The sequence below is a fragment of the Pseudomonas sp. PA1(2017) genome (genome assembly GCF_001945375.1).
In the GTDB taxonomy this organism is placed as follows: domain Bacteria; phylum Pseudomonadota; class Gammaproteobacteria; order Pseudomonadales; family Pseudomonadaceae; genus Aquipseudomonas.
In genome coordinates this window covers 57490-169308 of the sequence record NZ_MSXU01000015.1, presented here as the reverse complement: position 1 = coordinate 169308, position 111819 = coordinate 57490, and the positions used below count along the sequence as shown (strand labels likewise).

104 protein-coding genes (1 of these 104 only partly in view) are annotated in these 111819 nt (G+C 64.4%); 62 read left to right on the top strand and 42 right to left on the bottom strand.

Features of this window, described 5'->3' with window-relative positions:
- Nucleotides 1-126 carry the 3' portion of a TldD/PmbA family protein gene (locus tag BVH01_RS21440; protein WP_075932271.1) on the top strand. 1317 nt of this gene lie to the left of the window's left edge, so the window shows 126 of its 1443 coding nt (coding positions 1318-1443); its start codon lies off the left edge, out of view; its stop codon occupies nt 124-126.
- A complete protein-coding gene (locus BVH01_RS21435; protein WP_075932270.1) occupies nt 126-1445 on the top strand; it encodes a TldD/PmbA family protein in 1320 nt (439 codons plus the stop codon). Before BVH01_RS21440 ends, BVH01_RS21435 begins: the two co-directional genes overlap by 1 nt.
- Before the next feature lie 65 nt (nt 1446-1510).
- Here the strand turns inward: BVH01_RS21435 and BVH01_RS21430 are convergent, their stop codons facing one another.
- Both BVH01_RS21430 and BVH01_RS21425 read right to left on the bottom strand, forming a co-directional pair.
- Nucleotides 1511-1807 (bottom strand): type II toxin-antitoxin system RelE/ParE family toxin, encoded by a 297-nt coding sequence (locus BVH01_RS21430; RefSeq protein WP_075932269.1) that lies wholly within the window; start codon nt 1805-1807, stop codon nt 1511-1513.
- Nucleotides 1795-2052, bottom strand: coding sequence for a type II toxin-antitoxin system Phd/YefM family antitoxin (locus BVH01_RS21425; protein ID WP_075932268.1), 258 nt, complete (start codon nt 2050-2052; stop codon nt 1795-1797). The genes BVH01_RS21430 and BVH01_RS21425 overlap by 13 nt, the downstream gene beginning before the upstream one ends.
- Nucleotides 2053-2213: 161 nt before the next feature.
- Between BVH01_RS21425 and BVH01_RS21420 the strand changes: the two genes are divergently transcribed.
- The 6 genes from BVH01_RS21420 to BVH01_RS21395 are packed head-to-tail and all read left to right on the top strand — an operon-like array spanning nt 2214 to nt 7752.
- Nucleotides 2214-3233, top strand: a complete 1020-nt coding sequence (locus BVH01_RS21420; RefSeq protein WP_075932267.1) for a substrate-binding domain-containing protein — start codon at nt 2214-2216, stop codon at nt 3231-3233.
- A complete protein-coding gene (locus BVH01_RS21415; RefSeq protein ID WP_075932266.1) occupies nt 3217-4221 on the top strand; it encodes an ABC transporter substrate-binding protein in 1005 nt (334 codons plus the stop codon). The genes BVH01_RS21420 and BVH01_RS21415 overlap by 17 nt, the downstream gene beginning before the upstream one ends.
- A gap of 13 nt (nt 4222-4234) precedes the next feature.
- Nucleotides 4235-5089, top strand: a complete 855-nt coding sequence (locus BVH01_RS21410; protein WP_256562829.1) for an iron ABC transporter permease — start codon at nt 4235-4237, stop codon at nt 5087-5089.
- Nucleotides 5086-5880, top strand: coding sequence for an ABC transporter permease (locus tag BVH01_RS21405; RefSeq protein WP_075932265.1), 795 nt, complete (start codon nt 5086-5088; stop codon nt 5878-5880). Before BVH01_RS21410 ends, BVH01_RS21405 begins: the two co-directional genes overlap by 4 nt.
- Nucleotides 5877-6908 carry an ABC transporter ATP-binding protein gene (locus tag BVH01_RS21400; RefSeq protein ID WP_075932264.1) on the top strand — a complete coding sequence of 344 codons (1032 nt, stop codon included), beginning with the start codon at nt 5877-5879 and terminating at the stop codon, nt 6906-6908. The genes BVH01_RS21405 and BVH01_RS21400 overlap by 4 nt, the downstream gene beginning before the upstream one ends.
- Nucleotides 6901-7752, top strand: a complete 852-nt coding sequence (locus BVH01_RS21395; RefSeq protein ID WP_075932263.1) for a phosphodiesterase — start codon at nt 6901-6903, stop codon at nt 7750-7752. Before BVH01_RS21400 ends, BVH01_RS21395 begins: the two co-directional genes overlap by 8 nt.
- A 93-nt stretch (nt 7753-7845) precedes the next feature.
- Here the strand turns inward: BVH01_RS21395 and BVH01_RS21390 are convergent, their stop codons facing one another.
- Entirely contained in the window at nt 7846-8967 is a 1122-nt protein-coding gene (locus BVH01_RS21390; protein ID WP_075932262.1) for a class I SAM-dependent methyltransferase, read from the bottom strand.
- Nucleotides 8968-9278: 311 nt separating this feature from the next.
- On the opposite strand from BVH01_RS21390, the gene BVH01_RS21385 reads away from it, so the two are divergent.
- Nucleotides 9279-10268: a TRAP transporter substrate-binding protein gene (locus tag BVH01_RS21385; RefSeq protein ID WP_075932261.1), complete on the top strand. Its 990-nt coding sequence runs from the start codon at nt 9279-9281 to the stop codon at nt 10266-10268.
- Here the strand turns inward: BVH01_RS21385 and BVH01_RS21380 are convergent.
- Nucleotides 10255-11199 carry a LysR family transcriptional regulator gene (locus BVH01_RS21380; RefSeq protein ID WP_075932611.1) on the bottom strand — a complete coding sequence of 315 codons (945 nt, stop codon included), beginning with the start codon at nt 11197-11199 and terminating at the stop codon, nt 10255-10257. The two genes, BVH01_RS21385 and BVH01_RS21380, sit on opposite strands and share 14 nt — an antisense overlap.
- 113 nt (nt 11200-11312) lie before the next feature.
- Between BVH01_RS21380 and araD1 the strand changes: the two genes are divergently transcribed.
- The 4 genes from araD1 to BVH01_RS21360 all read left to right on the top strand — a co-directional run bounded on the left by araD1 (nt 11313) and on the right by BVH01_RS21360 (nt 16897).
- The gene (araD1, locus tag BVH01_RS21375; RefSeq protein ID WP_075932260.1) at nt 11313-12308 is read left to right on the top strand and encodes an AraD1 family protein; all 996 of its coding nucleotides are present in this window, start codon (nt 11313-11315) and stop codon (nt 12306-12308) included.
- 68 nt (nt 12309-12376) lie between these two features.
- A complete protein-coding gene (locus BVH01_RS21370; RefSeq protein ID WP_075932259.1) occupies nt 12377-13954 on the top strand; it encodes an aldehyde dehydrogenase (NADP(+)) in 1578 nt (525 codons plus the stop codon).
- A gap of 292 nt (nt 13955-14246) precedes the next feature.
- The gene (locus tag BVH01_RS21365; protein ID WP_075932258.1) at nt 14247-15020 is read left to right on the top strand and encodes a ferredoxin--NADP reductase; all 774 of its coding nucleotides are present in this window, start codon (nt 14247-14249) and stop codon (nt 15018-15020) included.
- A gap of 314 nt (nt 15021-15334) precedes the next feature.
- Nucleotides 15335-16897: a TerC family protein gene (locus BVH01_RS21360; protein WP_075932257.1), complete on the top strand. Its 1563-nt coding sequence runs from the start codon at nt 15335-15337 to the stop codon at nt 16895-16897.
- A 65-nt stretch (nt 16898-16962) separates the two neighbouring features.
- Here the strand turns inward: BVH01_RS21360 and mscL are convergent, their stop codons facing one another.
- Nucleotides 16963-17376 carry a large-conductance mechanosensitive channel protein MscL gene (mscL, locus tag BVH01_RS21355; protein ID WP_075932256.1) on the bottom strand — a complete coding sequence of 138 codons (414 nt, stop codon included), beginning with the start codon at nt 17374-17376 and terminating at the stop codon, nt 16963-16965.
- A 287-nt stretch (nt 17377-17663) separates the two neighbouring features.
- On the opposite strand from mscL, the gene BVH01_RS21350 reads away from it, so the two are divergent.
- Nucleotides 17664-17918: a DUF465 domain-containing protein gene (locus BVH01_RS21350; RefSeq protein WP_075932255.1), complete on the top strand. Its 255-nt coding sequence runs from the start codon at nt 17664-17666 to the stop codon at nt 17916-17918.
- Nucleotides 17919-17996: 78 nt separating this feature from the next.
- Nucleotides 17997-18233, top strand: a complete 237-nt coding sequence (locus tag BVH01_RS21345; protein ID WP_075932254.1) for a YdcH family protein — start codon at nt 17997-17999, stop codon at nt 18231-18233.
- 135 nt (nt 18234-18368) lie between these two features.
- On the opposite strand, the gene BVH01_RS21340 is transcribed toward BVH01_RS21345, so the two are convergent.
- Nucleotides 18369-18854, bottom strand: coding sequence for a GNAT family N-acetyltransferase (locus BVH01_RS21340; RefSeq protein ID WP_075932253.1), 486 nt, complete (start codon nt 18852-18854; stop codon nt 18369-18371).
- A gap of 136 nt (nt 18855-18990) precedes the next feature.
- On the opposite strand from BVH01_RS21340, the gene radA reads away from it, so the two are divergent.
- Nucleotides 18991-20358 (top strand): DNA repair protein RadA, encoded by a 1368-nt coding sequence (radA, locus tag BVH01_RS21335; protein WP_075932252.1) that lies wholly within the window; start codon nt 18991-18993, stop codon nt 20356-20358.
- 107 nt (nt 20359-20465) lie between these two features.
- Nucleotides 20466-20639: a hypothetical protein gene (locus BVH01_RS24735; RefSeq protein ID WP_168172898.1), complete on the top strand. Its 174-nt coding sequence runs from the start codon at nt 20466-20468 to the stop codon at nt 20637-20639.
- 19 nt (nt 20640-20658) lie between these two features.
- On the opposite strand, the gene BVH01_RS21330 is transcribed toward BVH01_RS24735, so the two are convergent.
- The 5 genes from BVH01_RS21330 to BVH01_RS21310 all read right to left on the bottom strand — a co-directional run bounded on the left by BVH01_RS21330 (nt 20659) and on the right by BVH01_RS21310 (nt 26575).
- The gene (locus BVH01_RS21330; protein WP_139317888.1) at nt 20659-22839 is read right to left on the bottom strand and encodes a hypothetical protein; all 2181 of its coding nucleotides are present in this window, start codon (nt 22837-22839) and stop codon (nt 20659-20661) included.
- Nucleotides 22826-24013 carry a DUF3142 domain-containing protein gene (locus tag BVH01_RS21325; protein ID WP_075932251.1) on the bottom strand — a complete coding sequence of 396 codons (1188 nt, stop codon included), beginning with the start codon at nt 24011-24013 and terminating at the stop codon, nt 22826-22828. Before BVH01_RS21325 ends, BVH01_RS21330 begins: the two co-directional genes overlap by 14 nt.
- Before the next feature lie 117 nt (nt 24014-24130).
- Nucleotides 24131-24502: a PilZ domain-containing protein gene (locus BVH01_RS21320; RefSeq protein WP_075932250.1), complete on the bottom strand. Its 372-nt coding sequence runs from the start codon at nt 24500-24502 to the stop codon at nt 24131-24133.
- Nucleotides 24503-24578: 76 nt separating this feature from the next.
- Nucleotides 24579-25205 (bottom strand): response regulator transcription factor, encoded by a 627-nt coding sequence (locus tag BVH01_RS21315; protein WP_075932249.1) that lies wholly within the window; start codon nt 25203-25205, stop codon nt 24579-24581.
- Nucleotides 25202-26575: a cache domain-containing protein gene (locus tag BVH01_RS21310; RefSeq protein WP_075932248.1), complete on the bottom strand. Its 1374-nt coding sequence runs from the start codon at nt 26573-26575 to the stop codon at nt 25202-25204. Before BVH01_RS21310 ends, BVH01_RS21315 begins: the two co-directional genes overlap by 4 nt.
- Nucleotides 26576-26821: 246 nt before the next feature.
- Between BVH01_RS21310 and BVH01_RS21305 the strand changes: the two genes are divergently transcribed.
- The 3 genes from BVH01_RS21305 to yjiA all read left to right on the top strand — a co-directional run bounded on the left by BVH01_RS21305 (nt 26822) and on the right by yjiA (nt 30146).
- The gene (locus BVH01_RS21305) at nt 26822-28903 is read left to right on the top strand and encodes a carbon starvation CstA family protein (protein WP_075932247.1); all 2082 of its coding nucleotides are present in this window, start codon (nt 26822-26824) and stop codon (nt 28901-28903) included.
- On the top strand, nt 28893-29096 hold the full coding sequence (locus BVH01_RS21300) for a YbdD/YjiX family protein (RefSeq protein ID WP_013793040.1): 204 nt from the start codon (nt 28893-28895) through the stop codon (nt 29094-29096). The genes BVH01_RS21305 and BVH01_RS21300 overlap by 11 nt, the downstream gene beginning before the upstream one ends.
- A gap of 84 nt (nt 29097-29180) precedes the next feature.
- The gene (gene yjiA / locus BVH01_RS21295; protein ID WP_075932246.1) at nt 29181-30146 is read left to right on the top strand and encodes a GTPase; all 966 of its coding nucleotides are present in this window, start codon (nt 29181-29183) and stop codon (nt 30144-30146) included.
- A gap of 225 nt (nt 30147-30371) precedes the next feature.
- On the opposite strand, the gene rpoD is transcribed toward yjiA, so the two are convergent.
- The 3 genes from rpoD to rpsU form a co-directional block, all read right to left on the bottom strand.
- Nucleotides 30372-32219, bottom strand: coding sequence for an RNA polymerase sigma factor RpoD (gene rpoD, locus BVH01_RS21290; RefSeq protein ID WP_075932245.1), 1848 nt, complete (start codon nt 32217-32219; stop codon nt 30372-30374).
- A 67-nt stretch (nt 32220-32286) separates the two neighbouring features.
- Nucleotides 32287-34266 (bottom strand): DNA primase, encoded by a 1980-nt coding sequence (gene dnaG / locus BVH01_RS21285; protein ID WP_075932244.1) that lies wholly within the window; start codon nt 34264-34266, stop codon nt 32287-32289.
- Between the two features lie 131 nt (nt 34267-34397).
- Nucleotides 34398-34613, bottom strand: coding sequence for a 30S ribosomal protein S21 (gene rpsU / locus BVH01_RS21280; RefSeq protein WP_003290642.1), 216 nt, complete (start codon nt 34611-34613; stop codon nt 34398-34400).
- Nucleotides 34614-34816: 203 nt separating this feature from the next.
- Here rpsU and tsaD point away from each other — a divergent pair, with 203 nt between their 5' ends.
- On the top strand, nt 34817-35842 hold the full coding sequence (gene tsaD / locus BVH01_RS21275; RefSeq protein WP_075932243.1) for a tRNA (adenosine(37)-N6)-threonylcarbamoyltransferase complex transferase subunit TsaD: 1026 nt from the start codon (nt 34817-34819) through the stop codon (nt 35840-35842).
- Between the two features lie 205 nt (nt 35843-36047).
- On the opposite strand, the gene plsY is transcribed toward tsaD, so the two are convergent.
- A complete protein-coding gene (plsY, locus tag BVH01_RS21270) occupies nt 36048-36617 on the bottom strand; it encodes a glycerol-3-phosphate 1-O-acyltransferase PlsY (RefSeq protein ID WP_075932609.1) in 570 nt (189 codons plus the stop codon).
- 74 nt (nt 36618-36691) lie between these two features.
- Here plsY and folB point away from each other — a divergent pair, with 74 nt between their 5' ends.
- Together folB and folK are read left to right on the top strand one after the other, a co-directional pair.
- Nucleotides 36692-37048 (top strand): dihydroneopterin aldolase, encoded by a 357-nt coding sequence (gene folB, locus BVH01_RS21265; protein WP_075932242.1) that lies wholly within the window; start codon nt 36692-36694, stop codon nt 37046-37048.
- The gene (folK, locus tag BVH01_RS21260; protein ID WP_075932241.1) at nt 37039-37566 is read left to right on the top strand and encodes a 2-amino-4-hydroxy-6-hydroxymethyldihydropteridine diphosphokinase; all 528 of its coding nucleotides are present in this window, start codon (nt 37039-37041) and stop codon (nt 37564-37566) included. Before folB ends, folK begins: the two co-directional genes overlap by 10 nt.
- Here folK and BVH01_RS21255 read toward each other — a convergent pair.
- From BVH01_RS21255 to BVH01_RS21205, 11 genes are all read right to left on the bottom strand, one after another.
- Nucleotides 37563-38798 (bottom strand): multifunctional CCA addition/repair protein, encoded by a 1236-nt coding sequence (locus tag BVH01_RS21255; RefSeq protein ID WP_075932240.1) that lies wholly within the window; start codon nt 38796-38798, stop codon nt 37563-37565. The genes folK and BVH01_RS21255 overlap by 4 nt on opposite strands.
- 57 nt (nt 38799-38855) lie before the next feature.
- Nucleotides 38856-40418, bottom strand: a complete 1563-nt coding sequence (locus tag BVH01_RS21250; RefSeq protein WP_075932239.1) for a SpoVR family protein — start codon at nt 40416-40418, stop codon at nt 38856-38858.
- The gene (locus tag BVH01_RS21245; protein WP_075932238.1) at nt 40415-41686 is read right to left on the bottom strand and encodes a YeaH/YhbH family protein; all 1272 of its coding nucleotides are present in this window, start codon (nt 41684-41686) and stop codon (nt 40415-40417) included. The genes BVH01_RS21250 and BVH01_RS21245 overlap by 4 nt, the downstream gene beginning before the upstream one ends.
- A 66-nt stretch (nt 41687-41752) precedes the next feature.
- On the bottom strand, nt 41753-43675 hold the full coding sequence (locus BVH01_RS21240) for a PrkA family serine protein kinase (RefSeq protein ID WP_075932237.1): 1923 nt from the start codon (nt 43673-43675) through the stop codon (nt 41753-41755).
- Between the two features lie 471 nt (nt 43676-44146).
- On the bottom strand, nt 44147-44476 hold the full coding sequence (gene glpE, locus BVH01_RS21235; RefSeq protein WP_075932236.1) for a thiosulfate sulfurtransferase GlpE: 330 nt from the start codon (nt 44474-44476) through the stop codon (nt 44147-44149).
- Nucleotides 44473-45297, bottom strand: a complete 825-nt coding sequence (locus tag BVH01_RS21230; protein WP_075932235.1) for a symmetrical bis(5'-nucleosyl)-tetraphosphatase — start codon at nt 45295-45297, stop codon at nt 44473-44475. The genes glpE and BVH01_RS21230 overlap by 4 nt, the downstream gene beginning before the upstream one ends.
- A 267-nt stretch (nt 45298-45564) precedes the next feature.
- Entirely contained in the window at nt 45565-45945 is a 381-nt protein-coding gene (gene apaG, locus BVH01_RS21225; RefSeq protein WP_075932234.1) for a Co2+/Mg2+ efflux protein ApaG, read from the bottom strand.
- Between the two features lie 14 nt (nt 45946-45959).
- Nucleotides 45960-46772, bottom strand: a complete 813-nt coding sequence (gene rsmA, locus BVH01_RS21220) for a 16S rRNA (adenine(1518)-N(6)/adenine(1519)-N(6))-dimethyltransferase RsmA (protein ID WP_075932233.1) — start codon at nt 46770-46772, stop codon at nt 45960-45962.
- 126 nt (nt 46773-46898) lie between these two features.
- The gene (pdxA, locus tag BVH01_RS21215; RefSeq protein ID WP_371915617.1) at nt 46899-47897 is read right to left on the bottom strand and encodes a 4-hydroxythreonine-4-phosphate dehydrogenase PdxA; all 999 of its coding nucleotides are present in this window, start codon (nt 47895-47897) and stop codon (nt 46899-46901) included.
- Between the two features lie 93 nt (nt 47898-47990).
- The gene (locus BVH01_RS21210) at nt 47991-49286 is read right to left on the bottom strand and encodes a peptidylprolyl isomerase (RefSeq protein ID WP_371915276.1); all 1296 of its coding nucleotides are present in this window, start codon (nt 49284-49286) and stop codon (nt 47991-47993) included.
- On the bottom strand, nt 49267-52035 hold the full coding sequence (locus tag BVH01_RS21205; protein ID WP_075932230.1) for an LPS-assembly protein LptD: 2769 nt from the start codon (nt 52033-52035) through the stop codon (nt 49267-49269). The genes BVH01_RS21210 and BVH01_RS21205 overlap by 20 nt, the downstream gene beginning before the upstream one ends.
- A 124-nt stretch (nt 52036-52159) precedes the next feature.
- Between BVH01_RS21205 and BVH01_RS21200 the strand changes: the two genes are divergently transcribed.
- Genes BVH01_RS21200 through BVH01_RS21190 form a run of 3 tightly spaced genes read left to right on the top strand, consistent with a single transcriptional unit; the run spans nt 52160 to nt 54613 of the window.
- Nucleotides 52160-53185, top strand: a complete 1026-nt coding sequence (locus BVH01_RS21200; RefSeq protein ID WP_075932229.1) for an aminoglycoside phosphotransferase family protein — start codon at nt 52160-52162, stop codon at nt 53183-53185.
- The gene (gene murU / locus BVH01_RS21195) at nt 53182-53853 is read left to right on the top strand and encodes an N-acetylmuramate alpha-1-phosphate uridylyltransferase MurU (RefSeq protein ID WP_075932228.1); all 672 of its coding nucleotides are present in this window, start codon (nt 53182-53184) and stop codon (nt 53851-53853) included. Before BVH01_RS21200 ends, murU begins: the two co-directional genes overlap by 4 nt.
- Before the next feature lies 1 nt (nt 53854).
- Nucleotides 53855-54613: a DnaJ domain-containing protein gene (locus BVH01_RS21190; RefSeq protein WP_075932227.1), complete on the top strand. Its 759-nt coding sequence runs from the start codon at nt 53855-53857 to the stop codon at nt 54611-54613.
- A 5-nt stretch (nt 54614-54618) separates the two neighbouring features.
- On the opposite strand, the gene BVH01_RS21185 is transcribed toward BVH01_RS21190, so the two are convergent.
- Complete coding sequence (locus BVH01_RS21185; protein ID WP_075932226.1) at nt 54619-55593, bottom strand: alpha/beta hydrolase family protein; 975 nt, start codon at nt 55591-55593, stop codon at nt 54619-54621.
- Nucleotides 55594-55726: 133 nt separating this feature from the next.
- Between BVH01_RS21185 and BVH01_RS21180 the strand changes: the two genes are divergently transcribed.
- The 13 genes from BVH01_RS21180 to trpE all read left to right on the top strand — a co-directional run bounded on the left by BVH01_RS21180 (nt 55727) and on the right by trpE (nt 72962).
- Nucleotides 55727-58129, top strand: coding sequence for a PAS domain S-box protein (locus BVH01_RS21180; RefSeq protein ID WP_075932225.1), 2403 nt, complete (start codon nt 55727-55729; stop codon nt 58127-58129).
- 12 nt (nt 58130-58141) lie between these two features.
- Entirely contained in the window at nt 58142-58771 is a 630-nt protein-coding gene (locus tag BVH01_RS21175; protein WP_075932224.1) for a response regulator transcription factor, read from the top strand.
- A 217-nt stretch (nt 58772-58988) separates the two neighbouring features.
- The gene (locus tag BVH01_RS21170) at nt 58989-60098 is read left to right on the top strand and encodes an ABC transporter ATP-binding protein (protein ID WP_075932223.1); all 1110 of its coding nucleotides are present in this window, start codon (nt 58989-58991) and stop codon (nt 60096-60098) included.
- Nucleotides 60099-60142: 44 nt separating this feature from the next.
- Nucleotides 60143-61177 carry an ABC transporter substrate-binding protein gene (locus BVH01_RS21165; protein ID WP_075932222.1) on the top strand — a complete coding sequence of 345 codons (1035 nt, stop codon included), beginning with the start codon at nt 60143-60145 and terminating at the stop codon, nt 61175-61177.
- A 115-nt stretch (nt 61178-61292) separates the two neighbouring features.
- Nucleotides 61293-62540: an ABC transporter permease gene (locus tag BVH01_RS21160; RefSeq protein ID WP_075932221.1), complete on the top strand. Its 1248-nt coding sequence runs from the start codon at nt 61293-61295 to the stop codon at nt 62538-62540.
- A gap of 159 nt (nt 62541-62699) precedes the next feature.
- Nucleotides 62700-63527 carry an ABC transporter permease gene (locus tag BVH01_RS21155; RefSeq protein WP_075932220.1) on the top strand — a complete coding sequence of 276 codons (828 nt, stop codon included), beginning with the start codon at nt 62700-62702 and terminating at the stop codon, nt 63525-63527.
- Nucleotides 63528-63679: 152 nt separating this feature from the next.
- Entirely contained in the window at nt 63680-65047 is a 1368-nt protein-coding gene (locus BVH01_RS21150) for a sigma-54-dependent Fis family transcriptional regulator (RefSeq protein WP_075932219.1), read from the top strand.
- A 177-nt stretch (nt 65048-65224) separates the two neighbouring features.
- On the top strand, nt 65225-66373 hold the full coding sequence (locus BVH01_RS21145; RefSeq protein WP_075932608.1) for an iron-containing alcohol dehydrogenase: 1149 nt from the start codon (nt 65225-65227) through the stop codon (nt 66371-66373).
- Nucleotides 66374-66458: 85 nt separating this feature from the next.
- Nucleotides 66459-67832, top strand: coding sequence for a hypothetical protein (locus BVH01_RS21140; protein ID WP_075932218.1), 1374 nt, complete (start codon nt 66459-66461; stop codon nt 67830-67832).
- Nucleotides 67833-67891: 59 nt separating this feature from the next.
- Nucleotides 67892-69343 carry an NADP-dependent succinate-semialdehyde dehydrogenase gene (gene gabD, locus BVH01_RS21135; protein ID WP_075932217.1) on the top strand — a complete coding sequence of 484 codons (1452 nt, stop codon included), beginning with the start codon at nt 67892-67894 and terminating at the stop codon, nt 69341-69343.
- Between the two features lie 298 nt (nt 69344-69641).
- Nucleotides 69642-70316 carry a ribulose-phosphate 3-epimerase gene (rpe, locus tag BVH01_RS21130; protein ID WP_075932216.1) on the top strand — a complete coding sequence of 225 codons (675 nt, stop codon included), beginning with the start codon at nt 69642-69644 and terminating at the stop codon, nt 70314-70316.
- The gene (locus BVH01_RS21125) at nt 70313-70993 is read left to right on the top strand and encodes a phosphoglycolate phosphatase (RefSeq protein ID WP_075932215.1); all 681 of its coding nucleotides are present in this window, start codon (nt 70313-70315) and stop codon (nt 70991-70993) included. Before rpe ends, BVH01_RS21125 begins: the two co-directional genes overlap by 4 nt.
- A 490-nt stretch (nt 70994-71483) precedes the next feature.
- The gene (gene trpE, locus BVH01_RS21120; protein ID WP_075932214.1) at nt 71484-72962 is read left to right on the top strand and encodes an anthranilate synthase component I; all 1479 of its coding nucleotides are present in this window, start codon (nt 71484-71486) and stop codon (nt 72960-72962) included.
- 325 nt (nt 72963-73287) lie between these two features.
- Here trpE and BVH01_RS21115 read toward each other — a convergent pair whose 3' ends face one another.
- From BVH01_RS21115 to BVH01_RS21095, 5 genes are read right to left on the bottom strand one after another with little or no spacing between them, the layout of a single operon-like run.
- Nucleotides 73288-75021, bottom strand: coding sequence for a biotin carboxylase N-terminal domain-containing protein (locus BVH01_RS21115; protein ID WP_075932213.1), 1734 nt, complete (start codon nt 75019-75021; stop codon nt 73288-73290).
- Nucleotides 75018-76631 (bottom strand): 5-oxoprolinase/urea amidolyase family protein, encoded by a 1614-nt coding sequence (locus tag BVH01_RS21110; protein ID WP_075932212.1) that lies wholly within the window; start codon nt 76629-76631, stop codon nt 75018-75020. The genes BVH01_RS21115 and BVH01_RS21110 overlap by 4 nt, the downstream gene beginning before the upstream one ends.
- Nucleotides 76632-76640: 9 nt before the next feature.
- Nucleotides 76641-77447: a putative hydro-lyase gene (locus BVH01_RS21105; RefSeq protein WP_075932211.1), complete on the bottom strand. Its 807-nt coding sequence runs from the start codon at nt 77445-77447 to the stop codon at nt 76641-76643.
- A complete protein-coding gene (locus BVH01_RS21100; RefSeq protein ID WP_075932210.1) occupies nt 77444-78214 on the bottom strand; it encodes a LamB/YcsF family protein in 771 nt (256 codons plus the stop codon). The genes BVH01_RS21105 and BVH01_RS21100 overlap by 4 nt, the downstream gene beginning before the upstream one ends.
- Nucleotides 78215-78230: 16 nt before the next feature.
- Nucleotides 78231-79460 carry an NRAMP family divalent metal transporter gene (locus tag BVH01_RS21095; RefSeq protein ID WP_075932209.1) on the bottom strand — a complete coding sequence of 410 codons (1230 nt, stop codon included), beginning with the start codon at nt 79458-79460 and terminating at the stop codon, nt 78231-78233.
- Between the two features lie 282 nt (nt 79461-79742).
- Here BVH01_RS21095 and BVH01_RS21090 point away from each other — a divergent pair, with 282 nt between their 5' ends.
- Nucleotides 79743-80405 carry a GntR family transcriptional regulator gene (locus BVH01_RS21090; RefSeq protein WP_075932208.1) on the top strand — a complete coding sequence of 221 codons (663 nt, stop codon included), beginning with the start codon at nt 79743-79745 and terminating at the stop codon, nt 80403-80405.
- Here BVH01_RS21090 and BVH01_RS21085 read toward each other — a convergent pair.
- Both BVH01_RS21085 and BVH01_RS21080 read right to left on the bottom strand, forming a co-directional pair.
- On the bottom strand, nt 80384-80725 hold the full coding sequence (locus BVH01_RS21085) for a pyocin activator PrtN family protein (protein WP_075932207.1): 342 nt from the start codon (nt 80723-80725) through the stop codon (nt 80384-80386). The genes BVH01_RS21090 and BVH01_RS21085 overlap by 22 nt on opposite strands.
- Before the next feature lie 54 nt (nt 80726-80779).
- The gene (locus BVH01_RS21080) at nt 80780-81436 is read right to left on the bottom strand and encodes a S24 family peptidase (protein ID WP_075932206.1); all 657 of its coding nucleotides are present in this window, start codon (nt 81434-81436) and stop codon (nt 80780-80782) included.
- Nucleotides 81437-81602: 166 nt separating this feature from the next.
- Here BVH01_RS21080 and BVH01_RS21075 point away from each other — a divergent pair, with 166 nt between their 5' ends.
- The 8 genes from BVH01_RS21075 (at nt 81603) to trpC (ending at nt 88193) form a co-directional block, all read left to right on the top strand.
- Complete coding sequence (locus BVH01_RS21075; protein WP_075932205.1) at nt 81603-81962, top strand: hypothetical protein; 360 nt, start codon at nt 81603-81605, stop codon at nt 81960-81962.
- A 410-nt stretch (nt 81963-82372) separates the two neighbouring features.
- Entirely contained in the window at nt 82373-82735 is a 363-nt protein-coding gene (locus BVH01_RS21070; RefSeq protein ID WP_075932204.1) for a putative holin, read from the top strand.
- Between the two features lie 122 nt (nt 82736-82857).
- Entirely contained in the window at nt 82858-83994 is a 1137-nt protein-coding gene (locus tag BVH01_RS21065) for a glycoside hydrolase family 5 protein (RefSeq protein ID WP_075932203.1), read from the top strand.
- A gap of 50 nt (nt 83995-84044) precedes the next feature.
- Nucleotides 84045-84584, top strand: a complete 540-nt coding sequence (locus tag BVH01_RS21060; protein WP_075932202.1) for a glycoside hydrolase family protein — start codon at nt 84045-84047, stop codon at nt 84582-84584.
- Nucleotides 84581-85132 (top strand): hypothetical protein, encoded by a 552-nt coding sequence (locus BVH01_RS24725; protein WP_075932201.1) that lies wholly within the window; start codon nt 84581-84583, stop codon nt 85130-85132. The genes BVH01_RS21060 and BVH01_RS24725 overlap by 4 nt, the downstream gene beginning before the upstream one ends.
- Nucleotides 85133-85720: 588 nt before the next feature.
- The gene (locus BVH01_RS21050) at nt 85721-86317 is read left to right on the top strand and encodes an aminodeoxychorismate/anthranilate synthase component II (RefSeq protein WP_075932200.1); all 597 of its coding nucleotides are present in this window, start codon (nt 85721-85723) and stop codon (nt 86315-86317) included.
- Nucleotides 86314-87360: an anthranilate phosphoribosyltransferase gene (gene trpD / locus BVH01_RS21045; protein ID WP_075932199.1), complete on the top strand. Its 1047-nt coding sequence runs from the start codon at nt 86314-86316 to the stop codon at nt 87358-87360. The genes BVH01_RS21050 and trpD overlap by 4 nt, the downstream gene beginning before the upstream one ends.
- Nucleotides 87357-88193, top strand: a complete 837-nt coding sequence (gene trpC / locus BVH01_RS21040; RefSeq protein ID WP_075932198.1) for an indole-3-glycerol phosphate synthase TrpC — start codon at nt 87357-87359, stop codon at nt 88191-88193. Before trpD ends, trpC begins: the two co-directional genes overlap by 4 nt.
- A gap of 45 nt (nt 88194-88238) precedes the next feature.
- Here the strand turns inward: trpC and nadC are convergent, their stop codons facing one another.
- Nucleotides 88239-89087, bottom strand: coding sequence for a carboxylating nicotinate-nucleotide diphosphorylase (nadC, locus tag BVH01_RS21035; protein WP_075932197.1), 849 nt, complete (start codon nt 89085-89087; stop codon nt 88239-88241).
- Nucleotides 89088-89377: 290 nt separating this feature from the next.
- On the opposite strand from nadC, the gene BVH01_RS21030 reads away from it, so the two are divergent.
- The 3 genes from BVH01_RS21030 (at nt 89378) to ampE (ending at nt 93224) form a co-directional block, all read left to right on the top strand.
- Nucleotides 89378-91675 carry a DUF1631 domain-containing protein gene (locus tag BVH01_RS21030; RefSeq protein ID WP_075932196.1) on the top strand — a complete coding sequence of 766 codons (2298 nt, stop codon included), beginning with the start codon at nt 89378-89380 and terminating at the stop codon, nt 91673-91675.
- 152 nt (nt 91676-91827) lie between these two features.
- A complete protein-coding gene (ampD, locus tag BVH01_RS21025) occupies nt 91828-92391 on the top strand; it encodes a 1,6-anhydro-N-acetylmuramyl-L-alanine amidase AmpD (RefSeq protein ID WP_075932195.1) in 564 nt (187 codons plus the stop codon).
- Complete coding sequence (gene ampE, locus BVH01_RS21020) at nt 92388-93224, top strand: regulatory signaling modulator protein AmpE (RefSeq protein WP_075932194.1); 837 nt, start codon at nt 92388-92390, stop codon at nt 93222-93224. The genes ampD and ampE overlap by 4 nt, the downstream gene beginning before the upstream one ends.
- Here ampE and BVH01_RS21015 read toward each other — a convergent pair.
- Nucleotides 93221-94003 (bottom strand): TatD family hydrolase, encoded by a 783-nt coding sequence (locus BVH01_RS21015; protein ID WP_075932193.1) that lies wholly within the window; start codon nt 94001-94003, stop codon nt 93221-93223. The genes ampE and BVH01_RS21015 overlap by 4 nt on opposite strands.
- 141 nt (nt 94004-94144) lie before the next feature.
- Here BVH01_RS21015 and BVH01_RS21010 point away from each other — a divergent pair, with 141 nt between their 5' ends.
- Nucleotides 94145-96196: an AsmA family protein gene (locus BVH01_RS21010; RefSeq protein ID WP_075932192.1), complete on the top strand. Its 2052-nt coding sequence runs from the start codon at nt 94145-94147 to the stop codon at nt 96194-96196.
- 243 nt (nt 96197-96439) lie between these two features.
- Here BVH01_RS21010 and cra read toward each other — a convergent pair whose 3' ends face one another.
- Nucleotides 96440-97429 carry a catabolite repressor/activator gene (cra, locus tag BVH01_RS21005; protein ID WP_075932191.1) on the bottom strand — a complete coding sequence of 330 codons (990 nt, stop codon included), beginning with the start codon at nt 97427-97429 and terminating at the stop codon, nt 96440-96442.
- Nucleotides 97430-97580: 151 nt separating this feature from the next.
- Between cra and ptsP the strand changes: the two genes are divergently transcribed.
- From ptsP to BVH01_RS20990, 3 genes are read left to right on the top strand one after another with little or no spacing between them, the layout of a single operon-like run.
- On the top strand, nt 97581-100454 hold the full coding sequence (gene ptsP / locus BVH01_RS21000) for a phosphoenolpyruvate--protein phosphotransferase (RefSeq protein WP_075932190.1): 2874 nt from the start codon (nt 97581-97583) through the stop codon (nt 100452-100454).
- Nucleotides 100454-101389 (top strand): 1-phosphofructokinase, encoded by a 936-nt coding sequence (gene pfkB, locus BVH01_RS20995; protein ID WP_075932189.1) that lies wholly within the window; start codon nt 100454-100456, stop codon nt 101387-101389. The genes ptsP and pfkB overlap by 1 nt, the downstream gene beginning before the upstream one ends.
- A 15-nt stretch (nt 101390-101404) precedes the next feature.
- Nucleotides 101405-103141, top strand: a complete 1737-nt coding sequence (locus BVH01_RS20990) for a PTS fructose-like transporter subunit IIB (protein ID WP_075932188.1) — start codon at nt 101405-101407, stop codon at nt 103139-103141.
- A 35-nt stretch (nt 103142-103176) separates the two neighbouring features.
- On the opposite strand, the gene crp is transcribed toward BVH01_RS20990, so the two are convergent.
- Nucleotides 103177-103821: a cAMP-activated global transcriptional regulator CRP gene (crp, locus tag BVH01_RS20985; protein WP_075932187.1), complete on the bottom strand. Its 645-nt coding sequence runs from the start codon at nt 103819-103821 to the stop codon at nt 103177-103179.
- 88 nt (nt 103822-103909) lie between these two features.
- On the opposite strand from crp, the gene BVH01_RS24555 reads away from it, so the two are divergent.
- Together BVH01_RS24555 and BVH01_RS20980 are read left to right on the top strand one after the other, a co-directional pair.
- Nucleotides 103910-104089 carry a hypothetical protein gene (locus tag BVH01_RS24555; protein WP_139315688.1) on the top strand — a complete coding sequence of 60 codons (180 nt, stop codon included), beginning with the start codon at nt 103910-103912 and terminating at the stop codon, nt 104087-104089.
- 36 nt (nt 104090-104125) lie between these two features.
- Complete coding sequence (locus BVH01_RS20980; RefSeq protein ID WP_013789732.1) at nt 104126-104551, top strand: OsmC family protein; 426 nt, start codon at nt 104126-104128, stop codon at nt 104549-104551.
- A 39-nt stretch (nt 104552-104590) separates the two neighbouring features.
- Here BVH01_RS20980 and coq7 read toward each other — a convergent pair whose 3' ends face one another.
- Nucleotides 104591-105238 carry a 2-polyprenyl-3-methyl-6-methoxy-1,4-benzoquinone monooxygenase gene (gene coq7, locus BVH01_RS20975; RefSeq protein ID WP_075932186.1) on the bottom strand — a complete coding sequence of 216 codons (648 nt, stop codon included), beginning with the start codon at nt 105236-105238 and terminating at the stop codon, nt 104591-104593.
- Nucleotides 105239-105411: 173 nt separating this feature from the next.
- Here coq7 and BVH01_RS20970 point away from each other — a divergent pair, with 173 nt between their 5' ends.
- Nucleotides 105412-106893, top strand: coding sequence for an AAA family ATPase (locus tag BVH01_RS20970; RefSeq protein ID WP_075932185.1), 1482 nt, complete (start codon nt 105412-105414; stop codon nt 106891-106893).
- A gap of 1 nt (nt 106894) precedes the next feature.
- Here BVH01_RS20970 and BVH01_RS20965 read toward each other — a convergent pair whose 3' ends face one another.
- The 3 genes from BVH01_RS20965 to hemJ all read right to left on the bottom strand — a co-directional run bounded on the left by BVH01_RS20965 (nt 106895) and on the right by hemJ (nt 109347).
- The gene (locus tag BVH01_RS20965; protein WP_075932184.1) at nt 106895-107683 is read right to left on the bottom strand and encodes an SDR family oxidoreductase; all 789 of its coding nucleotides are present in this window, start codon (nt 107681-107683) and stop codon (nt 106895-106897) included.
- A 111-nt stretch (nt 107684-107794) separates the two neighbouring features.
- A complete protein-coding gene (locus tag BVH01_RS20960; protein ID WP_075932183.1) occupies nt 107795-108784 on the bottom strand; it encodes a DUF805 domain-containing protein in 990 nt (329 codons plus the stop codon).
- Between the two features lie 137 nt (nt 108785-108921).
- Nucleotides 108922-109347 carry a protoporphyrinogen oxidase HemJ gene (gene hemJ, locus BVH01_RS20955; protein WP_075932182.1) on the bottom strand — a complete coding sequence of 142 codons (426 nt, stop codon included), beginning with the start codon at nt 109345-109347 and terminating at the stop codon, nt 108922-108924.
- Nucleotides 109348-109595: 248 nt separating this feature from the next.
- Between hemJ and BVH01_RS20950 the strand changes: the two genes are divergently transcribed.
- The 4 genes from BVH01_RS20950 to BVH01_RS20935 all read left to right on the top strand — a co-directional run bounded on the left by BVH01_RS20950 (nt 109596) and on the right by BVH01_RS20935 (nt 111700).
- On the top strand, nt 109596-110276 hold the full coding sequence (locus BVH01_RS20950; protein ID WP_083652136.1) for a DUF6776 family protein: 681 nt from the start codon (nt 109596-109598) through the stop codon (nt 110274-110276).
- A gap of 13 nt (nt 110277-110289) precedes the next feature.
- Complete coding sequence (locus BVH01_RS20945; RefSeq protein WP_075932180.1) at nt 110290-110700, top strand: polymer-forming cytoskeletal protein; 411 nt, start codon at nt 110290-110292, stop codon at nt 110698-110700.
- A 76-nt stretch (nt 110701-110776) separates the two neighbouring features.
- Entirely contained in the window at nt 110777-111130 is a 354-nt protein-coding gene (gene erpA, locus BVH01_RS20940; RefSeq protein ID WP_013789740.1) for an iron-sulfur cluster insertion protein ErpA, read from the top strand.
- Between the two features lie 276 nt (nt 111131-111406).
- A complete protein-coding gene (locus BVH01_RS20935; RefSeq protein ID WP_075932179.1) occupies nt 111407-111700 on the top strand; it encodes a transposase in 294 nt (97 codons plus the stop codon).
- The last annotated feature ends 119 nt before the right edge of the window (nt 111701-111819 follow it).

Below are 111819 nucleotides of genomic sequence, written 5' to 3'. Positions count from 1 at the left end.
AGTACCTTCGAGGTGCTGGGCACGCCGTATTGCGGCAAGGGCGAGCCGAACCAGGTGATCCGCGTCGGCCACGCCACGCCGGCGTGCGTGTTCGCCGATGTCGACGTATTTGGAGGGGCAGCCTGATGAACGCACGTCAGCATTTCGAGGCGCTGCTAGCGCACCTGAACGCCGGGCTGCAGGCCGGCGAGGGCTTTACCCTGGAGTACCAGGCCGAGGCTTCGGACTTCATCCGCTTCAACCACGCCCGCGTGCGCCAGGCCGGCCAGGTGCAGCAGGTGTACGCCACCCTGGCCCTGTATCAGGGCGAGCGGCATGGCGACTTCGAACTGGCCTTGAGCGGGGTGATCGATGACGACCTACCGCGCCTCGACCAGGCGCTGCAGCGCCTGCGTGCGGTATTGCCGACGCTCGCCGATGACCCCTACCTGCGCCTGAACCGCGAAGCCTGGCGCAACGAGACCGCGGCGGGGGACGCGGCCCAGCACAGCGAGGTTGCCATCGAGCAAATCAACGAGGCAGCCGCCGGGCTGGACCTGGTCGGTTTCTACGCCGCCGGGCCGCAGTATCAGGGCTTCGCCAGCTCCTGGGGCGCCTTCGGTTGGCACGCGGCGAGCAGCTTCAACTTCGAGTTCAGCCTGTTCCACGAAAACGGCCAGGCGGTGAAAAGCAGCTATGCCGGCGAGCAATGGGACGCCCAGGCTTTCGCCCGCAAATTGGCGTTCGCCCGTGAGCAACTGGAGCATCTGGGCAAACCCGCCCATGAGTTGAAACCGGGGGCTTATCGCGCCTACCTGACGCCAGCGGCGCTGGAGGAATTGTTCGGGCTGTTCGCCTGGGGCTTTTCCGCCGAAGCGCTGGCCACCGGTGGCAGCCCGCTGCAGCGGCTGTTCGCCGGCAGCGCCAGCTTGAGCGACAAAGTGACGCTCGACGAGCGCATCGAAGGCGGCCTGGCGCCGGCCTTTACCCGCGAGGGGCCACGCCAGCCGTTGCGTCTGGTCAGCCAGGGCAAGGCGGGCGAGCGCCTGGTCAGCTCGCGTAGCGCCGCCGAACACGGACTGATCGCCAACGGCGCGGGCAGCGGCGAGTACCCGTTCTCCCTGCACCTGCACGGCGGCGAGCTGGAGGAGGGCGAGATCCTGCAGCGCCTCGGCACCGGGCTGTATATCGGCAACCTGTGGTACGCCAACTTCTCCGACCTGCCGGCCGGGCGCCTGACCGGTATGACCCGCTTCGCCACCTTCTGGGTCGAGGACGGTCGCATCAGGGCGCCGGTGGACACCATGCGCTTCGACGACTCGCTGTTCGACTTCCTCGGCGCGAACCTGGAAGCCCTGACCCGTGAGCCCGAGCTGCTGCTGCCCAGTGGCACCTATGGCGCGCGACAAACCGGCTCGATGGCGCTGCCCGGCGCGCTGCTGTCGCGGTTTACCCTGACGTTGTAAAGACGGTATTCCTGGGTATTGCTGCGTGCGCGGATCAACACTCATCCATGACGTCACAATGACGCTCATTCGAGCATATGAGCGCGTAGCGCCCGTTCCTCTCGCATGACGTGAATGATGAATACCGTCGTATCCGAAACGCGGTAGAAAACCCGGCAGGGCGGGACGACGATTTCGCGATACACCGAGTTTGGCAGCTCGTCAGGGGTGCGGCCTGACAGAGGGAACTCCGCCAAACGCCCGACCGCTTCAACCACCTTCCTGACCAGCGCGCGAGCGGCATCGGGTTTGTCCAGGGCAATGTACTGCGCCAGATCGTCGAGTTGCTCGAGGGCGGGATTTGTCCAGACTATTTCAGCCATTTGCTCAGCCGTTGCCTGGCCTGTTCATGGCTGACGGTATCGCCCTCGATCACGGCCCGTTCGCCGCGGGCCAGGGCATCCAGAAGGGCGAGGCGCTTCTGCATGAACTGGTAGTCATCGACATCCACCAGATAGGCCGAGGGTATTCCGTGCTCGGTGATCAGAACAGGTTCCTTGGATTCGTGAAGGTCGGCAAGGATCTTGGTGGCCTGTCGCTTCAGGTTGGTGACCAACTCGACTTTCATGAGAGGACTCGGTGCGTGGATGAAGTATCACTTTAGTGATACTTCTCTCGCTGGGCAATTGGAAAGCGTTCTGAAACCGAACTGTCATCCCTTCGTCGCGCGACTGCCATCTGCGCTCGCTAAGTTGCTCGCCAATGAGATCGATCTCAAAGCGAGCGAGCATGACGGATCTGAAAGAGGTTGCCCTCAGGGCAGGCGTTTCGCGGGCCACCGCCGCGCGGGCATTCGCCTCGCCGGATATGGTGCGCCCGCATACCCGTGAGCAGGTGTTCGCCGCGGCGCGCCAGCTGGGTTTTCGCCCCAACCGCCTGGGCCGGCAGCTGCGTTTGCAGACCACCCAACTGATCGGCGTGGTGGTGCCCAACCTGCTCAACCCGGTGTTCGCCGAGCAAGTCCAGGCCATGGAGCAGGCGGCGCGTGCGCGGGGCTACAACCTGCTGCTGGCTACCACCGACTACCAGGCTGAGCGCGAGAGCGACGTGGTCGAGGAACTGCTGCGCCAGCGTGTCGACGGCCTGGTGCTGACGGTGACCGATGCGCGCAGCAACCACGTGCTGCAGAGCCTGACTCACGAGGACACACCCTTCGTGCTGGCCTACCACCAGCCCGAGGATGCCGAGTACAGCGCCGTGTCGGTGGATAACCGCGCCGGCATGGCCCTGGCCACCCGGCATCTGCTGGAGGCCGGCCACAGGCGCATCGGCATGGTCGCCGGCTCGGCGCTGCAGTCGGATCGTGCGCGCCTGCGCTACGCCGGCTATCAGGACGCCATGCGCGCGGCCGGGCTACCGGCGCTGCCGCTGATCGAGATGCCTGCCCACACCCAGGCCGACTTCGCCGCCATCGAACCCTGGCTGCACGGCCCGCAGGCGCCCAGCGCGCTGCTCTGTTCCAACGATCTGCTGGCCATCAGCCTGATCAACGTGCTGCGTCGAAATGGCTGGAGTGTGCCCCGTCAGCTCTCGGTGATGGGTTTCGACGGCATCGCCCTGGGCATGCAGATGCACCCAACGCTGTGCAGCGTGGTGCAGCCCATCACCGAGCTGGCGCACAGGGTGATCGACCAGCTGCTGGCGCAGATCGCCGGTGCCAGCCCCGCTTCCCACTGCCTGCCGTGCCATATCCGGCCAGGCGAGAGTATCCGCCCCCTCGAGGAGACGTCCGATGATCCGCTTGCGTAAAACCCTTGCGGCTCTGTTGCTGTGCGGTACCGCCAGCCTGAGCCACGCCGCCGAAACGGCGATCTGCTACAACTGCCCACCGGAGTGGGCGGACTGGGGCGCCCAGCTTCAAGCCATTGCCGCAGACACCGGTGTGAAGGTGCCGCTGGACAACAAGAATTCCGGCCAGGCCCTGGCGCAGCTGGTGGCCGAGCGCGCCGCACCGATGGCCGACGTGGTGTATTACGGCGTGACCTTCGGCCTGCAGGCGCAGAGCGCCGGGGTGGTCGGTACCTACAAGCCTAAGGGCTGGGACGATATTCCCGCCGGGTTGAAAGACCCTGAAGGGCACTGGTTCGCCATCCATTCCGGCACCCTGGGCATCATGGTCAACGTCGACGCACTGGGCGGCCTGCCGGTGCCGCGAAGCTGGGCCGACCTGCTCAAGCCCGAGTACAAGGGCATGGTCGGTTATCTCGACCCGTCCAGCGCTTTCGTCGGCTACGTGTCGGCGGTAGCGATCAACCGCGCCATGGGCGGCGACCTCGACGACTTCACCCCGGCCATCGACTACTTCAAGAAACTGGCCGGCAATTCGCCGATCGTGCCCAAGCAGACCGCCTATGCGCGGGTGCTGTCCGGCGAGCTGCCGATCCTCGTCGACTACGACTTCAACGCCTACCGTGCGCGCTACAAGGACCAGGCCAACGTCGCTTTCGTGATTCCGAGTGAGGGCAGCATCAGCGTGCCCTACGTGATGAGCGTGGTGGAAAACGCTCCGCACCGGGCCAACGCCGAGAAGGTGCTCGATTTCGTGCTGTCCGACAAAGGCCAGGCGCTGTGGGCCAATGCCTACCTGCGGCCGGTGCGCCCGGTGCAGATGCCCGCCGAGGTGGCGGCGCGCTTCCTGCCGGAAAGCGACTATGCCCGGGCCGGTGTGGTGGATTACCAGAAGATGGCCGCGGTGCAGGAAGCCTTCGCTGCGCGTTACCTGAAAGAGGTGCGCTGAAGTGAGCGGCGCGCTGAGCAACCACGCTACCGTGAGGGCCGACAGCCGGTCGCTGCGGCGCTGGCGACCTGGCGCGGCCGTGGCGCTGGTGCCGGCAGCCGCGGTGCTACTGGCGTTCTGGTTGTTGCCGCTGGCCCACTTGGTGCTGCTCGGCGGCGAAAGTCGCGGTGAGGCGAGTGGCTACTGGCAGGTGCTGAGCAGCGGCCAATATCTGAGCAGCCTGGCGCAGACCAGCGTGCTGGCCGCCACGGTGACCCTGGCGGCGTTGCTGGTGGGCAGCATCAGCGGGGTGTTTCTCGCCCGCCAGCGTTTCTTCGGCCGTTCGGCGCTGGTCGCCCTGCTGACCTTTCCCCTGGCCTTCCCCGGTGTGGTGGTGGGCTTTCTGGTGATTCTGCTGGCTGGCCGCCAGGGCGTTTTCGCCGCGCTGGGCATGGGCCTGGTGGGTGAGCGCTGGATCTTCGCCTACTCGCTGGCCGGGTTGTTTCTCGGCTACCTGTATTTCTCCATCCCGCGGGTGATCCTCACCGTGATGGCCGCCAGCGAAAGCCTCGATGCCAGTCTGGAGGAGGCCGCCCGCTCGCTTGGCGCCAGCCACTGGCGGGTCACGTGGGACGTGATCGTGCCGGGGCTGATGCCGGCGCTGGTGTCCTGTGGGGCGATCTGCTTCGCCACCTCGATGGGCGCGTTCGGCACCGCGTTTACTCTCGGTACCCAGCTCAACGTCACACCGGTGGCGATCTACAACGTATTCACCAACTACGCCAACTTCAGTGTGGCGGCGGCGCTGTCGGTGATCCTCGGCGCGCTGACCTGGGCAGTGCTGCTGGTGGTCAGGAAGTGGGTGCGCCAGTCTGGAGGGCTTTTATGAAACGCTCGACGCTGTTTGCCGCGCAGCTGATCTTCACCTGCCTGGTCTGCGCCTTCATGCTGGTGCCGGTGCTGCTGTCGCTGCTCGCCGGGCTTACCCGCAATTATTTCCAGGGCCTTTCCAGCGGCCTGACCTTCGACTGGCTCTTGCAGGTCTGGCAGGCCTATTCGCCGACGGTGTGGCTGTCGCTGCAACTGGCGGTGGCCTGTGCCCTGTGCGTCTGCGTGATCGGCGTGCCGGCGGCCTACGCCCTGGTGCGCATGAACAACCGCTTCAGTCGCGCCTTCGAGGAGCTGATGGTACTGCCGGTGGCGATGCCCGGCCTGGCCAGTGCTCTGGCGCTGCTGCTCACCTACGGTCATCTCGGCGGCTTTCGCGGCAGTTGGCTGTTCATTCTGGTCGGCCATGTGCTGTTCACCCTGCCGTTTCTGGTGCGCCCGGTGATGGCGGTGATGCAGCGCCAGAACCTGCCGACCCTGGAAGATGCCGCCGCCAGCCTTGGCGCCGGCCCGCTGCGCCGCTTCTTCACCGTGGTGGTGCCCAACTGCAGGGCCGGCATCCTCGCCGGCGTGCTGATGGTCGTCACCCTGTCGCTGGGCGAGTTCAACCTGACCTGGATGCTCCACACGCCGATGACCAAGACCCTGCCAGTGGGTCTGGCCGACAGCTACGCCTCGGCGCGGCTGGAAGTCGCCAGCGCCTACACCCTGCTGTTCCTGCTGATGATCGTGCCGCTGCTGATCGCCCTGCAGGCCATCAGCGCCCGCCTGTCCCGTGGAGACCAACGATGACCGCTACCTCCATTCGCCTGCACAACTGCCGCAAGGCGTTCGCCGATGGCACCGTCGCCGTGGACGACCTCAGCCTGGAAATCCACGCTGGCGAGACCCTGGCCATCCTCGGCCCGTCCGGCTGCGGCAAGACCACCACATTGCGCCTGATCGCCGGGCTCGAGCGGCCGGATGCCGGGCAGGTGTCATTCGCCGGGCAGGATGTCACCCAGTTGCCCATCGAGCGCCGCGACGTGGGCATGGTGTTCCAGAACTACGCGCTGTTTCCCAACCTCAGCGTGGCCGACAACATCTGTTATGGCCTGAAGGTGCGCAAGATGCCCCGCGCCGAACGCGAACGGCGCTGCGCCGAGTTGCTCGAGCTGGTCGGCCTGCAAGGCTATGGCCACCGCGCCATCCATGAACTCTCCGGCGGCCAGCGCCAGCGCGTCGCCCTGGCCCGCGCCGTGGCGCCACGCCCGCGGGTGCTGCTGCTCGATGAACCGCTGGCAGCCCTGGATGCCCAGTTGCGCGAGCGCCTGCGTAGTGAGCTGGACCAGTTGCTGCGCGAGCTGGCCATTACCGCCGTGTTCGTCACCCATGACCAGGGTGAGGCCATGGCCCTGGGCGATCGGATTCTGGTCATGGAGCGTGGCCGCATTGCCCAACTCGCCACGCCGCGAGCGCTCTACCAGCAGCCCGCCAATGCCTTCGTGGCGAATTTCATCGGCACCCTGAATGCCTTCGTGGTGCTCGGCCGTACCGACAACGGCGTGCAGGTCAACGGCGGCGAGTTGCCCTGGAGTGCCAGCGAATTGCCGGGCACCTTGTATTGCCGCCCCGAGCATCTGCGGGTGACCAGCGCTCCGGGTCACGTGCGCGGGCGGCTGCTCGGGCAATTCTTCCAGGGCGCGCAAAGCCGCCTGCTGGTGGACGTGGGCGGCGCGCAGCCGTTGTCGGTGGACAGCAGCGACGACCGCCTGCACGCCCCTGGCGATTGGATCAACCTGGCCGTCGAGCCCCAACGTGTGTTCAGCCTCAATGCCTGATGTCATCCCCAACGCTTCGACCTTCCTGATCGCGCAGATCAGCGACCTGCACCTCAAGGCCGGCGGCAAGCTGAGTTACGGAGTGGTCGATACCCTGGCGGCGCTGCGCCGCGCGGTCGACCACCTCAACGCCAGCCAGCCGCGCCCGGATATCGTGCTTATCAGCGGTGACCTGGTGGACTTCGGCCACCCGGACGAATACGCCGTGCTGCGCCCCGAGCTGGAGCGCCTGGCCATGCCTTATTACCTGGTGCCGGGTAATCATGATGATCGCGGGCATCTGCTGGCAGCCTTCGCCGATCATGCTTATCTCCCGCAATCGCCCGAGGCGCCGCTGGACTGGGTGGTCGATACCCATCCCGTGCGCCTGATCGGTCTCGATACGACGATTCCTGGCAGCCATGGAGGGCAGTTACAAGACAGCCAGTTGCGCTGGCTGGATGCTCAGCTGGCGCTGCGCCCGCAGGTGCCGACGGTGCTGGTTCTGCATCACCCGCCGTTCATCAGCGGCATCGGCCATATGGACCGCGAGCCGTTTCGCAATGCGGCGGCGCTGGAATGGCTGATTGGCGGCCACCCGCAGGTGGAACGGCTGCTTTGCGGGCACCTGCATCGCCCGATCCAGCGGCGCTTCGCCGGTAGCCTCAGCTGTGTGTGCCCCGGTGTTTCCCACCAGATCGTGCTCGACCTGCAGCCCAGCGCACCGGCGCATTTCAACCTGGAGCCGCCTGGCTACCTGCTGCACCACTGGCACGTGGAGCATGGCCTCGTCACCCACACCGGCGTGTTCGGCGAATACCCGGGCCCGTATCCGTTCTATGACGCCAATGGCCTGATCGACTGAGAGAGGGTGTTCCTGGGTATCGCTGCGCTCAACCGAGCTACGGGCCGCTCTGGTAGCCCGGGTCGAGCGAAGCGACACCCGGGTTCATCTGGATTACTTGGTCGCCTTCAGCACCACGAACTTCGGCGTGGCCGCCACCTGCTCGACGCCGCGGAACAGCCGCGCCAGCTTGGCGTGGTAACCCAGGTGGCGGTTGCCGACGATCCACAGTTCGCCGCCGGTGACCAGCGCGCTGCGCGCCTGCTGAAACATGCGCCAGGCGAGAAAGTCGCCGACCACCTGCTGCTGGTGGAAGGGCGGGTTGCACAGCACCAGATCCAGCGAGTCGGCAGGCTGCTCGGCCAGGCCGTCGCCCGCGCGCACGGCCACCGGACGCTCGCCCAGGGCGGTCTGCCAGTTTTCGCGGGCGGACTGTACGGCCATGTAGGACTCATCCACCAAGGTCAGCTCGGCCTGCGGGCTGCCGAGGGCGTAGACGATGCCCAGAACGCCGTTGCCGCAGCCCAGGTCGGCCACACGGCGGTCGTCCAGGTGGCGCGGCAGGTGCGGCAGTAAGGCGCGGGTGCCGATGTCCAGGCCTTCGCGGCAGAACAGGTTGGCGTGGTTGCCGAGTTCCAGCGCCGGTTTGTCGAGACGGTAGCGGGTCGGATAGGGCGACTGCGCTGCCGGCTTGGCTTCGGGCGTGGCGTGCAGCAAACGGGCCTTTTTCACCGCCAGCGAAGCCTGCACCGGGCCTATGTACTTCTCCAGCAGGTCGCCGGCAGCGCGGGGCAGGTGCTTGATCATCGCGCCGGCGATCACCTGGGCGTTTGGGGCGAGCTGGCCGTGCAGGCGGATCAGTTGTTCTTCCAGCAGCGCCAGGGTTTTCGGGATGCGGATCAACACCAGGTCGAACGGCCCACGCGCTGCCTCGCTGGCCGGGATGAAGGTCACCGCGTCTTCGGCGAGACCATTGCGCGCCAGGTTGAGGCGCAGCGCCAGGTGGCCGAGGTGCGAGTCGCCGCTGCTGGTTACCCGGGCGCGGCCGGCGAGGGCGCAGGCCAGGGCGCCGAAACTGTCGTTGAGCAGCAGCACGCGTGCGTCGGCCGGTAGGGCCTGCACCTGATCGAGCAGATAAGCATCGGCGGCATCGAAGGCCTGTAGCGGCATGCCGGGTTGCTCGGGCTGGCGCTGCAGGTCGAGGGTGGCGAACGGGGTGACGAAGGACGACGACATGCTGATCTCGTGGTGGGCGTGGCGGGGCGCATTCTGCCACGGGAAATCTTCAGGTTGTGCGGCAGTTGGCGTATTTGCGGCTTGTTCGGCAAGTGCCAATCGCGAAGAATCGCGGCCGCTGCCCTGCCGGTCATTTGCCAACCCACCGGTCATATCCGCAGCCCCTCCAATAATAGTCGGCCCTTCCGCACCCGCTGCGGGCCCAGCCGACAACGCGTCGCCAGCGCCTCGCCGAGGCCAATCCAGATGAGTCCCTTTTTTCAGGTGGGTGCCCCGTGCGCCTGCCGTGCTGCCATTGCCAAGGTATCTGCATGTTCAAGTCCGTTGTTACCACCGTCCTGTCAGCAGCGCTGCTGATCTGCACGCCGGCCTTCGCCGCCGAGCCCATCGTCATCAAATTTTCCCACGTGGTTGCCGAAGACACCCCGAAGGGCCGCGGTGCGCAGCTATTCAAGGAGCTGGTGGAGCAGCGCCTCGGCGACAAGGTGAAGGTCGAGGTGTACCCCAATTCCACGCTGTTCGGTGACGATGACGAACTGCAGGCGCTGCGTGACGGCAAGGTGCAGTTGCTGGCGCCGTCGCTGTCCAAGTTCGATGCCTACACCAAGCAACTGCAGGTGTTCGACCTGCCGTTCCTGTTCGATGACCTGGAAGCGGTGAAACGCTTCCAGAAGCGCGAGAAGAGCCGCGAGCTGCTGCGCTCCATGGCCAACCAGGACATCTACGGCCTGGCCTACTGGAACAACGGCATGAAGCAGCTTTCCGCCACCCGTGCGTTGAAGGCGCCGGCCGATGCCAAGGGCCTGAATTTCCGCATCCAGCCGTCGTCGGTACTGGAAGCGCAGTTCGCCCAGATCGGTGCCAGCACCAGCAAGCTGGCCTTTAGCGAAACCCTGGCGGCACTGCAGAAGGGCACCGTGCAGGGCGCGGAAAACCCCTGGTCGAACCTGGCCAGCCAGAAGCTCGACAGCGTTCAGCCGTTCATCACCGAAACCAACCACGGTTCGCTCAACTACATGCTGATCAGTAACTCCAAGTTCTGGATAAGCATTCCCTATCAGGTGCGCACCCAGCTGGAAGCGATCATCGAAGAGGTCAGCTTCAAGGTGAATCAGGACGCCGAGGAGCTGAACCGCAAGAGCCGCGAGCAACTGGTCGCCGCCGGCCGTGCGCAGATCATCACCCTGACGCCCGAGCAGCGCGATGCCTGGCGCGAAGCGATGCGCCCGGTGTGGCAGCGCTTCGAGGCGGAGATCGGTGCTGACGTGCTGCGTGCAGCGCAGACGGTCAACCGCCGCTGAGCACCTCTGCTGGCTCGTCACGCAGCTCTTCGAGCAACAGACGCGCCGGCGCCGATAGCGGCGAGCCGCGTCGGCTGATCACCCCATAGGGCTCGCTGCGCAGCACCTGGGCCAGCTCCAGGCACGCCAGCTGGCCGGCGCGCGCCGCTGACTGGGCAGTCTCCCGCGGCATCAGCGCGACCAGGTTCGGGTCTTCCTGCAGCAGCATCAGGGTGGCGAAGGTCGACGCGGTTTCCAGCGGGTAGCGTGGAAACTCCAGCCCGGCGTCGCTGAACGCCCGCTCCAGCACCAGGCGCATCGGCATGTTCGCCGGGAACACCACCCAGCTGTAGGCCGCCAGTTGCGCCAGGCTCAGGCCCGGCGTGCTGGCCAGCGGGTGAGCTGGGCTGGCCACCACTTTAAGCTGTTCGTCATGCAGGCTCAGGCAGTCGTAATCGTCCGGCCGGCGGCTCACGCTGGTGCGGCAGATCGCCAGGTCGACGCGGCCCTGGTCGATCAGGCTGAGCAGCCGCGCACTGGTGTCCTCGACGATCTCCACCGACAGCTCCGGCTGGCGCGCGCGCAAGCGTGACAGCGCGCGGGTCAGATGCGGCACCGCACCCATGATCACGCCCACCACCAGGCGGCCGCCCTGGCCCTGGAGAATGCCGAGCATTTCTTCGCGCAGGTGCGCCAGGTCGCTGTGGATGAGCCGCGCATAGCGAATCGCGCAGCGCCCCAGGTCGTTGGCTTCAAGGCCCTGGCTGGTACGGGTGAACAGCCGCGTGCCGAATGCCGATTCGATTTCGTTGAGCGCCTTGGTCGCGCCTGGCTGGCTGATCGCCACGGCGTCGGCGGCCTTGTGCAGCGAGCCCTGTTCGTCGAGGGCGATCAGCAGGCGCAGCTGTTTCAGGCGCAGTCGGGAAACCAGGGCGGGCAGGGAAGCGAGCATGGTGATAACCATCGGTTATTGCTTGATCAGAGCCTGTCATTAGGCAGGCTGGCGCGCAGTTCGTAAAGTCTGCCCTGTACCCGTTCGGGCAAGACTGACAAGAGAGATAAGCCATGCGACTGATCCAGTTCGAATCCACCAGCGGCCAGCGCCAGGTCGGCGTTGTCGAAGGCGATGCCATCCGTACCGTGCGTGGCGTGGCCAGCACCCGCGAATTGGCGCTGGCGGCGATCCGCGCCGGGCGCAGCCTGCAGGGCGAAGTCGAGAGCCGCGGCAGCGACGCCGGCCCGGCCTACGCCGAACTGCAGCAGGGTGGGCGCATCCTGCCGCCGCTGGATCATGAAGATTCGGCCCATTGCCTGATCAGCGGCACCGGCCTGACGCACCTTGGCAGCGCCTCGACCCGTGACAAGATGCACCAGCAGAAAGGCCAGGACGAAGCCGCCCTGACCGACACCATGCGCATGTTCCGCTGGGGCCTGGAGGGCGGCAAGCCGGGTGCCGGCAAGGTAGGCGCGCAACCGGAGTGGTTCTACAAGGGCGATGGCAGCATCGTCGTGCGCCCTGGCGCCGAACTGCCGGTGCCAGTGTTCGCCGAAGACGGCGGCGAGGAGCCCGAGCTGGTCGGCCTGTACGTGATCGGTGACGACGGCAAGCCGTATCGCCTCGGCTATGCCCTGGGCAATGAATTTTCCGACCACGTGCTGGAGCGTCGCAGCTATCTGTACCTGGCGCATTCCAAGCTGCGCGCCTGCGCCTACGGGCCGGAGCTGCGCGTCGGCGAGCTGCCGGCGCACCTGGCCGGCACCAGCCGCATTCATCGGGGTGGCGAGGTGATCTGGGAGAAGGAGTTTCTCAGCGGCGAGGAGAACATGTGCCACAGCCTGGAGAACCTGGAGTTCCACCACTTCAAGTACCAGCAGTTCCTGCGCCCGGGCGATGTGCACGTGCATTACTTCGGAACCGCTACGCTGTCCTATGCCGACGGTATCCGGGCGCAGCCCGGTGACACCTTCGAGATCGAGATGAGCGAGTTCGGTGCGCCCTTGCGCAACGGGCTGGTAGCGGCCGATGAGCCGCTCGAGCCGGGTGGCGTCACTGCCCTTTGAACCATCCACCTTTATCCATGCCGGGGCCAGTTTTGGCCCCGCTTGGTTCTGACCAGGAGGAAATATTCATGTCCGTAAACGGCCACAACATCATCGGCGGCGCCTATAGTGCCCGCGGCATTGTGAAGCTGCAGAGCGTCGATGCCACCACGGGCGAAGCGCTGCCCCACGACTTTGTCGAGGCCACGGCCGAGGAAGTCGATGCCGCTGCCCAGGCCGCCGCTGCCGCCTACCCGGTTTATCGCAGCCTGCCGGCGACCCGGCGCGCCGAGTTTCTCGATGCCATTGCCGACGAGCTGGACGCCCTGGGCGAGGACTTCATCGCCGTCGTCTGCCGGGAAACCGCGCTGCCGGCCGGGCGTATCCAGGGCGAGCGCGGGCGCACCAGCGGGCAGATGCGCCTGTTCGCCCAGGTGCTGCGCCGCGGCGATTTCCTCGGCGCACGCATCGACCGCGCCCTGCCGGATCGCCAGCCGCTGCCGCGCCCGGATCTGCGCCAGTACCGCATCGGCCTCGGCCCGGTCGCCGTGTTCGGCGCCAGCAACTTCCCGCTGGCGTTCTCGACGGCGGGGGGGGATACCGCGTCGGCCCTGGCTGCCGGCTGCCCGGTAGTGTTCAAGGCCCACCCCGGCCACATGACCACCACCGCCCTGGTGGGCGCGGCGCTGCTGTGCGCAGCGGAGAAAACCGGCATGCCCAAAGGCGTGTTCAACATGATCTACGGCGGCATCGTCGGCGCCGCACTGGTCAAGCACCCAGCCATTCAGGCGGTCGGCTTCACCGGTTCGCTGCGTGGCGGTCGTGCCCTGTGCGACATGGCCGCGGCGCGCCCACAGCCCATCCCGGTGTTCGCCGAGATGAGCAGCATCAACCCGGTCATCCTCCTGCCCGAAGCCCTCAAGGCTCGTGGCGAGAAGGTTGCCGGCGAGTTGGCCGCATCGGTGGTGCTCGGCGCTGGGCAGTTCTGCACCAACCCTGGCCTGGTGCTTGGTATTCGCTCGCCGGAGTTCAGCACCTTCCTGCACAGCCTGACCGCCAAGATGGCCGAGCAGCCGCCGCAGACGCTGCTCAATGCCGGCGGCCTGGAGGGCTATGGCAAAGGCATCGCTGCGCTCTCCGCACACCCGGGTATCACTCACCTGGCTGGTGCCGCGCAGGAAGGCAAGCAGGCGCGCCCGCAACTGTTCAAGGCCGATGTCAGCCTGTTGCTCGATGGTGACGAGCGCCTGCAGGAAGAAGTCTTCGGGCCGACCACCATCGTCGTCGAGGTGTCCGACAAGGCCGAGCTGCTAGAGGCCATCGAGGGGTTGCACGGTCAGCTGACCGCCACGCTGATCACCGAACCGGGCGACCTGGCCGGCAGCGAGGAACTGCTTGCGCTGCTCGAACAGAAGGTCGGCCGCGTACTGTTCGACGGCTACCCGACCGGTGTGGAAGTCTGTGATGCCATGGTGCATGGCGGCCCGTACCCGGCGACGTCCGACGCCCGCGGCACCTCGGTCGGCACCCTGGCCATCGACCGTTTCCTGCGCCCGGTGTGCTACCAGAACTGCCCGGACGCCTTGCTGCCCGACGCCCTGAAGAACGCCAACCCGTTGGGCATCGCCCGTCTGGTGGACGGTGCCAGCAGCCGCGACGCGCTGTAAGCGCCCGTTTCGCTGCGACGAGAAAGCCGACCTCAGGGTCGGCTTTCTTATGGGCGGTAAGCGGCGGTGTTTTCCCGGGTGTCGCTGCGCTCGACCCGGGCTACCGAACTGTGGGAACCGCGACCCGCGGTGAAAGGCAGGTGCACCGCAGGTTCTGCTGACTGGCCACCATCCCATCGCGCCGAGGTCGGCGCCTCCACCGGTGAGCTGCGCGTTTTCCCCTGATCTTTACCGGTGTTTCCAGCTGCCGCTTTGCGCCACACTAGGCCCATGAGCCTTGCTGGAGCCGCCGATGAGTAGCGAAGACAAATTCACCCGCCAGACCCTTCTCGACGTACAGACCCTCACGCCCACGCTGTTTACTCTGCGTACCACCCGTGATGCCGGGTTTCGCTTTCGCGCCGGGCAGTTCGTGCGCCTGGGGGTGGAGAAGGCCGATGGCTCGGTGGTCTGGCGCGCCTATTCGCTGGTCTCCGCGCCCCATGACGAACACCTGGAGTTCTTTTCCATCGTGGTGCCCGGCGGCGAGTTCACCAGCGAACTGAGCCGTCTACGTGTTGGCGACACCCTGTTGGTGGAGAAGATGGCCACCGGTTACCTGACCCTGGATCGCTTCGTCGATGGCCGCGACCTGTGGCTGCTGGGCAGCGGCACCGGTATCGCGCCGTTTCTGTCCATGCTGCAGGATTTCGAGGTCTGGGAGCGTTTCGAACGCATCGTGCTGGTGTACAGCGCGCGCACTGTGGCCGAGCTGGCCTATCAGGAGATGATCCACGGCTTTTCCGAGTTGGAGCACCTGGCCGAATTCACTCACAAGCTCACCTATCTGCCGGTGGTCACTCGTGAGCAGGCACCCGGTTGCCTGGATGCACGCATCACCGAACTGCTCGACAATGGCGAGCTGGAACGTGCCGCCGGTCTGCAACTCACGCCCGAGCATTCGCGCCTGATGATCTGCGGCAACCCGCAGATGATCGACGACATTCGCCAGCGCCTGAAGGCCCGTGGGTTGAATCTGAGCCTGACGCGGCGGCCCGGGCAAGTGGCCGTGGAGAACTACTGGTAAACCTGCAACCTGACGCGCTCATCACTATGTAAAGCACGGTTACAAACTTGCCGCTTTCAGTGTGACTCGCGCTCCAGTAGATTGCGTGGTCTGTTTCCCATTATCCGGTCTTCATGGACAGCGACAGTAGACGATCGCCCTCGCCGTTATGGACGAGGGCGGTACTTCCCAAAGGCCACGCCGCCCGGCGTGCGCTTAACGTGCAGCACCCAGCTGCACCTTCTTTCCGACAGCCGAGTTTCCACGCGCCTGCTTCTTGCATGCGTGGCGCATTCGGCCGTCTTCGTTTTCCCCTAGAGAGAGCTACACACTAAATGGAATGGATGGCTGATCCGACGGCCTGGCTGGGCCTGTTGACCCTGATCGTCTTGGAAATCGTCCTGGGCATCGACAACCTGGTGTTTATCGCCATTCTTGCCGACAAGCTGCCGCCACATCAGCGCGACCGCGCGCGGGTGATTGGCCTGAGCCTGGCGTTGATCATGCGCCTGGGCCTGTTGGCCAGTATGGCGTGGCTGGTGACCCTCACCGATCCGCTGATCGAAGTATTTGGCAAGTCCTTCTCCGGGCGTGACCTGATCATGCTGTTCGGCGGTGTGTTCTTGCTGTTCAAGGCCACCATGGAGCTGCACGAACGCCTGGAAGGCCGCGTGCACCAGCCCGGCGGCGCGCGCACCTATGCCAAGTTCTGGCCGGTGGTCGCGCAGATCATCGTGCTCGACGCGGTGTTCTCGCTGGATGCGGTCATCACCGCCGTCGGCATGGTCGAGCACCTGGAAGTGATGATGATCGCGGTGATCATCTCCATCGGCTTGATGATCGTCGCCAGCAAGCCGCTGACCGCCTTCGTCAACGCCCGCCCGACGGTAATCATGCTGTGCTTGGGCTTCTTGATGATGATCGGCTTCAGCCTGACCGCCGAAGGCCTGGGCTTCCACATCCCGAAAGGTTACCTGTACGCCGCCATCGGCTTCTCGATCCTGATCGAGCTGTTCAACCAAGTCGCTCGTTCGCGCCGTAAGCGCAGCCTGCAGGGCCAGCGTGGCCTGCGTGACCGAACCGCCCATGCGGTGATGCGCATGCTCGGCGGCAAGGTGCAGGCCGATGAAGTCGGCGAGGACATCGCCGACATGCTCGAGGGCGAACAGGGCGAAACCGCGCTGTTCGACCGCCGTGAGCGGGTGATGATCAGCGGCGTGCTGAACATGGCCGAGATGTCGATTCAGAAGGTCATGACCGATCGCATGGAAGTCGACCGCATCAACCTCGATGACGAGCCTGAGAAGATCCAGCAGGCGCTGCTCGACTCGCCGCACTCGCGTCTGGTGGTGACTCGCAATGATTCGCGTGACGAGCCCCTGGGCTACATCCACAAGAAGGAGCTGTTCAAGGAATTGCTCAAGGGCCAGCAGCCGGATATCGAGAGCCTGGTGCGGGCGCCGATCAACCTGCCGGACAGCTCCAGCGTGCTCAGCTCGCTCGAGCAGATGCGCCAGGGCTCGACCCACGTGGCCTTCGTGGTCAACGAGTTTGGCGGCTTCGAAGGCCTGCTGACCCTGACCGACATCCTCGAAGCGATTGCCGGCGAGCTGCCGGACGCCAGCGAAGTGGATGGCCCGGACGTCGAGGAAGTGGACGGTGGCTACCGGGTCAACGGTGCGGTCAATCTGGCGGTGTTGCGCGAGCGGATGAACTTCGCTGCCAAGCCGACCGACGATTACCAGACCCTGGCCGGCCTGGCCATGAGCCTGCTCGACCGCCTGCCGCTGATCGGCGACAAGGTCGAGTACCTGGGCTGGGAGCTGACGGTGATCGAGGTCAAGGAGCGCCGCATCACCCGCGTGCTGCTCAAGCCGGGCAGCGAGTCGGCTGCGTAACGGCGCGGCAGTGAAACGAAAACGGCGCCCCTAGGGGCGCCGTTTTCATGTCCGGCGTGTGCCGGTCATTCCTTGTGCTGCCCGCTCTTGAGCAGGTCGCGGATTTCCGTCAGCAGCACTTCCTGGGTACTAGGCGCCGGCGGTACCGAAGGCGCCGCGGCTTCTTCACGCTTGAGGCGGTTGATCGCCTTGACGCCCATGAAGATGGCGAATGCCACGATCACGAAGTCGATCACCGTCTGGATAAAGCGACCATAGGCCAGCACCACTGCCGGGATATCACCTTGCGCGGCCTTGAGCGTGATGGCCAGGTCGGAAAAGTCCACCCCGCCGATCAGCAGCCCCAGAGGCGGCATGATCACGTCGCCGACGAAGGACGAGACGATCTTGCCGAAGGCCGCGCCGATGATGATACCGACCGCCATGTCGACGACGTTGCCCTTGACCGCGAACGCCTTGAATTCGTTGATGATGCTCATATGCAACCCCCTGGATCTGATTTGGTGCGCTGAAGTGTAAAGCACTGCTGTCGATCTGCCATGTGCTGCCGTTTGGCTGGCACAAGGTCTGTGACCCCCGTGCGGCGGCATTGTCCAAATTTATTACCGGCCAATCATTCAGGGCCGCTCCATCACGGAGCTCTACGGCGAGGCTTTGGGTGCCGGCGATAGGCGGTTGCGGGGCGCCGTCCCGCATTGACGGGGATCAACGGCCAGGGCGCTACACCCGACTAGAGTGCGCTCATTCATTTATCGGGAGTTCGGCCATGCATATCGACTATTGCGCCCAATCCAACGCCGTTTCGCTGCTGCGCAGCAACCCTGCTTACACCGCGCTGGTGGAGCAGCACGATGACGTCGATCGCCGCATCGCCCGTATCGAAAGTGGCCTGGAGCGACCTGAAGGGCTGAGCCTGGCGGCTCTGAAGCTGCGTCGTTCCGGTTTGCGCGAGGATCTGGCGCGCCAGCAGCGCAAGGCCGAGGGCGGGTGCTGCAATTGCGGCAATAACTGCGGCGGCTGATGCAGCTCGTCGGGCGGTCGGGTCGGCGGCGGTGGGCTAAGGTCAATGCATCATCACCCCAACACAGAGGAGCGCCCCATGACCGCCGAGCACAATCTGCGCGAAGAATTTCGTGAGTTCGGCGACGCCCTGACCGAGCGTCGCAAAAGCCATCCGGGGTTCGACGGCCTGGTGGGCCGCTACCAGGATCTGGACAAACGCATCGTCGAACTCGAGTCCGGCAACCAGTCCTTCGATGACGAAACCCTGGGCCGCCTGCGCCGCGAGCGAGTGCTGCTCAAGGACAAGATCGTGCAGGAGCTCACCGAGCGCTGAGCCTCAGTCGATATTGGGTGCAGCGATGTGTGACGGATTCCTGGGTATCGCTGCGCCCAACGCCGGCTACGAGTTTTGCGTAGCCTGGGTTAGCCGCAGGCGTAACCCGGGTTCTTTATTGCTACCCGTCAACCTTCAGGCCTGCACCACGAATCGTTGCAGCCCCGGTTCAGCGCCGTCGTCTTCCAGCTCACGCACCACGAATGGCAGCTCGCTCAGCGCCTGCCGGCAAAAGGCGTTCGCCAGCTCATCCTGTGCATAACAGCACAGCAGCCAACGACGCCCGTCGCTGACCGTCTGTTGCAGCAGCGCGCGACCAATGCCCAGGCGCCGGTATTTCTTGAGCAGAAACAGATCGGCGAACTCCATGTCGGCCAGGCGCTGGTCCTCGCAGGCCTCCAGCAGCAGAAAACCGGCAATGAACCCGTCGACCAGAATCAGCCCGGCGCTCCAGCCGGCGTCCTGCCAGTAGCGTTGCAGGTGCGGCTCGTGCACGTAGAAGCGGCCGTCGACCTCTACGTCTTCCTGCTCCCAGCCTGACGATTCGTAGGCATAGAACTGATACAGGTTGCGGATCAGCGGCAACTGCTCGGCGCTGGCGGGAATCAGTTCGATGGACATGCTGGGCCTCGGGGCAGGGGAGCGGCGCATTATCGACCTGGGTGGCCCGGCGGGGATAGGCCGTGTGCGCAGGTCTGTAAATTTATCCAGTTGTTCGGTATCGTTCGGCCTTGATCGATCAGGCAGGACGACCCCCATGGCCAAGGCCAAACGCTTGTACGGCTGCACCGAGTGCGGCGCGACCTTTCCCAAGTGGGCCGGGCAATGCGGCGAGTGCGGCGCCTGGAACACCCTCACCGAAACCATGATCGAAGCCGGCGGCGCTGCGGCTCCCAGCGGGCGAACCGGCTGGGCCGGGCAGCAGGCGCAGTTGAAGACCCTGGCCGAAGTCAGCGTCGAGGAAGTTGCGCGCTTTTCCACCGCGTCGGCCGAGCTCGATCGCGTGCTCGGCGGCGGTCTGGTGGATGGCTCGGTGGTGCTGATCGGCGGCGACCCGGGTATCGGCAAGTCGACCATCCTGCTGCAGACCCTGTGCAACGTCGCCCAGCGTTTTCCGGCGCTGTACGTCACCGGCGAGGAATCCCAGCAGCAGGTGGCGATGCGCGCTCGGCGCCTGGGCCTGCCGGAAGACAAACTCAAGGTGATGACCGAAACCTGCATCGAAAGCATCATCGCCACCGCCCGCCATGAAAAGCCCAAGGTGATGGTGATCGACTCGATCCAGACCATCTTCACCGAACAGCTGCAGTCCGCGCCCGGCGGCGTCGCCCAGGTGCGCGAGAGTGCGGCGCTGCTGGTGCGCTTTGCCAAGCAGAGCGGCACGGCGATCTTCCTGGTCGGCCACGTGACGAAAGAGGGCGCCCTGGCCGGTCCACGGGTGCTCGAGCACATGGTCGATACCGTGCTGTACTTCGAGGGCGACCCCGATGGTCGCCTGCGTTTGTTGCGTGCGGTGAAGAACCGTTTCGGCGCGATCAACGAGCTGGGCGTGTTCGGCATGACCGACAAGGGCCTCAAGGAAGTCAGCAACCCTTCGGCGATCTTTCTCACCCGCGCCCAGGAGGAAGTGCCGGGCAGCATCGTCATGGCCACCTGGGAAGGCACCCGGCCAATGCTGGTGGAGGTGCAGGCGCTGGTCGACACCAGCCATATGGCCAACCCGCGCCGCGTGACCCTGGGCCTGGATCAGAACCGTCTTGCCATGCTGCTCGCGGTGTTACACCGCCACGGCGGCATCCCCACCTATGACCAGGACGTGTTTCTCAACGTGGTAGGCGGCGTGAAGGTGCTGGAAACCGCCTCCGACCTGGCGCTGATGGCCGCGGTGATTTCCAGCCTGCGCAATCGGCCGCTGCCCCACGATCTGCTGGTGTTCGGCGAGGTGGGCCTGTCCGGCGAAATCCGCCCGGTGCCCAGTGGTCAGGAGCGCCTGAAAGAGGCAGCCAAGCACGGCTTCAAGCGCGCCATCGTGCCCAAGGGCAATGCGCCGAAAGAGTCGCCGTCGGGCCTTCAGGTGGTTGCCGTGACGCGGCTGGAGCAGGCGCTCGACGCGCTGTTCGAGTAGCTGCGGCGTTCTGCCGCTAGGGGCGCCTGGCGGCCATTGATCCGCGTCAATGGGTGGGCAGGGCGGCAGTCGCAGGATGAAGGCGTACCCACAGAGGAGTCGCCATCATGCTGCTGTTCTACGACATCATCGCCAAAGCCAGTTTCTCGCCAGTCGACCGCCTGGGCGTCGAGCGCAAGCGTCAGCCGCTACTCGATGTGCTGCCGCAACTGGTGAAGGCGCGCCGTGCCCGTCGCCGCGAGGCCGATGCGGCCTGCTGCGATTTTGGCATCGGCCACTGAGCAGTGTGAGCACTGCCCCTCACTCTTTCATCTTGGCAACCGCTTTTTTGGCGCGGCGGCGCCAGTAGATGGCGACGCCGACCACGGCTATCGAGAGTGCGGTCAGCGCACCTTGGTGTTCGTATGCGACTTGCCTGACGGCCTGTCCGCGTTCGATCCATTGCCTTTTGCGGGCTGCCTGGAAATCCGGCGTCTCGCAGGCGCCCACCCCGAACACGAAGGCCGGAGCAGGCGGCAGGCGCAGAGCGCCTTGTTCCACATAACGACGGTAGTAGCTCTGTGCACGTTGCGGATCGACATTGATCATCCAGTCGGTGGCCGCACACAAGGTGCTGGCGAACGCCTGACTGCGCTCCGGCAGCAGGTCTGACGCGCTGCTGGCCAGATCCGCCGCTATCCAGCGGTAATGAAAGCGTCGATAGGGGGCGGCAGCAGTGGCGTTCCAGCGCTGTGCCTCGGCTGCCGATAGCAGGCCACCAGTTTCAATGGGCTCTGCATCCGAGATCATTTGAGCGCTGTTGTAGCGTTCTGGATAGTTACCTGCATAAACGTAGTTATCCGGCCCCAGTTCGTAGCCCAGCAGTTCCATGCCTTGGCGGCGAAGGAGGCTCGCTGCCTCGAAATAGGCCTCGGCGCGGCCAATGTCGGTCCAGGCACTTTGCGCCCGCTCGCGCGCTTGCTGATAGTCGGCCGCGGCCTGCTGTTGCTCGGCCTGGGCAAAGTAGCCACGCGCCTCGTCGTAACGGCCGTCGCGCATTAGGCGGCGTGCTAGCAGCTCCCGCAGGCGCATTGCCGTTGGACGGTCCCAGTAATTCCATGGCTCGCTGTCCACAGGCTGCGGAGCGCTGGCAACTTGGCTGTCGACGTAACCCTTGAGTTCATCGGTTGTCAGTACGCGTTCAGCCACAGCCGCGGCGTCCTGCCAGTAAATATCTCCCCCGCGATAAAGCTGCTCGAAGGCCTGCAGGTAGTCACCACGCTCGAGGGCGAGAATCGCCGACTCACCTTCGATGCGGCACTTGGGCTTCAGGGTTTCGTTCAGCCAATCGCCGTTACGTCGCCAGCCCCAGTTCTCGTCTTCCGGAAAACCTTTGGCCGCTTCGGCATAGGCCTGGCTGGCGGCTTCGCTGTCGCCTGCGCGTAGCGCCATCTTGGCGCGCAGCCACCAGGTCAGACCGCTATCGGTGGCGCGGTCGAGAAAACGCTGGGTTGAGGCGTAGTTGCCTTCGCGGTAGGCGATGGCCGCGAGGCGGTCGGCATCATCCAACTGCTGGATATCGGTCTGCTGGATCAGCGTCAGCAGGCGCTCTGCGGGAAGCGACGAATGTTGGATGCCAGCCAGCAACTTGGCGCTGAGCAACTGGCGCACCGCTTGCTGATGCAGCAGCGGCCGCAGGTGCTGGTCATCCAGAGCCGCGAGCGATGCGCCGACCTCGCGTAGTGAACTGGTGCCGGTTTCGGAACCATGGATGGCCTGGCTGGCATAGAGCGCGATGGCTTGGCTCCATTCGCCGGCGTGCAGATACAGTCGCGCCTGTTCACCGAGGCTGGCCAGGGCCAGTTCGAGCGGATCGTCAAAGCCCTCGATCGCTAGCTGGCGCGTCAGCTCAAAGGCCGCGGCCGCCCGTTGCGGCAGGTCGGGCTCATTGGTGTCGGTAGCCTCACCGCTCATAAGGGCCAAGCTACGGCCCAGAGAGTAAGCCGCCCATGTGCTGCGCAACTTGCGTTGTTCGGCTGGCAAGGCCAGTACGCGTTGGAAGTGTTCGGCAGCCTGCCAGTGATCACCTTGGGCGAAGGCCACGGCGCCAGCGGTGTATAGGCGCAGCTCGGCTGGCAATTCGGCGCCCTGGCTTTCTACCTGGGCCGCTTCGGTGAGTGCTCGCAACCGTTGAACTCGCTCGAAGAGACCGTCCTGTAGCTGTGATTTTTCCACCTCTTCTCGCTGAATCGGCAGTCGGTCGTTGGTGCCCGGGTACTGCTGGAGCGTCGCTTCACTGGCCCTACCCAGGCCAGGGATTGTGGCGCCGAGTTTACGAATTTCCTGAACGAAGCTGCCTTCGGGCATTTGTGCCAGCGCGTTCTGGCGATCATTGAGCAGCAGGTAGGGGAAATCCGGTCCGCAGGCGATGGCAGGGGACAGCGGCAGCAACAGGCCAATGCCGGCACTCAACAGTCGGCGTTGCCACTCAGGGTGATACATGAATTGCTCCTTGTTCGAACAGGCTGCAGCGTACCCAACCCAGTGCCTGGCGTTGCCCCGCAGCGAGGCGTGCAGTTTGCTTGCGAAGGAAAGTCGGGCCATTGTCGCTCTGCTCCAGGCGATTGTCTGCGATGGCGTCGGCCGCTTCGCAGTGGCTGCCAAGAAGGCTTATCCGTACTGGCAGCTCAACGTCGCGATTGCCATTGCTCACCAGCGTCAACTCTCGCAGCGGGCCGGCCTGCTTCACATCCACGGTGATCGAGGCGCTCAGGGGCTGCCTGTGTACCACCGCTTGTAGAGTCGCCAGCGGCCAGGCACGACGGTCCCCTGGCAGCGGCAGGCGGAACCAGATAATGCCGTGCAGATTTTTCGGCCGGCGCTCGTCCAGGGTCGTCAGAAGGTTGGCAACTTGCTGGGGATCGACAAGCAGCTCACGGCGGCTTCCGCCAACATCCAGCGGGGCTTCGCTCTCGACTTGTCGTGAGGAGTCGATCATGGCGACGCCGTAGGCGGGCAGCGCCAGCATGAAGGCTTTCTCGCTGCGTTTGCCATAAGCCTCGGCCCAACGTTGTGCCTGCTGTGGGTCGAACAAACCGTCGCGTGGATCGTTGATGGCGTGCACCTGTAGTACCGAGCTGTCGACCTGGCGCAGCAGGGCTTTCAGGTGCGGGCTATTCAGCCAGGTGGGCAGGGCGGTGATGCTCAGTGCGAGGCCGGTGGGCAACGCGGAGCGCAGTGCTGCCAGCAGTTCTGTATAGGCGGGCAAGCGCGCGCTTGCGCAGTCGTGATCGATTTCCACACCTTGCAGATTGATTCCGCGGGCCTGCCATTCATCTAGTAGGCTCTTTGTCTGGTTGAGAATCTGCTCCTGATTCAGTTGTGGCAACTGTCCATCGAGTCGTATCACCATCATCACCGGCCGACCGTCGGCGACCAACTGCTGCAGGTTGGGGTAGGCTCTGGCCCAGCCAGCCTTGGGGTGAAACTGCAGGGCCAGTACGCGTAAGGCGGTGAAGTCATCCTTGGTCTGAGCCAGTACGTGATGATGGACGGGCTGCCATTGCCGTTGCCAGATGTAGACTTGCTGCTCCAGTGGTGCTGATGGCGGCGGCGAGCAGGCAACGCAAAGCAGCGTCAGCAGCGACAGGCACAAACAGTTAAGTAATTGATGCATTCGGTCGGTATCGTCGCGCAGCGGGGCGGTGTAAACGATACGCCTCGCCCGAATTAGCTGCGCGCTGATTTTGTGAAGCCACGTCTCGTGAGGTCGCAGGCCTCTGAATGCGAAGAATCAGTTATCGTCTTCGCAAAGCGCTGTCAGCTCGCGTTCGAGCAGGGCTTCGTCGCCCAGGTTGAGTTCCACCAGGCGCCGCAGGTGGCTCATCGAATCCAGGTCGATGTGGTGGCAGAGAAAGCCCAGTACGCGCTCTTCGCGGTGTACCAGCTCGACCTGCATGGTCACTTGCAGGTTGTCGTCCAGGGCGATGCGCAGCAGGTAATCCTGGCCGGTCTCGCCCTCCCAGTTCCACGGCCTGCGCACCAGCACACCGCGAAACGAGATGTCGTGCAACTCCACTTGCCAGCTCTGCTCGCCCTGAATGATCTCGGCGGGCGCGTCGAAGGCGATGCGCTGGAAGCGCCGACGTTCGTGGTTGTCACTCATGGAAGCTGTCCTCTGATGATTTAGTCCACTATAGCCAAGGCGCGGGGCGGCGTCGCCGAGCGCGCTGGCGTGGTTGTCAGTTTTGCGGCGACCAGCCGTACTCCATGGCGTGCTTGACCAGGTCGGCGGGCTTTTCGATGTCCAGTTTGCGGCGAATGTTCAGTCGGTAGGTTTCCACGGTGCGCACGCTGATCGCCAGCTCGCGGGCCATGGCCTTGTTGTTCAGGCCCTGGGCCATCATCAGCAGCACCTGGCGTTCGCGCGGTGTGAGCTCGCCTTCCTCGGTTTCTTCCTGGGCCAGCTTGTGGGCCACGTCGCCGCTGTAGAAACGCCCGCCGACCGCCAGCACGTCGATGGCGGAGATGATGTCCTGGGACGGCGCTTCCTTGAGCACGTAGCCCGAGGCGCCCATGCGCAGCGAGCTGCTCACGTATTCCTGATTGTCGTACATGCTGAGGATCAACACCTTGGTGGCCGGGTGGCGTTTCTTGATGATGCCGGTCAGCTCCAGGCCGTTGATGTCCTTGAGGCCGATGTCCATCAGGAGGATGTCCGGCTGTTCGCGGGCCACCAGTTCCAGCGCCTCGCTGCCACTGCCGGCTTCCCCGGCGATCTCGAAGTGGTCGACCATCGACAGCAGGGTGCGAATGCCTTCGCGCACCAGGATATGGTCGTCGACTAGGGCGATGCGGATGGTCTTCATGCGGGCTCGGTCCGGGATTGTGTCGCGTCCGCGGAGAGTAACAGGGCGACGGTCAGAACGGTGCCGGCGGATGTGGAGGCGATGTTGAAGTCGCCGCCGAAATGCTCCACCCGCTCGCGGATGTTGCGCAGGCCGATGCCGCCACTCTGCTCGGCCTGGCGTGGGCTGAACCCCGTGCCGTCGTCGCTGATGCGCAGGTTGACCCGCCGCGGGTTGCCGGTCAGCTGGATGGTCACCTGGCCGGCGCCGGCGTGGCGCTCGATGTTGGTCAGCGCCTCCTGGAGGATGCGAAACAGCGCCACGTTCATGTCGTCGCTCAGGCGGGTATCGCCCAGGCTGTTGTCGTAGGCCACGCGCAGTCCGCTGCGCTGCTCGAACTCGCTGGCCAGCTGGCCGATCGCCGAGGCCAGGCCGAGGGTGTCGAGTAGCGAGGGATGCAGGTCGTGGGAGATGCGCCGCACTTCGCCAATCGCCCCGGCCAGGCGCTCGATGCCTTGGCGCAAGGTTTGCGCGGCGCTGGTCTTGCCGGCTTCCAGCTCGTGGCAGGCCAGCTCGAACTTGAACTTGATCGATACCAGCAACTGGCTGATGCCATCGTGCAGCTCTCGCGACAGGCGCGAGCGCTCCTCCTCCTGGGAGGTGATGATGCGCTGGGTCAGTTGCTGCAGTTTGCGGTCGGCCAGGCGGTGTTCGCTGACGTTGAGGGTCAGGCCGCTGGCGAACACCAGTAGCACGGCGATCAGCGCGACGATGGCGATGGCCAGCATGGTGGTGCGAATGCCGCTGCCGACGTCGTGACGAACCTGGGCGATGGCGTTGTCGACGTCTTCCAGGTAGATGCCAGTGCCGAGCATCCAGCCCCAGCGGTCGAGCATGGTCACGTAGGCGAGCTTTTCAGCGACCTGACCGGTGGAGGGTTTCTGCCAGCCGTAGCGCTGGAAACCATCACCTTGCGTGGCGCTACGGATCAGTGCCTGGATCACCAGCAGGCCGTGGGGATCGGTCATGTTCCACAGGTCCTTGCCCACCAGTGTGGCCTGGCGCGGATGCATGAGGCTCTTGCCGCTGCGGTCGTAGACGAAGAAGTAGCCGTCGCTGCCGAAATTGATGCGCGCAAGTAATGCCAGCACCTGGCGTTTGGTTTCCTCGTCGTCGCGGCCGGTGTCGTAAAGCGGCGCGATGGTGCTCAGGGCCATTTCCACGTAGTGCTTGAGCTCGGCCTGCTTGCTGCCCAGGATGCTGTGCTCGATCAGCTGGGCCTGCTGATTGCCCAGACGCTGGTTCTGGATCAGCACCAGCAGGCACACCACGGCCACGGCCAGGAGCATGGGCAGCAGGCTCAGGGCGACGATCTTGTGCTTGAGTTGCATGGGGCACTCCGGGCTGCCTGGCTGGGCGGGCAACGCTGTGGCGGATGAACGGCGGGCAGAGCATACACAAAGCTGCAGCACCCGGCTGACGCGATCTGCACGCTTCTACGTAGTTCTACGTAGATGGCCGTGGGTAGTTTTGCGAATTACTACAAAGCGTACTTAGATGGATAGTTGGGGGGCTCGACAGAGCACAACAATAACAATGAGTGTCGCAGGCCGAGGCTTGCGGCCGGAGATGTCTAAATGACCAGAATGGCCAGCCATATCGCCTGGTTTGCGGTCGCGTTGCTGGGCGCCTTCGCGCTAGGCACCGTGGCGCTGAATCGCGGCGAATCGATCAATGCCTTGTGGATCGTCGTCGCTGCCGTGGCGATCTACCTCGTCGCGTACCGCTACTACAGCCTGTTCATCGCCACCAAGGTGATGCAGCTCGACCCCACCCGCGCCACCCCCGCCGTGCTCAACAACGATGGCCTGGACTACGTCCCGACCAACAAGCACATTCTCTTCGGTCACCACTTCGCCGCCATCGCTGGCGCCGGCCCGCTGGTCGGCCCGGTCCTCGCCGCGCAGATGGGCTATCTGCCGGGCACCCTCTGGCTGATCGCCGGCGTGGTGCTGGCCGGTGCCGTGCAGGACTTCATGGTGCTGTTCATTTCCACCCGCCGCAACGGTCGCTCCCTGGGCGAGCTGGTGCGCGAGGAAATGGGCCAGATCCCCGGTACCATCGCGCTGTTCGGCGCCTTCCTGATCATGATCATCATCCTCGCGGTGCTCTCGCTGATCGTCGTCAAGGCGCTGGCGGAAAGCCCCTGGGGCATGTTCACCGTGATGGCGACGATTCCCATCGCGATGTTCATGGGCATCTACATGCGCTATATCCGGCCAGGCCGCATCGGCGAGATTTCCCTGATCGGGGTGGTCCTGCTGCTCGGCTCGATCTGGCTGGGCGGGGTGATCGCCGCTGACCCGGTATGGGGTCCGGCCTTCACCTTCACCGGCGTGCAGATTACCTGGATGCTGATCGGCTACGGCTTCGTCGCCGCGGTGTTGCCGGTGTGGCTGATCCTGGCACCGCGCGATTACCTGTCGACCTTCCTCAAGATCGGCACCATCATCGCCCTGGCCATCGGCATCCTGGTGGTCATGCCCGAGCTTAAGATGCCGGCGCTGACCCAGTTCACCGACGGCACTGGCCCGGTGTGGAAGGGTACGCTGTTCCCGTTCCTGTTCATCACCATCGCCTGTGGTGCGGTATCCGGTTTCCACGCGCTGATCAGCTCGGGCACCACGCCCAAGCTGCTGGCCAACGAAACCCATGCCCGCTACATCGGTTACGGCGGCATGCTGATGGAATCCTTCGTGGCCATCATGGCCATGGTCGCGGCTTCGGTGATCGAGCCGGGCATCTACTTCGCCATGAACAGCCCGGCAGCCCTGGTCGGCTCGGACGTTCAATCGGTAGCCGCCACGGTCAGCAGCTGGGGTTTCATGATCACGCCCGAGCAGCTCGAGGCGGTCGCTCGTGATATCGGCGAGAACACCATTCTGGCCCGTGCCGGTGGTGCGCCGACGCTCGCCGTAGGGATCGCGCAGATCCTGCATAGCGTGCTGCCAGGCGAGAACACCATGGCGTTCTGGTACCACTTCGCGATTCTCTTCGAGGCGCTGTTCATCCTCACCGCGGTGGACGCCGGTACCCGTGCCGGCCGCTTCATGCTGCAGGACCTGCTCGGCAACTTCGTACCTTCGCTGAAGAAAACCGAGTCCTGGACCGCCAACGTGATCGCCACTGCCGGCTGCGTGGCCCTGTGGGGCTGGCTGCTGTACCAGGGCGTGATCGATCCGCTGGGCGGCATCAACACCCTGTGGCCGCTGTTCGGTATCTCCAACCAGATGCTGGCCGGTATCGCCCTGATGCTCGGCACCGTGGTGCTGATCAAGATGAAGCGCGAGCGCTACGTGTGGGTGACGCTGGTTCCGGCCACCTGGCTGCTGATCTGCACCACCACCGCCGGCCTGATCAAGCTGCTCGACCCGAACCCGGCCGTCGGCTTCCTGGCCCTGGCCAAGAAGTACCAGACCGCGCTTGACGCCGGTCAGGTCATCGCCCCGGCCAAGGACATCGGCCAGATGCAGCACGTGATCTTCAACGCCTACACCAACGCCACGCTCACCGTGCTGTTCCTGTTCGTGGTGCTGAGCGTGCTGTTCTACGCGATCAAGGTCGGCCGCGCTGCCTGGCGCAAGGAACTGCGTACCGACCGTGAGGCCACCTATGAAGCGCTGCCTGCAGACGCGCCGGAGGTTGCTCGTGTTCAATGATCTCAGCCGGATGGGCAAGTACCTCGGTCAGGCTGCGCGGATGCTGGTGGGCATGCCCGACTACGACACCTACGTCGAGCACATGGCCAAGAAGCATCCCGATCAGCCAGTGATGAGCTACGAAGCCTTCTTCCGTGAGCGTCAGGAAGCACGTTATGGTGGCGGCAAGGGGCGGCCGATCCGCTGCTGCTGACATCAGCATGCGGGCCTTGGGGCCCGCTTCAAGCACCACACGCCACGCCTCGTCGTGGCGTGTGTCTTTCAGAGGAATGCATTCATGTCCTTTTCCCCCATTCCGGTCACCGTGCTCAGCGGCTTTCTCGGTGCCGGCAAGACCACTCTGCTGCGGCATATCCTCAAGGCCGAACATGGCCTGAAGATCGCGGTGATCGAAAACGAATACAGCGAAACGCCCATCGACAGCCAACTGCTCGGCAGCGAGCCGGTACAGGTGATGACCCTGGCCAACGGCTGCGTGTGCTGTTCCATCCACGTCGAGCTGGAGAAGGCGCTGTTCGTGCTGCTGGAAAAGCGCGACAGCGGCGAGCTGAATTTCGACCGCCTGGTGATCGAGTGCACCGGCCTGGCCGACCCTGCGCCCGTCGCCCAGACCTTCTTCGCCACCGAGGAGCTTTGCGAGCGCTACGTGCTCGACGGCATCATCACCCTGGTGGACGCGGCCAATTCCGAGCGCCACCTGCAGGAAACCATCGCCCAGGCCCAGGTCGGTTTCGCCGACCGCATTCTGCTGAGCAAGACCGATCTGGTCGATGACGCTGCCCGTGAAGCGCTTACCGCGCGCCTGCAGCGCATCAACCGCCGGGCGCCGATCCGCGTGGTCGAGCACGGCCGCATCGACTTGAGCGAGCTGCTGGATGTGCGCGGCTTTAACCTCAATGCCGACGTGGCACCGAGCCTGCGGCCGGTGCTGCCTGGCAGGAGCAGCGACCGCATCGCCACCCTGGTGCTGACGGGCGACAAGCCGTTGGATCTCGATCGGCTCAGCGGTTTCATGGAAGGCCTGCTGGAACAGCACGGCAACTCGCTGCTGCGCTACAAGGGCGTGCTGAGCATTGTCGGTGAAGACCGGCGCATGGTCTTTCAGGGCGTGTTGCGGCTCTATGGCTTCGACTGGGACAGCGAGTGGGGCGGCGACGAGAAGCGCGAGAGCGTGATCGTGTTCATCGGCGACAACCTGCCCGAGGAAGCGATTCGTCAAGGCTTCGCCGAGCTGGCGGGCTGAGCTACCTTTGCGAGGATTGCCCGGTGGCTGCGTCGCTGGGCTCAGGTGGACGAGCTTCGCGTTGACTACGCGCCCGGTTCCCCCTGCAGCCTGTTTCCATCCCAGTAGAGCAAGGGCGCTCCGTTCATCTATCAATGCGGTGGAGCGCAAAGCCGCTCCATGAGGCCAGAAACGCAGGCAAAAAAATGCCGGTCAGTGACCGGCATTTTTCATTCCCGTGAAACCTTACTCGTCGAGGAACGAGCGCAGGTGTTCGCTGCGGGTCGGGTGGCGCAGCTTGCGCAGTGCCTTGGCTTCGATCTGGCGGATACGCTCACGGGTGACGTCGAACTGCTTGCCCACTTCCTCGAGGGTGTGGTCAGTGTTCATGTCGATGCCGAAGCGCATGCGCAGAACCTTGGCTTCACGGGCGGTGAGGCCGGCCAGCACTTCGCGAGTGGCTTCCTTGAGGCTTTCCACGGTGGCTACGTCGATCGGGGACTGCATGGTGCTGTCCTCGATGAAGTCGCCCAGATGCGAATCCTCGTCGTCGCCGATCGGGGTTTCCATGGAGATCGGCTCTTTGGCGATCTTCAGCACCTTGCGGATCTTGTCCTCGGGCATTTCCATGCGCTCGCCCAGCTCTTCCGGCGTGGGCTCGCGGCCCATTTCCTGGAGCATCTGACGGGAGATGCGGTTGAGCTTGTTGATCGTCTCGATCATGTGCACCGGAATACGGATGGTGCGCGCCTGGTCGGCGATCGAGCGGGTGATCGCCTGGCGAATCCACCAGGTGGCATAGGTCGAGAACTTGTAGCCGCGGCGGTATTCGAACTTGTCCACCGCCTTCATCAGGCCGATGTTGCCTTCCTGGATCAGGTCGAGGAACTGCAGGCCGCGGTTGGTGTACTTCTTGGCGATGGAGATCACCAGGCGCAGGTTGGCCTCGACCATTTCCTTCTTGGCGCGACGGGCCTTGGCTTCACCGATCGACATGCGACGGTTGATGTCCTTGATCTCGGCCAGGGTCAGGTCGCTTTCATCCTGCAGGGCGATCAGCTTCTGCTGGCAGCGCTGAATGTCGGCTTGCAGATTGCCGATGGCCTCGGCGTACTTGGATTTGCCCTTGGCCAGGCTGGCAGCCCAGTCCAGGTCCACTTCGTTGCCGGGGAACAGGCGCAGGAAGTCGGCACGCGGCATACGGGCGTCACGCACGCATAGTTGCATGATGGCGCGTTCCTGGCCGCGCAGGCGGTCCAGGGCTTCACGCACCCGCACCACCAGTGCGTCGTACTGCTTGGGCACCAGTTTGATCGGCATGAACAGCTCGGCCAGTACGCGCAGCTCTTCGATGGCCTGCTTGCTGTCGCGACCGTGCTTCTTCAGCGCTTTCTTGGCGACTTCCAGCTGATCGGCTACCGCGGTGAAGCGGCGCAGGGCCTCTTCCGGATCCGGGCCGCCATCGCCTTCTTCTTCCTCGTCGTCGCTGTCGCCGTCTTCTTCGTCATCGTCCTTGTCTTCGGCCTTGTCGTCCGAGGAGGCAGGAACCGGTGCCGCAGCTTCGGCAGGCACGCTGCCGTCGTCCGGGTCGATGTAGCCGCTGAGGACTTCGACCAGACGGCCACCCTCGGTGGTGACGCGGGTGTATTCGGCGAGAATGCTGTCGACGGTGCCCGGGAAGTGAGCGACAGCGCCCATGACTTCTCGGATACCTTCTTCGATACGCTTGGCGATTTCGATCTCGCCTTCGCGGGTCAGCAGCTCCACGGTACCCATTTCACGCATGTACATGCGCACCGGGTCGGTGGTACGGCCGATATCGGTCTCAACGGCCGCGAGAGCAGCGGCTGCTTCTTCGGCGGCGGCTTCGTCGGTGTCGGCTTCGGCCAACAACAGGGCGTCCGCATCCGGAGCACTCTCGAATACGTTGATCCCCATGTCGTTGATCATGCGGATGATGTCTTCCACCTGTTCCGGATCTGAAATATCCTCGGGCAGGTGGTCATTGACCTCCGCGTAAGTCAGGTAACCCTGCTCACGACCACGGCTGATCAATTCTTTCAAACGAGATTGCTGTTGCGCTTTTCCGGACATAACACCCTATCCACTTAAGGTCTTGGCGGGCTGAAAACAAGCCGAGGATTATACCTCAGCTCGGCGCTCAGGCGCCAGTTGGGGTCTTGCTGGGCGAGTTCAGGCTGCTGTAATGCTCACGTAACAGAGCCTTTTCCTCGTCGGTGAGTTCGCTCGGGCTTTTTTGCATGATGCTGCGCAGAGCGGTTTCGCGTCGCCTCAGCGACTGGCTACGGGCAAGTGTAGTTATGGTGTCGAAAAACTGCCGTTCAAGGTTGTCGTGATCGATCAGCCATTCTTTTTCTGCCAGAACCTTGAGCAGGCGGCCCTGTTCGGTGCCGTGCCAGCGGGCGATCAGCTGCAGCGAACGCAGGTTCGGTTGCTTCTGCAAAGTGCCCACCAGGGCCACCAATAGTTGGGCGTATGTGTCGTCTTCGGCGGCGAAGTTGCTGACATCCTCGACTTTCTGCGCCAGCTCTGGATGATGCAGCAGGCTGCGCAGGGCGCTCAGGTGGGGCGATTCGACGCTCACCGCGGTGCGCGGCGGGTGGTAATCCTCGCGGCCTTTCTTCCACTTGCCACCGTCTTTCTTCCATTCACTCTTGCCGGGTTTGCGCGCCGGGCGTTCAAACGCCTGGGCGGGCGCGGCATGTTCTTCATAGCCTGGTGGTGCGTCGTAATAGGCGCTGTCGGGGATGGTTTCGAAGGGCGGCGCGTGATGGTCGTGGCTTTGCTGGGCGGGCGCGCTCGATTGCCGCGCAGGCGCCGCCTGTGGCTGGCCCATGGCGCTGGCATCCAGGCCGGTAATCTGGGTCAGGCGCTGGCGCATCAGGGCGCGTAGCGTGTTGCCGGGGATCTTGTCGATCAGCGGCGCAGCCAGGGTGACCAGATGCGCTTTGCCTTCCAGCGAGCGGGGGTCGGCCTCTTCGCTCAGTTGCTGGAAGAAGTAGTCGGCCAGCGGCTGGGCGTGTTGATGAATGCGCGCCTGGAAGGCATCGGTGCCTTCGCTGCGCACCAGGGTGTCCGGGTCTTCGCCGTCGGGCAGGAACAGAAAGCGTGCGCGGCGACCGTCCTGCAGGTTGGGCAGCGCGGCTTCCAGAGCGCGCCAGGCCGCATTGCGCCCGGCCTGGTCGCCGTCGAAACAGAACAGCACGCTGGGTACCAGGCGGAAGATCCGTTTGAGGTGCTCTTCGCTGGTGGCGGTACCCAGGGTCGCCACCGCGTTGCGCAGGCCTTGCTGTGCGAGGGCGATGACATCCATGTAGCCCTCGACCACCATGATCTCGTCGAGGTTGCGGTTGTGCTTGCGCGCCTCAAACAGGCCATAGAGTTCCTGGCCCTTGTGAAATACCGGGGTCTCGGGCGAGTTCAGGTACTTGGGCTTGTCGTCGCCCAGCACGCGGCCGCCAAAGGCGATCACCCGGCCGCGGCTGTCGTGAATGGGGAATATCACCCGGTCGCGAAAGCGGTCATAGCGTTTGCCGCTGTCCGGGTTCTCCACCAGCAGGCCGGCATCGATCATCGCCTTGTGCTGCAGGCTGTCACCGGCCAGATGCTTGAGCAGGTTGTCCCAGCCCGGCGGGGCGAAGCCGAGGCCGAAATCCCGGGCGATTTCCCCGGATAGGCCGCGACCTTTCAGGTACTCGACCGCGGCGCGGCGCTGCGGATGGCTTTTCAGGGCCTGGCGGTAATAGTCGGCAGCCGACTTGAGCAGCGCGTAAAGTGGCGAGTCGGTGGCCTGGCGAGGTTTACCGCCGCGGCCGCTGTCCTCGCGCGGCACTTCCATGCCGGCGCGCTTGGCCAGTTCCTCGACGGCCTGGGGAAACTCCGTCTGGTCGTGATCCATCACGAAACCCAGGGCGTTGCCACCCGCACCGCAGCCGAAGCAGTAGTAGAACTGCTTGTCCGGGCTGACCGTGAAGGATGGAGTCTTTTCCTTGTGGAACGGGCAGCAGGCGCTGTAGTTCTTGCCGGTCTTCTTCAGCTGGATGCGCGAACTCACCACATCGACGATGTCGGTGCGGTTGAGCAGGTCGTCGATGAAGGATTGTGGGATCAGGCCGGCCATAGACGCTCAGGGTGTCCAGAAGATGTAGCGGCACAAACGCAAAAACTCCGCCATTTCGCCAGTAGGCGATGCGGAGTTCTTGGCGATGATGCCCGGCCGAGCCGGGCATTCGGGCGTTGCGTGTACGCTAATTAGTACAGGCGAACGCTGCGGCGCTGTTCGCGCTGCACTTTCTTGGCGTGACGCTTAACAGCGGCAGCGGCTTTGCGCTTACGCTCGGCGGTCGGCTTTTCGTAGAATTCGCGGCTACGAACTTCGGCCAGAACACCGGCTTTTTCGCAGGAGCGCTTGAAACGACGCAGAGCTACGTCGAAGGGTTCGTTCTCTTTAACTTTGACGGCTGGCATCCAGGGCTACCTTCTTTATTACCGGAGGTTTGTGTCTTCCTGGCAACGGCACGGAAAGATCACAGGTTTTTAAGGGTTGCGGATGTTACCGCCTCGTCAAGCGGAATGCAAAGCCTCTGATCGAAAAGCACTGGTCTGGGCCGCCGAGCGGCGATTATCATGCCGGCCTTTTACGCTGGGCAAGCGGCAGAGAAGGCGAAACCATGCTGGTTCTGGGATTGGAAACTTCGTGCGACGAGACCGGTGTCGCGCTTTACGACAGCGAACGCGGCCTGCTCGCCGATGCGCTGTTCAGTCAGATCGACCTGCACCGCGCCTATGGTGGTGTGGTGCCGGAGCTGGCCTCGCGTGACCATGTCAAGCGCATGCTGCCGTTGATCCGCCAGGTGCTGGACGAGGCGGGTTGCGTGGCCACCGATATCGACGCCATCGCCTACACCGCCGGGCCCGGTCTGGTGGGTGCGCTGCTGGTGGGTGCCTCCTGCGCCCAGGCCCTGGCGTTCGCCTGGGACATTCCCGCCATTGGCGTGCACCACATGGAAGGCCACTTGCTGGCGCCCATGCTCGAGCCGACGCCGCCGGCGTTTCCGTTCGTCGCCCTGCTGGTGTCGGGCGGCCATACCCAGTTGGTGCGCGTCGACGGCATCGGCCAGTACCAGCTGCTTGGCGAGTCCCTGGACGACGCGGCCGGCGAAGCCTTCGACAAGACCGCCAAACTGATGGGCCTGCGTTACCCCGGTGGTCCGGAAATCGCCCGCCTCGCCGAGCGCGGCATTCCGGGGCGTTTCGTGTTCCCGCGACCGATGACCGATCGCCCGGGCCTGGATTTCAGCTTCAGTGGCCTCAAGACCTTCACCCTCAATACCTGGCAGCAGTGTCAGGACAGCGGTGATGACAGCGAGCAGTCCCGCTGCGACGTGGCACTGGCTTTCCAGCAGGCGGTGGTCGAGACGCTGACCATCAAATGCCGTCGCGCGCTCAAGCAGACCGGCCTGAGCAATCTGGTAATCGCGGGCGGAGTGAGTGCCAACCGGGCGCTGCGTACGTCGCTCGAAGACATGACGGCAGCGCTGAAGGGCAACGTGTTTTATGCGCGTCCGGCATTCTGTACCGACAATGGTGCAATGATCGCCTACGCCGGTTGCCAGCGTTTGCTGGCCGGGCAGCATGAGGAATTGGCGATCACCGTGCAGGCCCGTTGGCCGATGGAGCAGTTGCCGGCGTTGTGAGGGTTGGTGTGTTGGTGATGTGCGGGTGAAGGGGCGGCTAGAAAGCAAAAGCGTATATCGGCGCATTATCTGTGGGAGCGGGCGGGGACGCCCAGTCCATGCCCGCGATTTTTCGCGCGCATGGCTCGGCGACAGGCCGCTTTCGCCACCCTGCATCATTTTTTTCATCGAAAGGTAAGCCTGCGCTGTCACGAGCAGGCGCTGATCAGAAATGCCGTTCGCGGCCGGCCCACAGGTCGCGCAGGTTACGGCGGTGGCGCCAGACGATCAGCCCGCTGAGTACGCACATCGGCAGCAGCGCCGCCGGTTGTTGCCAGGCCAGCAGCGGCAGTGTCAGGGGCGCGGCGGTGAGTGCCGCCAGGGAGCTGGTGCGGGTCAGGGTGAAGGTCAGCAGCCAGGCGCCGAGCGCCAGCAGCGCGGCCGGTGGGTAGAGCCCCAGCAGCATGCCGGCTGCCGTGGCGACGCCCTTGCCGCCGCGAAAGCGAAAGTAGCTCGGGTAGAGGTGGCCGATCACCGCGGCCAAGCCCAGCCAGGCCTGCTCTCGAATGGTGAAATCGAGGTAGGCGGCGATCAGTACCGGCAGCAAACCTTTGAACAGATCGCCAATCAGCGTGAGAATGGCTAAGCGTTTGCCCGCCACCCTGAGCATGTTGGTGGCGCCGGGGTTGCCCGAACCGCTGGCGCGCGGGTCTGCCAGGCCGGTCATGCGGCTGAGCAGGATAGCGAAGGACAGCGAGCCGAGCAGGTAGGCGAGGGTCGCCAGTAACCAAAACATGGTATCCATTCCGCGCCGGGGGATGGCCGATTCTAACGAGGTGCGGCGAGCTTGTCGTGCCGTGGAGAGCATGCTTGGACACAGTGTTTATCGCAGGGCTGGAAGTCGACACCGTCATCGGTGCCTACGACTGGGAACGCACCATCCGCCAATGCCTGCAGCTGGATCTGTGGCTGGGCTGGGACAATCGTCCGGCCGCCTTGGACGATGACCTCAGCAAGGCCCTGGATTACGCCACGCTGTCGACGCGCATCCAGGCTTTCGCCAGCGAATCCCAGTTCATCCTCGTGGAAACCTTCGCCGAGCGCCTGGTGGCGCTGCTGATGAGCGAATTCGACATTCCCTGGGTGCGCTTGCGTGTGACCAAGCCGGGCGCTGTGCCGGCGGCCCGTGGTGGTGTCGGTGTGGAGATCGAGCGCGGATGTCGCTAACGCCAATCCTGTTGGGCCTGGGCAGCAATATCGAGCGCGAGGCGCACCTGTGCGCCGGGCTCGATGCCCTGGCCGAAATCGTCACCGACATGCGCTGCTCGCCGGTCTTCGAAAGCCTGGCGGTGGGCATCAAGAGCGGCCCGTTCTTCAACCTGGTGATCGCCGGGCGCACGGCGCTGCCGCTGACCGAGCTGGATCGGCGGTTGAAATTCATCGAGGCCGACAACGGTCGTTATGCGCCGGACCGCAAGGGCTTGCCGCTGGATATCGACGTACTGACCTATGGCGAGCTGGTGGGCAATTTCGATGGCCTGGTGCTGCCCCGGGCGGAAATCCTCAAGAATGCCTTCGTGCTGCGGCCGCTGGCCTTGCTGGTGCCCGAGGCCGAACATCCGGGCGCAGGCCGGCGCTTTGCCGATCTTTGGCGAGACGCGCGTATTGAGCAGCAGCTATGGCCGGTCTCGTTCCAATGGCGCGGCGTGGAGCTGACGCCGCCCGAGCTTCTACCTTCGCCTTAACCGGTTTTCTCGCTGGCCTGCTTGAAGGCTTTCAGCGCGGTGAGGCGCTCACGATTGAGCGCCTCACCCAGCTCTGCGCCCTTGTAGCCGCGCTCCAGCAGCGGCTGCACGGCCACCTCGCGTACCGCGGCCATGGCGGCCAGCAGATAGGCCGCCTGGGGATAGTCACGATCCTCCAGGCCATGACGACCCCGGGCATCCATTTCACACGCCGCCACGAAGGCCACGAAGCGTTGTGGGCGACGGAACACGTCGAAGCGTTGCATCAGCTCCAGCAATGTCGAGGCGCGTAGCTCAAGCGCACGATGGGCGTGGGTGTGAAATTCGCCGACCAGCTCGGCCAGCTCCTGGCATTCCCGTGGCACCTTGCAGCGTTTGTTGATCGCCTCGATCAGTCCGATGCCACGGTGCTCGTGGGCGATATGCCGCGGCCACTCGGCGGGATCGGTCAGCCCCTTGCCGACATCGTGCAGCAGGCAGGCCCAGCGCACGGGCAGTGGCTGCTCGTGCCTGGCGCACTGGCGTAGCACCGCCAACACATGCTCACCGGTATCGATTTCCGGGTGATGAGCCGCGGGCTGGGGCACGCCGAACAGCCGGTCGACCTCCGGCAGCATGGCGGCCAGGGCGCCGCACTCGCGCAGTACCTGAATGAAAACGTCCGGGCGCGGCTCCATCAGTGCCCGGGAAATCTCCTTCCAACTGCGTTCCGGGGTCAGGGCATCCAGCTCGCCGGACTCGGCCAGTTGGCGCATCAGCTCGAGCGTCTCGGGTGCCACGCTGAAGCCCAGTGGCGCGTAGCGGGCCGCGAAGCGGGCGACGCGCAGCACGCGCAGCGGGTCTTCGGCGAAGGCAGGCGAAACGTGGCGCAGTTGCTTGGCCTGGAGGTCGCGCTGGCCGCCGTAGGGGTCGATCAGGTTGCCCTGCTGATCTTCAGCGATGGCATTGATGGTCAGGTCGCGGCGGATCAGGTCTTCTTCCAGCGTTACTTCGGGGCTGGCGTGAAAGGTGAAGCCGCCATAGCCACGGCCGCTCTTGCGTTCGGTGCGGGCCAGGGCATATTCCTCGCCCGACGTCGGGTGCAGGAACACCGGAAAGTCCGCGCCCACCGGGCGATAGCCCTGTTCCAGCAGGGTGTCCGCCGTGGCGCCGACCACCACCCAGTCGATCTCGGTCACCGGGCGGCCGAGCAGGCGGTCGCGCACGGCGCCACCGACTTTGTAGATTTGCATAGAAGTCTCCGTCATGCGCAGAGGATACCCGCTGTGCCGGAGGCTGTCGTCGCGCGGTTACAGCGTAGGGATATGCAGATCCAGACGTGGGTGGTCGCCATCCTGTGCTGCATCGTTTCTCGGTGGCACGTGCTGGGTGTTGACGATCCGATCGCCCTGCAGCGTCTGCAGGTGAATGTCGAAACCCCAAAGGCGGTGCAGGTGCTTGAGCACTTCTTCGGTGGAACTGCCCAGCGGCTTGCGGTCGTGCTGGAAGTGGCGCAGGGTCAGCGAGCGGTCGCCGCGGCGATCAATGCTCCATATCTGCACGTTGGGCTCACGATTGCCGAGGTTGTACTGAGCCGCAAGGGTTTCACGGATGGTGCGATAGCCCGGCTCGTCGTGGATGGCCGGCACGCTGAGTTCGTCTTTCTGGTCGTCGTCGAGAATGCTGAACAGCTTCAGGTCGCGAATCACCTTGGGCGACAGGTACTGCAGGATGAAGCTTTCGTCCTTGAAGCTGGTCATGGCGAATTTCAGGGTGCTCAGCCAATCGCTGCCGGCGATGTCCGGGAACCAGCGGCGATCCTCTTCGGTGGGCTCCTCGCAGATGCGGCGAATGTCGCGGTACATGGCGAAGCCCAGGGCGTAGGGGTTTATTCCACTGTAGTAGGGGCTGTCGAACGACGGCTGGAACACCACGCTGGTGTGCGACTGCAGGAACTCCATCATGAAACCGTCGGTGACCAGGCCTTCGTCGTACAGATCGTTCATCAACGTGTAATGCCAGAAGGTCGCCCAGCCTTCGTTCATCACCTGGGTCTGGCGTTGTGGATAGAAATACTGGGCGATCTTGCGCACGATGCGGATCACTTCACGCTGCCAGGGCTCGAGCAGCGGGGCGTGTTTCTCCAGGAAATACAGGATGTTTTCCTGGGGTTCGGCGGGAAAGCGCTTGTTGTCGCTCTCGTCGGTTTTGCTCGCGCTCTTGGGAATGGTGCGCCACAGGTCATTGATCTGCCGCTGCAGGTGCTCTTCGCGATCCTTCTGGCGACGGCGCTCTTCCTCGGCGGAAATGGGGTAGGGGCGCTTGTAGCGGTCCACGCCGTAGTTCATCAATGCATGGCAGGAGTCGATCAGGTCCTCGACCGCATCGATGCCATGGCGCTCCTCGCACTGGGTGATGTACTGCTTGGCGAACACCAGGTAGTCGATGATCGAACTGGCGTCGGTCCAGGTGCGGAACAGGTAGTTGCCCTTGAAGAAGCTGTTGTGCCCGTAGCAGGCGTGGGCGATCACCAGGGCCTGCATGGTGATGGTGTTTTCCTCCATCAGGTAGGCGATGCACGGGTCGGAGTTGATCACGATCTCGTACGCCAGGCCCATCTGCCCGCGGCTGTAGGATTTCTCGGTGCTGAGGAACTGCTTGCCGTACGACCAGTGGTGATAACCCAGCGGCATGCCGACGGACGCGTAGGCGTCCATCATCTGCTCGGCGGTGATTACCTCGATCTGGTTGGGGTAGGTGTCGAGGGCATAGCGCTCGGCCAGCCGGCTGATTTCCCGGTCGTAGTCGCGAATCAGCTCGAAGGTCCATTCCGAGCCCGTGGACAGGGGCTGGCGTTTCTTGTTGCTGCTCATGTGGCGAGCCTCCGCTGAAACAGTTCGCGGAATACCGGGTAGATGTCACCCGCCGATACCAGTTGCTGTTGGGCGAAGGTTTCGCCGAAGGCTTCGGCCACTCGCTCGTACTCGAACCACAGCGCCTGGTGCTCGCGTGGGGTGATCTCCACGTAGGTGAAGTACTGCACGAAGGGCATGATCTGCTTGATCAGGATATCCCGGCAAATCGGCGAGTCGTCGTTCCAGTTGTCGCCGTCCGAAGCCTGGGCACCGTAGATGTTCCATTCGTTGGCCGGGTAACGCTCGGCCATGATCTCCTGCATCATCTTCAATGCACTGGAGACGATGGTGCCGCCGGTTTCCCGGGAATAGAAGAACTCTTCCTCGTCCACTTCCTTGGCACTGGTGTGGTGGCGTATGAACACCACGTCGATCTTGTCGTAGTTCCGCTTGAGAAACAGGTACAGAAGGATGAAGAAGCGCTTGGCGACGTCCTTGGTGGCCTGGGTCATCGAGCCGGAGACGTCCATCAGGCAGAACATCACCGCCTTGGAACTGGGGTTGGGGTGCTTGACCAGCAGGTTGTACTTGAGGTCGAAGGTGTCGAGAAACGGGATGCGATGAATGCGCGCGCTGAGGCGCTCGATCTCGGCTTCGAGCAGCTGGATGTCGCTGAAGTTGTCCGGCTCTTCGCGGCGCAGGCGCTCAAGGTCGGCCTTCACCTCGCGCAGCTTGGCCCGGCTGCTGCCCGATAACGCGATGCGCCGGGCATGGGCCGAGCGCAGTGTGCGCACGATGTTGATGCGTGACGGGTTGCCCTCGCTGCTGATGCCCGCGCGTACGGTCTTGAAGGTTTCCGCGCCGGTCAGATGGCGCTTGACCAGATTGGGCAGCTCCAGATCCTCGAACATGAAGTCCAGGAACTCTTCCTGGGTGATCTGGAACACGAACTCGTCCATGCCCTCGCCGGAGTTGCTGGCCTTGCCGGCACCCTGGCCGCCGCCACCGCCTTGTGGGCGTGGAATCCGTTCGCCGGCGACGAACTCCTTGTTGCCGGGGTGCACGACGGTCTGCTTGCCGCCGCGGCCGTGGTGCAGCACCGGCTCGTCGATGTCGCGGCCGGGAATACTGATCTGCTCACCGTGCTCCATGTCGGTGATGGAACGGCGGCTGACGGCGTCCTCCACCGCCTTTTTGATGTGGTCGCGATAGCGGCGAATGAACCGCTGGCGGTTCACCGTGCTCTTGTTCTTGCCATTGAGGCGACGGTCGATCACGTAGCTCATACAAGCCCTCCGGGCACTGCTGATGCAGGCCACGGCGAGATGACCGTGGCCCGCAGCAGAGGCCGCTTACTGCGATTTACGTACGCGCAGATACCACTCGGACAGCAGGCGCACCTGCTTCTCGGTGTAGCCGCGCTCGACCATGCGTTTGACGAAGTCGTTGTGCTTCTGTTGATCCTCCTTGCTGGCCTTGGCGTTGAAGCTGATGACCGGCAGCAGATCCTCGGTGTTGGAGAACATCTTCTTCTCGATCACCACTCGCAGCTTTTCGTAGCTGAGCCAGGTCGGGTTCTTGCCGTTGTTGTTGGCCCGGGCGCGCAGCACGAAGTTGACGATCTCGTTGCGGAAATCCTTCGGATTACTGATGCCAGCCGGCTTCTCGATCTTCTCCAGTTCCTCGTTGAGGGCCACGCGGTTGAGAATTTCCCCGGTCTCGGGATCACGGTACTCCTGATCCTGAATCCAGAAGTCGGCGTACAGCACGTAGCGGTCGAAGATGTTCTGGCCGTACTCGCTGTAGGACTCCAGATAGGCGGTCTGGATTTCCTTGCCGATGAACTCGATATAGCGCGGCGCCAGGTATTCCTTGATGAAGCGCAGGTAGCGCTCACGTACCTCGCCCGGGAACTGTTCCTGTTCGATCTGCTGCTCGAGCACATAGAGCAGGTGCACCGGGTTGGCGGCCACTTCGTGCGGGTCGAAGTTGAAGACCTTGGAGAGAATCTTGAAGGCGAAGCGGGTCGACAGGCCGTTCATGCCTTCGTCCACGCCCGCTGCGTCGCGGTATTCCTGGATCGACTTGGCCTTGGGATCTGTGTCCTTGAGGTTTTCGCCGTCGTAGACGCGCATCTTCGAGTAGATGTTGGAGTTCTCCGGCTCCTTGAGGCGCGACAGGGTGGAGAACTGGGCGAGCATTTTCAGGGTGTCGGGGGCGCAATGGGCGTTGGCCAGGGAGCTGCTGACCAGCAGCTTGTCGTAAATCTTGATCTCGTCGCTGACGCGCAGGCAGTACGGCACCTTGACGATGTAGATGCGGTCGATGAACGCCTCGTTGTTCTTGTTGTTGCGGAAGGTGTGCCACTCCGATTCGTTGGAGTGGGCCAGCAGGATGCCGTTGTAGGGAATGGCGCCCAGCCCTTCGGTGCTGTTGTAGTTGCCTTCCTGGGTGGCGGTGAGCAGCGGGTGCAGCACCTTGATCGGCGCCTTGAACATCTCGACGAATTCCATCAGGCCCTGGTTGGCCCGGCACAGCGCGCCCGAATAGCTGTACGCGTCGGCATCGTTCTGCGGAAATTCCTCGAGCTTGCGGATATCCACCTTGCCGACCAGGGCGGAAATGTCCTGGTTGTTCTCGTCGCCCGGCTCGGTCTTGGCGATGGCGATCTGGTTGAGGATCGACGGGTAGAGCTTGACCACGCGAAACTGGCTGATGTCACCGCCGAACTCGGCCAGGCGCTTGCTGGCCCAGGGCGACATGATGCTGCCCAGGTAGCGCCGGGAAATGCCGTAGTCCTCTTCGAGGATCGCAGCGTCCTCGGCGGCGTTGAACAGGCCCAGCGGTGACTCGAACACCGGTGAACCCTTGATGGCGTAGAAGGGCACCTTTTCCATCAACTGCTTGAGCTTCTCGGCCAGCGAGGATTTGCCGCCGCCGACCGGACCGAGCAGGTAGAGGATTTGCTTCTTCTCTTCCAGGCCCTGAGCAGCGTGACGGAAGTAGGAAACGATCTGCTCGATGCATTCTTCCATGCCGTGAAAGTCGGCAAAGGCGGGGTAACGGCGAATCACCTTGTTGGAAAAGATGCGCGACATCCGCGGATTATGGGAAGTATCGAGCAGCTCCGGTTCGCCGATGGCCATCAGCAAGCGCTCGGACGCGCTGGCGTAGGCGCTGCGATCCTGCTTGCACAGTTCGAGGTACTCCTGCAGGGAGTACTCCTCCTGGCGCGTCGCCTCGAATCGTTGTTGGAAGTGACTGAAAATGCTCATGACTTCACCTCGCTCGATGCTGGGAGCCGGCCGGGATCGGTCGAGCGGGTGCATGCAGACTCGGCGCTCGCGCTGCCGAGATGAATCCCCCAAACACCCCTTTGGTCAGTCAGAACCTCATGGTCGGCTGTCCGTCGCATGGCAGGTTGAGGACAGCCGCCTTGCGTGTCTCGCGCAAGGCGTATCGGCTGCCTTCTCCCGCCTGACCCTGTGTCGCGTGGCTCTGGCTGGCTGCTGAAGGTGAGTACCGATGGCCCGTTCGGCCGGTTGGCCGGCTACCTGAATTGGGATGGCCTAAGACAAGGATAGTTGGTAATCGGCAAGGTCAAGGCGCAATTGCCGTGCGAAACGTCATGGCGACGCCGCGCAGGCACCCAAGCCCAGCATTGGCGGGGGGCTGGCGAAGGAAAATATTTATGCCGAGCCATCTTCCGGGCGCCGCGGCGGCGCGGAAGATGGCCTGTGGCCATGTCACTCGGCCTGGCTGGCTTCGGTGTCCTGGGGATAGGTGCTGCGCCACAGTTCGAAGCCGCCGTCGAGGCTGTAGACCTCAGAGAACCCTTGGCCGACCAGATAGGCTGCGGCGCTCTGGCTGGAATTGCCGTGATAGCAGGTGACGATCAGCGGGGCATCGAGATCTGCCCTGGCGATGAAGTCAGCCAGCGAATAGTTATCCAGGTGCTGGGAGTCGCTGATGTGGCCGGCCGCGAAGCTTTGCGGATCGCGGATGTCGACCACCACGGCGCCTTTTTCGCGCAGTGCCTGGGCCTGCTCGGGGGCGATGCGTTTGAACTCGCTCATGCTGTTTCCTCGCTACAGTCGCAGCGATGGTACTCGCCGCTATCGATGTTCATCAGGGTCATGCTGCCGCCCCAGACGCAGCCCGAATCCAGGGCAAACACACCGGGTTCGTCGCAGTGGCCTTCAAGGGCCGCCCAGTGGCCGAAGATGATCTTCTGGTCACGTGTCTTGCGGTGCTTGTGGCTGAACCAGGGTATATAGCCGGCTGGTGCGGTATCCAGGCCTTCCTTGCTCTTCAGGTCCAGGGTGCCGTCGGCCTTGCAGAAGCGCATGCGGGTGAAATAGTTGGTGATCACCCGCAGCCGGGCGATGCCCTGCAGTTCCTTGTCCCAGCGCGCCGGCTCGTTACCGTACATGCCGTCGAGAAACATCGGGTACAGGGCGTCGTCGCGCAGCGCGTTCTCGACTTCGGCCGCGCGGCGCAGCGCCTTGCCGATGTGCCACTGCGGCGGTATGCCGGCGTGTACCAGAGCGGTGTCGCGCTGTTCATCGTAATGCAGCAGCTTCTGCTGGCGCAGCCAGTCCAGCAGCTCGTCGCGATCCGGCGCCTCGAGGATCTCGCGCAGGGTGTCGCCTCGCTTGAGGCGCTCGATATTGCGCGAGGCGGCGAGCAGGTGCAGGTCATGATTGCCCAGCACGCAGACCAGCGCATCGCGCATGCCGTACAGAAAACGCAGGGTCTCCAGGGAGGCCGGGCCGCGGTTGACCAGGTCACCCACCAGCCACAGTCGGTCACGGGCCGGATCGAAGGCCACGCGTTCGAGCAAGCACTGCAGCGGCTTCAGGCAACCCTGCAGGTCGCCGACGGCATAGGTAGCCATTAGGGTCTACCCCCGTTTCGTCGTGAGCCGCGTTGCTGCGAAAAATTGCACCAGGTAAGGCGCGAGGCGCAGGTAATGGTCGCTCCCTTGCCAAGCCTCGCAACGCAGCATGGTGCAATTTTTCGCGCAACCCGAAGGGCCGGGCCACTTTTTGCGCGATGCTGCGTTATTCGTCGTTCATTTGGAATAACCAAACTTTTCTCCTCATGCCTTGCCTCGCGCAAATAGTGGCTCCGGCGCGGCCACGAACGAAACGGGGGTAGACCCTTAGTGCAGGGCGCCTGGAACGGCGAGGCGGAAGGGCGCGATCGGCGCATCGAAGCGCTGGCCGTCGTCAGCCAGCATCTGATAGCTGCCTTGCATGGTGCCGACCTGGGTGGCCAGCAGCGTGCCGCTGCTGTAGCGGTGACTTTCGCCCGGAGCGATCAGCGGTTGTTCGCCGATCACGCCTGCGCCGCGCACTTCCTGAACCTGGCCGTTGCCGTCGGTGATCACCCAGTGGCGCGCCAGCAATTGCGCCGGCAGCTCGCCGGCGTTGTGGATGGTCACGTCGTAGGCGAAAGCGAAGCGGTTCTGCTCGGGCTGCGACTGCGCTGGCAGGTAGCGGGTGACGATGTTGACGTCGATCTGGTAACGAGGGTCGGACATGGGCACTCGATCAATCAGGTGGGCGAAGGCGCGGGTTGCAGGGCCAGCTGGTCGGCCAGGCGCACGAAAGCGGCCAGATCCAGCTGCTCGGGGCGCAGGCTGCCATCGACGCCGGCCGCTTCGATCTCGCTGGCCGGCAGCAGTGCCTTGAGGGTGTTGCGCAAGGTCTTGCGGCGCTGGTTGAAGGCTTCGCGAACCACCCGTTCGAGCAGGCGATGATCCTTGGCCGGGTGCGGTAGCACCTTGTGCGGCATCAGGCGCACGATGGCCGAGTCGACCTTGGGCGGCGGGTTGAAGGCCCCCGGGCCGACGTTGAACAGGTGTTCCACCTGGCAGTGGTACTGCACCATGATCGACAGCCGGCCCCAGTCGCCGCCACCGGGGCCCGCGGCCAGACGCTCGACCACTTCCTTCTGCAACATGAAGTGCATGTCGCGGATCAAGTGGGCGTTGTCCAGCAGATGAAAAATCAGCGGCGTGGAGATGTTATAGGGCAGGTTGCCGACCACCCGCAGGCTGTTGGGCGCTGCCTGCAGACTCGAGAAGTCGAATTTCAGGGCATCGCCCTGGTTCAGGCGAAAGCGCGGCTGGTCGGCGAACTTGGCCTGCAGGATCGGAATCAGGTCCAGATCCAGCTCGATCACGTCCAGTTGGGCGCCACTGTTGAGCAGGCCTTCGGTCAGTGCGCCCTGGCCTGGACCGATCTCCAGCAGGTGCTCGCCTTCGCGGGCATGGATGGCGCGCAGGATACGGTGAATCACCCCGGCGTCATGAAGGAAGTTCTGGCCGAAGCGCTTGCGCGCGCGGTGTTGGTAAGGCTCGGACATCTGAAAAGCAGCTCCAGGCTTCAAGCTGCAAGCATCAAGCAAGCGCGTAAAGCGGTCAGGCGAAAACGCGCAGTTTAGCAGGGAACGCCCGTCGAGCGGCGGCGCTCGCCGCTCCTGGCCTGTCGTTCATGGGAGCAGGCGGCTGTGCGCCATCTCGTAGGCGGTTTCCAAGGCGACCTGCAGGCTGCCGCAGTCGATGCGGCCGGTGCCGGCAAGATCCAGGGCGGTGCCGTGGTCGACCGACGTGCGGATGATCGGCAGGCCCAGGGTCACGTTGACGGCTGCGCCGAAGCCTTTGTACTTGAGCACCGGCAGACCCTGGTCGTGATACATGGCGAGCACCGCGTCGCAATGTTCCAGGTGTTTGGGCGTGAACAGCGTATCGGCCGGCAGTGGGCCGACCAGATCCATACCCTCGGCGCGTAACTGCTTGAGGGCAGGTTCGATGATCTCGATCTCCTCGCGGCCCAGGTGGCCGCCTTCGCCGGCATGGGGGTTGAGGCCGCAAACCAGGATGCGCGGCCTGGCGATGCCGAACTTGTCGCGCAGATCGGCCTGCAGGATACGGGTCACGCGCTGCAGGCGCTCGGCGGTGATGGCGCTGGCAACGTCCTTGAGCGGCAGGTGGGTGGTGACCAGGGCGACCCGCAAGCCGCGGGTCGCCAGCATCATCACCACCTGGGGCGTGCCGGTCAGGTCGGCAAGAAATTCGGTATGGCCGGAAAAGGCCATGCCCGCCTCGTTGATGATGCCCTTGTGTACGGGGGCGGTGATCAGCCCATCGAAGCTGCCGTCCACGCAGCCCTCGGCCGCTCGGGTCAGTGTTTGCAGAACGTAGGCGGCATTGGCTTTGCTCAATTGGCCGGCGATCACCGGTTCACCCAGCGGCGTATCCCACACGTACAGGCTGCCGGCGGGGGCGGGCTGGGTTGGCCAGCCATCGGCTGCGACATCGATCAGCTCGATCTGCAGCCCCAGCTCCGCCGCGCGAGCTTGCAGCAATGCGCGACTGGCGACGCAGATCAGTGCATGGGCCTGTTGCTCACGGGTAAGCAGCAGGCATAGATCCGGGCCGATACCGGCAGGTTCTCCTGGGGTGAGGGCGAAGCGCAGGCTGTCTGGCATCATTCGGTCTCTAGGCGGGCGACTATGAGTCTAGTCCGGGCATAAATGAAAAAGCCCGGCGCTGGGCCGGGCTCGGGTGGCGTTCAGGCTGGGTTACAGCTTGATTTCCACATAGGCTTCGTCGCGAATCTGGCGCAGCCAGGTTTGCAGCTCTTCTTCATACTTGCGGTTGCGCAGCAGGTTCAGCGCCTGTTGCTCGCGAACCTGCTCGCTGCTATCGGTGGCGCGGCGGCCCATGACCTGCAGCACGTGCCAGCCGAACTGGCTTTTGAACGGCTTGGAAACCTCACCGCTGGCGGTGTTGTTCATCACCTCGCGGAATTCCGGCACCAGGGCATTCGGGTCGATCCAGCTCAGGCTGCCGCCGTTGAGGGCCGAGCCTGGGTCTTCGGAGAAGTTCTTCGCCAGCTCGGCGAAATCTTCCCCCGACTCGATACGCTGATACAGGCGCTCGGCCAGTACCTTGGCCTCGGCGTCGGTACGGATTTCGCTTGGTTTGATGAGGATGTGGCGCACGTTCACTTCATCACGCACGGCCGCCGCTTCACCGCCACGCTTCTCCAGCACCTTGAGCAGGATGAAGCCGCCTGGTGTGCGGATCGGCTCGGTAACATCGCCAACGGCCATGGCGCTGATCATGCTGTCGAACGGTGGTGGCAACTGCGCGGCCTTGCGCCAGCCCATGTCGCCGCCGTCCAGTGCGGTTTCGCTGGCCGAGTTGGCAATCGCCAACTGGCCGAAATCAGCGCCCTGGCGAGCTTGCTGGTAGAGATCCTGAGCACGGCGCTCGGCGGCTTGCAGGGCGTCGGAGGAAGCGTCTTCCTGGACCGGGATGACGATATTGGCCAGGCGAAACTCTTCGGACAGCTGCATCTTGCCCAGGTCAGAGGCGAGGAAGTTCTTCACTTCCTGCTCGGTGACCTGAATGCGCTCCGCCACGCGACGCTGGCGCACACGGCTGATGATCATCTCGCGGGAAACCTGATCGCGGGCGTCGTTGAACGACAGGCCGTCCTTCGCCAGGGCATCGCGGAACTGCTCGATGGTCATGCCGTTGCGCTGGGCAATGGTGGCCATGGCCTGGTTGAGCTCTTCGTCGCTGATGCGAATGCCGGAGCGCTCGCCCATCTGCAGCTGGATGTTCTCCAGAATCAGGCGATCCAGCACCTGCTGGGTCAGCACGTTGGCCGGCGGTACTTCGGAGCCGCGCTTGGCGATGGTCTGTTGCACCTCGCGCACCCGGGCGTCGAGTTGGGTCTGCATGATCACGTCGTTATCGACGATCGCCACCACGCGGTTGAGAGGCTGTACGTCGGCATGCGCCGCCGTACCCAGAAACAGTGCGCCCAGCAGCAGCGGGCGCACGCACTCAGCGAGCTTGCTCTTCACGTTCACGATAACCTTGAATGCCTTGGTCGAGGAATGTCTCAACGTTGTTGCCAGTCACGCCACCCAGGCCTTTGAGGACGATCTGCAGGAAGATGCCGCTGTCGGACTGATCATTACGCGAGGGGTTGAGGCTGACCTCGTCGTAGTCGATCCAGTAGCGGTTGATGACGCGCAGTTTCCAGCAGCAACTGTCGTACTCGAAGCCGCCAAAGGCTTCCAGGGTACGGTTGCGACCGTAGTCGTACTGCCAGCGCGAGATCAGGCTCCACTGCGGGCCGATTGGCCAGATGACCGAGAAGTCATGCTGGCTGATCTTGTAGTAGTCCTTGATGAAGGTGTCCGTACCTGGCGTACCGTAATCGCTGCCATAACCCCAGCGACCGGTGCTCTGGTCGTAGTTGAGGGTATCGTTGCGGTAGCGATAACCGGCATTGACGATCTTGCGTGGGTTGTCGGCCGGCTGGTAGTGGAACATGGCGCTGCCGGAACGGGTGCGGTGGCTATCCGGATCCCAGTTGAAGTCCGAGGTGAAGCGCCAGTCCTGGTTGTAGCGGTACATGTATTCCAGGGCGTAGGGCGATACCGATGACTGCGCCTCATCGCGGGTGCGGTAGTCGATACCCGGCATCTGCACCTTGCGGTCTTCGAAATAGAAGGCCTGGCCGATGCTGAAGCGCTGACGCTCGAAGCCATTCGGCTCGATCCAGCGGCTGGTCACGCCGAGGGAAATCTTGTTCTCGTCGCCGATACGGTCCTTGCCGCTGAAGCGATTTTCACGCCACAGCGAGGAGTAATTGAAGGTGCTCTCGCTGGTGTCGAAGATCGGGATATCGGTCTGGTCTTCTTCCGGCACGTAGAGATAGAACAGGCGCGGCTCGAGGGTCTGGCGAGCCTCGCGACCGAACAGGGAGGTCTGGCGGTCGAAGTACAGGCCGCTGTCGACGCTGAATAGGCCGACACCACGGCTTTGGCTGCTGCTGTACTGTTCGTCGGCCAGCAGCGTTTGCTTGCCGCGCTGATCTAGATCCAGGTCGTAGTTGGTCTGCAGGTACTTGATCTGCGGTTTGACGTAGCCCCAACTCCAGTCCAGCGGCAGGCTTACGCCTGGCTCCACATGCAGGCGGGTGCCGTTGGCGCGTGCCAGACCCTGCACGTTGAAATCGTTCCACGGGCCTTCGACGTTGCCATTCTGATCGATGTAGTTACCGTTGCGCAGGTCACGCTCGAAACGAACCAGTTCGGTGCCGTAGGTGAAGTTCAGGCCACCCGGCTCGAACGGCAGCTTGCCATCCAGGGTGATCTGCGGCAGGCGATCATAAGGCGTGACATCGGTGATGGTGGCCAGCTCGTACGCATGGGCGTTCAGACGAGCGGTGTAGCTGTCACCGCGCCAGGTCAGCGTACCGCGCTGGTTGACGTAGCTGGACGTTTCGATACCCAGATCGGTCTTCAGATCCTGGAAGTAGTAGGGATCGCTGATATCGGTGTAATCGACCTCGGCCAGCAGGCGGTCGTTGAGGCCCTGCGTGTGCTGCCAGCTGTACATCCAGCGCTGGTCCTTGTAGCCCGACTGCAGTTTACGCTCGTCTTCCTGGTCGTCCAGGTAGGCCGCGCCGACCTGGCCTTCGCTGTTGCGGGTCAGGTAGCGGTACTCGCCTTCGAGCAGCAGGCCGCGTTTGGCCATGTAGGTCGGGTACAGCGTGGCGTCGAAGTTCGGCGCCAGGTTGAAGTAGTACGGGGTCTGCAGGGTCAGGCCGTTGCTGCCCGAACTGCCGAAGCTCGGCGGCAGGAAACCGGACTGGCGACGGTCGTCGATCGGGAAATAGATGTACGGCGTGTAGAAGACCGGAAAATCCTTGACCCGCAGCGTGACGTTGGTCGCGGTGCCGAAACCGGTCGCCGGGTTCAGGGTGATGTTGTTACCGGTCAGATGCCAGGCGTTGCTGCCCGGTTCGCAGCTGGTATAGGTGCCATCCTTGAGGCGGATGATCGCGGTTTCTTCACGCTTGGCGTAGGCGGCGCTGCCGCGCACGTGGGCGGCGTGCATCACGTACTCGGCGTTGTCGATGCGTGCTTCGCCGTTGTCGAGCTGCAGCTCGCCACGGTCACCGACCACCAGGGCGCCCTTGTCGCGCAGGCGGACGTTGCCGACCAGCTCGCCACGGTTCTCGGCCTGGTGCAGGTTGGCTTCGTCGGCTTCGACCTGCATGCCGGCCTGACGTACGACCACGTCACCGGCGAGGGTCGCGACCTGCTCTTCCTGCTGGTAGCGCGACGCCTTGGCCGATACGAACATCGGCGCTTCGCTCATCGGCGTGGTGTCGTTCATGCCCGGGCGGGTAGGCTCGATGTAGGCGCCGGAGCAAGCCGGGCCGATCTCTGCCAGCTGCGCGCTGGTGAGTTTTTCACGCGGCACCCAGTCCAGGTGGCTGTAGTCGGCACTGCGCGATGCCAGGGCACGGCCACCGGCTTCGGTCACTTGCGTCGGCGCGGCCTTGGTATCAGGCTTGGCAGCCGCCGCAGTCGTGGCGGTACCTGCGCTTACCGAGTTGGCGCTGTGGGTCGGCCGGCTCGGCAGGGCGGCGTTGCTGGTTTTCGGCGCACAAGCCCAGCCGCCGGTTGGCGATGCCTGGCAGTCGAATTGTTCGGCAGCGGTGGCGAATGGGCTGGCGAAGGGCTGCAGGGCCAACAGGCCACCCGTTACCAGAAGCGGGAATTTCTTGCGAAAAGCGGGGTATTTTACTGCCATCTTGTTTTCCGGGCTTCCTGTGCGCTTTTGGCCCAGGGGCCGCACGCCTCTCGATGGGCTGAAAAAGATGCTGGATAATAAAGCATGACCCGCGCAACGGCTAGCGCCGTCGGAGACCCTTGCAATGCCTGATCACGATGTACGTTTGCAACGCCTGCAGCAATGGCTCGAGCCGCAGCTGCAGGCCCTGTTCGCTACCAATGGCTGGGGCCAGGTGCCGGATGCGGTGCTGCAGCCGGCCAGCAGCGATGCCAGTTTTCGCCGATATTTCCGCTGGGAGGCGGCCGCACGCAGCCTGATCGTGATGGACGCGCCGCCGCCGCAGGAGAACTGCCAGCCATTCGTCGAGGTGGCCAATCTGCTGGCCCGTGCCGACCTGAACGTGCCGCAGATCCACGGGGCGGATCTCGAACAGGGCTTTCTGTTGCTCAGTGATCTGGGCCGCCAGACCTACCTGGACGTGATCGATAGCGACAATGCCGATCAGCTGTTCGCGCCCGCCATCGATGCCTTGCTGGCCTATCAGCAATTGCCGATGGACGCCGACTTGCCGCACTACGACGACGCCCTGCTGCGCCGCGAGCTGCAATTGTTTCCGGATTGGTACGTTGCCCGCGAGCTCGGCCTTACCCTGAATGCCGATCAGCAGGCCGCCTGGCAGCGTATCTCCACGCTGTTGATCGACAGCGCCCTGGCGCAGCCCAAGGTGCTGGTGCACCGCGACTACATGCCGCGCAATCTGATGATCAGCGAGCCCAATCCCGGCGTGCTGGATTTTCAGGACGCCGTCTACGGGCCGGTCACCTACGACATCACCAGTCTGTTCAAGGATGCTTTCCTCAGTTGGCCCCAGGCGCGCGTGCAGGGCTGGTTGGAAGGCTACTGGCACAAGGCCCGCGCAGCCGGCGTTCCCGTACAGGATGAGCTGGCGGACTTCCTGCGTGCCAGTGACCTGATGGGCGTGCAACGCCACCTCAAGGTGATCGGCATCTTCGCGCGCATCTGCCATCGCGACGGCAAGCCACGATACCTGGCCGACGTGCCGCGCTTCTTCGCCTATATAGATGACGTGCTCGTGCGGCGCCCGGAGCTGGCCGAGCTCGGCCAGCTGATCGGGCAATTGAAAGGCGCCGCGGAGGCCAATCGATGAAGGCGATGATTCTGGCTGCCGGCAAGGGCGAGCGGCTGCGACCGCTGACCTTGCACACGCCCAAGCCGCTGGTACGCGCTGCCGGCGTGCCGCTGATCGAATATCACGTGCGCGCTTTGGCGCGCGCCGGCTTCACCGAACTGGTGGTCAATCATGCCTGGCTCGGCCAGCAGATCGAAGATTATCTGGGCGATGGCGAGCGCTACGACATGCGCATTCGCTACTCGGCTGAAGGTGAGCCGCTGGAAACCGGTGGCGGCATTTTCAAGGCGTTGCCGTTGCTCGGTGACGAGCCATTTGTGGTAGTCAACGGCGATATCTTCACCGATTTCGATTTTTCGACCCTGCGCAGGCCGTTCAGCGAAACAGCGCACCTGGTGCTGGTGGATAACCCGGTCCACCATCCAGCGGGCGACTTCCGCCTTGCAGAGGGGCTCGTGGCGGATGCCGGAGCCGGTGACGCCAGCCTGACCTACAGCGGTATTGCCGTGCTCAGCCCAGCATTGTTCGCGGGCTGCCAGCCCGGCGCGTTCAAGCTCGCGCCGCTGCTCAGGGCGGCGATGGCCGGCCGGCAGGTGACGGGTGAGCACTTCACCGGACGCTGGGTGGATGTCGGCACCCACGAGCGCCTGGCCGAGGTGGAATCGCTGCTGCAGGGCGAGCGCTGATATGTACTGGCCGCTGACCTTGGTGGGCGCGTTGGCCGGCTTCGCCCTGGCGAGCATTCCTGGGCTGCTGCTCGGCGGCCTGCTCGGCCAGGTGCTGGATCGACGCCTCGGCTTGCGTGGCTGGAAGACCCTGGGCGAGCGGCTGGTCGGCAAGCCCGCCGTACGCGATGACGCCTTGTTGTTCGTCATGCTCGGCCGTCTGGCCAAGAGCGATGGCGTGGTACAGCAGGCGCACATTCGCCAGGCCCGTGCAGAAATGCAGCGCCTGGCGCTGGGCGAAGCCGGCAGGGCGGCAGCCATCGAAGCGTTCTCGCGGGGCAAGACCGGCCAGGACAACCTGCGTGGCCCGCTGCTGCGCCGCCGTGACGAGGCCCAGGAACTGCTGCGCGCGTGTTGGCGTATGGCCTGGGCCGACGGCAAGGTGGGCCAGGCCGAGCGCGAGCTGATCCTGTTGTGGGGCAAGTGGCTGGGGATCGCCGTCGAGGCCCAGGAGGCGCTTAGCGACGCCTACTCACCGCGCCGCGGCCCGCCGACCGCCGCTGCCGACAGCTATCAACAGGCACTGCGCCTGCTTGGCGTGACCGCCGACAGTGACGTCCAGCAGATCAAGAAGGCCTATCGCCGCCTGCTCAGCCGCCATCACCCCGACAAGATGGCCGGCAGCGGCGCGGCGCCCGAGAAAGTGCGCGAGGCCACCGAGGCGACCCGCGAGCTGCACCATGCCTACGCGCTGATTCGTCAGCGCCGGGGCTTCCGCTAGGGCGGCTACTTGGCGCCGCCGGCGTGCTTGTCCAGCCAGCCGCGCAGGCGTCGGAACAGCTGTTCCTGGGCGACATCGGGATTACCCGGCAAGGCATCCAGGCTGATCTGCACCAGTGCGGGCTGTTTCTGGCGCTGACTCAGTTGCTTGCGTGCCAGGGCCGCTTGCCGCGCGCTGGCGCTGTCGCGGTAATAGAAGTCGCCGACCTTGGCAGTGAGCTGCGCCAGCAGGTCATTGAATGGCGCGTCGAAGCCTTCCGGCTGGCGGGTGTCCACCAACACCAGGTGGGTCACGTTGGCGGGCTTGCGCTCGGCGATGTAGCGCGCCGCCCAGTAGGCGCCACTGCCGTGGCCAAGCAGCACCACGACCTTGGCCTGCTGCTGCCCGGCAAAGGCGATGCCGGCATCGATACGGGCAAAGACCCGCTCGACGTGAGCCGCGCGGGCCGCTTCGGCGTCAGGCGATGGCGCCTCGTTGGCGGGCGCTGGCGCGGTGGGTTCCGGCGCTTTCTCGGCGCCGGGCTGCGCAGCTTTGTCGGCGCCGCCCGCGGCTGGCTCGACGAGGCGCACGGGCAGGTTGGCGCCCTGCGGGTCCGGCAGGGTCAGGCTGAGGCTATGCCAGCCGGCGTCGGGCAGTTTGCGGCGCAGCGGGCCGACGGTCGGCGGCGCGTCGGCGCTTTCATCGTCGCCTGGCAGCAGGATCACCGCGCCCATGGGCGCCGGGTCGTTGGCCGGTCGCCAAAGGGCCAGAAAGGTCGAGCCGGCGGCGTCGAGCTGCTGCTGTTCGCTGGCTGCCAGCTGGCGCTCCAGGGCCGAGGCCTCCAGGTCGCTGCGCTCGGTCAGCGGCGCCCGTTGCTCGGGCTTGGCCTCGCCCTTGTCGGCGCCTTCGGCGGGCGGGCTCTGTTCGGCATGCACGGCCAGGGCGCTGGCCAGCAGGCTCAGGCACAGGGCATAGCGGGGCAGATGGCGAAGAGGAGTCATGGCAAGGCCTGCAAGGGGAATGCGGCCAGCCTAATCACTTGTCGTGGATTTGTCAGATTCTGATGGTGCTTAATGGCAGCGTCTGCCCCGGTCCTCTCGCCCGGCGGCCTCTCAATCTTTCCGGTGCCTGTGCATGATCCACCGTTGGCTGTTTCTATTGATAGTGAGCCTGCCCACGGCGCTGTGGGCCGATCAGCCACCAGCGGCGCCGGCGGCGATCTTCGATACGACGCAGCAACGCTGGCTTGCCGACCATCCTGTACTGCGCGCCGGCGTGGTGCTGCAGCCACCCTATGCCCAGCTCGACCGCCGCCTGCATCGCCTGACCGGCGCCAATGTGGAGGTCGTCACTACCCTGGCCGCGCTGATGGGCGTACAGGTGCGATGGCGCACCTTCCAGACGACTGAGGAGTTGGAGCAGGCGCTGCGTAACGACCAGCTCGACCTGGCTGCGGGCCTCAGCCAGACGCCGGCCGGGCTGAAATATTGGGTGTTTTCCGACCCGTTTCTGCGTGTATCCCATCTGCTGATCGGCGAACGCGACAGCGGCGGCGCGGTCGACCTCGAGCAGCTCGACGCCCGCTCACCGGTTGCCCTGAAGGTTTCCGACGCGGTGCTCGACTACCTGCGCAGCAGCTACCCGAAACTCAAGCTGGACGTCACCAACTCACCGCGCCAGGCGCTGCAGCGGGTGCTCAACCAGCAGGCCAGCTATGCGGTGCTCGACGAAGCCCAGCTGGGGCGCCTGGCCCGGGAGCCGGAGTTTCTCGGCCTGGCCATCGTTGGCGATATCGGCTTTCCGCAGTTGCTGCGGATAGCCACCCGGCGTGATCTGCCTGAGCTGTCGGCGATCGTCGACGTGGCCCTGCGCAGCGTCTCGGCGCGGGAGCTCGATGATCTGCACAACCGCTGGTTGCCGCCGAGCTACCTGCAGCAGGAAAGCTCGTCGAGCTTCTGGCGTGGCATCAGCCTGCTGCTCGGTCTGCTGTTGGTGTTTGCGCTGCTGCTGGCGCTGTGGCTGCGGCGCCAGCGTGACACCCTGGAGTTTCGCCTGCTTGCCGCGCGCCATGAGGTCGAGCTGCGCGAGATCGCCCGCGATGCCCTGCGCCTGTCGCAGTTCTCCATCGACAACAGCACGGTGGGCATCCTCTGGGTCAACTGGGACAGCCACGTGCGCTACGCCAACCACGCCGCCGAAACCATGCTCGGTTATCGCAGTGGCGGCCTGGTGGATCGTCCGCTCAGCGATTTCGAACCGGGGATGAGCATGGACCGCTGGCTCAACCTGTGGCGTCTGGCGCGCAGGGGCGACGAGCGACCGCCGAGTTTCGAGACCGAATGCCTGCGCGCCGACGGCAGCCGCCTGCCGGTGGACGTGTCGTTGAGCTTTCTGCAGTACCGCGATACCGAGTACCTGGTGGTGTTCATCACCGATGTCACCGAGCGTCGCCGCGCCCTAGCTGCCTTGCAGGAGAGCGAGGCGCGCCTGCAGGGTATCGCCTCCAACGTGCCCGGCGTGGTGTTTCGCCTGGAGCGCGCGCGACCGGGGGATCCGGCGCTGTTCGCCTTTATCGGCGAGGGCAGCGAGAGCCTGGTCGGCTATCGGGCGTCCACCCTCCTGGCCCCCGATCACGGCCTGCGCAGCCTGGTGCACCCGGACGACAAGGCCGATTACCATCGCGTCCAGGAACAGGCCTTCGACAGCGACAGCGACTGGCACTGGCAGGGGCGCATGCTCACCCACACCGGCGAGTCGCGCTGGGTCGACATCAAAGCCATGGCCCGGCGCCTGGCCGACGGCCGGGTGATCTGGGACGGCGTGGTCTGGGACATCAGCGACAACAAGCGCAACGAGCTGGCGCTGGCCGAATCCCAGGTGCGCCTGCGCGATCTGTCCGCGCACCTGGAAAGCGTGCGCGAAGAGGAAAAGGCGCGAATCGCCCGCGAGGTGCACGACGAACTCGGCCAGGTGCTCACCGTGCTCAAGCTGGAAACCTCGATGTGCGAGTTGGGGTTCGCCGACCTCGACCCCGGCCTGCGCGAGCGCCTGGACAACATGAAAAAGCTGATCGCCAACCTGTTCCAGCTGGTGCGCGACGTGGCCACTGCCTTGCGCCCGCCGATTCTCGACGCCGGCATCGCCTCGGCCATCGAATGGCAGGCGCGGCGTTTCGAAGCGCGCACGCAGATCCCGTGTCTGGTCGAAGTGCCCGAGCACGTGCCGCCGCTGAGCGACGCCAAGGCTACCGGGCTGTTCCGCATCCTTCAGGAATCGCTGACCAACGTCATGCGCCATGCCCAGGCGCACACGGTGACGGTGCGCCTGGAACTGCTGGGCGACAGCCTGCGCCTGTCGATCAGCGACGACGGTCGCGGCTTCGATCCGGCCGCCATACGCGCCGACTCCTTCGGCTTGGTGGGCATGCGCGAACGGGTGCTGATGCTCGGCGGGCAATTGAGCCTCGACAGCCGGCCCGGCGAAGGTACTCTGTTGCTAGTCAGGGTGCCGCTGAGCGAGTGTGCAGCCGATGAATAGGAGGTTGAGCGCGTGATCCGAGTACTGGTGGCCGAAGACCACACCATCGTCCGCGAGGGCATCAAGCAGTTGATCGGCATGGCCCGTGACCTGCAAGTGGTCGGCGAAGCGAGCAATGGCGAGCAGTTGCTGGAAACCCTGCGGCACACGCCGTGCGAAGTGGTGCTGCTGGATATCTCCATGCCCGGCGTCAACGGCCTGGAGGCGATTCCGCGGATTCGTGCGTTGAGCCAGGCACCGGCAATTCTGGTGCTGTCGATGCACGACGAGGCGCAGATGGCCGCCCGCGCCCTGAAGATCGGTGCGGCGGGTTATGCCACCAAGGACAGCGACCCGGCACTGCTGCTCACCGCAATCCGAAAGGTCGCCGGCGGCGGGCGCTACATCGACCCCGAGCTGGCCGACCGCATGGTCTTCGAGGTCGGCCTGACCGACTCCCGACCGCCCCATGCGCTGCTGTCGGAGCGGGAGTTTTCGGTGTTCGAGCGTCTGGTGCAGGGCGAGGGCGTCAACGAGATCGCCGCCCACCTGGCGCTCAGCAGCAAGACCATCAGCACCCACAAGGCCCGTCTGATGCAGAAGCTCAACCTGCATTCGGTGGCGGATCTGGTGCGCTACGCGGTCGAGCACAAGTTGGTCTGAGCGCGCCGCATATCCATCCGCGACATGCTCTGCGGCGCGGCGCCGCATGGCACCATCACTGTCACGCCGGTACTTATCCAATCGCGACATCGCTGTAGGGATTGCCCTACAAGCGTCTTTCCGCCTGCCTTATAGCAAAGTGTCAGCACGCCCGATTTCCAGCTTCAAACGCCAGTTCTAGTCTTGGGGCACGGTAGAACAACAGGCAGGTGCGGTGATGGGCGACACTTCTTCGAGCGACATCCTGGTCAGCTTTCGTGGCGTGCAAAAGAGCTACGACGGCGAGAACCTGATCGTCAAAGATCTCAATCTGGATATTCGCAAGGGCGAGTTCCTGACCCTGCTCGGGCCGTCCGGCTCCGGCAAGACCACCAGCCTGATGATGCTGGCCGGCTTCGAGACGCCCACCGCCGGTGAGATCACCCTGGCCGGCAAGCGCCTGAACAACGTGCCGCCGCACAAGCGCGACATCGGCATGGTGTTCCAGAACTACGCCTTGTTCCCGCACATGACGGTGGCCGAAAACCTGGCCTTCCCGCTCAGCGTGCGCGGCATGAGCAAGGCCGACGTCGGCGAGAAGGTCAAGCGCTCCCTGTCCATGGTGCAGTTGGACGCCTTCGCCGGTCGCTATCCCGCACAGCTCTCCGGCGGCCAGCAGCAGCGTGTGGCCCTGGCCCGTGCGCTGGTGTTCGAGCCGCAGCTGGTGCTGATGGACGAGCCCCTCGGTGCGCTCGACAAGCAGCTGCGTGAGCACATGCAGATGGAGATCAAGCACATCCACCAGCGCCTGGGCGTGACGGTGGTGTACGTGACCCACGACCAGAGCGAAGCGCTGACCATGTCCGACCGCGTCGCCGTGTTCCACCAGGGCGAAATCCAGCAGATCGCCCCGCCGCGCGAGCTCTACGAGTCGCCGCGCAACACCTTCGTGGCGCAGTTCATCGGCGAGAACAACCGCTTCGCCGGCGAGCTGGTCGAGCGCACGGGCGACACCTGCACCGTGCAACTGGGCCGGGGCGAGAAGGTTCAGGCGCTGGCGGTCAACGTCGGCCAGCCCGGCGACGCCGTCAGCCTGTCGATCCGCCCCGAGCGCATCCGCCTGAACGCTGCGGCCGAGGGCTGCGATAACCGCTTCTCCGGCCGTGTATCGGAATTCATCTACCTGGGCGACCACGTGCGTGTGCGCCTGGAGGTCTGTGGCAAGACCGACTTCTTCGTCAAACAGCCGATTGCCGAGCTCGATCCTGCGCTCGCGGTCGGTGATGTGATCCCGCTCGGCTGGCAGGTCGAGCACGTTCGCGCCCTCGATCCGCTGTCGGCGGAATGATCGGCGTTTTGCGCATTACCACAGCACTTGGAGCCAACATAAAAATGTCGAAGATATTCTCCCTTTCCGCGCTGACACTGGGCCTGGTCTGCGCTGCACAGGTTCACGCTGCAGACCTCACCGTCATCAACTTCGGTGGCGCCAACAAGGACGCCCAGGTCAAGGCCTACTACCAGCCGTGGGAAGCGGCCGGTAACGGCAAGATCATCGCCGGCGAGTACAACGGCGAGATGGCCAAGGTCAAAGCCATGGTCGACACCAACAGCGTGTCCTGGGACCTGGTCGAGGTCGAATCCCCCGAGCTGGCCCGTGGTTGCGACGAAGACCTGTTCGAAGAGATCGACTACGCGGTAGTCGGTGACAAGAAGGCCCTGGTGCCGGGCGCTGCCTCGATGTGCGGCGTCGGCTTCTTCGTCTGGTCGACCGTCATGGCCTACAACGCCGACAAACTGAGCACCGCACCGACCAGCTGGGCGGATTTCTGGGACGTGAAGAAATTCCCGGGCAAGCGGGGCCTGCGCAAGGGCGCCAAGTACACCCTCGAATTCGCCCTGATGGCCGACGGCGTCGCGCCGAAAGACGTCTACAAGGTGCTGGCGAGCAAGGACGGCCAAGAGCGCGCGTTCAAGAAACTCGACGAGCTCAAGCCTTACATCCAGTGGTGGGAAGCCGGCGCCCAGCCGCCGCAGTACCTCGCCTCGGGTGACGTGGTCATGAGCTCGGCCTACAACGGCCGCATCGCCGCCACCCAGAAAGAGGGCAGCAGCCTGAAAGTGGTATGGGACGGTGGCATCTACGACTTCGACGCCTGGGCCATCCCGAAGGGCGCCAAGAACAAGGACGAGGCCATGAAATTCATCGCCTACACCCTGCAGCCGGAAAACCAGAAGACCTACTCGGAAAACATCGCCTACGGCCCGGTGAATCCGAAAGCCGTCGACCTGCTCGACGCCAAGGTCGCCGCCGACCTGCCGACCGCACCGCAGAACATCGCCAATCAGGTGGCCATGGACGTGACCTTCTGGGCCGACTTCGGCGAAGTGCTGGAGCAGCGTTTCAACGCCTGGGCCGCCAAGTAACGGCGCGCAGCGGGGCAGGGCGTGAGCGCCTTGCCCCTTCGCTTCACGGAGCGCTGGCGTATCGGCGCTCCGGCTTTACCCCCGAATTCTTACTGGCTTCACCGGAGTTATCCCCATGGCCCTAGCAGTGCCCAATGCCGAGGTCGCCGGCCCTACGCTCAAGCAGCGGCTGGCGCGCGCCGAGCGGATGAATCGCCTGAAATCCCAGGCCCTGATCCTGCCGTTGGTGCTGTTTCTCGTGTTCACCTTTCTGGTGCCGATCGTGGCGCTGCTCAACCGCAGCGTGGATAACCCGGACGTGGTCGGCTCGCTGCCGCGCACCGTCGAAGCCATCGACGGCTGGGACGGCCGCGGCCTGCCCGAAGAACCCGTCTACAAGGCACTGGCGCTGGACCTGGCCGACGCCCGCGAACAGCAGAAGCTGGGCGACCTGTCCAAGCGCCTGAACATGGAGCTGGCCGGCTACCGCAGCCTGCTGGCCAAGACCGGCCGCTCGCTGCCGTTCGAAGCCGAGCCTGCTTCCTACAAGGATGCGCTGGAGTCCTTCGACGAGCGTTGGGGCGACCCCGCCTACTGGCAGGTGATTCGCCGTAACAGCAGTTCCTGGACGTCCTATTACCTGCTCGCTGCTCTGGACCATCGCATCGACGACTCCGGCGCCGTGGTCAAGACCACCCCGGACCAGGCCATTTATCTCGACATCTTCGCCCGCACCTTCTGGATGGGCGCGGTGATCACCGCCATCTGCCTGGCGCTGGCCTATCCGCTTGCCTATCTCTTGGCCAACCTGCCGACCCGCCAGGGCAACCTGCTGATGATCATGGTGCTGCTGCCGTTCTGGACCTCGATCCTGGTGCGCGTGGCGGCCTGGATCGTGCTGTTGCAGTCCGGCGGGCTGATCAACTCGGCGCTGATCAAGCTGGGGCTGATCGACCAGCCGCTGGAGCTGGTGTTCAACCGCGCCGGGGTGTACATCTCCATGGTGCACATCATGCTGCCGTTCATGATCCTGCCGATCTACAGCGTCATGAAGGGCATTTCGCCGACCTACATGCGCGCCGCGATTTCTCTGGGCTGTCACCCGTTCGCCAGCTTCTGGCGGGTGTACTTCCCGCAGACCCTGGCCGGTGTCGGCGCGGGCTGCCTGCTGGTGTTCATCCTGTCCATCGGCTACTACATCACGCCTGCGCTGCTCGGCAGCCCGAGCGACCAGATGGTCAGCTACTTCGTCGCCTTCTACACCAACACCACCATCAACTGGGGCATGGCCACCGCGCTGGGCGGCTTGCTGCTGGTCGCCACGCTGCTGCTCTACGTGGTGTACAGCTGGTTGGTGGGTGCGGGTCGGTTGCGTCTGGGTTAGCAGTCGATTGAAAAACGTTAGCGAGGCAGCCGCTACGAGGCGAACGAGACGAGAAAGCGGAGTGTACTTTTGTACATGAGCATTTCGAGGAAGGTTCAACGAAGTAGCGGCAACGCAGGTAGTTTTTCAGCGACCTGCTTATGGAATGGAGAATAGAAAATGCTGAGCCCCTACATGTCTCCTGTTGAGCGCGCCTGGTACTACGGTCTGCGCCTGCTCTGCGGCCTGGTGCTGTTGTTCCTGGTGCTGCCGATCCTGGTCATCGTGCCGCTGTCGTTCAACTCCGGCACCTTTCTGATCTACCCGATGCAAGGGTTCTCGATGCGCTGGTACGAGGACTTCTTCGGCTCGGCCGGCTGGATGCGCGCCCTCAAAAACAGCATGATCATCGCCCCGGCGGCGACCGTGCTGGCGATGATTCTCGGCACCCTGGCTGCGATCGGCCTGACCCGCTCGGAGTTTCGCGGCAAGGCGCTGGTGATGAGCCTGCTGATCTCGCCCATGGTGGTGCCGGTGGTCATCGTCGGCGTTGCCAGCTACCTGTTCTTCGCACCGCTGGGCCTGGCCAACGGCTACCTGTCGCTGATCGTGGTGCACGCGGTACTGGGCGTGCCCTTCGTGATCATCACCGTGTCGGCGACCCTGCAGGGCTTCAACTACAACCTGGTGCGTGCGGCGGCCAGCCTTGGTGCCTCGCCGATCACCGCGTTCCGCCGGGTGACCCTGCCGCTGATCGCACCGGGCGTAATCTCCGGCGCGCTGTTCGCCTTCGCCACGTCGTTCGATGAAGTGGTGGTCACCCTGTTCCTCGCCGGCCCCGAGCAGGTCACCCTGCCACGGCAGATGTTCAGCGGTATCCGCGAGAACCTCAGCCCGACCATCGCCGCCGCGGCGACCCTGTTGATCGGCTTCTCGATCCTGCTGCTGCTGACCCTGGAATGGCTGCGCGGGCGCAGCGAAAAGATGCGCACTCAGGTCGGCGAATAAGCGTTTTCGCGGCGTAGCCGTAGCCGCCGCAGCCCTTCGGGTTGCGACGGTTTTTTTACGCCGTCGTTTTCGCTCGCGCCCTGGCTGGTTGTCATGCCTGTCGTCGTCTGCGAGTACACTGCCAGGTCCTCCGCCCGTACCTGGAAAGCCCGATGGATTTCGACGACCCCAGTTTTCGCGAGTTGCTCGACGCGCTGCACGACGGCGTCTACATCACCGACGCCGACGGCATCACCCTCAAGGTCAACGGCGCCTACGAACGGCTGACTGGCCTGCGCAGCGAGGATGTGGTCGGCCAGCACATGCAGGCGCTGGTGGAGAGGGGCGTAATCTCTCAGTCGGTGTCGCTGCGAGTGCTCAAGGAGGGCAGGGCGCTGTCGCTGATGCAGAGTGTCAGCCAGGGCAAGCGCCTGCTGGTCAGCGGCACGCCGATTCTCGATACGGCCGGCCGCGTGCGTTATGTGGTCAGCACGGTGCGCGACATGACCGAACTGCTGCGCATCAAGCACGAACGTGATGAACTGCAGCAGCTCAAGCAGTTGCGCAACAGCACCGCGAAGCTGCACGCCGGCCAGCGTGACGATTTGCTCGAAGCCTCGCCGGTGGCCAACCTGCCGGCTTCCGGGCGCCTGTTCGCCCAGGCCCGGCAGGTGGCCGCCAGCGACGTCAAAGTGCTGCTGCAAGGCGAAACCGGCGTCGGCAAGACGCTGATCGCCCAGTACATCCACAAGCGCAGCCCGCGCGCGGCTCAGCCGTTCCTGGCACTCAACTGCGGCGCGCTGCCGGAGAACCTGATCGAGGCCGAGCTGTTCGGCTATGTGGCGGGTGCCTTCACCGGCGCCGGCAGCAAGGGCAAGCGCGGTCTGCTCGAGCTGGCCCATCAGGTCACGGTGTTTCTCGACGAGATCGGCGACCTACCGCTGGCCCTGCAGGTCAAGCTGCTCAAGGTGATCGAGGAGAGCCGCTTCATCCCGGTGGGCGGCCTGGAGCTCAAGGAAGTGGACGTGCGCATCATCACCGCCACTCACCATGACCTGCGCCAGATGGTCGCCGAGGGGCGCTTTCGCGCCGACCTCTATTACCGCCTCAACGTCGTGCCGATCCATATTCCCGCGCTGCGCGAGCGGCCGGAGGAAATCCAGCCGCTGCTCGATTTCTACCTGGCCGAATTCAACGTTCGCTACGGGCGCGAGCTGACCTGGGGGCTGGAAGCGCTGGATGCGCTCACCGACTACGCCTGGCCCGGTAATATCCGCGAGCTGATCAACCTGGTCGAGCGCCTGGTGGTCACCTGTAGCGGCGAGGCCGTGGAGCTGTTCGACCTGCCCGAGGAGATGCGCCTGTCTGCGGTGGATGCGGGCAATGAAAGCCTGCCGCTGCGCAAGCAGGTGGAGCAGCTCGAGCGGCGGCTGATCCGCAAGGCGCTGGTGCAGCACAAGACCACCCGCGAGGCAGCCAAGGTGCTCGGCCTGAGCCAGGCGACGCTGGTACAGAAGATGAAGCGCTGGGAACAAGGCTGATTGGGAAATGGATCAAATGGCAGGCCCTTGATCCATTTCCTGATCGCACGCCAGTGCCGCTAACCTGTGACAGATCGACGCAACCCGTCTACCACGAGGGTTTCGCCAGACTGGCACAGGAATCGCTATGACAGGCCCGAACCCGTCCCGCAAGACAACGCATAAAAGGGCCTGATGATGACTACCTCCGCCTTCAAGATCGCCAACAAGTTGCTCACCGGCCAGGGCGCCGTCGAGCAGCTGGCCAGCGAACTGCCCCGCCTGAATGTCACCAACCCGCTGATCGTCACCGACGCCATCCTGATCAAGTCGGGCACCGTGGACCACGTGCTCGAGCAGCTCGGCGAGCGCGCCTACGGCATCTTCGACGGCGTGGAGCCGGAGCCGGAGATCGCCATTGTCGAAGCCTGCGCCAAGGTTTACCGCGACGGCGGCCACGATGGCCTGATCGGCGTCGGCGGTGGCAGCGCCATCGACATCGCCAAGGCAGTGGCCGGTTACGTTGGTCATGACGGCGCGCTGGAAGAGCTGTTCGGCGTTGATCAGGTCAAACGCAAGGGCCCGCCGCTGATCGCCATCCCGACCACCGCCGGCACCGGCTCGGAAGTGACCAACGTGTCGATCCTGTCGGACAAGAAGGCGCAATTGAAGAAGGGCATCGTCAGCGACCACCTGCTGCCTGACGTAGCCCTGGTCAGCCCGGTAATGACCCTGACGTGCCCGCGCAGCGTGACCGCCGCAAGCGGCGTCGATGCCCTGGTGCACGCGGTGGAGTCCTACCTGTCGGTGCATGCCTCGCCGATCACCGACGCCCTGGCTATCGGCGCCATCAGGCTGATCGCCAAGGCCCTGCCCAAGGCCTACGCCAACCCGGCCGACCTCAAGGCACGCGAAGACATGGCGACCGCCAGCCTGATGGCCGGCATGGCCTTCGGCAACGCCGGTGTCGGTGCCGTGCACGCGCTCGCTTACCCGCTAGGTGGGCGCTTTAACATCGCCCATGGGGTCAGCAACGCCTTGCTGCTGCCCTACGTGATGGCCTGGAACAAGCTGGCTTGCGTCGAACGCATGGCCGAGATCGCCGCCGCCCTGGGCGTGCAGACCCATGGTCTGAGTGACAAGGCCGCCGCCGACCTGGCCGTCGAGGCCATGGCCGAGCTGTGCGCCAGTGTCGACATTCCCAAGGGCATGCGCAGTTTCAACGTGCCCGAGGACGCCATTCCGGCCATGGCCGAGGAGGCCAGCAAGATCGACCGCCTGATGCGCAACAACCCGCGGCGCCTGACCGCCGGCGACATCGAGCAGATCTACCGCGCCGCTTACTGAATCACCTGCTGCACCTGATGAAAGCGCCCCGATTCCGTCGGGGCGTGCTGGTTTACGACCGATACTAATAACACTGGTAATCCATATGTCCGAACTGCATCAACAAGGCCCCGAAGCGCCTTACACGCCCCTGGGGCCATTCAAGCTGCGCCTGCCCTTCATCCACTACCGCTTCGAACTTTCCGACTACATGCAGGGCCTGCTCATGTGTGCGGTGGACCTGGCGGCGATTCCGCTGATGACCGAGTTCCTCGGCATGCCCTTCGAGGTGGCGCTGGCGGTGGTCATGCTCAACGGCCTGCTGTACCTGGTGCACCACCTGCTCGGCGACCCGGTGGTGCCGGGCTGGATCACCCCGGCCATCCCCATGCTCATGGCCTATTGCGCCCAGTTCCCGGAGGGCCCTGAGCGGGTGCATGCGCTGATTGCCTTCCAGCTGATGCTGGGGGTATTTTCCATCGGCCTGGGCATGACCGGCATGGCGCGCAAGGTGGTGTCGCTGGTGCCTTCGGCGCTCAAGGCGGGGATCATCATGGGCGCCGGTCTCAGTGCGGTGGTCACCGTGTTCAAGGAAGGTGGGCGCTTCGACGCCTTTCCCTGGACCATTTCCATCGCTATCGGCGTGGCCTTCTATCTGGTGTTCTCCCTGCATTTCCAGGAACTGAAGAAGCGCAGCCGCTTCTGGTGGAATTTCGCCAAGCTGGGCATTTTCCCGATCATCCTCCTGGCGGTGATCGTCGCGCCGATCTTTGGCGAAGCGCCTTGGCCGAGCATCGAGTGGGGCATCAGCAAGCCGGACTTCGTCACCCTGTGGCACGAGTACACCGTGTTCGGCCTCGGCATGCCGCCCTTGATGATGTTCCTCACCGCGCTGCCCACGGTACTGGCCGCCTACCTGGTGGTATTCGGCGATGTACTCAGCAACAAGGCGATCCTCGAGGAAGGCGGCAAGGTGCGCACCGACGAGAAGATCGATTTCAACCCCAACCGCTCGCACCTGATCTTTGGCGGGCGCAATGCCTTCATGAGTGTGTTCGGCCCGGACGTGGCCATGTGCGGGCCGCAGTGGGCGGCCATGCAGGTGGTGATCACCGAGCGCTTCAAGGGCGGCCCCAAGGCGATGAAGTCCATCTACGGCGGCGTCGGTTCGTTCCGCTGGGGCACCAACACCGGCCTGCTGCTGTTGCCGGTGGTCACCCTGGTGCAGCCGATCCTCGGCGTGGCGCTGGCGCTGACCCTGCTGATCCAGGGCTACGTCAGCGTGCGCCTGGGCATCATGGAAGCGCGCAGCCAGCGTGACCTGGGTATCGCCGGGGTGATCGGCGCGGTACTGGCGATCAAGGGCGCCGCCTGGGCGTTCGCCATCGGCCTGGGTCTGTGCGTGCTGATCTACGGCACCCGCTTCTTCCGTGGTGAGAACGACCAGACCTTTAGCAAGGACCTGCCGCCGGCAGAGTGACCGCTTTCAACCCCATCAGTACCGCCGGGGCGCCAACGCCCCGGCTGGAGGAGTGACCTATGCAACTCAACGATCCCGACCTGCTGCGTCACCAGGCCTATATCGACGGCAAGTGGTGCGATGCAGCCGATGGCAGCACCACGGAAATCTTCAATCCGGCCAACGGCCAATCCCTGGGCCGGGTGCCCAACCTGGGCGCCTACGAAACTCGCCGCGCCATCGCGGCCGCCCAGGCGGCGCAGCCGGTCTGGCGCGCGCTGACCGCCAAGGAGCGCGCCGCGCGCCTGCGCACCTGGTACGAGCTGATGCTCGCCAACCAGGACGACCTGGCGCAGATCATGACCGCCGAGCAGGGCAAGCCCCTGGCCGAAGCGCGGGGCGAAGTGCTCTACGCGGCTTCGTTCATCGAATGGTTCGCCGAGGAAGGCAAGCGTGTCTATGGCGACACCATCCCGGGCCATCAGGCCGACAAGCGGCTGATCGTCACCAAGGAGCCGATCGGCGTGGCCGCGGCGATCACCCCGTGGAATTTTCCGGCGGCGATGATCACTCGCAAGGCCGGCCCAGCCCTCGCCGCCGGCTGTGCCATGGTCCTGAAGCCAGCGCCGCAGACGCCGTTCAGCGCCCTGGCTCTGGCCGTACTGGCCGAACGCGCCGGCATTCCGGCCGGCCTGTTCAGTGTGCTGCCGGCCGATGCCGAGCGCTCCCGGGAAGTGGGCGGTGAGCTGTGCGCCAACCCCATCGTGCGCAAGCTGTCGTTCACCGGCTCCACCGGTGTCGGCATCAAACTGATGGAGCAGTGCGCGCCGACCCTGAAAAAACTGTCCCTGGAACTGGGCGGCAACGCGCCGTTCATCGTCTTCGACGATGCCGATCTGGACGCCGCAGTAGAGGGCGCCATGGTCGCCAAGTACCGCAACGCCGGTCAGACCTGCGTGTGCGCCAACCGCCTCTACGTGCAGGACGGTGTGTACGACGCCTTCGCCGAGAAGCTCGCGGCGGCGGTGGCAAAGCTCAAGGTCGGGTCGGGCACCGAGGCCGGCGTGACTACCGGCCCGCTGATCGACGCCAACGCCGTGGCCAAGGTGCAGAGCCATCTTGCCGATGCGCTGGAGAAGGGCGCCAGGGTGCTGCAGGGCGGTCAGGCACTGGGCGGCAATTTCTTCGCACCCACCGTGCTGGCCGACGTGACCAGCTCCATGCGCGTGGCCCGCGAGGAAACCTTCGGCCCGCTGGCGCCGCTGTTCCGCTTCAGCAACGAAGCCGAAGTGGTGCGCCAGGCCAACGATACCGAGTTCGGCCTCGCCGGCTACTTCTACACCCGCGACCTGGCCCGTACCTTCCGGGTGGCCGAGGCACTGGAGTACGGCATGGTCGGCATCAACACCGGGCTGATCTCCAACGAAGTGGCGCCGTTCGGCGGCATGAAAGCCTCCGGCCTGGGCCGCGAGGGCTCCAAGTACGGGTTGGACGAGTATCTGGAGATCAAGTACCTCTGCCTGGGTATCTGAGGCACAGGCTGTGGAGTGGGCTTTAGCCGCGACTGGCTGGGCGTATGCCGGAAGCTCGCCGCTAGGGCGACTTCCACATAGCAGATGTGACAGGTAGCCCGGGCCGAGCGCAGCGACATCGGGGAACGCCCTGGGTATCGCTTCGCTCAACCGCAGGCTACTGGCCGCCTGCCCCGGGAGTAGGCCGAGCTTTTATTTCTGGCACCGGAGAGAACGGTACGACCATCGGCCACGCTGGCAGCCATTCGCTCAGCGAGTACAATGCGCGCCACCGTGACCCAGCACTCAGAGGTGCGCCATGCAACCCTTCGCCATCGCCCCGTCGATCCTTTCCGCCGACTTCGCCCGCCTGGGTGAAGAAGTGGACAACGTACTCGCCGCCGGGGCGGACATCGTGCATTTCGATGTCATGGACAACCATTACGTGCCCAACCTGACCATCGGCCCGATGGTCTGCTCGGCGCTGCGCAAGTACGGCATCACCGCGCCCATCGACGCGCACCTGATGGTCAAGCCGGTGGATCGCATCATCGGCGACTTCATCGAAGCCGGCGCCTCCTACATCACCTTCCACCCGGAGGCCAGCGAGCACGTCGACCGCTCCCTGCAGCTGATCAAGAACGGCGGCGCCAAGGCCGGCCTGGTGTTCAACCCGGCCACCCCGCTGGACGTGCTCAAGTACGTGATGGACAAGGTCGACATGATCCTGCTGATGAGCGTCAACCCCGGTTTCGGCGGGCAGAAGTTCATCCCCGGCACCCTCGACAAGCTGCGTGAAGCCCGCGCGCTGATCGACGCCAGCGGTCGCGAGATCCGCCTGGAAATCGACGGCGGCGTGAACGTGCAGAACATCCGCGAGATCGCCGAAGCGGGTGCCGATACCTTCGTCGCCGGCTCGGCGATCTTCAACCAGCCGGACTACAAGGCGGTGATCGACGCCATGCGCGCCGAACTGGCCCCGGTGCGTGGATGAAACCGCTGCGCGCGCTGTGCGCCGGTGAGTTGCCGCGCCTGGTGATGTTCGACCTGGACGGCACCCTTGTCGACTCGGTGCCGGATCTGGCCACCGCCGTCGACCGCATGCTGGTCGAGCTGGGCCGTGAGCCTGCCGGTGTCGAACGCGTGCGCCAGTGGGTCGGCAATGGCGCTCGCGTGCTGGTGCGCCGCGCCCTGGCCGGAGGTCTGGATCATGCGACGGTGGGCGAGGCTGAAAGCGAAGAAGCGCTGGCGCGCTTTCTCGACATCTATGCCGACTGCCACGAACTGATCACCCTGTATCCGGGCGTGCACGAACTGCTCGAAGCCCTGAGCACCGCCGCCGTCGAACTGGCGGTGGTCACCAACAAGCCGGAGCGTTTCGTCGCGCCGCTGCTGGAGCAGGTCGGCCTGGGCGGTTATTTCCGCTGGATCATCGGCGGCGATACCCTGCCGCAGCAGAAGCCCGACCCGGCTGCCTTGCTGCAGGTGATGCGCCTGGCGGGCGTCAGCCGGTCGCAATCGCTGTTCGTCGGTGATTCGCGCAGCGACGTGCTTGCCGCCCGTGCGGCCGGCGTGCCTTGCGTGGCGGTCAGTTACGGCTACAACCATGGCCGCCCGGTAGCCGAGGAAGAGCCGCAGCTGGTGGTCGATAGCCTGGCTGAGCTGCTGTAGAGCGGATCGCGATCTTTCGATCCACCGAGGCGTAAGGCGTCGTTCACCACGGCGGGCTAGAGACTCTTCTATTGTGGGGGCGGGCCATGCCCGCGATTCGCGCACATGGCGCGTTCCCACAGGTCGTGCAGGCAGACCGGGGTGCCGGCTGCCAGGAACGAGGAGAATAGTGCACCAAGCCATGCCGATCCTGACGCTGGCAACGGCGAACTGCTTAGCTGGGACACCCGCTTTGGCGACGGCGCTGTAGGGCCGAAGACGTTATCTACAACCGAAGCACTCACGGCAATCGGTTGCTTGCGTCGAGCGGCTGCGCTACCTTGGCCGCTCGTTGTTTCCCCTCTTCGAGATGCTCCCGTGGTGGTCACCTGCAAACTCTGGATGAAAGTCATCAAGGCTCTGGCCCGTTGGCGCTGGCGCGCCTGACATTCACAGCCGCTGCGCGCGGCCCGTTTGCACCCGACCGATTTCTCATGCCACGAGGCTGATCATGATCCACGAAGAATTCCTGCGTTTGGCCGCCGAAGGCTACAACCGCATTCCGCTCGCCTGCGAAACCATCGCCGACTTCGACACCCCGCTGTCGATCTACCTGAAGCTCGCCGACGCGCCCAATTCCTATCTGCTCGAATCGGTGCAGGGCGGTGAGAAATGGGGGCGTTACTCGATCATCGGCCTGCCAGCGCGCACCGTGCTGCGCGTGCACGGCCACGAAGTGGTGATCACCACCGACGGCGTCGAAGTCGAGCGCCTCGAATGTGCCGACCCGCTGGCCTTCGTCGAGGATTTCAAGGCTCGATACCGGGTGCCGACCATCGCCGGCTTGCCGCGCTTCAATGGCGGCCTGGTCGGTTACTTCGCCTACGACAGCGTGCGTTACGTCGAGCCCAAGCTGGCTGCCGGGGTGAACCCCGACGCGCTAGGCACGCCGGACATCCTGCTCAACGTCTCCGATGCCGTGGTGGTGTTCGACAACCTGGCCGGCAAGATGCACGCCATCGTGCTGGCCGACCCGACCGAGACCGATGCCTTCGCCCGTGGTCAGCAGCAACTGCAGGACATCCTGCACAAGCTGCGTCAGCCGTTCACGCCGCGCCTGGGCGTTGACCTGAACAAGCCTGCGGGCGCCGAGCCGGCGTTCCGTTCCAGCTTCAGCCGCGAGGATTACGAGCGCTCGGTGGATGCCATCAAGGATTACATCCTGGCCGGCGATTGCATGCAGGTGGTGATTTCCCAGCGCATGTCGATCCCTTTCAAGGCCGCGCCGATCGATCTGTATCGCGCGCTGCGCTGCATCAACCCGACGCCGTACATGTACTTCTTCAACTTCGGCGATTTCCATGTCGTTGGCTCGTCGCCCGAAGTGCTGGTGCGCGTCGAGGACAACCTGGTCACCGTGCGGCCCATCGCCGGCACCCGCCCGCGCGGCGCCACCGAGGAGCAGGACCTGGCGCTGGAAAAGGATCTGCTGGCCGACGCCAAGGAAGTCGCCGAGCACCTGATGCTTATCGATCTGGGCCGTAACGACACTGGCCGGGTCTCGGAAATCGGTTCGGTGAAGCTGACCGAGAAGATGGTCATCGAGCGCTATTCCAACGTCATGCACATCGTTTCCAACGTCACCGGCGAGCTGAAACAGGGCCTGACCTCGATGGACGCTCTGCGCGCCATCCTGCCGGCCGGCACGCTGTCGGGGGCACCGAAGATTCGCGCTATGGAAATCATCGACGAGCTGGAGCCGGTCAAACGCGGCGTCTACGGCGGCGCGGTCGGCTACTACGCCTGGAACGGCAACATGGACACCGCCATCGCCATCCGCACCGCGGTGATCAAGGACGGTGAGCTTCACGTACAGGCCGGCGCCGGTATCGTCGCCGACTCGGTGCCTGCGCTGGAATGGGAAGAAACCCTCAACAAGCGCCGGGCCATGTTCAAGGCCGTGGCCTTGGCGGAGCAGGGCTCGCTCTGATCCGAGCGAATAACAGGAAGGGCAGCCTAGGCTGCCCTTCTTGTTTTCGACTTCCTGAGTATCGCTGCGCTCAACGTCAAACTACTTCGGCCGCAGTAGTTGTAGGGTGAACGACGCTTTATCCGTCCACCACCAGTTCGGCAAGATGGTGGATGAAAAGAGCGTCGGCTAGGCCCCCCGATCCACCCTACGGCTGCTCTTTCTTTGAGCACCAAACGCGAGTTGTCTCCATCCTGTGGGAGCGCGCCATGCGCGCGACATCACGGGCATGGCCCGTTCCCACGGGTATAGCCTGGATGGGGCGCAGCGATACCCAGGGCTTATCTCAGCCCTCCAGCTTGGCCAACGCCGCCCCGGCGTCCAGATAGGCCCCGGCCTGTTCACGGATGCGCAGCGTGCCGTCCGCCGGCGCGGTGACCTGGGTTTCCATCTTCATGGCTTCCATCACCGCGATCACCTCGCCGGCTTTGACCTGGGCGCCGTCCTCGACCAGCCAGGCGTGCAGGTTGCCGGAGATCGGTGCGCTGACCAGGCCTTCTTCGGCATCCGGCGCAGCGGCTTGAGGCGTGGGCTGAGTGTTACCGCCCAATGGTGCCAGGCCTTGCAGCAGGGCGCTCGGCAGGCCCAGTTCGTGGCGCTTGCCGTCGATCTCGATGAAGGTGCGCAGCACCGCATCGCCGGCCACCGGCAAGGTGCGCGGTGCCAGGGTGATCTGCTCGGCGAAGTCGGTTTCGATCCAGCGGGTGTGCACGGCAAAATGCTCAGGGCCGGTAAAGTCGGCGTGGTCCATCACCGCGCGATGGAAGGGCAGCACCGAGGCGATGCCATCGATCTGAAACTCGGCCAGGGCGCGGCGCGCGCGGGCGATGGCCTGCTCGCGGGTGGCGCCGGTGACGATCAGTTTGGCCATCATCGAGTCGAATGTGCCAGGCACGCTGGAGCCGCTCTCCACGCCGCTGTCCAGGCGCACGCCCGGGCCGCTCGGGGCGCGGAATTCGCTGATCTGGCCGGGAGTGGGCAGGAAGCCCTTGCCGGCATCCTCGGCGTTGATACGGAATTCGAAGCTGTGGCCGCGCGGCGTCGGTGTTTCAGTGAACGACAGCGGCAGGCCGTCGGCGACGCGCAGCTGTTCGATCACCAGATCGACGCCCGCGGTTTCCTCGGTCACCGGGTGCTCGACCTGCAGGCGGGTGTTCACTTCCAGGAACGACAGGGTGCCATCGGCGCTGAGCAGGTACTCCACGGTGCCGGCGCCGACATAGCCGGCCTTCGCGCAGATGGCGTGGGCGGACTGGTGAATGCGCTGGCGCTGCTCATCGGTGATGAACGGTGCTGGCGCTTCCTCCACCAGCTTCTGGTTGCGGCGTTGCAGCGAGCAATCGCGGGTGCCGACCACCACCACGTTGCCGTGGCTATCGGCGATCACCTGGGCTTCGATGTGTCGTGGGCGGTCGAGGAACTGCTCGACGAAGCATTCGCCGCGGCCGAAGGCGGCTTCGGCTTCACGTACCGCCGAGGCGTACAGTTCGGCGACTTCGTCCATGCGCCAGGCGACCTTCATGCCGCGCCCGCCGCCGCCGAACGCGGCCTTGATGGCGATCGGCAGGCCGTGCTGCTCGGCGAAGGCCAGCACTTCGGCGGCGCTCTGCACCGGGCCGGGGGTACCGGCCACCAGCGGCGCACCGACCTGTTGGGCGAGCTTGCGGGCCTCGACCTTGTCACCGAGCACGTCGATGGTTTGCGGGTTCGGGCCGATCCAGATCAGCCCAGCGCCTTGCACGGCGCGGGCGAAGTCGGCGCGTTCGGAGAGAAAACCATAGCCGGGGTGCACGGCATCGGCGCCGGCGCGCTCGGCGATGGCCAGCAGCTTATCGATGTTCAGGTAGGTGTCGGCCGGGCGCTCGCCGTCCAGCCCGTAGGCTTCGTCGGCGTGGCGCACATGCAGGGCGTCGATATCGGCATTGGCGTAAACGGCCACGGAGGCCACACCGTGGTCGCGGCAGGCGCGGGCGATGCGCACGGCGATTTCACCACGGTTGGCGATCAGGACTTTTTTCATGGCTGGTTCTTCGCATCGGCAGTAGGAAGGGAGGCGTCGGGCTCGAGCTCGACGAACGCCTCGATCGGGTTGAAGCGGATCTGCGCGTTGATGGGGATTTGCCCGGCCAGATCCAAGTGGTGGCTGGCCACGGCGGCGATCACCGGATAGCCGCCGGTCAGCGGGTGGTCGGCGAGGAACAGCACTGGCTGGCCGCTGGCGGGCACCTGGATGGCGCCCAGTGAGGTGCCTTCGCTGGGCAGCTCGTCATGGTTGCAGCGCTCCAGCGGCACCTCGCCCTCGAGGCGAATGCCGACCCGGTTGGATTGCGGGGTGACGCGCCACAGCTGGCTGCTCAGGCGTTCGATGGCTGCCGGAGTGAACCAGTCGCTGCGCGGGCCCATGACCACATCCAGAGTGATGATGTCCAAGGCGGTGGGCAGAGGGGAGGCCGGAACTTCGCTCGTCGACACACTGCTACCGACGCTGGTTGCTTCGAAACCCAATCGGTCTCCAGCTTTGAGCGGCGGCGGGCCGACCTGGGCCAGGCTGTCGTAGGACAAACTGCCCAGCACTGGTGCGACCTGAAAGCCGCCGCGAATCGCCAGGTAGCTGCGCAGCCCGGCCTGGGGCGCGCCGAGGCTGACGCGGTCGCCGTCGTCCAGTTCGATGGGCTGGTAATTGCCCGGCTGCCATTGCAGGCCGCTGGCGGTGGTGACGGTGACGGGCGTCTGCGCACCGCTGACGGCGATGAGCGTGCGGCCGTGGCAAACGAAGCTCAGGCCGCCGAGCACCACTTCCAGGCAGGCACAGGCCGAGTCGTTGCCAACTGCGCGGTTGGCGGCACGCAGGGCACCGCGATCCAGCGCGCCGGACATCGACACGCCTTGGTCGGTATGGCCGGCGCGACCGAGGTCCTGCAGCACCGTTTGCAGGCCGGGGCTGAGGATTTCCAGGTGGGCACCGGCAGGCGGCTCGCTGGCCGTCGCTCGTTCATGGTCTGGCAGGCCACCGGCCGGCAGTGGGCCGGCATCCTGGAAGCGCACCTTGTAGCCGGGGCGCAGCAGGGCCGGCTCGTCGCGGCTCATGTCCCACATCTGCAAGGGCGTTACGCCGATGATCTGCCAGCCACCGGGGCTGGCCTTGGGGTAGATGCCGCTGAAGTTGCCGGCCAGGGCCACGGCGCCGGCTGGAATGCGCGTGCGTGGAGTCTGCCGGCGCGGCACCTGGAAGTCGGCGCCGCCGGTCAGGTAGCCGAAGCCAGGCGCGAAGCCGCAGAAGGCCACTTCGTAATCGGCGCCGGTGTGGCGGCGCACCACTTCTTCACGGCTGATGCCGAGCAGGCCGGCGACCTCATCGAGGTCTTCGCCGTCGTAGTGCACGGGAATTTCCACGCGACGGCTGTCGCGGGCGCTGCGCCGGCTCAGGTCGCGGCGGGCCAGATCATCGATCAACGCCTGGCGATCGACGGCGCTGGGCCGGTACTGGATCAGCAGCGTTCGCGCCGCTGGGACGATCTCTTCGACCCCGGCGATGGGTTCGGCCTGCAGCGCGTCGAACAGTGCCAGGGTTTCGTCGAGATCGGCCAGTTCGACGAGCAGCGTATCGAGGTTGGCTGGGAGAAAACGCACGGGCTTGTCCTATACGTGGTACGTGCTGTCAGGCACGTCGGTGATGAACATATGACCCGGCGAATGGGTGATCGCGAAGGGCACGCCGGAGGCCATGACCGCCGCCTGGGGCGTCACGCCGCAGGCCCAGAACACCGGCACTTCGCCGGGCTCGATGCGCACCGCATCGCCGAAGTCCGGCGCCTGCAGGTCTTCGATGCCCAGGCGTAGCGGCTCGCCGATATGCACCGGGGCGCCGTGCACCGAGGGGTAGCGCCCGGAAATGCCGGCCGCCTCGGCCACGCGATCCGCCGGGATCGGGCGCATCGACACCACCATCTCGCCATGCAGGCGGCCCGCCGGGCGGCAGGCGCGGTTGGTGCGGTACATCGGTACGTTGCAGCCGTCGGCAATGTGCCGCACCTCGATGCCGGCCTCCTGCAGGCCAGTCTCGAAGGTGAAGCTGCAGCCGATCAGGAAGGTCACCATGTCTGCGTGCTCCGCCCAGGCGGCGGTGGCGTCGCTGACTTCCTCGGCCAGCTTGCCATCACGCCAGATGCGGTACAGCGGCAAGTCGGTGCGCAGGTCGGCGCCTTCGGCCAGTACCGTGTACGGGCTGCCGGCGTCACTCACGTCGAGCACCGGGCAGGCTTTGGGGTTGCGCTGAGCGTAGAGCAGAAAGTCATAGGCCCAGTCGCGGGGCAGGGCGATCAGGTTGGCCTGGGTCATGCCCGGCGCGATACCGGCCGTAGGCGCGACGCGGCCGTTGCGGTACTCGGCGCGGGCCTGGCGGGCGGCGGCAATGGCGGCCTGTTGGGCGCGTTGGATGGCGTTCATCGGGCGGCTCCGGCGAAGGATTGCAGGGATACGCCGGACTGCTCCAGCAACTGGCGCACCTCGCGGGCCATCTGGATGGCGCCGGGGCTGTCGCCGTGCACGCAGATGGAATCGGCTTCGATGCGGGTGACGCTGCCGTCGATGGCTTCGACCTCGCCGGTCTGTACCAGGCGCAGCATGCGTTGGGCCACCTGTTCGGCGTCGTGCAGTACGGCACCTGCCTCGCGGCGCGACACCAGGGTGCCTTGCGGTGTGTAGGCGCGGTCGGCGAAGGCTTCGGCGATGCAGGTCAGGCCTTCGCGGCGGGCCAGCTCGATGAGCGGCGAACCAGCCAGGCCGACCAGCACCAGGCGTGCATCCACGGCGCGAATCGCCGTGATCACCGCCAGGGCCTGGCGCGTGTCGTGGGCGATGGTGTTGTACAGCGCACCATGGGGCTTCACGTAGCGCACCGCGGTGCCGGCGGCGGTGGCCAGGGCTTGCAGTGCGCCGATCTGGTAGATCACGTCGGCGGTCAGCTCATCGCTGGCCACGTCCATGTTGCGGCGGCCGAAGCCGACCAGATCCGGGTAGGCGACGTGGGCGCCGATGGTCACGCCCTTGGCCGCAGCGGCCTTGAGGGTACGCAGGATGCCGGCCGGGTCGCCGGCGTGAAACCCACAGGCGACGTTGGCGCTGCTGACGATGTCGAGCATCGCGGCATCGTCGCCCATGGACCATTGGCCAAAGCTTTCGCCCAGGTCGCTGTTGAGGTCGATGGTTGGCATGTTGGGTCTCCTAGAGTCAGGCGATGAAGGCGAAGATCGGGCCGATGGACTTGGCGGCCATGTACCAGGTCAGCACGCAGGTGAGGGCGCCGAGGGCCAGCAGCCAGCGTGGGTAGTGGTAGCCCTCCATGAGGTCGGCGCGGCGCCAGCCCACGTAGATGAAGATGGTCAGGCCGATCGGCAGGATCAGGCCGTTGAAGCCGCCGGCGAACAGCAGCAGGCCAGCGGGCGGGGTGCCGAGCATCAGGTAAACGCCCAGGGATATGGCGATGAACACCACGGTCGCCAGGTTGCGGCCGCGTTCGGTAATCGACTTGTTGAACACGGTGATGAACGACATCGAGGTGTAGGCCGCGCCGATCACGCTGGTGATGCCCGCTGCCCAGAGAATCAGGCCGAAGGCGCGCAGGCCGAGTTCACCCGCCGCGGCCTGGAACGCCTGGCCGGCAGGGTTGGCGCCCTGGCCGGAGGTGTCGATCACTACGCCGCTGGCGACCACGCCAAGAATCGCCAGGAACAGGATGTAACGCATCACCCCGGTGACCATGATGCCGCTCAACGCCGCCTTGGAGACTTCGTTGATGTTCTCGACGCCGACCGTGCCACGGTCAAGGAGGCGGTGGGCGCCGGCGTAGGTGATGTAGCCGCCGACGGTGCCGCCGACGATGGTGGTGATGGTCGCGAAGTTGATCTCGTCCGGCCACACCGTCTGGCGCAGCGCTTCGCCCAGCGGCGGGTTGGAGGCGAAGGTCACGAACAGTGTGAGGCCGATCATCATCAGGCCCAGGACCACCATGATTCGATCGACTGCAATGCCGGCGCGGTGCGACATGAAGATGCCAATGGCTACCAGCGCGCTGAGTGCGCCGCCCCATTTGGTTTCCAGCCCCATCAGCGCATTCAGGCCCAGGCCGGAGCCGGCGATGTTGCCGACGTTGAATACCAGTCCACCGAAGATCACCAGCACCGCCAGCAGATAACCGCTGCCGGGAATTGCCGCGTTGGCGATGTCCGATGCGCGCATGCGTGTCAGGGTGACGATGCGCCAGACGTTCAACTGCACCACGAAGTCGATCAGGATCGACGCCAGGATACCGAACGCGAAAGCCGCGCCCATGGTGGCCGTGAAGGTGGCGGTCTGGGTGATGAAACCAGGGCCGATGGCCGAGGTGGCCATCAGGAAGATCGCCGCGATCAGCGATGAGCGGCGTGAGCGGGCGAAGTCGCCGGTGGTCTGGGCCTGCATGGAACACTCCTGGGACGGGGTAACGGGTGCAGGTGTGTAAGGCAATCAACATGCCAAATAGCAATGAAAGTGTTCGATCTGTTGATTCTAGACGCTTTTATTGTTCAACAATCTAATTTGTATTGGTGATCTATTTGCACTGTTTTGTTACTTCGATACCCAGCGGTGTTTCACCATGGTGCGCCCGGTGACAGCCTGGCCACTTGCCTCGAGCGTGCCGCTCGGTGACCATCCCTGCATTGGGCTCTCTGCAGAGCCCGGCCCTGGCCTGGTGGATCGATGATGAACAACGACGTATCTGACAACCCGCGCACGCTTGGCGAGACCGTGACCGCGGAAATTCGCCGCAAGCTGGTCGAGGGCGAACTGGTGCCGGGGCAACGGCTGTCCGAGGCGGCGCTCAGCGAAAGCCTCGATATCTCACGCAATACCCTGCGCGAAGCCTTTCGCGTGCTGACCCAGGAAGGCCTGCTGAAGCACGAACCCAACCGCGGTGTGTTCGTATCGGTGCCGGACATGGCCTCGATCATCGAAATCTACCGGGCGCGGCGTTTCGTCGAATGCCAGGCGCTGGCCCAGGCCTATCCCAAGCACCCTGGGGTCAAGCGCATGCGCGAGGCGGTCAAGGCGGCGCAGCGCAGCGCCGGGGTGCCCGACTGGGGGGCGGTGGGTACGGCCAACATGGCGTTCCATGCTGCCATCGTCGAGCTGGCCGACAGCCAACGCCTGAATACCTTCTACCGGCACCTGTCCGCTGAGCTGCGCCTGGTGTTCGGCTTGCTCAACGACGCCGAATTCCTGCATGCGCCCTACATCGACATGAACGCGGCGATTCTCGAGCACCTCGAAGCCGGCCGCCCGCACGACGCCGCCAAGGCGCTGGACGCCTACCTGGTGCAGTCCGAGCGCACCATCCTGGCCGCTTACGCGCGGCGCGGCTCCTGAGCCCGCTCCACTCGGTAGTTGCCTGGAGTTTCGGCGCACATGCTGCCTTCGCCACTGGCATCGGCAGCTTTGGCGCAGCTGTCGATGTAGGCGGCCAGGTGGTGCAGTTCGATGAACTTGGGCGCCTTGGCGCTGCTGTCCAGGGTGGTGATGGGCAGGTTCAGGCGGCCGGTGGCGATGGCGCGGATGAAGTTGTCAGCGCTCAGGTGACGGAAATACACCGTGCGCACGCGGTCGATGGGCACCAGCACGTCGCCGTGGGTGCGGAATAGGAGCTCCAGCGTCTGGAGCGGCAGGTGCTGCTCAGGCTGAGTGTTCATGGTCGGGCTCGGTATGGGGTCAGGTCTCGCTGCTCGGGTTCATGGGGCGCGTCATCACTCTTCGGTGAAGCGCGAGGATTTGAGGATGCCGCCCACCAGGTGAATCTTGGTGACGTTGTCCTGGTGGATGTGAATGGGCGGGTGGTTCTGGTTGACGCTGTCGAAGCGGTACATGCCGTCGCGCAGGTAGATGTACTCCTTGATCATCGCTTGGCCGTCCAGGGTTCGGACCATCACCTCATCCCCGGCATGAAACGGCTTGTTCGGCTCGATTAGCACGTATTCGCCGTTTTTGATCCGCGGGTGCATGCTGTCGCCATTGACCCGCAGGCCGTAGGCATTGGGGTCGTCGCTGTGAATCCGCAGGTAGCCGTCGCCATGCCCGACGGGAAAGTCGATCTCCTCGAAATAACCCTGAGTACCCAGTTGCGCATGCCCCACCACCGGCACCGCGCCGCCGCGGGCGTGGCCGACTGCCAGGGTATCGGCGGGCGGTACTTCGGGCAGTTCGTCGGTGCCGGCCAGCTCGGCGAGGCTGACACCCAATGCGGGGGCGAGTAGCAGCAAGTCCGAAAGAGCAGGTTCGCGCAGGTCGCTTTCGTAGTTGCCGATGCGCGATTGGGATGACCAACCGCAGGCCTCGGCCAGTTGCTGCTGGCTGAGGCCCTTGCTCTTGCGCAGGCGTTTGATGCGTTGCCCCAGGGTTTCCATCATGGCTCTCCGGTAATCACGTAGTGAAATATTTATAGCGCAATTCTCGGCTTGAATAAAACACGTTTCGTGATTATTTTTTGAAGTGGCGATAACCGGTAAGGCGCGTGACGCGACTTGCCGATAGGTCATATCAAACGCCATCGGGGATGGCAGGAGGCAGACGATGATTTCCCATATAGACGAAACGCTGCAGCGGTGGGGCGATGCGCATCAGGCCGGCGAAACGGAGCGAGGCTCGAACATGGGCACCAGCGTGATCGCTTCATTGATGGCATCACAAGGTGTGCTTAATCGCGCTGCCCGTGGCAGCCGTGTGCTGGTGGACAGGACGACGGAGATTGACTGGATCGTCAGCAAGCACCTGTCCCCGGAGCAGCGGCAGGTCATCATCGCGCAGTATTGCAGCGACGAGCCCCAGCGCGAGAAATGGACGGCCTGCGGGTGCAGTCGGGCGCAGTTCTATCGACGGCTGGGACAGGCCCGCCGGGCCATCGAATCACAACTTCTGAAGCGCGCCGCCTGAGCGCGCTTTTCATTTCTGCCGGCGGCGGCTCTCGCCAATGGCTTGTTTCCTTCCTTGAAAACACCGGGTTCCTGAATCGTCTTCCGGGCGCTTCTGTGGGCGTGCATCTACGGTACTGCGCAGCCTGAAACGGCTACGTGTCCGTTGTTTTCCCGGTGCGTTGCCGCTGATTACCGGGGTGCCCTTGAGAGGGTGAGAATCGGGGGTTATACATTCATCACCGTCACAGAGGTGGGCGAGCAGTCAGCCAGCCTCGTGACTTCATCCATCGATTCCGAATGCGCTCAACGGCGCGCTGCAACCACCGACCTTCCTTTAACAGAGCCCCGCCACCTGCGGGGCTCTGTCGTTTCAGGGGGCGGCATAACCTCATGTCGTCGGGGCCGTAGGCCTCGGGGAGTACGATAACAATGACTGAATTCAGCAGCGCCGTGCTGTTCGGCGTGCTCGGCGAGCATCTCGCCGCGCTGATCGCTCCAATCAATGGCGAGGCTGCACTCGGCGCCTTGTGCGGGGCCCTGGTGTATTTCACCACTACGCAGAACCTGCCCATGTGGAACCGGCTGGCGTTCTTTCTGACGTCGGCCGTGATGGGGTACCTGTGTGCCCCCGCTATTACCGACTTCCAGCTGTACGGCATCCACCCCTTCGCCTATCCGGGACCTGCCGGTTTCGCCGGTGCCGGGCTGGTGGTGACGTTGATGCTGGCCGCCATTCGCCGTCGCGGCGGCGGCAGCAAGCAAGACAAAACACCTGGTGGCCGGGATGTCTAACTCGGCCGCTTGGCAGTAAATGGCAACAACCGATATCTGAATCCGTATGCCGGCACCCTCATGCCGTCGTACTCACCCTGGCCCGCCATCGAGCGGGCTTTTTCATGTCTGGAGGAAACACCATGGTTATCAAGACCTTTGACCAAATGATCGCTGCCCGCCAATTCCCGCTTATCGGTTTCAATGCCGCGGGCCTGGGCAATAACCCTTATGTCGATTGCATCGGCACCGCCGAGCTCGACACTCACTATTTCACTGTCGCTCCCCGCGGCCACCAGCCGGACTACATCAAGTCCTACGCTGGCAAGTTGGATGGCAAACCTTTCGCGGCGCGCTTGCCGTTCTCTGGCGAGCGCGCCGTGATCCTCGATGGCGCCGGTGGATTCACTCTGCGCAAGAGCTATATCGAAGAAATTCGGCAGGCCATTCGCCACATTCACAGCTGGGGCGGTTACTCGTTACTGGACATGCACAATTACTGCCGTTGGTACATTCGCGCCAGTGGTCCGGTGAGTGGCCGGACCGTACAGCGCTGGGGGGGCGGATTTGCCTTGTGGACCGCAATCGGTGCACCTGATTGCCCAGTCAACTACACGCTGTTGGCGCGTATCTGGGCGGCCATTGCCCGCGCTTTTCGCGACGAGCCGGGACTGCTGGGGTACGGTCTGATGAACGAGCCACACAACATGGGCAGCGTGCCGGATGGTGGGGTCAACGTCGAACGGTTGTGGAGCAACAACGTGCAGCGGCTTATCACGGCGGTACGTGAGGTCGATACACGCCACTTCATCACGGTCGCCGGCAATGCATTCAGCTCGGCGCTGGAATGGCCGCGTCGTTCCGACATGCTCAAGAGCCTGAGCGATCCGGTTGGGCGTTTGCTCTACGAGGCGCATCAGTATCCCGACAAGGGCGGGCAGGGCGGGGGCAAATGGACGCAGGCCAACGAGGCGATCGACTACCGAGAGCGAGTGGCAGATTGGCAGCCTTTCGTTGATTGGCTCAAGGCCAACGGCAAACGAGGTATCGCCGGTGAGTTCGGCGGCCCCGATCACGTGCCGGGCATGCGCGATTACTTCACTGCATTGCACAAGCTCTTCGATGCCCACCACATGCTGCGTTTCCAATGGCTGGCCGGCCCTGGTGATGCCGATAACGCTCCTAACGGAATGGACCGCAACGACGGCACCCTCAAGCCCAATACTCGCTCGCTGATGGCGCGTATCGGCAACACCACCGCGACTTACGGCCCACGCTGAAGCAACCCACATGACCCGCTTCGGCGGGTCATTCTACTTGGAGAATCCCCATGGCCCGACTTACTGCCACCCAGGCGGGTGGCCAAAACGTACTCGCTTTCCTCGATATGCTGGCCTGGAGCGAAGGCACGTCGACCGTCACCGAGAGCGACGACGGCTACAACGTGCTGGTGGGCGGCGCGCTGTTCGACGACTACAGCGCGCACCCGCGCCAACTGGTCGAGCTGCCGCGCTACGACATTCAGTCCACGGCGGCCGGCCGCTACCAGTTCCTGGCGCGCACCTGGGACGCCATCGTCGAGCTCTACAATTTTCGCGGGCGCTTCACGCCGCAGGCCCAGGACCTGGCCGCGGTGAAACTGCTCGAAGAGTGCGGCGCACTGGCACCCATTCAGGCCGGCCGGGTAGCTGAGGCGATCAGTGCGGCGGCACCCATCTGGGCCAGTCTGCCGGGCGCCGGCTACGGCCAGCGTGAGCACGATCTCGCTGCGCTGCTGCGCATCTACCGACAGGAACTGGCCGCCCAGGCGCGTGACAGGGAAGACCTGCTGGCCATGTTCATCGCCTGCGGCGGACGGGTGACAGCATGAGCCTGCTTACGCTGATTCCCGTCCGCTATCGATGGCTGGTCGGCGGCGGCCTGGCCCTCGCGCTGCTGCTCGGCGCAATCAGCCTCGGCTGGGTGGTTCAAGGCTGGCGCCTGGGCCAGGCGCTGGCCGCGCGTGACCAGTCCCACGCCGAGGTCATGGCGCGCCTGCACGACGCGGCCGCTCGTGAAATCCAGCGCGCCCAGAACAAGCGCCTTGCACTCGAGCAACAGCTGCAGGCGTCCTCGCAAACCCACTACAGGAGACTTGGCGATGCTGAACAAAAGGCTGCGCGTCTGCGTGATCGTCTTGCCACTGCTGAGCTACGGCTGTCGGTCCTTACCGCCGACACCGACGCTGCCGGCGCCGATCACCATCCCAAACTGCCCACCACCACCCGCGCCGGACGCCTGGTGGATGGCGCCCCACGAGCCGACATTGACCGAGGAGCTGCTCAACGAATTGTCGACATCAGCGGGCGCGGCGACCGCGCCATCATCGCCCTAGGGATGTGCCAGGCGTACGTGCGAGCCATCGGTGAAACGCCTTAAGAAGCTGTTCACGATCTTCATGTGCATGAAGCGGGAACTACAAGGCAGAAGCGGCCGGTGAGATTGTAGGAGGGGATCGGCCGCTCCCGCTGTTGCCAAAACCGACGAACCTGAGCTGAAGGATTATGAATAGGTTCCTGGTGCGGTGCTCACGCGGCGTTGAGAGTGACGAGCCCGGGCCGCAGAGTGCTCGCTCTCCGGCTCACTCGCGCTGCCAGCGCATCACGCGCTCCTGGTGCTCGGCGGGTAGATCGTTCTGCTCGGCCATCAGGGCGGCGTTTGCCCATGATGCCGGGTGTCGCAATGCCAGTTGCACGCCATGGCTCTGCTGGGCTACTGTGCCGCAAGATAAACGCGAGACCTTCCCAGTGACTCCCAGTAGCACCCTTCTGATGCGCGTCATCAAGGCCCACGCCCGTTGGCGTTGGCGCGCCTGATCTTATTTCTCCGGCCAGCCCGGACGATTCTCTCTGCCTTTCTTCAACATCGCATGGTCAAACCCAGTCTTAGAAAAAGCGGGTATATGTGCGGGTATGAAAATAAAGGCTCTAGGAAAAATCGCAGTAAAATCAAAGGGTTAAATCTAAAATGCTGCTGATGATCGACAACTACGATTCCTTTACCTACAACGTGGTGCAGTACCTGGGCGAGCTGGGTGCCGATGTCCACGTCATTCGCAATGACGAGCTGACCATCGCCGAGATCGAGGCCCTCAAGCCCGAGCGCATCGTCGTCTCGCCCGGCCCGTGCACGCCGACCGAAGCAGGCGTGTCCATCGAGGCCATCCTGCACTTCGCCGGCAAGCTGCCGATCCTCGGCGTCTGCCTGGGCCACCAGAGCATCGGCCAAGCCTATGGTGGCGACGTGGTACGCGCTCGCCAGGTGATGCACGGCAAGACCAGCTCGGTTTTCCATGAGAACAAGGGTGTGTTCGCCGGCCTGGCGATGCCGGTGACCGTGACCCGCTACCACTCGCTGGTGGTCAAGCGCGAGACCCTGCCGGACTGCCTTGAGATCACCGCCTGGACGCAACACGAAGACGGCGCCGTCGACGAGATCATGGGCCTGCGTCACAAGACCCTGAACGTCGAGGGCGTGCAGTTCCACCCTGAATCGATCCTGACCGAGCAGGGCCATGAACTGTTCGCCAACTTCCTCAAGCAGACCGGAGGCGTGCGCGCATGAATATCAAGGAAGCCCTCAACCGCATCGTCGCCCAGCTCGATCTGAGCACCGAGGAAATGCGCGATGTCATGCGCGAAATCATGACCGGTCAGTGCACCGACGCACAGATCGGCGCGTTCCTGATGGGCATGCGCATGAAGAGCGAGACCATCGACGAGATCGTCGGCGCCGCCAGCGTGATGCGCGAACTGGCCTCGCCGGTGGAGATCGCTGCCGAGCGTCTGGTCGACACCTGCGGCACCGGTGGCGACGGCATGAACATCTTCAACGTTTCCACCGCAGCGGCGTTCGTCGTCGCCGCCGCGGGCGGCAAGGTGGCCAAGCACGGCAATCGCGCGGTGTCGGGCAAGAGTGGCAGCGCCGATCTGCTCGAAGCCGCCGGCATCTATCTGGGCCTGACGCCGGTGCAGGTGGCGCGCTGCGTCGAAACCGTCGGCGTCGGCTTCATGTTCGCGCCGTCCCACCATGGCGCCATGAAACACGCCATCGGCCCGCGTCGCGAGCTGGGTCTGCGCACGCTGTTCAATATGCTTGGCCCGATGACCAATCCCGCTGGTGCCAAACACCAGGTAGTTGGCGTCTTCAGCCAGGCACTGTGCCGGCCTATGGCCGAGGTGCTGCAGCGCCTGGGCAGCGAGCATGTGCTGGTGGTGCATGCCCAGGACGGTCTCGACGAGATCAGCCTGGCGGCGCCGACGTTCGTCGCCGAGCTGAACAATGGTGTGGTCAGCGAGTACCGCATCCAGCCCGAGGATTTCGGCATCAAGAGCCAGAGCCTGATCGGCCTGACCGTCGAAGGCGCCGGGCAATCGCTGGAACTGATCCGCGATGCCCTGGGGCGTCGCAAGAGCGAAGCCGGTCAGAAGGCTGCCGACATCATCGTGCTCAATGCCGGCGCTGCACTCTATGCAGCCGACCACGCCGACAACCTGCGTGACGGCATGAGCCTGGCCCACGACGCCCTGCACACCGGCCTGGCCCGGGAGAAAATGGAAGAGTTGGTGTCCTTTACCGCGGTATTCAAACAGGAGAATGAAGGGTGAGCATTCCCACCGTTCTGGAAAATATCCTCGCCCGCAAGGCCGAAGAAGTGGCGGCGCGGCGCGCCGTCGTCAGCCTGGCCGAGGTCGAGCGTGAGGCCCGTGCGGCCGACCCGGTGCGTGGCTTCGCCAACGCGCTGATCGAAAAGGCCAAGAGCAAACAGCCGGCGGTGATCGCCGAAATCAAGAAGGCCTCGCCGAGCAAGGGCGTGCTGCGCGAGAACTTCGTGCCGGCGGACATCGCCCAGAGCTATCAGGATGGTGGCGCGACCTGCCTGTCGATCCTCACCGACATCGATTTCTTCCAGGGCGCCGACCGTTACCTGCAGGAAGCGCGCAGCGCCTGTTCGCTGCCGGTGATCCGCAAGGATTTCATGATCGACCCATACCAGATCGTCGAAGCACGGGCGCTGGGCGCCGACTGCGTGCTGCTGATCGTCTCGGCGCTGTCCGATGCACAGATGGCCGAGCTGGCCGCGACCGCCAAGTCGTTCGATCTCGACGTGCTGGTGGAGGTACACGACGGCGACGAGCTCGAGCGTGCGCTGAACGTGCTCGACACCCCGCTGGTGGGTGTGAACAACCGTAACCTGCATACCTTCGACGTCAGCCTGGAAACCACCCTCGACCTGCTGCCACGCATTCCCCGTGACCGCCTGGTGGTGACCGAGAGCGGCATCCTCAATCGCGCGGATGTCGAGCTGATGGAAATCAGCGAGGTGTATGCCTTCCTGGTCGGCGAAGCCTTCATGCGTGCCGAGAACCCCGGCTCGGAGCTGGAGCGTCTGTTCTTCCCCGAGCGCAAGCGACTGGTCAGCAGTCCGGATGTGGATTGAAGAAACAAAAACGGCGCCCAAGGGCGCCGTTTTCTTTTGGAGCGTTTACAGCGCCAGGCGCATCGACAGGTCCACCGCCTTGACGTCCTTGGTCAGGGTGCCGATGGAGATGTAGTCCACGCCGGTTTCGGCGATGCCGCGCAGGGTGCTGTCGTTGATCCCGCCCGAGGCCTCCAGCTTGGCGCGCCCTGCTGTGATGGCGACGGCTTGGCGCATGTCGTCCAGCGACAACTCGTCGAGCATGACGATGTCGGCACCGGCCGCAAGGGCCTGCTGCAGTTCGTCCAGGCTTTCCACTTCCACCTCGACCGGCTTGCCCGGTGCGATGGACCGCGCGCTGGTCACCGCCGCCGCGATGCCGCCGCAGGCGGCGATATGGTTTTCCTTGATAAGAAAGGCATCGAACAGCCCGATGCGGTGGTTGTGGCAGCCGCCCTGAGTCACCGCGTACTTCTGCGCCAGGCGCAGGCCGGGCAGGGTTTTGCGGGTGTCGAGCAGCTTCACGCCGGTGCCTTGTACCAGGTTGGCGTAATGCTGGCAGCGGGTGGCGACGGCCGACAGCGTCTGCAGGAAATTCAGCGCGGTGCGTTCACCGCTGAGCAATGCCCGGGCCGGCCCTTCGAGGTGGAACAGAGCCTGATTGGGTTCAGCCTGCTGGCCGTCCTGCACCTGCCAGTGTACGGCCACCCGGGCATCGAGCTGGCGGAACACCTCGTCGACCCAGGCTGTGCCGCAGATCACCGCGCGGTCTCGGGTTATCACGGTAGCATTGGCCAGGCGTGACTCGGGAATCAGCTGCGCGGTGATGTCCCCGCTGCCGATGTCTTCGCGAAGGCTGCGACGGACGTTGGCCTCGATTTCGGCGCGAAGCTCAGGGAGCAGTATGTTCGGCATGGAGCCTCCGATTGGCTGAGGCGGCGATTATAAGGGCTGCGACCGCCACTGTTACGTTCATCGGGTAAAAATGAACCCTGACTGTAACGATTGGTCACATGCGCAGTTCGGCGGCAGCCCGTCAGATGGCCTGTGATGCATTTCATATCTGCAGGAAATTGCTTTGGCATCTCCCGCAGCAATCCGATATGTTTTAATACAGAAGTATTGACGTCATACCCTTGACGTTGAAGCGGTGCCCGCATTCCTGTTTCAGTTTGCTTCACCAGCGCTCTGCGCAGGAGATCTTGATGAAGAACGATGCCAACGTAGTGCATCTGAACAAGATGGTCCCTGAGACGGCCCGCCCCGCAGCTGCCCGGCTGCCTGCATCGCTCATTCAGGTTCGTGACCGCGCCGCCAACCAGCTCAAGCAGGCGCTGCAGGCATTGTTCGACAATGCCGACGACACCCTGTTCGACATGGCCGACCGCGCCACCAGCAATGCCGAGCAAAATGCCTTTTTCGAAGCCATGCGTGACCTGCGCCTCAAGCGCAAGGGGATCGAGCGTGGCTTCCTGCAGCGTGTATTCGAGTCGTTCGCCAGCCTCAACCAGTACGTGGTCGGCAAGCCGCCGACCCTGGATGCGGTGTCTTTCGACAGCCTCTCACTGGTACAGAACGACGAGTTGGAAGAGACCGTCGCGCTGGATTCCATGATCGCCAAGGTGCTGAGCCGCGACCATGTCGCGCTCACCCACCTGACCACGCGCTTGAATGCCATCGTCAGCAAGAAGCTCGATGACAAGTCCAATCCCCTCGGCCCGGTTTCGCTCAGCGAGCTGTTCCTGGAGTCGTGCAGTGGCCTGGGTGTGGAAATCAAGGTCAAGCTGATCATCCTCAAGTTGTTCGAGAAGTACGTGCTCAGCGGCCTCGAACAGCTGTATACCGACGCCAACGGCGTGCTGATCGAAGCTGGCGTGCTGCCAGAGTTGAAGGCCGTACCGACACGTCGCCCGTCCGCCCATGGTCGTCCCGAGCGCAGTGATTCGGTCGAAGGCTTCGAGCGCTCCGCCGGGTTCGGCGACGACGAGGTGCGCGAAGTGTTCGGCGCGCTGCAGGAGCTGCTGTCGCAAACCCGTGAGGGCATCGCGCCGCGGCGCCAGGCGCCGGCCAATGCGATGCCGATTTCCACCAACGACCTGATGCGTCTTCTGTCCCATCTCCAACAGCGCGCGCCGATCCAGGCACCGTCGGATGTCGACCTGCGTGCCCAGCTCGAACACCTGCTGACCCGCGCCAGCGCCAAGAGCGGCCGCGTGCGGGTGGTCGGCGAGGTCGATGAAGACGTCATCAACCTGGTGTCGATGCTGTTCGAATTCATCCTCGACGACCGCAGCCTGCCGGACTCGCTGAAGGCCTTGATCGCCCGCCTGCAGATTCCCATGCTCAAGGTCGCGGTGCTCGACAAGACGTTTTTCAGTCGCGGCAGCCATCCGGCACGCCGCCTGCTCAACGAGATCGCTACCGCGGCGCTCGGCTGGGGCGACCATGACAGCAATCAGCGCGACAGCCTCTATCAGAAGATCGAGCAGGTCGTGCAGCGTCTGCTCAACGATTTCACCGATGACCCGGCGATCTTCTCCGAGTTGCTGGCCGATTTCCTGGCCTTCACCGGTGACGAGCGCCGTCGCAGCGAGTTGCTCGAACAGCGCACCCGTGACGCCGAAGAGGGCAGTGCGCGTGCCGAGATGGCCCGCCGGGAAGTGGAGCAGGCCCTGAACGAGCGGCTGCTCGGCAGGACGTTGCCCGAGGTGGTCGTGCGGTTGCTGCGCGAAGCCTGGAGCAAGGTCATGATGCTGACCTGCCTCAAGCACGGTACCGATTCTGAGCAGTGGCAGAGCACCCTCGCCACCATGGATGAGCTGATCTGGAGCGTGGAGCCCCACAACAACCCGGAGGCGCGTCTGCGCTTGCTGGAGTTGGTGCCCGGCCTGCTCAAGGCGCTGCGTGAAGGCATGGCCAGTGCGGCGTTCGATCCGTTCTCCACCAGTGAATTCTTCAGTCAGCTCGAAGCTCTGCACGTGCAGGCTTTCCAGCGCTTCAAACGTGCCATTCCCGATGTCGAGCGCGCGGCGCCGACCGAGTCCGACGAAGTGCAGCGCTCGGCGCTCTCTGCCGTCGGTATCGAGCTGCCACTGCTCGACCTGCAGCCGGAAGAGGAAAGTAGCATTTCGGCGATGGTCGAGATCGTCGAGGAGATCGTGCTCGAAGCGCCGGGGCAACCGCGCAGCGAGCCGCAGGATGAGCCGGTGCTGGCCGACGACGATGAATCGCTGTTGCATGTCGATGCCTTGCGCGTCGGCAGCTGGGTCGAATTCCAGGAGGACGACGAGCACAAGCTGCGTTGCAAGCTGGCGGCGATCATCAAGCCGACCGGCAAGTACATCTTCGTCAACCGTACCGGCATGAAGGTGCTCGAGAAGACCCGCACCGGCCTCGCCGTGGAATTCCGCCGCGACGCGGTGCGCTTGCTTGACGATGCGCTGCTCTTCGACCGCGCCCTCGAATCGGTGATCGGCAACTTGCGTCGTCTCAAGGGCGCCTGAGCCTGAAAGCCACTTCCCGTTGATCGATCTTCTTCTCACGGCCCGTCAGGGCCGTGAGTCGTTCTGGCCGCCGCCAAGGGCCGCGCGCCGCGCCATCACTTGCGCTGAAACATCAACAAACCCTAGAGTGTCCGCTCTCTCGGGGAGCACCTATGCGCAAGCAACTCGAAGACGGCTGGTATCAGGGGATTCAGCACTGTCCTTCGCCCAACTTCAACGAGCGTCCGCAGGGCGAGATTTCCCTGTTGGTCATTCACAACATCAGCCTGCCGCCGGGGCAATTCGGCACCGGTCAGGTGCAGGCGTTCTTCACCAACTGTCTGCAGGCCGACGCGCACCCGTATTTCGCGGGGATCGCCAGCATGACGGTTTCCGCACACTTTCTGATCGAACGCGACGGCACCGTCGTGCAATTCGTGTCGTGCCTGGACCGGGCCTGGCACGCCGGCGTGTCCTGCTTCGAAGGGCGTGAGAACTGCAACGATTTCTCCCTGGGCATCGAGCTCGAGGGTACGGATCATCTACCGTTCACGGATGCGCAGTACGCTGCTCTGACGCAGTTGACGCGTGCACTGCAGCAGGCCTATCCGGCCATTACCGCTGCGCGCATCTGCGGGCACAGTGATATCGCGCCGGGCCGCAAGACCGACCCCGGGCCGGCATTCGACTGGGCGCGGCTGCGCTCGTCACTGATGACTGATAAGGAGGCATCATGAGTTTTCTGGTGTTGTTGCTGGTGCTGTGGGTGGAGAAGTTTTCCGCCTGGCGTCAGCGAATCCAGCACGATGAACCCTGGCTGCGCGCCCTGGCTCGGATGGAGCGCGGCGGTACCACCAGCGACTCGCCCTGGCTGGCCATCGCGCTGCTGGTAGGTGTGCCCCTGCTGATCCTGGCCGCGCTGCTGAAATTGCTGGCGCCACTGGCCTATGGTTGGCTGCTGTTGCCGATCCATCTGCTTGTGGTGATCTACAGCCTGGGCCGAGGCGATCTGCTCGCTGCGTTGGGCCCGTTCCGTGACAGTTGGCGGCGTGGTGACGGCGAAGCGGCCTTCCTGGTCGCACAGCGTGACCTGGGCGTGCAAGCCGACGGCGAGGCGACGCTGCTGCCGAACGTGCAGACCTACCTGGTCTGGCAGGCCTACCAGAGTTTCTTCGCGGTGATCTTCTGGTACGTGTTGCTGGGGCCGCTGGCCGCGCTGGCCTATCGCCTGCTGGCGCTGATCGTCGAGAATGGTCAGTCCGAGGCCCTGCGCGAGCGCGCCGGTCAGCTGCGGCATGCCTTCGACTGGTTGCCGGTGCGGGTGCTGGCGGCCAGCTTCGCGCTGGTCGGCAACTTCATCGCGGTCAGCCGCGCGCTGCTGCACGAAGTGCTGAGCTGGGATATCTCCGCTGCACAACTTGCAGCTGGCGCGGCGCGTGCCGCCGCCGAAACCCCGGAGCCAGCTCTGGGCGAGGTGGGTGTGACGACGCTCGACAGCCTCTGGCAGTTGCTGGTGCGCGCGGCCATCCTCTGGTACGCGGCAATCGCACTATGGACGTTGTTCTTCTAGTTACGCCAGCCGAACAGCTGGGCCGCATTGCGGCTGCTGGCGGCGGCCAGCGCCTCGGGTTCGATCGCCAATAGCGTGGCGAGCTCGCGGCAGATCGCCGGCAGGTGGACCGGGCTGTTGCGCATGTGTGGATGCATGGCCGGCGCCATGTCCGGTGAATCGGTCTCCAGCACCACGGCGTCGAGCGGCAGGCGCGCAATGACCTGGCGCAGGCGCTTGGCCTGGGGCCAGGTGGCCGCACCACCCAGGCCCAGTTTGAAGCCCAACTTCAGGTACTCACGGGCCTCCTCGTAACTGCCAGCGAACGCGTGGATGATGCCGGCACGCCGCAGCTTGAAACGCTTCAGGGTGGCGATCACCTGGGCATGGGCGCGCCGGACGTGCAGCAGCACCGGCAGTTCGAGGCGTTCGGCCAGCGCCAGTTGCGCTTCGAAGAGCGCTTGCTGGCGCTCGCGGTCCAGTTCAGGCAAGTAGTAATCCAGGCCGAATTCGCCTATCGCGCAGAGCTTCTCGTGGCCTTGCCGCTCCAGCAGCCACTGCTCGAGTCGTTGCAGGTCCTCTGGCCGGTGGCTGTCCAGATAGACCGGATGCAGGCCGAAGGCCGCATACAGCACGTCGTGCGCCAGTACCTGGTTCCACAGGCGCTGCCAGTTGCCATGCTCGACGCCCAGAATCACCAGCTTCTCGACGCCCAGCGCGCGGGCCTCGGCGAGCACGCGGGGGCGATCTTCATCGAAGTCGGGGAAGTCCAGATGGGTGTGGGTGTCGATCAGTCGCATGGGCCCGCCAAGGGTCGAGGTTGTAAGGGCGGCAGGTTTGTACACCTGCATGACAACATTCTGTGAGTCATTCCGGGCATTGGCCAGTCGAATGATCAGGGACGGTGATTGTGGGGATCGCCGATAAAAAGGGGCCGCCGCATGATGCGTCTTCGCAAGATACTCGGCTGGTGCCTTGCCAGTCTCCTGCTACTGATCGCAGCTCTGATGCTGTTTCTGGTGCTGTTCGACTGGAACCTGCTCAAACCCACCATCAACGCACGGGTTTCCGAAGCGCTCAATCGCCCCTTCGCGATCGAGGGCAATTTGGCCGTCACTTGGCAGCGCGAGCCTGACGAGCCCGGCTTTCGCGCCTGGGTGCCCTGGCCCCACGTGTCTGCCGAGCAGCTCAGCCTGGGCAACCCCGATTGGGCCAAGGGTGAGCACTTCGTCTATCTTGAGCGCGTCGAAGCCAGCCTGTCGCCCGTGCCGCTGCTGTGGAAAACCGTGTCGATTCCGCGCATCCAGCTGACCGGCGCCGATGCCGTGCTTGAGCGCCTGGCCGATGGGCGCGCCAACTGGACTTTCGATCTCGGTGAGCAGGAGCAGCCGGAACAAGAAACCGCGTCGCCCTGGGTGATGGACATCGGCACCATCGGCTTCGACAAGGCTCGGGTCAGCGTCGACGATAAGGTTTCCCAGGCCAGTGTGAACCTGCAGGTCGAGCCGCTCGGCGAGCCCATCGCCTTTGCCGAGATCGTCGGCAAGGCGGCCAACCAGGCGGAGGAGGACGCCGTGCAGCCGCAGGATTACGCTTTCGCCTGGCAGGCCAAGGGTCGTTACAAGGGCCAGGCTCTGAGCGGCAATGGCCGCATCGGTGGCTTGCTGGCGTTGCAGGATGCCCGCTCGCCATTCCCGGTGCAGGCCGATGTGCGAGCCGGCACCACACGGGTGCAGGTGGCCGGCACTCTGACCGATCCGAAGAACCTGGGCGCCCTGGATCTGCGTCTGCGGCTGTCCGGCGCCAGCCTTGGCAACCTGTACCCGCTGACCGGCGTCACGCTGCCCGATACGCCGGCCTATTCCACCGACGGGCGACTGGTTGCCCAGCTGCAGGACCCGGATGGGCCGCTGTTTCGCTACGAGAAATTCAATGGCCGCATCGGCGATAGCGACATCCATGGCGATCTCACCTTCGTGGCTCGCGAGCCACGGCCGAAGCTCTCCGGAGCACTGGTGTCCAACCAGCTGCGCTTCGCCGACCTGGCGCCTCTGATCGGTGCCGATTCCAATGCCGAGAAGAAGGAGCGTGGTGCGGCGAGCGTTCAGCCCGGCAACAAGGTGCTGCCCGTGGAGGAATTCCGCACCGAGCGTTGGCGCGACATGGACGCCGACGTCAGCTTCACCGGCAAGCGCATCGTGCATAGCGAGCAACTACCCTTTACCGACCTGTTCACCCATGTGGTGCTCGATAACGGCAACCTCAGCCTGGAACCGTTGCGCTTTGGCGTGGCGGGTGGACGGCTGGAATCGATGCTGCGCCTGGACGGCAGCGCCACACCGCTCCGTGCCCGGGCTCAGCTGAGTGCGCGCAATTTCCGCCTGCGTCAGCTGTTCCCCAATGTCGAGGTGATGCAGAGCAGCCTCGGTGCCTTGAACGGCGATGCGGCCATCAGCGGTACTGGCAATTCGGTTGCGACCCTGCTGGGCAGCGCCAATGGGCACGTCAAACTGCTGATCAACGACGGCCGGGTCAGTCGTAACCTCATGGAGATCGCCGGCTTGAACGTCGGTAACTATCTGGTCGGCCGACTGTTCGGCGATAACGAGGTGGAGATCAACTGTGCAGCCGCCAATCTCGACATCAAGCAAGGCGTGATGCGCCCGCAATTGATGGTGATCGACACCGAGAACGCGCTGATCGGCGTGGACGGCACGGTGAATTTCGGCAACGAGCAGCTCGACCTGACCATCACCCCCGAGTCCAAGGGCCTGCGGATCTTCTCGTTGCGTTCACCGCTGTACGTGCGCGGCACTTTCAAGAACCCCAACCCTGGCGTGAAGGCAGGGCCGCTGGTCTTGCGTGGCGCTGGCATGCTGGCCCTGGGGGCGCTGGTCGCACCGGCCGCCGGCCTGGTGGCGCTGGTCGCCCCAAGCGGCGATCAGCCCAACGAGTGCGAGCCGCTGCTGCAGCAGATTCGCCAGGGGCGCTGAGATCGTTAAGCCCAGGTTATTTTGGTAGCCCAATAGCGGGAGCGGACATGGAGCACTGCTCTTTTGTGGGAGGGGCTTTAGCCGCGAGTTCTTTGTCTGCCCTGATCAAAAACTCGCGGCTAAAGCCGCTCCCACGAGTTCGCTGGATGGCTTCTTCTGTCTTGTAGTTGCCGCTTCATGCGCATGCAAGATTTTGAACAGGCGCTAAGAGTTGCGTGAAAGGCCTCCGGCTGAGAGGCCTACCTAGGGCTTGAAGCGAATCTTCAGGCCTCGCTCGATGGCATCCAGGCCCGGGTGGTAGCTGCCGTCCAAGGCGTCGAGCAGGCGGTCGAACACCCGCTCGGCGATGCGCTCGTGCTGCTGGGAAATGGCATTCACGCGCATGGGCAGGAAGTCTAGCAACTGTGCATCACCGAAGGTGCCAAGGCGCAGGGTGCGGGTATCCAGCTCGGGATGTTCGTGCAACGCATCGAGCACGCCTTCCAGTAGCACGTAAGCGGTGGTCACCAGCACGTCTGGCAGGCCATCGCTGGCCAGCAGTTGCTTCATTTGCCGGTAGCCCCACTGGCGGCTGAATTGCTCGGCGTGGCTGACGTTAACCAGCCCATCGAAGCCGGCCAGCGCATCCCGAAAGCCCTGTTCGCGGGCCTGGCTGATCGGCAACTCCAACCGAGCGCCGATCAGGGCGGCATGGCGCTGGCCCTGTTGCACCAGGCTGCGGGTCAGCTGCTCGCCGGCCTGGCGGTCATCGCTGACCACCGAATACAGGTGCTCGGGGTCCAGGGCGCGGTCGACGGCGATTACCGGTGTGCCGGCAGCCACCAGTTGGCGGTAGTCGGCGGCGTCCTGTGGCAGGCAACTGGCGACGATCAGCGCATCGCAGCGCCGCGAGCGAAACAGTTCCAGCAATTGCCGCTCGCTGTCTGGCTGGTCGTCGGAGCTGGCGATCAGTAACTGGTAACCGGCTGCCCGCGCGCGCTGTTCGAGCAGCTTGGCGAGCCGCGCATAGCTGGGGTTTTCCAGATCCGGCAGGATGAACCCCAGGCAGCGGCTTTCGCCACGGCGCAGGCCGGCGGCCTGGGTGTTGGGGCGGTAGTCGTGCTTTTCCACGACTTCGAGCACGCGCTGAACGGTGGCCGCGCTGATACGCCGCTTGGCGGCCTGGCCATTGATCACGTAGCTGGCCGTGGTCACTGAAACGCCGGCCAGGCGGGCAATATCGGTCAACTTCAAATGGCTGTCTCCTCTGCCAGGCCTTCAAGGATTACCCATAATCAGGTAACGTGCCAGTCCTAGATGAAACGATTCAGCAAACGAGTCGACTAAGCTAACAAGAATGTCCGCCAAGCCCGTCTGCAGCCGGTCTTGCTTGAGGAGAAACGTCATGCTCGAACTACACCCTTCGCAAATCCAGATGGGCCGACAGGCCGTCGACAAGCAGCAGGCGCTGGCCCTGCTTGCCGAGAATCTGGTGGCCGATGGCCTGGTGGCGGCCGGCTATCTGGATGGCATGCAGGCGCGTGAACGCCAGGGTTCGACCTACCTGGGGCAGGGCATCGCCATTCCCCACGGCACCCCTGAAACCCGCGACGAGGTGTTCGAGACCGGCATGCGGCTGATCCAGTTTCCCGAGGGTGTGGATTGGGGGGATGGCCAGCGGGTGTACCTGGCCATTGCTATCGCGGCACGTTCCGACGAGCACCTGCATTTGCTGCAACTGCTCACTCGCGCGCTGGGCGAGGGTGACCTGAGCCAAGCGCTGCGCGAAGCCCAGGATGCCGAGGCGATTCTCGGGTTGCTTCAGGGCGCGGCGCCGGAGCTGGCGCTGGATGCACAACTGGTCGGCCTGGGCGTCGAGGCCGAGGATCTCGACGAGTTGACCTGGCAGGGCGCGCGCCTGCTGAAGAAGGCCGGCTGCGCAGGCGCCGGTTACGCGGCCAGCCTGGTGCAGGCCGAGCCCCTGCCGCTGGGCAATGGCTTGTGGTGGCTGAGCTGCGAGCAGGGCGTCGAGCGCCCGGGCCTGGCCTTCGTTACCCCGGCGCAGCCGTTGCAGCGTGGCGACCAGCCGGTAGCGGGTCTGTTCTGCCTGGCTTGCCTGGGTGAAGGCCACCGCCAGGTGCTCGAGCGGCTGTGCGACCTGCTGATCGCCGGGCAGGGCGAGGTGCTCACCCAGGCTACCAGCAGCCGTGGCGTGCTCGAGGCGCTGGGTGCCGAGCTGCCGGCCGACTGGCCGAGCCTGCGCATCACCCTGGCCAACGCCCACGGTCTGCACGCCCGCCCGGCCAAGACCCTGAGCGAAATCGCCCAGGGTTTTGACGGTGAAGTTCGCGTACGCCTGGTCGATGGCTCAGCGGCCACGGTGTCGGCCAAGAGCCTGAGCAAGTTGCTGGCCCTCGGTGCGCGTCGTGGCCAGGTGCTGGAGTTCAGCGCCGACCCGGCCATCGCCGAGCAGGCGTTGCCGGCCATCGAAGCGGCAATCCTCGCCGGCCTGGGCGAAGACGTCGAGCCGCTGCCCGTGCAGGTCGAGAACGCTGCCGAGCCAATCGCCGAATCGCGTACCAAGGAAACCGTCGTCGCACCGGTCGCCGGTTCGCGTGTGCATGCCGTGGCGGCCTCGCCGGGCATCGCCAGTGGCCCGGCCTTCGTGCGACGCATGCCGAAGCTCGACTACCCCGAACGTGGCGAAGGCGTCGCGGCCGAGCGCCAGCGTCTGGATCAGGCGTTGCAGCACATCGACGGTGAGATCCAGCGGCTGGTCGAGCGCAGCGACGAGGCCAGCATCAGGGACATCTTCGTGACCCATCAGGCGATGCTCCGCGACCCGGCGCTGCGCGAGGATGTCGACGCGCGCCTGGCCAGCGGTGCCAGCGCCCAGGCCGCCTGGGTCGGTGAAATCGAAGCGGCCGCCGCGCAGCAGGAGTCCCTGCATGACGCCTTGCTGGCTGAGCGTGCTGCCGACTTGCGTGACGTCGGTCGCCGGGTGTTGGCTCACCTGTGCGGCGTCGAAGCACCGCAAGAACCTGTCGAGCCCTACATTCTGGTGATGGGCGAAGTCGGTCCGTCAGATGTCGCCAGCCTGGATCGTCAGCGCGTGGCCGGCATCGTCACTGCCCGTGGCGGGGCGACCGCCCACAGCGCGATCATTGCCCGTGCGCTGGGCATTCCCTGCGTGGTCGGCGCCGGTGAAAGCCTGCTGTTGCTGGAACAGAGTACGGCTTTGCTGCTCGATGGCGACCGCGGCCAGTTGTGGGTGCAGCCGGACCAGGCAACCCTGGCCCAAGCCGAGCGCGAGCGGCAGGCCAGCGAGCAGCGCCGCGAGCGTGCCCATGGCGAGCGCCTGCAGCCGGCGCACACTCGCGACGGTCATGCCGTCGAGGTGGCCGTGAATATCGGCGCCAGTGGCGAGGCGGCTGGCGCGGTCGAACTTGGCGCCGAAGCGGTGGGGCTGCTGCGTACCGAGCTGGTGTTCATGAATCATGGCCAGGCGCCCGACGTAGCCACCCAGGAAGCCGAGTACCGCCGCGTTTTCGATGCCCTGCAGGGCCGACCACTGGTGGTGCGCACCCTGGATGTCGGTGGCGACAAGCCGCTGCCGTACTGGCCGATGCCCGAAGAGGAAAACCCGTTCCTGGGGGTGCGCGGCATTCGCCTGACCCTGCAACGCCCGGACATCATGGAAACCCAGCTGCGCGCCCTGCTGCAGGCCGCTGAAGGTCGCCCTCTACGCATCATGTTCCCGATGGTCGGGCAGGTCGAGGAATGGCGTGCGGCGCGGGAAATGGTCGAGAAGCTGCGCAGCGAGATTCCGCTGAGCGATCTGCAACTGGGCATCATGATCGAGGTGCCGTCTGCGGCATTGCTGGCGCCCGTGCTGGCCCGCGAAGTGGACTTCTTCAGTATCGGCACCAACGACCTGACGCAATACACGTTGGCCATCGACCGTGGCCACCCGACGCTCTCGGCCCAGGCCGACGGCGTGCACCCTTCGGTGCTGCGCCTGATCGGCATGACCGTCGAAGCCGCCCATGCCGAAGGCAAATGGGTCGGCGTGTGCGGTGAACTGGCCGCCGACATGCTCGCGGTGCCGCTGCTGGTGGGCCTGGGCGTCGACGAGCTGAGCGTGGCTGCGCGCAGCATCCCGCTGGTCAAGGCGCGGGTGCGCGAGCTGGATCTGCAGCATTGCAGGGCCCAGGCCCAACAGGCGCTGTTGCTGCCCAGTGCCGCGGCAGTGCGTGCGTTGGTCGAGGAGGCGCAGTGATGGCGCGGATTCTTACCCTGACCCTCAATCCCGCGCTGGACCTGACCGTCAGCCTGGATACCCTGCAGGCCGGCAACGTCAACCGCAGCCTGGGCATGACCAGCCATGCGGCAGGCAAGGGCCTCAACGTGGCGCAGGTGCTGGCCGATCTTGGCCACAAAGTCACGGTCAGTGGCTTTCTCGGCCAGGCCAATGCGGCGCCGTTCGAGCACCTGATGCACCGCCGCGGCTTTATCGATGCCTTCGTGCGCGTACCGGGGGAAACCCGCAGCAACATCAAGCTCGCCGAGCGCGACGGGCGTATCACCGACCTCAACGGGCCCGGCCCCGAGGTGGATTCGGCACATCAGGCGCAGTTGCTCGCCCAACTGGACGACATTGCCGCTGGCCACGATGCGGTGGTTGTCGCTGGCAGCCTGCCGCGCGGGGTGACCACCGAATGGTTCGCCGCTTTGCTGCGCCGCCTGACGGCACTCGGCCTGCCGGTAGCGCTGGATACCAGCGGCGCGGCGCTGCGTGCCGGTCTGGCGACCAGTCCCTGGCTGATCAAGCCCAACGAGGAAGAGCTGGCCGAGGCTTGCGAGCTGGAGCAGGCTTCGCCCGAACAGATCGATGCGGCCATCGCCAAGCTGCGTGCCGGCGGGGTCGAGCACGTGCTGCTCTCGCGCGGCTCGCAAGGCGCCGACTGGTTCGGCTCCCACGGCGTGCTCAATGCCCAGCCGCCACGTGTGGAAGTGGCCAGCACCGTGGGCGCCGGTGATTCACTGCTCGCCGCCACCCTGCATGGGCTGCTGAGCGGCTGGCCGGCCGAACGCACCCTGCGCCTGGCAACGGCGGTCGCCGCCCAGGCGGTCACGCAAATCGGTTTCGGAATTCACGATCGGCAACAGCTCGCCCGCCTCGAGGCGGCCGTGACTGTCACGTCGAAACAATAATTAGAGGTCGCTGCAATGAATGTGCTGATCGTTACCGCCTGCCCCAATGGTCAGGTCACCAGCGTGTTGTGTTCCCGCCTGCTGCAGGCGGCGGCCGAGCGACTGGGTTGGTCCACCCAGGTCGAGGTGCATGATGCCAAGGCCATCGGCTCGCCGCTGAGCGCCGCCGCCATCGAGGCGGCGGAACTGGTGCTGGTGGTCAAGACCGGTGAGTTGGACCTGCAGCGCTTCGTCGGCAAGCGCGTGGTGCAATCCACGCCCTCCGAGGCGCTGGCCGACCCGCAGCAATTTCTGCGTACCGCTGCCGAGCAGGCGCAGGTGCTCAATCAGGTGGCACCGGCCGCTGCGGCGCCGTCCGGTAAACCCCGGCTGGTGGCGATCACCGCCTGCCCGACCGGTGTGGCGCACACCTTCATGGCCGCCGAAGCGTTGCAGCAGGCGGCCGAGCAACTGGGCTACGACCTGAAGGTGGAAACCCGCGGCTCGGTCGGTGCGCGTAATCTGCTTGACGAGGCGAGCATCAAAGCGGCCGACGTGGTGCTGCTGGCCACCGATATCGAAGTGGAAACCGACCGCTTCGCCGGCAAGAAAGTCTATCGCTGCGGCACGGGCGTCGCCCTCAAACAGCCCAAGCAGACCTTGCAGAAGGCCTTGGTAGAAGGCGTGCTGCAGCAAGGCGCGGGGCAGGCGCAGAGTGCCGAGAGCGGCAAGCCGGCTACCAAGAGCGGTCCTTACAAGCACCTGCTGACCGGCGTTTCCTTCATGCTGCCGATGGTGGTGGCGGGGGGGTTGTTGATCGCACTGTCGTTCGTCTTCGGCATCGAGGCCTTCAAGCAGGAAGGCACCCTGCCGGCGGCCTTGATGAAGATTGGCGGCGATGCCGCGTTCGCGCTGATGATTCCGGTGCTGGCGGGTTACATCGCCTACTCGATCGCCGATCGCCCAGGCCTGGCGCCCGGCATGATCGGCGGCATGCTGGCCAGTGCTCTGGGCACCGGCTTTCTGGGCGGCATCATCGCCGGGTTCTTGGCCGGTTACCTGGCCCTGGCGCTCAACCGCTGGCTGCGCCTGCCGCAGAGCATCGAAGCGCTGAAGCCGATCCTGCTGATTCCGCTGCTCGCCAGCCTGGTCACCGGCCTGGCGATGATCTATGTGGTCGGCACGCCGGTGGCCGCGATCATGGCCTCCCTGGAAGCCTTTCTGCAGAACATGGGCACCACCAATGCGATCCTGCTCGGGCTGCTGCTCGGCGGCATGATGTGCGTGGATCTGGGCGGGCCGATCAACAAGGCGGCCTATGCGTTCTCGGTCGGCCTGCTGGCGTCGCAGAGCTACGCGCCGATGGCCGCGACCATGGCCGCTGGCATGGTGCCGCCGATCGGCATGGCCATCGCTACCGTGCTGGCCCGACGCAAGTTCAGCCAGACCGAGCGTGAGGCCGGCAAGGCCGCTGGTGTGCTGGGGCTGTGCTTCATTTCCGAGGGAGCCATCCCGTTCGCGGCGAAGGATCCGTTGCGCGTGATCCCGGCCAGCATTGCCGGTGGCGCGCTGACCGGTGCGCTGTCGATGTACTTCGGCTGCAAGCTGATGGCGCCGCATGGCGGCTTGTTCGTGCTGCTGATCCCCAATGCCATCAACCATGCGCTGCTGTATCTGCTGGCTATCGTGGCGGGCAGCCTGGTGACCGGCGTGGTTTACGCGCTGATCAAACGGCCTGAAGTCGAAGCCCTGGCGGTCGCGGCCAAGGCTTGATGGAAGAACGGGGCAGCGATCGATGCCCCGTTTTTTTAGCGCGTACCGAAGACCACCATGGTCTTGCCTTTCACGAACACCAGGCCCTGTTCTTCCAGGGACTTGAGTACGCGGCCGACCATCTCCCGCGAGCAGCCGACGATACGGCCGATTTCCTGGCGGGTGATCTTGATCTGCATGCCGTCGGGGTGGGTCATGGCATCGGGCTGCTTGCACAGGTCGAGCAGGGTACGCGCCACGCGACCGGTCACGTCGAGAAAGGCCAGGTCACCGACCTTGCGGGTGGTGTTGCGCAGGCGTTCGGCCATCTGCGAGCCCAGGGCGAACATGATGTCCGGATCCTGCTGGGTCAGCTCGCGGAATTTGGCGTAACTCAGCTCGGCCACTTCACACTCGGTCTTCGCACGTACCCAGGCGCTGCGTTCTTTTTCGGCGCCTTCCTTGCAGAACAGGCCCATCTCGCCGAAGAAATCGCCGGGGTTGAGGTAGGCGATGATCATCTCGCGGCCGTCATCGTCCTCGATCAGGATGGTGACCGAGCCCTTGACGATGAAGTACAGCGTTTCGCTGCGATCACCGGCATAAATGATGGTGCTTTTGGCCGTGTAGCGACGACGGTGACAATGCGCGAGTAGCTTGTCGAAGTTTTTGACCTTTGGCGTGAGAGTGATAGCGACCATGCCTGGGATTCCAAATTTGTGAAGATAGGCCTGTGACAGGCGTGAGTAGGTGACGCTGTCCAGCTCCGGTGCAAGAAAGGCGGCCCGGATGAATACCTTGTTCTTATCGATCAGGAACGTCGTCGTACCTCATGAAAGCGATTGTGCCACTAAAACGGCATCATCATGGCCGGTGATACTTACCGGTGATCCGATTTGTGAGGTGTTACACGTTCTTGGCGGAACTCTAACAGCATCCGTGGTGCGCAGTGCAAAAGCTGCGCTGTGATAAGCTGCCGGCCTTTTAAAAGCAGGAGCGGCAACGATGAAAGCTCGCGTTCAATGGGCCGGTGAAGCGCTGTTTCTCGGTGAGTCCGGCAGCGGCCACGCGGTGGTAATGGACGGGCCACCCGAGAGTGGCGGCCGCAACCTGGGCGTGCGCCCCATGGAAATGCTGCTGATCGGCCTGGGTGGCTGCAGCAACTTCGACGTGGTGAGCATCCTCAAGAAGTCCCGTCAGCCGGTCGAGAGCTGCGAAGCCTTTCTGGAGGCCGAGCGCGCGTCCGAAGATCCCAAGGTATTCACCAAGATCCACCTGCATTTCGTGGTGAAAGGTCGTGGCCTGAAAGAAGCCCAGGTCAAGCGAGCGGTGGAGCTGTCGGCGGACAAGTACTGCTCGGCGTCGATCATGCTCGGCCGCGCCGGCGTGGAAATCACCCACGATTACGAGATCGTCGAACTGGGTGCCTGAGAGAGCAGGGCGACCTACGTCGCCCTGTGATTGCTTGCGTCAGATGCGGTAGGTGGTTTTGGTCATGACCTTGGACAGCAGCGTCATGCCCAGCTTGACCGGTGCGGGAAAGCGCACGCCGCCGGCATCCAGCGCGCTGTTGGCGTGCTCCAGTTCATCGCTGCGCATCTGTTCGAGGATGGCCCGGGACTTGGTGTCCTGCTCGGGGATCTGCTCCAGATGCTCGTCCAGGTGCTTGACCACCTGATCCTCGGTCGCGGCCACGAAGCCCAGGCTGACCCGGTCGCTGACCAGGCCCGCCACCGCCCCTACACCGAACGAAAGCCCGTAGAACACCGGATTCAGCACGCTGGGATGACTGCCCAGCTGACGGATGCGCTGCTCGCACCAGGCCAGGTGATCGATTTCCTCGTCGGCCGCATGCTCCATGGCTTCGCGCACGCGCGGCAGGCGCGCGGTCAGCGCCTGGCCCTGATACAGAGCCTGGGCGCAGACCTCGCCGGTGTGGTTGATGCGCATCAGCCCGGCGATATGGCGGGTCTGCTTGGCATCGAGCTCGGCCTCCTGCTCGACGACGGCAGGGGATGGGCGAGACGGTTGGCCGCTGAAGGGCAGCAGCGTGCGCAGCGCCATATCGGCTTGCAGCAGCAGGCGGTCGACGGGCGAATAATGGCGGTCGTTGGCCATGAGGTTTCTCCGGCGATGACATGAGCGGCCAGTCTACCGCAAATGGCGTTTGCGGGCGTGACGCCTGGCGGATGGGCATAAACGTGCGGCACGTCCATTGCGGTGTATCCGCCACTTGCTCACCTCTCGGCTTGGCAGGAACATGTGCTGCCGCTTGGGCATAAGGAGTTGCTGTGAAGAACGATATTCACGACCTGGGGCTGGTGCTCGATTCCAAGGTCAAGCTGGTGCTGATCGAGTCCTGGGACGAGCGCCGCGTGCTGGAAACCCTCACCGGGCTGGCGGTACGTCGCGCGCTGGGCCTGTTTACCTGGTCGATCACCGACGGCTTGCAGCGTGCCGGTTTCGCGGGGGAAGCCTTCGCCGAAGGTGAAAGCCACGACCCCGAAGCGGCATTGCGGCTGATCAAGGCCGACCAGCAGGGCAGCCTTTACGTGATGTGCGACCTGCATCCGTTTCTAACCGACAACCCGAAATTGGTGCGCCTGCTCAAGGAGGTCGCCATGGCTGATGCCGTCCATGCGCCAACCCTGGTGCTGGTGTCCCACGCCTGCAAGCTGCCGCCGGAAGTGCAGCGCTACGCCGCGCGTTTCAACCTGGCGCTGCCGGTTGAAGACGAACTGCTGGCCATCGTGCGCGAGGAGGCGGCGCGCTGGAGCGAGCGCAACCGCAACCGCCGGGTACGCACCGATAACCGCACCCTGCAGCAGGTGGTGAAGAACCTGCGCGGCATGAGCCACGCCGAGGCGAGGCTGCTGGCCCGCAACCTGATCTGCGACGACGGCGCCATCACTCAGGAAGATCTGCCGGAGCTGAACAAGGCCAAGTTCGAGCTGCTCGACCTCGATGGCGTGCTCAGCTACGAACACGACACGGCGCGTTTCGCCGATGTCGGCGGGCTGGCCAACCTCAAACGCTGGCTGGGCGAGCGGCAGCGTATCTTCTTCGCGGGTGAAGGCGTGGATATTCCCAAGGGCATGCTGCTGGTCGGCGTGCAGGGTTCGGGCAAGAGCCTGGCGGCCAAGGCGGTGGCTGGGCTCTGGGGGCTGCCCTTGCTGCGCCTGGATTTCGGCTGCCTGTACAACAAGTTCTTCGGTGAAACCGAGCGCAACCTGCGTGAAGCGCTGGCGCTGGCCGAACAGATGTCGCCGTGCGTGCTGTGGGTCGACGAGATCGAGAAGGGCCTGGCCAGCGGTGACCAGGACGGCGGCGTCAGCCAGCGCGTGCTGGGCACGCTGCTGACCTGGATGGCCGAGCGCAAGTCATCGGTGTTCATGGTGGCCACCGCCAACGTGATCGACCGTCTGCCGCCGGAGCTGGTGCGCAAGGGGCGTTTCGACGAGCTGTTCTTCGTCGACCTGCCAGAGGCGGAGATTCGCGCGGAGATTTTTCGCATTCACCTGCAGCGCCGCGAGCTGGAGCCTTCGGCCTTCGACCTGGTGCAACTGGCGTCGGCCTCAGATGGTTTTTCCGGCGCGGAGATCGAGCAGGTGGTGGTCAGCGCCCTGTATGCGGCCCAGGCGCAGCAGCAGTCGGTCGATAATGGCACGCTGCTGCGTGGTATTCAGGCCACTGCGCCGTTGTCGGTGATCATGGCGGAACGGCTCGCCGAGCTAAGGGCCTGGGCGCGGGGGCGGACGGTCAGCGCGAACTGAGTCAGGCGCGGCCGAAGCGGCGATTGATGCGCGCCGCTACTCGCCGCACCAGCCAGCGGGGAAACAAGCGGGGCGCCATCGTCAGCAGGCGGTTGCGCCAACCAGGCACGATGATCGCGCGGTTGCGCTCCAGGCCGCGCACCGCAATCAGCGCCACTTCCTCGGCGCTCAGCATCAGTTTGCCGCGTTCGAGAGCCGTGGCATCGAGCTGCGCATTGCGGAAGAAAGCGCTGCGGGTCGGCCCAGGGCAGAGCACCGAAACCTTGACGCCATGGTGGCGCAGCTCCTCGCGTAGACCCTCGGAGAAATGCAGCACATAGGCCTTGCTGGCGTAATAGCTGCTCATCCACGGGCCGGGCTGGAACGCGGCGACCGAGGCGACATTGAGAATCTGCCCGTGGCCGCGGGCTGCCATCACTGTGCCGATGGCGTGGCACAGGCGCGCCAGGGCCAGCACGTTGAGCTCCAGCAGTTGCTGTTCGCGTCGCCAGTCCTGGGCGACGAACGCGCCGCCGCTGCCCAGGCCCGCATTGTTCACCAGCAATTCGATGACCTGGCCGTTCTGCTCCAACTCATGGAGCAGTCCCGAGAGTTGCAGAGGCTCGCTGAGGTCGCAGACGCGAAACAGCACGTCCACGGAAAAGCGCTGGGTCAGCTCGTAGGCGATGCTTTCCAGCGCGTCGCGCTTGCGCGCCACGAGGATCAGGTTACGCCCGCGGCGAGCCAGCGCTTCGGCCAGGGCGAGGCCGATGCCGCTCGAGGCACCCGTGACCAGGGCATAACGTGACATGAGGTTCTCCAGAGCACTTCGCGGGCAGGTGTATAGCCTATCCGCAACCAGGCAGCCAGCGCTGCACTCGCAGCGCGGGTGAGGAAAATAAAGTGCTCGCGGTGCGGTGCCTCAACTGCCGCTTAACAGTTCGCCGAACAGGCCGCCGAAGATCGCCAGCATGGCAAAACCACTCAGGAACATCATCAGCAGGCCACCGATGAGCAGGATCAGGAAGATTCCTGCCACCAGGTTCACGCCCAGGCTGTTGGGCGGTGGCGGTGGGCCGTAGCGGTTGCTGCCGGCGGGGCCTGGCACCACCAGCATGACGATCCAGAACACGCTGCTGATGATCGGCACCACGTTGAGCAGCCACAGCCAGCCGGACCAGCCCATGTCATGCAGACGCTGCACGCCGATCTGCGCGCTGATCACCAGCATGCCGATCACCGCGCCGACCAACAGGATGCTGCCAAGGGTATCGGCCACCATGGTGATGGCCGAGATGCCGGCCATGACGCCGACGAAGATGAACAGCAATGCCAGCGACCAGGCCAGGTAACGCATCCTGCCGATACGGCCTTTGAACGAATTGATCTTCAACTGGCCAACCTGGCCGGCGTGCGGGTCGATGTCCGCCTTGGGCGGCGAATAGGGGGTTGGCGGCTGTGCGGCAGCGCTCGACGCCGTGCGCGGTGGCGGGCTTTGCGGCGCTTCTGCCTGGCGGGCCAGGTACTTCTCGATGATCACCCCACAGGCCGAGCATTCGGCAGCCGTGAGCTGCTGGTGGCCGCACTTTGGGCATGTCATGGACGTCTGCGGCTGACCCGCTGGCTCCACCTTGGCGGCTTTTTCTTCATCCGTTTCCACGAGGCTCAGCGCAGCGGCCAGATCCGGCTCCTTGCGAGCGCGGGCACCAGCCCGTTGCAGCGCGCTCAGGTACTGTTCGGCCTGGGCTTCTTTCAGGTCTCGCTTGATGGCCACCGGGCCGCGGCCGAACAGAGCGTCGATGCGAGCGCGATCGCTTTTGAACAGGCTGGTCAGGTTGGCCTTGACCTCGTCCAGCGAGGTGCCGGGCATCAGGCTGCCATCGAAGACGATCTTGTAGCGGGGCTGGCTCATGCGCGTCCTTGTCTGCACGGAAAGAAGTGGTCGCCGACCCTATCCCGCCGCCATCGGTTCGGCAAGTGGGGGCGGGTCGGTTTTCGGCGCAGCTGAGCGGTGGTTCTCAGCTTGCCAGCAGGCGCGTCAGTGGTGGATCAGAATGGCCTGACCACGACCAGAATGACGATGGCGATCAGGATCAGCACCGGCACCTCGTTGAACCAGCGGTAGAACACGTGGCTACGCGTGTTCTCGCCGCGGGCCAGGCGTTTGTACATGGCGCCGCATACATGGTGGTAACCCACCAGCAGGATCACCAGGGTGAGCTTGGCATGCATCCAGCCCTGGCTCATCCAGCCTGGCGCGAGCATCAGCAGGCCCACACCCAGCACCAGGGTGGCGATCATCGCCGGCGTCATGATGCCCCGGTACAACTTGCGCTCCATGGTGCTGAAGCGTTCACGGCTCGGCTCGTCCTCGCTCATGGCGTGGTACACGAACAGCCGCGGCAGGTAGAACAGACCGGCAAACCAGCAGACCATGGCGACGATGTGCAGGGCTTTGATCCACAGATAAAGCATTGCCGTTCCTTTTCATTGATGGGGCTTGCGATACTAGTGCCCATGATCTCAATAGTCATCAAGACGGTTGGCCGCAGGCAGGGTGGGCCTTATCATCGGACTTTTCGTCGAACAGTTTCGAGGCACCCGATGCACCCATCCGCTCCCTTTGCGATTACACCGCGGCACCGCGGTGACGGCGTGCCCGGGCAGCGGTCCTGATGACGGGGTGGGAGGTTCGCCCCAGCAACCGGGTTCAGGAACGGCGCTTGCGGGTCGCGCTGGTGATGTTGCTCGTCGCGGTGCCGCTCGCCTTCTATGGGGGCAACTGGTGGCAAGCCAGATCCACTCAAGAGCAGGCGCTGGCATTCCAGCAGATGCAGGCGCAGGTCGAGACGCAGGTCCGCGAGTTGGACGAGCTACGTCAGCGCATGGCGGTACTCAGCAGTGGTGAGCAACTGGCTCAGCAGTCCAACGAGCAAAGCCGCCTGACCATCAAGTTGCTCGAAGAACAGAACTTCAAGCAGCAGCAGGAGCTGGCATTCTACAAGGGGGTTCTGGCCCCGGACAGCAAGGTCAACGGACTGCTGATCCGCAGCTTCGATATTCACCCGGCGGAGGCGCCTGGCGTCTATCGTTTCAAACTCATGCTCAGCCGTATCGGCAAGGACGACAAACCTCTGCAGGGGCGTTTGAACGTGCAACTGGAGGGCAGCATGAATGGCAAGGCGAAGAGCCTGCCGCTGACTCAGCTCAGTGGCGACCTCCCGGAAGGCTCGACCGAGAAGGCGATTCCATTCGCGTTCAAGCACCTGCAGGCGATTCCCGACGGTGGGCGGTTGGGTGAGCTGCGGATTCCCGAGGGCTTCGTGCCCAAACGCATACGTATCAAGGCTGATGTCGAAGGTGGAAAAGCCGTCGAGCGTCAAATCGAGTGGACTGACGGATAGGTGATGGTTCGCCATGTGGAATAAAGGCAAGGGCAAGGCAGACATGCAGCGCTTCACGGGCAAAACCAGCCTGATCGCGGCAGGTGCGCAATTTCGTGGCGACCTGGAGTTTCAGGGCGCAGTGCAGATCGACGGCAAGGTGCTCGGCGACATCCTCACCGAGCAGGGTTTGGTGCGGGTCAGCGTCGAAGGGCAGGTTGAAGGCGAGGTGCGCGCCCCCCATGTAGTGATCGACGGCGAGATCGTCGGTGATGTCTATGCCAGCCAGCACGTCGAGCTGGGCCCCAAGGCCCGGGTTCGCGGCAACCTCTATTATGGGCTGATGGAAATGGCCATGGGCGCTCAGGTCGAAGGTGGCCTGCGGCCGATCAAGGAGCAGGACAGACCGTTGGAGCTGCCCGAGAGCGTGGATGACGCTCAATAGTTGACCAATTTTCTAGGGTAAGCGGATAATATAGCGCTACCACGCAGTATGGGCGCCTGGCGCCGGGAGATAGAACATGAGCGTCGAAACCTTCACCCCTGCCGCTGCGATGCAGTTCACGCAGGGTGCGGCCAGCAAGGTGAAGAGCCTGGTTGATGAAGAGGGCAACCCGCGCCTGAAGCTGCGCGTGTTCGTCACGGGAGGCGGTTGTTCGGGCTTCCAGTACGGCTTCACCTTCGATGAAGAAGTGGCCGACGACGACACCATCGTCGAACGCGAGGGCGTCAGCCTTGTCGTCGACCCGATGAGTTTCCAGTACCTGGTCGGTGCGGAAGTGGATTACCAGGAAGGCCTCGAAGGCTCACGCTTCGTGATCAAGAACCCCAACGCGACCACCACCTGCGGTTGCGGCTCGTCGTTCTCGATCTGAGTCTTGCCTTACCTGAAAACGCCGCGCATTTGCGCGGCGTTTTTGTTTGTGTGGTTCTTTCAGGCGGGGTAGGTGTCGCACGTAGTTTCCTGTTGTCAGGTGCTGCTCGGTGCTGCCCATATACGGAAATGATCGTGCGGATCTGCCAGGGCCACCGGGCTGCGATGGCCAGAGGTTCCTTCGATGGCTCCAAAAAGCGGCAAGGTGCGATCTGGTCTGTCCCGGGCTGAGTGGACACTGACTTAAGGTGGATAATGTCCGCCGCAAGGAGTGTTCATGACCCAGACCAGACGACGTTTTCCAGAATCTTTCAAACGTGAAGCGGTAGACCAGGTGGTTGCCGGCACGCCGCTTCGTCATGTGGCCGAGACGCTCGGCATCGCTGAAAGCCTGCTGGGCAAATGGAAGCGCCAGTACGAACAGCAAGGTGACAATGCCTTTCCGGGCAATGGCAAGCAGCGTGGCGAGAGTGCTGAGTTGCGCCGGCTACGCCAGCAGCTGGCTCAGGTCACCATGGAGCGCGATTTTTTAAAAAAGGCGCTCGCCATCTTCTCGCAGCCCACGAAGTGAAGTTCCGCGCCATCGAGGCGCTGACCGGTCGCTATCCCGTAGCACCGATGTGCCGGCTGCTGCGGGTATCACGCAGCGGCTTCTATGCCTGGCAGCAGCGGCCACCTTCGGCGAGAGAG

Excerpts from the sequence above, each read along its gene's own strand:
- BVH01_RS21240 (WP_075932237.1), bottom strand. The coding sequence starts at position 43,675 with ATGAGCATTTTCAGTCACTTCCAACAACGATTCGAGGCGACGCGCCAG.
- yjiA (WP_075932246.1), top strand. The coding sequence starts at position 29,181 with ATGTCCTTTTCCCCCATTCCGGTCACCGTGCTCAGCGGCTTTCTCGGT.
- BVH01_RS21170 (WP_075932223.1), top strand. The coding sequence starts at position 58,989 with ATGGGCGACACTTCTTCGAGCGACATCCTGGTCAGCTTTCGTGGCGTG.
- BVH01_RS20935 (WP_075932179.1), top strand. The coding sequence starts at position 111,407 with ATGACCCAGACCAGACGACGTTTTCCAGAATCTTTCAAACGTGAAGCG.
- BVH01_RS21420 (WP_075932267.1), top strand. The coding sequence starts at position 2,214 with ATGACGGATCTGAAAGAGGTTGCCCTCAGGGCAGGCGTTTCGCGGGCC.
- BVH01_RS21200 (WP_075932229.1), top strand. The coding sequence starts at position 52,160 with ATGCCTGATCACGATGTACGTTTGCAACGCCTGCAGCAATGGCTCGAG.
- BVH01_RS21350 (WP_075932255.1), top strand. The coding sequence starts at position 17,664 with ATGCATATCGACTATTGCGCCCAATCCAACGCCGTTTCGCTGCTGCGC.
- coq7 (WP_075932186.1), bottom strand. The coding sequence starts at position 105,238 with ATGGCCAACGACCGCCATTATTCGCCCGTCGACCGCCTGCTGCTGCAA.
- erpA (WP_013789740.1), top strand. The coding sequence starts at position 110,777 with ATGAGCGTCGAAACCTTCACCCCTGCCGCTGCGATGCAGTTCACGCAG.
- BVH01_RS21080 (WP_075932206.1), bottom strand. The coding sequence starts at position 81,436 with ATGGAAACCCTGGGGCAACGCATCAAACGCCTGCGCAAGAGCAAGGGC.
- BVH01_RS21430 (WP_075932269.1), bottom strand. The coding sequence starts at position 1,807 with ATGGCTGAAATAGTCTGGACAAATCCCGCCCTCGAGCAACTCGACGAT.
- BVH01_RS21145 (WP_075932608.1), top strand. The coding sequence starts at position 65,225 with ATGACTACCTCCGCCTTCAAGATCGCCAACAAGTTGCTCACCGGCCAG.
- BVH01_RS21010 (WP_075932192.1), top strand. The coding sequence starts at position 94,145 with ATGATGCGTCTTCGCAAGATACTCGGCTGGTGCCTTGCCAGTCTCCTG.
- BVH01_RS24735 (WP_168172898.1), top strand. The coding sequence starts at position 20,466 with ATGCTGCTGTTCTACGACATCATCGCCAAAGCCAGTTTCTCGCCAGTC.
- BVH01_RS21125 (WP_075932215.1), top strand. The coding sequence starts at position 70,313 with ATGAAACCGCTGCGCGCGCTGTGCGCCGGTGAGTTGCCGCGCCTGGTG.
- mscL (WP_075932256.1), bottom strand. The coding sequence starts at position 17,376 with ATGAGCATCATCAACGAATTCAAGGCGTTCGCGGTCAAGGGCAACGTC.
- BVH01_RS21325 (WP_075932251.1), bottom strand. The coding sequence starts at position 24,013 with ATGCATCAATTACTTAACTGTTTGTGCCTGTCGCTGCTGACGCTGCTT.
- BVH01_RS21400 (WP_075932264.1), top strand. The coding sequence starts at position 5,877 with ATGACCGCTACCTCCATTCGCCTGCACAACTGCCGCAAGGCGTTCGCC.
- rpoD (WP_075932245.1), bottom strand. The coding sequence starts at position 32,219 with ATGTCCGGAAAAGCGCAACAGCAATCTCGTTTGAAAGAATTGATCAGC.
- rpe (WP_075932216.1), top strand. The coding sequence starts at position 69,642 with ATGCAACCCTTCGCCATCGCCCCGTCGATCCTTTCCGCCGACTTCGCC.
- BVH01_RS21060 (WP_075932202.1), top strand. The coding sequence starts at position 84,045 with ATGGCCCGACTTACTGCCACCCAGGCGGGTGGCCAAAACGTACTCGCT.
- apaG (WP_075932234.1), bottom strand. The coding sequence starts at position 45,945 with ATGTCCGACCCTCGTTACCAGATCGACGTCAACATCGTCACCCGCTAC.
- BVH01_RS21105 (WP_075932211.1), bottom strand. The coding sequence starts at position 77,447 with ATGAACGCCATCCAACGCGCCCAACAGGCCGCCATTGCCGCCGCCCGC.
- BVH01_RS21185 (WP_075932226.1), bottom strand. The coding sequence starts at position 55,593 with ATGACTCCTCTTCGCCATCTGCCCCGCTATGCCCTGTGCCTGAGCCTG.
- glpE (WP_075932236.1), bottom strand. The coding sequence starts at position 44,476 with ATGAGCGAGTTCAAACGCATCGCCCCCGAGCAGGCCCAGGCACTGCGC.
- ptsP (WP_075932190.1), top strand. The coding sequence starts at position 97,581 with ATGCTCGAACTACACCCTTCGCAAATCCAGATGGGCCGACAGGCCGTC.
- BVH01_RS20990 (WP_075932188.1), top strand. The coding sequence starts at position 101,405 with ATGAATGTGCTGATCGTTACCGCCTGCCCCAATGGTCAGGTCACCAGC.
- BVH01_RS21160 (WP_075932221.1), top strand. The coding sequence starts at position 61,293 with ATGGCCCTAGCAGTGCCCAATGCCGAGGTCGCCGGCCCTACGCTCAAG.
- BVH01_RS20960 (WP_075932183.1), bottom strand. The coding sequence starts at position 108,784 with ATGAGCCAGCCCCGCTACAAGATCGTCTTCGATGGCAGCCTGATGCCC.
- ampD (WP_075932195.1), top strand. The coding sequence starts at position 91,828 with ATGCGCAAGCAACTCGAAGACGGCTGGTATCAGGGGATTCAGCACTGT.
- BVH01_RS21245 (WP_075932238.1), bottom strand. The coding sequence starts at position 41,686 with ATGAGCTACGTGATCGACCGTCGCCTCAATGGCAAGAACAAGAGCACG.
- BVH01_RS21015 (WP_075932193.1), bottom strand. The coding sequence starts at position 94,003 with ATGCGACTGATCGACACCCACACCCATCTGGACTTCCCCGACTTCGAT.
- ampE (WP_075932194.1), top strand. The coding sequence starts at position 92,388 with ATGAGTTTTCTGGTGTTGTTGCTGGTGCTGTGGGTGGAGAAGTTTTCC.
- trpD (WP_075932199.1), top strand. The coding sequence starts at position 86,314 with ATGAATATCAAGGAAGCCCTCAACCGCATCGTCGCCCAGCTCGATCTG.
- crp (WP_075932187.1), bottom strand. The coding sequence starts at position 103,821 with ATGGTCGCTATCACTCTCACGCCAAAGGTCAAAAACTTCGACAAGCTA.
- BVH01_RS21365 (WP_075932258.1), top strand. The coding sequence starts at position 14,247 with ATGAGTAGCGAAGACAAATTCACCCGCCAGACCCTTCTCGACGTACAG.
- BVH01_RS20980 (WP_013789732.1), top strand. The coding sequence starts at position 104,126 with ATGAAAGCTCGCGTTCAATGGGCCGGTGAAGCGCTGTTTCTCGGTGAG.
- BVH01_RS21405 (WP_075932265.1), top strand. The coding sequence starts at position 5,086 with ATGAAACGCTCGACGCTGTTTGCCGCGCAGCTGATCTTCACCTGCCTG.
- BVH01_RS21255 (WP_075932240.1), bottom strand. The coding sequence starts at position 38,798 with ATGCAAATCTACAAAGTCGGTGGCGCCGTGCGCGACCGCCTGCTCGGC.
- BVH01_RS21390 (WP_075932262.1), bottom strand. The coding sequence starts at position 8,967 with ATGTCGTCGTCCTTCGTCACCCCGTTCGCCACCCTCGACCTGCAGCGC.
- BVH01_RS21075 (WP_075932205.1), top strand. The coding sequence starts at position 81,603 with ATGATTTCCCATATAGACGAAACGCTGCAGCGGTGGGGCGATGCGCAT.
- BVH01_RS21370 (WP_075932259.1), top strand. The coding sequence starts at position 12,377 with ATGTCCGTAAACGGCCACAACATCATCGGCGGCGCCTATAGTGCCCGC.
- tsaD (WP_075932243.1), top strand. The coding sequence starts at position 34,817 with ATGCTGGTTCTGGGATTGGAAACTTCGTGCGACGAGACCGGTGTCGCG.
- BVH01_RS21085 (WP_075932207.1), bottom strand. The coding sequence starts at position 80,725 with ATGAACACTCAGCCTGAGCAGCACCTGCCGCTCCAGACGCTGGAGCTC.
- murU (WP_075932228.1), top strand. The coding sequence starts at position 53,182 with ATGAAGGCGATGATTCTGGCTGCCGGCAAGGGCGAGCGGCTGCGACCG.
- BVH01_RS21230 (WP_075932235.1), bottom strand. The coding sequence starts at position 45,297 with ATGGCTACCTATGCCGTCGGCGACCTGCAGGGTTGCCTGAAGCCGCTG.
- BVH01_RS21205 (WP_075932230.1), bottom strand. The coding sequence starts at position 52,035 with ATGGCAGTAAAATACCCCGCTTTTCGCAAGAAATTCCCGCTTCTGGTA.
- BVH01_RS21250 (WP_075932239.1), bottom strand. The coding sequence starts at position 40,418 with ATGAGCAGCAACAAGAAACGCCAGCCCCTGTCCACGGGCTCGGAATGG.
- trpE (WP_075932214.1), top strand. The coding sequence starts at position 71,484 with ATGATCCACGAAGAATTCCTGCGTTTGGCCGCCGAAGGCTACAACCGC.
- BVH01_RS21320 (WP_075932250.1), bottom strand. The coding sequence starts at position 24,502 with ATGAGTGACAACCACGAACGTCGGCGCTTCCAGCGCATCGCCTTCGAC.
- pfkB (WP_075932189.1), top strand. The coding sequence starts at position 100,454 with ATGGCGCGGATTCTTACCCTGACCCTCAATCCCGCGCTGGACCTGACC.
- BVH01_RS21180 (WP_075932225.1), top strand. The coding sequence starts at position 55,727 with ATGATCCACCGTTGGCTGTTTCTATTGATAGTGAGCCTGCCCACGGCG.
- plsY (WP_075932609.1), bottom strand. The coding sequence starts at position 36,617 with ATGTTTTGGTTACTGGCGACCCTCGCCTACCTGCTCGGCTCGCTGTCC.
- BVH01_RS21385 (WP_075932261.1), top strand. The coding sequence starts at position 9,279 with ATGTTCAAGTCCGTTGTTACCACCGTCCTGTCAGCAGCGCTGCTGATC.
- BVH01_RS20945 (WP_075932180.1), top strand. The coding sequence starts at position 110,290 with ATGTGGAATAAAGGCAAGGGCAAGGCAGACATGCAGCGCTTCACGGGC.
- BVH01_RS21395 (WP_075932263.1), top strand. The coding sequence starts at position 6,901 with ATGCCTGATGTCATCCCCAACGCTTCGACCTTCCTGATCGCGCAGATC.
- rpsU (WP_003290642.1), bottom strand. The coding sequence starts at position 34,613 with ATGCCAGCCGTCAAAGTTAAAGAGAACGAACCCTTCGACGTAGCTCTG.
- araD1 (WP_075932260.1), top strand. The coding sequence starts at position 11,313 with ATGCGACTGATCCAGTTCGAATCCACCAGCGGCCAGCGCCAGGTCGGC.
- BVH01_RS21340 (WP_075932253.1), bottom strand. The coding sequence starts at position 18,854 with ATGTCCATCGAACTGATTCCCGCCAGCGCCGAGCAGTTGCCGCTGATC.
- BVH01_RS24725 (WP_075932201.1), top strand. The coding sequence starts at position 84,581 with ATGAGCCTGCTTACGCTGATTCCCGTCCGCTATCGATGGCTGGTCGGC.
- dnaG (WP_075932244.1), bottom strand. The coding sequence starts at position 34,266 with ATGGCCGGCCTGATCCCACAATCCTTCATCGACGACCTGCTCAACCGC.
- BVH01_RS21090 (WP_075932208.1), top strand. The coding sequence starts at position 79,743 with ATGAACAACGACGTATCTGACAACCCGCGCACGCTTGGCGAGACCGTG.
- radA (WP_075932252.1), top strand. The coding sequence starts at position 18,991 with ATGGCCAAGGCCAAACGCTTGTACGGCTGCACCGAGTGCGGCGCGACC.
- rsmA (WP_075932233.1), bottom strand. The coding sequence starts at position 46,772 with ATGTCCGAGCCTTACCAACACCGCGCGCGCAAGCGCTTCGGCCAGAAC.
- BVH01_RS21100 (WP_075932210.1), bottom strand. The coding sequence starts at position 78,214 with ATGCCAACCATCGACCTCAACAGCGACCTGGGCGAAAGCTTTGGCCAA.
- BVH01_RS21310 (WP_075932248.1), bottom strand. The coding sequence starts at position 26,575 with ATGCAACTCAAGCACAAGATCGTCGCCCTGAGCCTGCTGCCCATGCTC.
- BVH01_RS21345 (WP_075932254.1), top strand. The coding sequence starts at position 17,997 with ATGACCGCCGAGCACAATCTGCGCGAAGAATTTCGTGAGTTCGGCGAC.
- BVH01_RS21425 (WP_075932268.1), bottom strand. The coding sequence starts at position 2,052 with ATGAAAGTCGAGTTGGTCACCAACCTGAAGCGACAGGCCACCAAGATC.
- BVH01_RS21330 (WP_139317888.1), bottom strand. The coding sequence starts at position 22,839 with ATGTATCACCCTGAGTGGCAACGCCGACTGTTGAGTGCCGGCATTGGC.
- BVH01_RS20965 (WP_075932184.1), bottom strand. The coding sequence starts at position 107,683 with ATGTCACGTTATGCCCTGGTCACGGGTGCCTCGAGCGGCATCGGCCTC.
- BVH01_RS21115 (WP_075932213.1), bottom strand. The coding sequence starts at position 75,021 with ATGAAAAAAGTCCTGATCGCCAACCGTGGTGAAATCGCCGTGCGCATC.
- BVH01_RS21070 (WP_075932204.1), top strand. The coding sequence starts at position 82,373 with ATGACTGAATTCAGCAGCGCCGTGCTGTTCGGCGTGCTCGGCGAGCAT.
- BVH01_RS21065 (WP_075932203.1), top strand. The coding sequence starts at position 82,858 with ATGGTTATCAAGACCTTTGACCAAATGATCGCTGCCCGCCAATTCCCG.
- hemJ (WP_075932182.1), bottom strand. The coding sequence starts at position 109,347 with ATGCTTTATCTGTGGATCAAAGCCCTGCACATCGTCGCCATGGTCTGC.
- BVH01_RS21360 (WP_075932257.1), top strand. The coding sequence starts at position 15,335 with ATGGAATGGATGGCTGATCCGACGGCCTGGCTGGGCCTGTTGACCCTG.
- BVH01_RS21190 (WP_075932227.1), top strand. The coding sequence starts at position 53,855 with ATGTACTGGCCGCTGACCTTGGTGGGCGCGTTGGCCGGCTTCGCCCTG.
- BVH01_RS21305 (WP_075932247.1), top strand. The coding sequence starts at position 26,822 with ATGACCAGAATGGCCAGCCATATCGCCTGGTTTGCGGTCGCGTTGCTG.
- BVH01_RS21165 (WP_075932222.1), top strand. The coding sequence starts at position 60,143 with ATGTCGAAGATATTCTCCCTTTCCGCGCTGACACTGGGCCTGGTCTGC.
- BVH01_RS21155 (WP_075932220.1), top strand. The coding sequence starts at position 62,700 with ATGCTGAGCCCCTACATGTCTCCTGTTGAGCGCGCCTGGTACTACGGT.
- nadC (WP_075932197.1), bottom strand. The coding sequence starts at position 89,087 with ATGCCGAACATACTGCTCCCTGAGCTTCGCGCCGAAATCGAGGCCAAC.
- BVH01_RS21140 (WP_075932218.1), top strand. The coding sequence starts at position 66,459 with ATGTCCGAACTGCATCAACAAGGCCCCGAAGCGCCTTACACGCCCCTG.
- BVH01_RS21435 (WP_075932270.1), top strand. The coding sequence starts at position 126 with ATGAACGCACGTCAGCATTTCGAGGCGCTGCTAGCGCACCTGAACGCC.
- BVH01_RS21380 (WP_075932611.1), bottom strand. The coding sequence starts at position 11,199 with ATGCTCGCTTCCCTGCCCGCCCTGGTTTCCCGACTGCGCCTGAAACAG.
- BVH01_RS21150 (WP_075932219.1), top strand. The coding sequence starts at position 63,680 with ATGGATTTCGACGACCCCAGTTTTCGCGAGTTGCTCGACGCGCTGCAC.
- BVH01_RS21050 (WP_075932200.1), top strand. The coding sequence starts at position 85,721 with ATGCTGCTGATGATCGACAACTACGATTCCTTTACCTACAACGTGGTG.
- folK (WP_075932241.1), top strand. The coding sequence starts at position 37,039 with ATGTCGCTAACGCCAATCCTGTTGGGCCTGGGCAGCAATATCGAGCGC.
- pdxA (WP_371915617.1), bottom strand. The coding sequence starts at position 47,897 with ATGCCAGACAGCCTGCGCTTCGCCCTCACCCCAGGAGAACCTGCCGGT.
- gabD (WP_075932217.1), top strand. The coding sequence starts at position 67,892 with ATGCAACTCAACGATCCCGACCTGCTGCGTCACCAGGCCTATATCGAC.
- BVH01_RS24555 (WP_139315688.1), top strand. The coding sequence starts at position 103,910 with ATGAATACCTTGTTCTTATCGATCAGGAACGTCGTCGTACCTCATGAA.
- BVH01_RS21415 (WP_075932266.1), top strand. The coding sequence starts at position 3,217 with ATGATCCGCTTGCGTAAAACCCTTGCGGCTCTGTTGCTGTGCGGTACC.
- BVH01_RS21030 (WP_075932196.1), top strand. The coding sequence starts at position 89,378 with ATGAAGAACGATGCCAACGTAGTGCATCTGAACAAGATGGTCCCTGAG.
- BVH01_RS21095 (WP_075932209.1), bottom strand. The coding sequence starts at position 79,460 with ATGCAGGCCCAGACCACCGGCGACTTCGCCCGCTCACGCCGCTCATCG.
- BVH01_RS21315 (WP_075932249.1), bottom strand. The coding sequence starts at position 25,205 with ATGAAGACCATCCGCATCGCCCTAGTCGACGACCATATCCTGGTGCGC.